Source organism: Micromonospora sp. NPDC085948, from assembly GCF_040686315.1.
In the GTDB taxonomy this organism is placed as follows: Bacteria; Actinomycetota; Actinomycetes; order Mycobacteriales; family Micromonosporaceae; genus Micromonospora.
Window position 1 is genome coordinate 1 of the sequence record NZ_JBFBJW010000020.1, and the last position, 110,706, is coordinate 110,706.

General features: G+C 71.4%; 113 protein-coding genes, 1 pseudogene and 1 riboswitch. Of the genes and pseudogenes, 73 read left to right on the plus strand and 41 right to left on the minus strand.

Going from position 1 to position 110,706, the window contains the following annotated elements; genetic code table 11:
• Nucleotides 1–130: 130 nt before the first annotated feature.
• A complete protein-coding gene (locus AB0O48_RS32205) occupies nt 131–817 on the minus strand; it encodes a hypothetical protein (protein WP_357244136.1) in 687 nt (228 codons plus the stop codon).
• 69 nt (nt 818–886) lie between these two features.
• Between AB0O48_RS32205 and AB0O48_RS32210 the strand changes: the two genes are divergently transcribed.
• The 3 genes from AB0O48_RS32210 to AB0O48_RS32220 are packed head-to-tail and all read left to right on the plus strand — an operon-like array spanning nt 887 to nt 5,282.
• Nucleotides 887–3,505 carry a valine--tRNA ligase gene (locus AB0O48_RS32210; protein ID WP_357244139.1) on the plus strand — a complete coding sequence of 873 codons (2,619 nt, stop codon included), beginning with the start codon at nt 887–889 and terminating at the stop codon, nt 3,503–3,505.
• Nucleotides 3,502–4,836 carry a folylpolyglutamate synthase/dihydrofolate synthase family protein gene (locus AB0O48_RS32215; RefSeq protein WP_365069695.1) on the plus strand — a complete coding sequence of 445 codons (1,335 nt, stop codon included), beginning with the start codon at nt 3,502–3,504 and terminating at the stop codon, nt 4,834–4,836. The genes AB0O48_RS32210 and AB0O48_RS32215 overlap by 4 nt, the downstream gene beginning before the upstream one ends.
• Entirely contained in the window at nt 4,833–5,282 is a 450-nt protein-coding gene (locus AB0O48_RS32220) for a DUF4233 domain-containing protein (protein WP_365069697.1), read from the plus strand. The genes AB0O48_RS32215 and AB0O48_RS32220 overlap by 4 nt, the downstream gene beginning before the upstream one ends.
• Before the next feature lie 24 nt (nt 5,283–5,306).
• Here AB0O48_RS32220 and AB0O48_RS32225 read toward each other — a convergent pair whose 3' ends face one another.
• A complete protein-coding gene (locus AB0O48_RS32225) occupies nt 5,307–6,758 on the minus strand; it encodes a VOC family protein (RefSeq protein ID WP_365069699.1) in 1,452 nt (483 codons plus the stop codon).
• Nucleotides 6,759–6,899: 141 nt separating this feature from the next.
• On the opposite strand from AB0O48_RS32225, the gene ndk reads away from it, so the two are divergent.
• Nucleotides 6,900–7,325 carry a nucleoside-diphosphate kinase gene (gene ndk, locus AB0O48_RS32230; RefSeq protein ID WP_357244151.1) on the plus strand — a complete coding sequence of 142 codons (426 nt, stop codon included), beginning with the start codon at nt 6,900–6,902 and terminating at the stop codon, nt 7,323–7,325.
• A 93-nt stretch (nt 7,326–7,418) separates the two neighbouring features.
• On the opposite strand, the gene sigJ is transcribed toward ndk, so the two are convergent.
• Complete coding sequence (sigJ, locus tag AB0O48_RS32235; protein ID WP_365069702.1) at nt 7,419–8,294, minus strand: RNA polymerase sigma factor SigJ; 876 nt, start codon at nt 8,292–8,294, stop codon at nt 7,419–7,421.
• The gene (locus tag AB0O48_RS32240; protein WP_357244157.1) at nt 8,291–8,731 is read right to left on the minus strand and encodes a carboxymuconolactone decarboxylase family protein; all 441 of its coding nucleotides are present in this window, start codon (nt 8,729–8,731) and stop codon (nt 8,291–8,293) included. The genes sigJ and AB0O48_RS32240 overlap by 4 nt, the downstream gene beginning before the upstream one ends.
• Nucleotides 8,732–9,231: 500 nt before the next feature.
• Here AB0O48_RS32240 and ileS point away from each other — a divergent pair, with 500 nt between their 5' ends.
• Together ileS and AB0O48_RS32250 are read left to right on the plus strand one after the other, a co-directional pair.
• The gene (gene ileS, locus AB0O48_RS32245; RefSeq protein WP_365069705.1) at nt 9,232–12,378 is read left to right on the plus strand and encodes an isoleucine--tRNA ligase; all 3,147 of its coding nucleotides are present in this window, start codon (nt 9,232–9,234) and stop codon (nt 12,376–12,378) included.
• 104 nt (nt 12,379–12,482) lie between these two features.
• Nucleotides 12,483–13,172: a lysophospholipid acyltransferase family protein gene (locus AB0O48_RS32250; protein WP_357244162.1), complete on the plus strand. Its 690-nt coding sequence runs from the start codon at nt 12,483–12,485 to the stop codon at nt 13,170–13,172.
• 77 nt (nt 13,173–13,249) lie between these two features.
• On the opposite strand, the gene AB0O48_RS32255 is transcribed toward AB0O48_RS32250, so the two are convergent.
• Entirely contained in the window at nt 13,250–13,951 is a 702-nt protein-coding gene (locus AB0O48_RS32255) for a hypothetical protein (protein WP_365069707.1), read from the minus strand.
• A gap of 789 nt (nt 13,952–14,740) precedes the next feature.
• On the opposite strand from AB0O48_RS32255, the gene AB0O48_RS32260 reads away from it, so the two are divergent.
• The 9 genes from AB0O48_RS32260 (at nt 14,741) to AB0O48_RS32300 (ending at nt 26,224) form a co-directional block, all read left to right on the plus strand.
• Nucleotides 14,741–16,789 carry a TIGR03960 family B12-binding radical SAM protein gene (locus AB0O48_RS32260; protein WP_357244169.1) on the plus strand — a complete coding sequence of 683 codons (2,049 nt, stop codon included), beginning with the start codon at nt 14,741–14,743 and terminating at the stop codon, nt 16,787–16,789.
• A gap of 174 nt (nt 16,790–16,963) precedes the next feature.
• Nucleotides 16,964–18,637 carry a type VII secretion-associated serine protease mycosin gene (gene mycP, locus AB0O48_RS32265; RefSeq protein ID WP_365069708.1) on the plus strand — a complete coding sequence of 558 codons (1,674 nt, stop codon included), beginning with the start codon at nt 16,964–16,966 and terminating at the stop codon, nt 18,635–18,637.
• 160 nt (nt 18,638–18,797) lie between these two features.
• A complete protein-coding gene (locus tag AB0O48_RS32270; protein WP_357244175.1) occupies nt 18,798–19,610 on the plus strand; it encodes a TIGR03936 family radical SAM-associated protein in 813 nt (270 codons plus the stop codon).
• A 131-nt stretch (nt 19,611–19,741) separates the two neighbouring features.
• Nucleotides 19,742–22,786 (plus strand): Rne/Rng family ribonuclease, encoded by a 3,045-nt coding sequence (locus tag AB0O48_RS32275; protein WP_365069710.1) that lies wholly within the window; start codon nt 19,742–19,744, stop codon nt 22,784–22,786.
• A gap of 116 nt (nt 22,787–22,902) precedes the next feature.
• The gene (locus AB0O48_RS32280; protein WP_357244180.1) at nt 22,903–23,394 is read left to right on the plus strand and encodes a hypothetical protein; all 492 of its coding nucleotides are present in this window, start codon (nt 22,903–22,905) and stop codon (nt 23,392–23,394) included.
• A gap of 166 nt (nt 23,395–23,560) precedes the next feature.
• Entirely contained in the window at nt 23,561–23,875 is a 315-nt protein-coding gene (gene rplU / locus AB0O48_RS32285; protein ID WP_007464063.1) for a 50S ribosomal protein L21, read from the plus strand.
• Between the two features lie 11 nt (nt 23,876–23,886).
• A complete protein-coding gene (rpmA, locus tag AB0O48_RS32290; RefSeq protein ID WP_007464062.1) occupies nt 23,887–24,141 on the plus strand; it encodes a 50S ribosomal protein L27 in 255 nt (84 codons plus the stop codon).
• 93 nt (nt 24,142–24,234) lie between these two features.
• Entirely contained in the window at nt 24,235–25,704 is a 1,470-nt protein-coding gene (gene obgE, locus AB0O48_RS32295) for a GTPase ObgE (protein WP_357244184.1), read from the plus strand.
• Nucleotides 25,705–25,774: 70 nt separating this feature from the next.
• A complete protein-coding gene (locus AB0O48_RS32300; RefSeq protein WP_365069714.1) occupies nt 25,775–26,224 on the plus strand; it encodes a GNAT family N-acetyltransferase in 450 nt (149 codons plus the stop codon).
• Nucleotides 26,225–26,227: 3 nt separating this feature from the next.
• Here the strand turns inward: AB0O48_RS32300 and AB0O48_RS32305 are convergent, their stop codons facing one another.
• Both AB0O48_RS32305 and AB0O48_RS32310 read right to left on the minus strand, forming a co-directional pair.
• A complete protein-coding gene (locus AB0O48_RS32305) occupies nt 26,228–26,887 on the minus strand; it encodes a DUF6766 family protein (protein WP_357572875.1) in 660 nt (219 codons plus the stop codon).
• 67 nt (nt 26,888–26,954) lie between these two features.
• Nucleotides 26,955–27,446, minus strand: a complete 492-nt coding sequence (locus AB0O48_RS32310; protein WP_357244194.1) for a DUF4383 domain-containing protein — start codon at nt 27,444–27,446, stop codon at nt 26,955–26,957.
• Between the two features lie 229 nt (nt 27,447–27,675).
• Between AB0O48_RS32310 and AB0O48_RS32315 the strand changes: the two genes are divergently transcribed.
• From AB0O48_RS32315 to AB0O48_RS32325, 3 genes are read left to right on the plus strand one after another with little or no spacing between them, the layout of a single operon-like run.
• Entirely contained in the window at nt 27,676–28,497 is an 822-nt protein-coding gene (locus AB0O48_RS32315; protein WP_357244197.1) for a hypothetical protein, read from the plus strand.
• Between the two features lie 31 nt (nt 28,498–28,528).
• Nucleotides 28,529–28,996: a phage holin family protein gene (locus AB0O48_RS32320; protein ID WP_357244200.1), complete on the plus strand. Its 468-nt coding sequence runs from the start codon at nt 28,529–28,531 to the stop codon at nt 28,994–28,996.
• Nucleotides 28,993–29,643, plus strand: coding sequence for a DUF3618 domain-containing protein (locus AB0O48_RS32325; protein WP_357572873.1), 651 nt, complete (start codon nt 28,993–28,995; stop codon nt 29,641–29,643). The genes AB0O48_RS32320 and AB0O48_RS32325 overlap by 4 nt, the downstream gene beginning before the upstream one ends.
• Nucleotides 29,644–29,744: 101 nt before the next feature.
• Here the strand turns inward: AB0O48_RS32325 and AB0O48_RS32330 are convergent, their stop codons facing one another.
• Nucleotides 29,745–30,824 carry a glycosyltransferase family 2 protein gene (locus AB0O48_RS32330; RefSeq protein ID WP_357572872.1) on the minus strand — a complete coding sequence of 360 codons (1,080 nt, stop codon included), beginning with the start codon at nt 30,822–30,824 and terminating at the stop codon, nt 29,745–29,747.
• 159 nt (nt 30,825–30,983) lie between these two features.
• Here AB0O48_RS32330 and AB0O48_RS32335 point away from each other — a divergent pair, with 159 nt between their 5' ends.
• Both AB0O48_RS32335 and AB0O48_RS32340 read left to right on the plus strand, forming a co-directional pair.
• Nucleotides 30,984–31,622, plus strand: coding sequence for a cyclase (locus tag AB0O48_RS32335; protein WP_357244209.1), 639 nt, complete (start codon nt 30,984–30,986; stop codon nt 31,620–31,622).
• The gene (locus tag AB0O48_RS32340; protein ID WP_357244212.1) at nt 31,619–32,788 is read left to right on the plus strand and encodes a zinc-dependent alcohol dehydrogenase; all 1,170 of its coding nucleotides are present in this window, start codon (nt 31,619–31,621) and stop codon (nt 32,786–32,788) included. The genes AB0O48_RS32335 and AB0O48_RS32340 overlap by 4 nt, the downstream gene beginning before the upstream one ends.
• Before the next feature lie 55 nt (nt 32,789–32,843).
• On the opposite strand, the gene AB0O48_RS32345 is transcribed toward AB0O48_RS32340, so the two are convergent.
• Nucleotides 32,844–34,091 (minus strand): cytochrome P450, encoded by a 1,248-nt coding sequence (locus tag AB0O48_RS32345; protein ID WP_365069719.1) that lies wholly within the window; start codon nt 34,089–34,091, stop codon nt 32,844–32,846.
• A 160-nt stretch (nt 34,092–34,251) separates the two neighbouring features.
• On the opposite strand from AB0O48_RS32345, the gene AB0O48_RS32350 reads away from it, so the two are divergent.
• A complete protein-coding gene (locus tag AB0O48_RS32350; RefSeq protein WP_365069721.1) occupies nt 34,252–34,653 on the plus strand; it encodes a hypothetical protein in 402 nt (133 codons plus the stop codon).
• Nucleotides 34,654–34,710: 57 nt separating this feature from the next.
• Here the strand turns inward: AB0O48_RS32350 and AB0O48_RS32355 are convergent, their stop codons facing one another.
• Nucleotides 34,711–34,929 (minus strand): DUF397 domain-containing protein, encoded by a 219-nt coding sequence (locus AB0O48_RS32355; protein WP_030491749.1) that lies wholly within the window; start codon nt 34,927–34,929, stop codon nt 34,711–34,713.
• A 69-nt stretch (nt 34,930–34,998) separates the two neighbouring features.
• On the opposite strand from AB0O48_RS32355, the gene pepN reads away from it, so the two are divergent.
• Nucleotides 34,999–37,515 carry an aminopeptidase N gene (gene pepN / locus AB0O48_RS32360; protein WP_365069723.1) on the plus strand — a complete coding sequence of 839 codons (2,517 nt, stop codon included), beginning with the start codon at nt 34,999–35,001 and terminating at the stop codon, nt 37,513–37,515.
• 52 nt (nt 37,516–37,567) lie between these two features.
• Here the strand turns inward: pepN and AB0O48_RS32365 are convergent, their stop codons facing one another.
• A complete protein-coding gene (locus tag AB0O48_RS32365; protein ID WP_357244224.1) occupies nt 37,568–38,782 on the minus strand; it encodes an FAD-dependent monooxygenase in 1,215 nt (404 codons plus the stop codon).
• 160 nt (nt 38,783–38,942) lie between these two features.
• On the minus strand, nt 38,943–39,629 hold the full coding sequence (locus AB0O48_RS32370; protein ID WP_365069726.1) for a PadR family transcriptional regulator: 687 nt from the start codon (nt 39,627–39,629) through the stop codon (nt 38,943–38,945).
• A gap of 429 nt (nt 39,630–40,058) precedes the next feature.
• Between AB0O48_RS32370 and nadD the strand changes: the two genes are divergently transcribed.
• The 6 genes from nadD (at nt 40,059) to AB0O48_RS32400 (ending at nt 44,161) form a co-directional block, all read left to right on the plus strand.
• Nucleotides 40,059–40,655, plus strand: coding sequence for a nicotinate-nucleotide adenylyltransferase (nadD, locus tag AB0O48_RS32375; protein ID WP_357244230.1), 597 nt, complete (start codon nt 40,059–40,061; stop codon nt 40,653–40,655).
• A gap of 110 nt (nt 40,656–40,765) precedes the next feature.
• A complete protein-coding gene (gene rsfS / locus AB0O48_RS32380) occupies nt 40,766–41,173 on the plus strand; it encodes a ribosome silencing factor (protein WP_357244233.1) in 408 nt (135 codons plus the stop codon).
• Entirely contained in the window at nt 41,170–41,829 is a 660-nt protein-coding gene (locus AB0O48_RS32385) for a histidine phosphatase family protein (RefSeq protein ID WP_365069728.1), read from the plus strand. Before rsfS ends, AB0O48_RS32385 begins: the two co-directional genes overlap by 4 nt.
• 48 nt (nt 41,830–41,877) lie before the next feature.
• Nucleotides 41,878–42,732 carry a DegV family protein gene (locus AB0O48_RS32390; protein WP_357244239.1) on the plus strand — a complete coding sequence of 285 codons (855 nt, stop codon included), beginning with the start codon at nt 41,878–41,880 and terminating at the stop codon, nt 42,730–42,732.
• Between the two features lie 3 nt (nt 42,733–42,735).
• On the plus strand, nt 42,736–43,509 hold the full coding sequence (locus AB0O48_RS32395) for an SDR family oxidoreductase (protein ID WP_357244242.1): 774 nt from the start codon (nt 42,736–42,738) through the stop codon (nt 43,507–43,509).
• A 277-nt stretch (nt 43,510–43,786) separates the two neighbouring features.
• Nucleotides 43,787–44,161 carry a VOC family protein gene (locus AB0O48_RS32400; protein ID WP_357244245.1) on the plus strand — a complete coding sequence of 125 codons (375 nt, stop codon included), beginning with the start codon at nt 43,787–43,789 and terminating at the stop codon, nt 44,159–44,161.
• Nucleotides 44,162–44,283: 122 nt separating this feature from the next.
• Here the strand turns inward: AB0O48_RS32400 and AB0O48_RS32405 are convergent, their stop codons facing one another.
• A complete protein-coding gene (locus AB0O48_RS32405; RefSeq protein ID WP_357244247.1) occupies nt 44,284–44,487 on the minus strand; it encodes a hypothetical protein in 204 nt (67 codons plus the stop codon).
• Between the two features lie 95 nt (nt 44,488–44,582).
• Between AB0O48_RS32405 and AB0O48_RS32410 the strand changes: the two genes are divergently transcribed.
• From AB0O48_RS32410 to AB0O48_RS32430, 5 genes are all read left to right on the plus strand, one after another.
• Nucleotides 44,583–45,002, plus strand: a complete 420-nt coding sequence (locus tag AB0O48_RS32410; protein ID WP_357572866.1) for a DUF6086 family protein — start codon at nt 44,583–44,585, stop codon at nt 45,000–45,002.
• A 171-nt stretch (nt 45,003–45,173) separates the two neighbouring features.
• Entirely contained in the window at nt 45,174–45,983 is an 810-nt protein-coding gene (locus AB0O48_RS32415; protein ID WP_357244253.1) for a ComEA family DNA-binding protein, read from the plus strand.
• Between the two features lie 44 nt (nt 45,984–46,027).
• Entirely contained in the window at nt 46,028–48,403 is a 2,376-nt protein-coding gene (locus AB0O48_RS32420) for a ComEC/Rec2 family competence protein (RefSeq protein ID WP_365069764.1), read from the plus strand.
• Between the two features lie 237 nt (nt 48,404–48,640).
• Nucleotides 48,641–49,621, plus strand: coding sequence for a DNA polymerase III subunit delta (holA, locus tag AB0O48_RS32425; protein WP_357245171.1), 981 nt, complete (start codon nt 48,641–48,643; stop codon nt 49,619–49,621).
• Nucleotides 49,618–50,055 (plus strand): hypothetical protein, encoded by a 438-nt coding sequence (locus tag AB0O48_RS32430; RefSeq protein WP_357244408.1) that lies wholly within the window; start codon nt 49,618–49,620, stop codon nt 50,053–50,055. The genes holA and AB0O48_RS32430 overlap by 4 nt, the downstream gene beginning before the upstream one ends.
• Before the next feature lie 118 nt (nt 50,056–50,173).
• Here AB0O48_RS32430 and rpsT read toward each other — a convergent pair whose 3' ends face one another.
• Both rpsT and AB0O48_RS32440 read right to left on the minus strand, forming a co-directional pair.
• A complete protein-coding gene (gene rpsT, locus AB0O48_RS32435; protein ID WP_357244411.1) occupies nt 50,174–50,440 on the minus strand; it encodes a 30S ribosomal protein S20 in 267 nt (88 codons plus the stop codon).
• Between the two features lie 182 nt (nt 50,441–50,622).
• Nucleotides 50,623–51,672, minus strand: a complete 1,050-nt coding sequence (locus AB0O48_RS32440; protein ID WP_365069733.1) for an aminoglycoside phosphotransferase family protein — start codon at nt 51,670–51,672, stop codon at nt 50,623–50,625.
• Between AB0O48_RS32440 and AB0O48_RS32445 the strand changes: the two genes are divergently transcribed.
• From AB0O48_RS32445 to AB0O48_RS32475, 7 genes are all read left to right on the plus strand, one after another.
• Nucleotides 51,671–52,207: a DUF4240 domain-containing protein gene (locus AB0O48_RS32445; protein ID WP_357244417.1), complete on the plus strand. Its 537-nt coding sequence runs from the start codon at nt 51,671–51,673 to the stop codon at nt 52,205–52,207. The genes AB0O48_RS32440 and AB0O48_RS32445 overlap by 2 nt on opposite strands.
• Nucleotides 52,208–52,321: 114 nt before the next feature.
• Nucleotides 52,322–54,199: a translation elongation factor 4 gene (lepA, locus tag AB0O48_RS32450; protein WP_357244420.1), complete on the plus strand. Its 1,878-nt coding sequence runs from the start codon at nt 52,322–52,324 to the stop codon at nt 54,197–54,199.
• A 407-nt stretch (nt 54,200–54,606) separates the two neighbouring features.
• Nucleotides 54,607–54,891 carry a GlsB/YeaQ/YmgE family stress response membrane protein gene (locus AB0O48_RS32455; protein WP_099857898.1) on the plus strand — a complete coding sequence of 95 codons (285 nt, stop codon included), beginning with the start codon at nt 54,607–54,609 and terminating at the stop codon, nt 54,889–54,891.
• An 862-nt stretch (nt 54,892–55,753) separates the two neighbouring features.
• On the plus strand, nt 55,754–56,038 hold the full coding sequence (locus AB0O48_RS32460; protein ID WP_099857898.1) for a GlsB/YeaQ/YmgE family stress response membrane protein: 285 nt from the start codon (nt 55,754–55,756) through the stop codon (nt 56,036–56,038).
• A gap of 248 nt (nt 56,039–56,286) precedes the next feature.
• Nucleotides 56,287–57,573: a sugar ABC transporter substrate-binding protein gene (locus AB0O48_RS32465; protein WP_357244423.1), complete on the plus strand. Its 1,287-nt coding sequence runs from the start codon at nt 56,287–56,289 to the stop codon at nt 57,571–57,573.
• Nucleotides 57,570–58,556 (plus strand): sugar ABC transporter permease, encoded by a 987-nt coding sequence (locus AB0O48_RS32470; protein ID WP_357244426.1) that lies wholly within the window; start codon nt 57,570–57,572, stop codon nt 58,554–58,556. The genes AB0O48_RS32465 and AB0O48_RS32470 overlap by 4 nt, the downstream gene beginning before the upstream one ends.
• The gene (locus AB0O48_RS32475) at nt 58,553–59,383 is read left to right on the plus strand and encodes a carbohydrate ABC transporter permease (protein ID WP_365069737.1); all 831 of its coding nucleotides are present in this window, start codon (nt 58,553–58,555) and stop codon (nt 59,381–59,383) included. The genes AB0O48_RS32470 and AB0O48_RS32475 overlap by 4 nt, the downstream gene beginning before the upstream one ends.
• A 24-nt stretch (nt 59,384–59,407) precedes the next feature.
• Here AB0O48_RS32475 and AB0O48_RS32480 read toward each other — a convergent pair whose 3' ends face one another.
• Genes AB0O48_RS32480 through AB0O48_RS32490 form a run of 3 tightly spaced genes read right to left on the minus strand, consistent with a single transcriptional unit; the run spans nt 59,408 to nt 61,784 of the window.
• Nucleotides 59,408–60,190 carry a MerR family transcriptional regulator gene (locus AB0O48_RS32480; protein WP_357244433.1) on the minus strand — a complete coding sequence of 261 codons (783 nt, stop codon included), beginning with the start codon at nt 60,188–60,190 and terminating at the stop codon, nt 59,408–59,410.
• 38 nt (nt 60,191–60,228) lie between these two features.
• Nucleotides 60,229–60,990 (minus strand): ABC transporter permease, encoded by a 762-nt coding sequence (locus AB0O48_RS32485; RefSeq protein ID WP_357244436.1) that lies wholly within the window; start codon nt 60,988–60,990, stop codon nt 60,229–60,231.
• Entirely contained in the window at nt 60,987–61,784 is a 798-nt protein-coding gene (locus AB0O48_RS32490) for an ATP-binding cassette domain-containing protein (protein WP_357244439.1), read from the minus strand. Before AB0O48_RS32490 ends, AB0O48_RS32485 begins: the two co-directional genes overlap by 4 nt.
• Nucleotides 61,785–61,877: 93 nt before the next feature.
• Here AB0O48_RS32490 and AB0O48_RS32495 point away from each other — a divergent pair, with 93 nt between their 5' ends.
• Entirely contained in the window at nt 61,878–62,498 is a 621-nt protein-coding gene (locus AB0O48_RS32495; protein ID WP_357245173.1) for an MOSC domain-containing protein, read from the plus strand.
• Nucleotides 62,499–62,630: 132 nt separating this feature from the next.
• Nucleotides 62,631–63,824: a low temperature requirement protein A gene (locus tag AB0O48_RS32500; protein ID WP_357572862.1), complete on the plus strand. Its 1,194-nt coding sequence runs from the start codon at nt 62,631–62,633 to the stop codon at nt 63,822–63,824.
• Between the two features lie 15 nt (nt 63,825–63,839).
• Here the strand turns inward: AB0O48_RS32500 and AB0O48_RS32505 are convergent, their stop codons facing one another.
• From AB0O48_RS32505 to AB0O48_RS32515, 3 genes are all read right to left on the minus strand, one after another.
• Nucleotides 63,840–65,021, minus strand: coding sequence for a low temperature requirement protein A (locus AB0O48_RS32505; RefSeq protein ID WP_357572861.1), 1,182 nt, complete (start codon nt 65,019–65,021; stop codon nt 63,840–63,842).
• A gap of 190 nt (nt 65,022–65,211) precedes the next feature.
• Nucleotides 65,212–66,114: a phytanoyl-CoA dioxygenase family protein gene (locus AB0O48_RS32510; RefSeq protein ID WP_354979729.1), complete on the minus strand. Its 903-nt coding sequence runs from the start codon at nt 66,112–66,114 to the stop codon at nt 65,212–65,214.
• A gap of 223 nt (nt 66,115–66,337) precedes the next feature.
• Nucleotides 66,338–67,198: a hypothetical protein gene (locus AB0O48_RS32515; protein WP_357244450.1), complete on the minus strand. Its 861-nt coding sequence runs from the start codon at nt 67,196–67,198 to the stop codon at nt 66,338–66,340.
• A 401-nt stretch (nt 67,199–67,599) separates the two neighbouring features.
• Between AB0O48_RS32515 and AB0O48_RS32520 the strand changes: the two genes are divergently transcribed.
• Nucleotides 67,600–68,364: an SDR family NAD(P)-dependent oxidoreductase gene (locus tag AB0O48_RS32520; RefSeq protein WP_365069740.1), complete on the plus strand. Its 765-nt coding sequence runs from the start codon at nt 67,600–67,602 to the stop codon at nt 68,362–68,364.
• A gap of 104 nt (nt 68,365–68,468) precedes the next feature.
• Here AB0O48_RS32520 and AB0O48_RS32525 read toward each other — a convergent pair whose 3' ends face one another.
• On the minus strand, nt 68,469–69,278 hold the full coding sequence (locus AB0O48_RS32525) for an enoyl-CoA hydratase-related protein (protein ID WP_365069742.1): 810 nt from the start codon (nt 69,276–69,278) through the stop codon (nt 68,469–68,471).
• Nucleotides 69,279–69,297: 19 nt separating this feature from the next.
• Here AB0O48_RS32525 and hemW point away from each other — a divergent pair, with 19 nt between their 5' ends.
• On the plus strand, nt 69,298–70,521 hold the full coding sequence (hemW, locus tag AB0O48_RS32530; protein ID WP_357245175.1) for a radical SAM family heme chaperone HemW: 1,224 nt from the start codon (nt 69,298–69,300) through the stop codon (nt 70,519–70,521).
• Between the two features lie 66 nt (nt 70,522–70,587).
• Here the strand turns inward: hemW and AB0O48_RS32535 are convergent, their stop codons facing one another.
• Complete coding sequence (locus AB0O48_RS32535) at nt 70,588–71,238, minus strand: DUF4870 domain-containing protein (protein ID WP_365069744.1); 651 nt, start codon at nt 71,236–71,238, stop codon at nt 70,588–70,590.
• Between the two features lie 166 nt (nt 71,239–71,404).
• Between AB0O48_RS32535 and hrcA the strand changes: the two genes are divergently transcribed.
• The 3 genes from hrcA (at nt 71,405) to AB0O48_RS32550 (ending at nt 74,384) form a co-directional block, all read left to right on the plus strand.
• Complete coding sequence (gene hrcA / locus AB0O48_RS32540; RefSeq protein WP_357244462.1) at nt 71,405–72,427, plus strand: heat-inducible transcriptional repressor HrcA; 1,023 nt, start codon at nt 71,405–71,407, stop codon at nt 72,425–72,427.
• Nucleotides 72,428–72,502: 75 nt separating this feature from the next.
• A complete protein-coding gene (gene dnaJ, locus AB0O48_RS32545; RefSeq protein WP_172862226.1) occupies nt 72,503–73,648 on the plus strand; it encodes a molecular chaperone DnaJ in 1,146 nt (381 codons plus the stop codon).
• Between the two features lies 1 nt (nt 73,649).
• Nucleotides 73,650–74,384, plus strand: a complete 735-nt coding sequence (locus tag AB0O48_RS32550) for a 16S rRNA (uracil(1498)-N(3))-methyltransferase (RefSeq protein ID WP_357244465.1) — start codon at nt 73,650–73,652, stop codon at nt 74,382–74,384.
• Nucleotides 74,385–74,600: 216 nt separating this feature from the next.
• Here the strand turns inward: AB0O48_RS32550 and AB0O48_RS32555 are convergent, their stop codons facing one another.
• Nucleotides 74,601–75,041 carry a MarR family winged helix-turn-helix transcriptional regulator gene (locus tag AB0O48_RS32555; protein ID WP_357244468.1) on the minus strand — a complete coding sequence of 147 codons (441 nt, stop codon included), beginning with the start codon at nt 75,039–75,041 and terminating at the stop codon, nt 74,601–74,603.
• Nucleotides 75,042–75,129: 88 nt separating this feature from the next.
• Between AB0O48_RS32555 and wrbA the strand changes: the two genes are divergently transcribed.
• From wrbA to AB0O48_RS32570, 3 genes are all read left to right on the plus strand, one after another.
• Nucleotides 75,130–75,756: an NAD(P)H:quinone oxidoreductase gene (gene wrbA, locus AB0O48_RS32560; RefSeq protein WP_357244471.1), complete on the plus strand. Its 627-nt coding sequence runs from the start codon at nt 75,130–75,132 to the stop codon at nt 75,754–75,756.
• 26 nt (nt 75,757–75,782) lie between these two features.
• Nucleotides 75,783–77,204 carry an MFS transporter gene (locus tag AB0O48_RS32565; RefSeq protein WP_365069747.1) on the plus strand — a complete coding sequence of 474 codons (1,422 nt, stop codon included), beginning with the start codon at nt 75,783–75,785 and terminating at the stop codon, nt 77,202–77,204.
• A 283-nt stretch (nt 77,205–77,487) separates the two neighbouring features.
• A complete protein-coding gene (locus AB0O48_RS32570) occupies nt 77,488–77,958 on the plus strand; it encodes a hemerythrin domain-containing protein (protein ID WP_357244477.1) in 471 nt (156 codons plus the stop codon).
• Between the two features lie 73 nt (nt 77,959–78,031).
• Here AB0O48_RS32570 and ppk2 read toward each other — a convergent pair whose 3' ends face one another.
• Nucleotides 78,032–78,943, minus strand: a complete 912-nt coding sequence (gene ppk2, locus AB0O48_RS32575) for a polyphosphate kinase 2 (protein WP_357244480.1) — start codon at nt 78,941–78,943, stop codon at nt 78,032–78,034.
• 62 nt (nt 78,944–79,005) lie between these two features.
• Nucleotides 79,006–79,767, minus strand: a complete 762-nt coding sequence (locus AB0O48_RS32580; protein ID WP_357244483.1) for an SDR family NAD(P)-dependent oxidoreductase — start codon at nt 79,765–79,767, stop codon at nt 79,006–79,008.
• A gap of 99 nt (nt 79,768–79,866) precedes the next feature.
• Here AB0O48_RS32580 and AB0O48_RS32585 point away from each other — a divergent pair, with 99 nt between their 5' ends.
• The 7 genes from AB0O48_RS32585 (at nt 79,867) to era (ending at nt 85,977) form a co-directional block, all read left to right on the plus strand.
• Nucleotides 79,867–80,226: a histidine triad nucleotide-binding protein gene (locus AB0O48_RS32585; RefSeq protein WP_357244486.1), complete on the plus strand. Its 360-nt coding sequence runs from the start codon at nt 79,867–79,869 to the stop codon at nt 80,224–80,226.
• On the plus strand, nt 80,223–81,620 hold the full coding sequence (locus tag AB0O48_RS32590; RefSeq protein WP_357244489.1) for a serine hydrolase domain-containing protein: 1,398 nt from the start codon (nt 80,223–80,225) through the stop codon (nt 81,618–81,620). The genes AB0O48_RS32585 and AB0O48_RS32590 overlap by 4 nt, the downstream gene beginning before the upstream one ends.
• Before the next feature lie 131 nt (nt 81,621–81,751).
• Nucleotides 81,752–82,810, plus strand: coding sequence for a PhoH family protein (locus tag AB0O48_RS32595; protein ID WP_357244492.1), 1,059 nt, complete (start codon nt 81,752–81,754; stop codon nt 82,808–82,810).
• Nucleotides 82,811–82,825: 15 nt separating this feature from the next.
• Nucleotides 82,826–83,299, plus strand: a complete 474-nt coding sequence (gene ybeY / locus AB0O48_RS32600; protein ID WP_272613012.1) for an rRNA maturation RNase YbeY — start codon at nt 82,826–82,828, stop codon at nt 83,297–83,299.
• Nucleotides 83,275–84,696, plus strand: a complete 1,422-nt coding sequence (locus AB0O48_RS32605) for a hemolysin family protein (protein ID WP_357245177.1) — start codon at nt 83,275–83,277, stop codon at nt 84,694–84,696. The genes ybeY and AB0O48_RS32605 overlap by 25 nt, the downstream gene beginning before the upstream one ends.
• Nucleotides 84,689–85,075 (plus strand): cytidine deaminase, encoded by a 387-nt coding sequence (locus tag AB0O48_RS32610; RefSeq protein ID WP_357244496.1) that lies wholly within the window; start codon nt 84,689–84,691, stop codon nt 85,073–85,075. Before AB0O48_RS32605 ends, AB0O48_RS32610 begins: the two co-directional genes overlap by 8 nt.
• Entirely contained in the window at nt 85,072–85,977 is a 906-nt protein-coding gene (gene era / locus AB0O48_RS32615; protein WP_357244499.1) for a GTPase Era, read from the plus strand. The genes AB0O48_RS32610 and era overlap by 4 nt, the downstream gene beginning before the upstream one ends.
• Nucleotides 85,978–86,018: 41 nt before the next feature.
• Here era and AB0O48_RS32620 read toward each other — a convergent pair whose 3' ends face one another.
• Nucleotides 86,019–86,822 carry a DUF4097 family beta strand repeat-containing protein gene (locus AB0O48_RS32620; protein WP_357244502.1) on the minus strand — a complete coding sequence of 268 codons (804 nt, stop codon included), beginning with the start codon at nt 86,820–86,822 and terminating at the stop codon, nt 86,019–86,021.
• Nucleotides 86,823–86,924: 102 nt separating this feature from the next.
• Here AB0O48_RS32620 and recO point away from each other — a divergent pair, with 102 nt between their 5' ends.
• From recO to AB0O48_RS32645, 5 genes are all read left to right on the plus strand, one after another.
• Entirely contained in the window at nt 86,925–87,791 is an 867-nt protein-coding gene (recO, locus tag AB0O48_RS32625; protein WP_357244506.1) for a DNA repair protein RecO, read from the plus strand.
• Nucleotides 87,792–87,795: 4 nt separating this feature from the next.
• Nucleotides 87,796–88,608, plus strand: coding sequence for an isoprenyl transferase (locus tag AB0O48_RS32630; RefSeq protein WP_357244508.1), 813 nt, complete (start codon nt 87,796–87,798; stop codon nt 88,606–88,608).
• 71 nt (nt 88,609–88,679) lie between these two features.
• A complete protein-coding gene (locus AB0O48_RS32635) occupies nt 88,680–88,865 on the plus strand; it encodes a hypothetical protein (protein WP_357244511.1) in 186 nt (61 codons plus the stop codon).
• Nucleotides 88,866–89,040: 175 nt separating this feature from the next.
• Nucleotides 89,041–89,241, plus strand: a complete 201-nt coding sequence (locus AB0O48_RS32640) for a thioredoxin reductase (protein ID WP_357244514.1) — start codon at nt 89,041–89,043, stop codon at nt 89,239–89,241.
• On the plus strand, nt 89,238–89,999 hold the full coding sequence (locus tag AB0O48_RS32645; RefSeq protein ID WP_357244516.1) for a pirin family protein: 762 nt from the start codon (nt 89,238–89,240) through the stop codon (nt 89,997–89,999). Before AB0O48_RS32640 ends, AB0O48_RS32645 begins: the two co-directional genes overlap by 4 nt.
• Nucleotides 90,000–90,158: 159 nt before the next feature.
• On the opposite strand, the gene gndA is transcribed toward AB0O48_RS32645, so the two are convergent.
• Together gndA and AB0O48_RS32655 are read right to left on the minus strand one after the other, a co-directional pair.
• Nucleotides 90,159–91,601, minus strand: coding sequence for an NADP-dependent phosphogluconate dehydrogenase (gene gndA / locus AB0O48_RS32650; protein WP_357244519.1), 1,443 nt, complete (start codon nt 91,599–91,601; stop codon nt 90,159–90,161).
• A gap of 104 nt (nt 91,602–91,705) precedes the next feature.
• Nucleotides 91,706–92,005 (minus strand): MTH1187 family thiamine-binding protein, encoded by a 300-nt coding sequence (locus AB0O48_RS32655; RefSeq protein ID WP_357244522.1) that lies wholly within the window; start codon nt 92,003–92,005, stop codon nt 91,706–91,708.
• A 287-nt stretch (nt 92,006–92,292) separates the two neighbouring features.
• On the opposite strand from AB0O48_RS32655, the gene AB0O48_RS32660 reads away from it, so the two are divergent.
• Entirely contained in the window at nt 92,293–92,751 is a 459-nt protein-coding gene (locus AB0O48_RS32660) for a hypothetical protein (RefSeq protein ID WP_357244525.1), read from the plus strand.
• A 169-nt stretch (nt 92,752–92,920) separates the two neighbouring features.
• Here the strand turns inward: AB0O48_RS32660 and AB0O48_RS32665 are convergent, their stop codons facing one another.
• The 3 genes from AB0O48_RS32665 to AB0O48_RS32675 all read right to left on the minus strand — a co-directional run bounded on the left by AB0O48_RS32665 (nt 92,921) and on the right by AB0O48_RS32675 (nt 95,847).
• A complete protein-coding gene (locus AB0O48_RS32665) occupies nt 92,921–93,721 on the minus strand; it encodes an energy-coupling factor transporter transmembrane component T (protein ID WP_357244528.1) in 801 nt (266 codons plus the stop codon).
• Nucleotides 93,718–95,148 carry an ABC transporter ATP-binding protein gene (locus AB0O48_RS32670; RefSeq protein ID WP_357244531.1) on the minus strand — a complete coding sequence of 477 codons (1,431 nt, stop codon included), beginning with the start codon at nt 95,146–95,148 and terminating at the stop codon, nt 93,718–93,720. Before AB0O48_RS32670 ends, AB0O48_RS32665 begins: the two co-directional genes overlap by 4 nt.
• A 111-nt stretch (nt 95,149–95,259) precedes the next feature.
• The gene (locus AB0O48_RS32675; RefSeq protein WP_357244534.1) at nt 95,260–95,847 is read right to left on the minus strand and encodes an ECF transporter S component; all 588 of its coding nucleotides are present in this window, start codon (nt 95,845–95,847) and stop codon (nt 95,260–95,262) included.
• A 77-nt stretch (nt 95,848–95,924) separates the two neighbouring features.
• A riboswitch (TPP riboswitch) is annotated at nt 95,925–96,029 on the minus strand.
• Nucleotides 96,030–96,135: 106 nt separating this feature from the next.
• Between AB0O48_RS32675 and AB0O48_RS32680 the strand changes: the two genes are divergently transcribed.
• From AB0O48_RS32680 to AB0O48_RS32700, 5 genes are all read left to right on the plus strand, one after another.
• Nucleotides 96,136–96,966, plus strand: a complete 831-nt coding sequence (locus AB0O48_RS32680) for an alpha/beta fold hydrolase (RefSeq protein WP_357244537.1) — start codon at nt 96,136–96,138, stop codon at nt 96,964–96,966.
• A 28-nt stretch (nt 96,967–96,994) separates the two neighbouring features.
• Nucleotides 96,995–97,801 (plus strand): AAC(3) family N-acetyltransferase, encoded by an 807-nt coding sequence (locus tag AB0O48_RS32685; RefSeq protein ID WP_357244540.1) that lies wholly within the window; start codon nt 96,995–96,997, stop codon nt 97,799–97,801.
• On the plus strand, nt 97,798–98,547 hold the full coding sequence (locus AB0O48_RS32690; RefSeq protein WP_357244543.1) for an SIS domain-containing protein: 750 nt from the start codon (nt 97,798–97,800) through the stop codon (nt 98,545–98,547). The genes AB0O48_RS32685 and AB0O48_RS32690 overlap by 4 nt, the downstream gene beginning before the upstream one ends.
• A gap of 139 nt (nt 98,548–98,686) precedes the next feature.
• Entirely contained in the window at nt 98,687–99,190 is a 504-nt protein-coding gene (locus AB0O48_RS32695) for a DUF6328 family protein (RefSeq protein WP_357244546.1), read from the plus strand.
• Between the two features lie 103 nt (nt 99,191–99,293).
• Complete coding sequence (locus AB0O48_RS32700; RefSeq protein WP_357572853.1) at nt 99,294–101,300, plus strand: acyl-CoA dehydrogenase family protein; 2,007 nt, start codon at nt 99,294–99,296, stop codon at nt 101,298–101,300.
• A 111-nt stretch (nt 101,301–101,411) separates the two neighbouring features.
• Here the strand turns inward: AB0O48_RS32700 and AB0O48_RS32705 are convergent, their stop codons facing one another.
• From AB0O48_RS32705 to AB0O48_RS32740, 8 genes are all read right to left on the minus strand, one after another.
• Complete coding sequence (locus AB0O48_RS32705; protein ID WP_357244553.1) at nt 101,412–101,579, minus strand: hypothetical protein; 168 nt, start codon at nt 101,577–101,579, stop codon at nt 101,412–101,414.
• 70 nt (nt 101,580–101,649) lie between these two features.
• Nucleotides 101,650–102,258, minus strand: a complete 609-nt coding sequence (locus tag AB0O48_RS32710; protein WP_357244556.1) for a hypothetical protein — start codon at nt 102,256–102,258, stop codon at nt 101,650–101,652.
• A 151-nt stretch (nt 102,259–102,409) separates the two neighbouring features.
• Nucleotides 102,410–102,808, minus strand: a complete 399-nt coding sequence (locus tag AB0O48_RS32715; protein ID WP_357378404.1) for a Fur family transcriptional regulator — start codon at nt 102,806–102,808, stop codon at nt 102,410–102,412.
• Nucleotides 102,805–103,104, minus strand: a complete 300-nt coding sequence (locus tag AB0O48_RS32720) for a metalloregulator ArsR/SmtB family transcription factor (RefSeq protein ID WP_355030824.1) — start codon at nt 103,102–103,104, stop codon at nt 102,805–102,807. The genes AB0O48_RS32715 and AB0O48_RS32720 overlap by 4 nt, the downstream gene beginning before the upstream one ends.
• A 37-nt stretch (nt 103,105–103,141) precedes the next feature.
• Complete coding sequence (locus AB0O48_RS32725) at nt 103,142–104,014, minus strand: metal ABC transporter permease (protein ID WP_357244562.1); 873 nt, start codon at nt 104,012–104,014, stop codon at nt 103,142–103,144.
• Between the two features lie 3 nt (nt 104,015–104,017).
• Nucleotides 104,018–104,779, minus strand: coding sequence for a metal ABC transporter ATP-binding protein (locus AB0O48_RS32730; RefSeq protein ID WP_357244566.1), 762 nt, complete (start codon nt 104,777–104,779; stop codon nt 104,018–104,020).
• Nucleotides 104,776–105,717: a metal ABC transporter substrate-binding protein gene (locus tag AB0O48_RS32735; protein WP_357244570.1), complete on the minus strand. Its 942-nt coding sequence runs from the start codon at nt 105,715–105,717 to the stop codon at nt 104,776–104,778. The genes AB0O48_RS32730 and AB0O48_RS32735 overlap by 4 nt, the downstream gene beginning before the upstream one ends.
• Before the next feature lie 53 nt (nt 105,718–105,770).
• A complete protein-coding gene (locus AB0O48_RS32740; RefSeq protein WP_110566727.1) occupies nt 105,771–106,028 on the minus strand; it encodes a hypothetical protein in 258 nt (85 codons plus the stop codon).
• Between the two features lie 29 nt (nt 106,029–106,057).
• Here AB0O48_RS32740 and AB0O48_RS32745 point away from each other — a divergent pair, with 29 nt between their 5' ends.
• The 5 genes from AB0O48_RS32745 (at nt 106,058) to dusB (ending at nt 110,398) form a co-directional block, all read left to right on the plus strand.
• A complete protein-coding gene (locus AB0O48_RS32745) occupies nt 106,058–106,399 on the plus strand; it encodes an antibiotic biosynthesis monooxygenase (RefSeq protein ID WP_110566725.1) in 342 nt (113 codons plus the stop codon).
• A gap of 24 nt (nt 106,400–106,423) precedes the next feature.
• On the plus strand, nt 106,424–106,903 hold the full coding sequence (locus AB0O48_RS32750) for a hypothetical protein (protein WP_357244574.1): 480 nt from the start codon (nt 106,424–106,426) through the stop codon (nt 106,901–106,903).
• Nucleotides 106,904–107,017: 114 nt separating this feature from the next.
• Nucleotides 107,018–108,397 (plus strand): glycine--tRNA ligase, encoded by a 1,380-nt coding sequence (locus tag AB0O48_RS32755; RefSeq protein ID WP_357572852.1) that lies wholly within the window; start codon nt 107,018–107,020, stop codon nt 108,395–108,397.
• A 163-nt stretch (nt 108,398–108,560) separates the two neighbouring features.
• Nucleotides 108,561–109,154, plus strand: coding sequence for a hypothetical protein (locus AB0O48_RS32760; protein WP_357572851.1), 594 nt, complete (start codon nt 108,561–108,563; stop codon nt 109,152–109,154).
• Between the two features lie 71 nt (nt 109,155–109,225).
• On the plus strand, nt 109,226–110,398 hold the full coding sequence (gene dusB / locus AB0O48_RS32765; RefSeq protein WP_357244583.1) for a tRNA dihydrouridine synthase DusB: 1,173 nt from the start codon (nt 109,226–109,228) through the stop codon (nt 110,396–110,398).
• A 216-nt stretch (nt 110,399–110,614) separates the two neighbouring features.
• On the opposite strand, the pseudogene AB0O48_RS32770 reads toward dusB, so the two are convergent.
• A pseudogene (locus tag AB0O48_RS32770) lies at nt 110,615–110,706 on the minus strand (phytochelatin synthase); the annotation flags it as partial.

Consider the following 110,706-nt stretch of genomic DNA (forward strand, 5'->3'; position numbering starts at 1 on the left):
GGCAAGGTCACGCTCGAACCAGAATCTGGTGCTGTCCCCGACGTGCTGACCCCACTACAACCAGGATGTTGCGCGACCCTGCGGCCTGCGGCCGGGCGGTGGTCTGGGCGGGGGCGCCGGTCGGGTGGGGTCAGTTGCGGGACTGCATGCCGGCGCGGAGGTTGCGCAGCAGGCCACCGGCGTCGCTGACCGACCGGCCCGGGAACATCGCCATGACCACGCTGCCGTGGTCGGCCCACCCGCACACCGCGAAGTCGCCACCCTCGCCGCTGGTGCTACCGCACTTCAGCACGCCGCCCAGGTCGCCGGCGGGCATCTCGCGGAGGCCGGTCACCGCACCTGTCTCGTCGGACATGAGGCGGAACAGGCTCTCCAGGTCCCGCTCGGGCTGCCAGAGCAGGGTGGTGCCGCCGAAGATGAGCACGGAGCGCTTCTCGTCGGCCGGGTCGCGGTAGACCGTGCCGAAGCTGCGGTCCAACTCGATGTCCGCCGCCAGGCCGCTGCGCAGGTAGTCGGCCGTGCTCTTCGCTCGTTCGCTGTCGTCCCGGCTCAGGCCGGCAATCTGCGGAGGCGAGGTGAGCTCGGTGTCCTTCTGCTGCGCCACCCGCCACCCGGCGGCACCCAGCACCCCGGCGCCCGCCAGGCCGACCACCAGCGCGACCGTCCAAGCGATCTTGCGCCGTCTCGACCAGCCGCTGGGGCGTTCGTCGGGGTCGCCCCCGGAGTCGCGGGTGCTCAGCTGGATCGGCTCTTCGGTCAGCTCGACCGGCTCGCGACCGCCGTCGAGCGACCGCTCGGTGAGATGTGCGTCGGACATAGCCGACACCGTACGCGAACCACAGGTGGCGCACGTCAGGTCCGCGGAAGCCCTCCGTAGACTTGTCAGGTGACCGAGAGACTGGATGCCCGACGCCCCGACGCCCCGACCCTTGCCGGCCAGTACCAGCCCGGCGAGGTAGAGCAGCGACGGTATGAGCAGTGGGTAGCCGCCGGGCACTTCCGGGCCTCCGCCGACAGTGACAAGCCCCCGTTCGCCATCGTCATCCCACCGCCGAACGTGACCGGCTCACTGCACATGGGCCACGCGTTCGAGCACACGCTGATGGACGCGTTGACGCGGCGCAAGCGGATGCAGGGCTTCGAGGCGCTGTGGCTGCCGGGCATGGACCACGCCGGCATCGCCACCCAGAACCTGGTGGAGCGTCAGCTCGCCGCCGAGGGCCTGTCCCGGCACGACCTCGGCCGGGAGAAGTTCGTCGAGCGGGTCTGGCAGTGGAAGGCCGAGTCCGGCGGGGCGATCCTGGGGCAGATGCGGCGCCTCGGCGACTCCGTCGACTGGGACCGTGAGCGCTTCACCATGGACGAGGGGCTGACCCGGGCCGTCCAGACGATCTTCAAGAAGCTCTTCGACGAGGGTCTCATCTACCGGGCCAACCGGATCATCAACTGGTGCCCGCGGTGTCTGACCGCGCTCTCCGACATCGAGGTCGAGCACACCGACGACGACGGTGAGCTGATCTCGATCCGCTACAGCGACGAGGTCGTGGTGGCCACCACCCGGGCTGAGACGATGCTGGGCGACACGGCGGTGGCGGTCCACCCGGACGACGAGCGTTACCAGCACCTGATCGGCACCGAGGTCGAGCTGCCGCTGACCGGCCGGCGCATCCCGATCGTCGCCGACGCGCACGTCGACCCGTCGTTCGGCACCGGCATGGTCAAGGTGACCCCGGCGCACGACCCGAACGACTTCGAGATCGGCCAGCGGCACGACCTGCCCGCGATCACGGTCATGGACGAGCGTGGCGTGATCACCGTGCCCGGCCCGTTCGAGGGGCTGGACCGGTTCGAGGCGCGGCCCGCGATCGTGGCGGCGTTGCGCGAGCAGGGTCGGATCGTCGCGGAGAAGCGGCCGTACGTGCACGCGGTCGGGCACTGCTCGCGGTGCAAGACGACAGTCGAGCCGCGGCTGTCGTTGCAGTGGTTCGTCAACACCGGACCGCTGGCCCAGGCCGCCGGCGACGCCGTGCGCGACGGTCGCGTCCGCATCGAGCCCGCCGAGCTGTCCAAGCGCTACTTCGCCTGGGTCGACAACATGCATGACTGGTGCATCTCCCGCCAGCTGTGGTGGGGGCACCGGATCCCGGTCTGGTACGGCCCGCAGGGCGAGATCGTCTGCGTCGGCCCGGACGAGCAGCCGCCGACCGGCGACGGCTGGCGGCAGGACGAGGACGTGCTGGACACCTGGTTCTCCAGCGCGCTCTGGCCGTTCTCCACGCTCGGCTGGCCGGAGCAGACCCCTGACCTGGCCAAGTTCTATCCGACAAGCGTCCTGGTCACCGGCTACGACATCCTGTTCTTCTGGGTCGCCCGGATGATGATGTTCGGCCTGTACGCGATGGACGGCAAGCAGCCGTTCGACGTGGTGGCCCTGCACGGCATGGTCCGCGACGAGCACGGCAAGAAGATGTCGAAGTCGTTCGGCAACGTCGTCGACCCGCTGGACTGGATCGACCGGTTCGGTGCCGACGCCACCCGGTTCACCCTGGCCCGGGGCGCCAACCCCGGGCAGGACGTGCCGGTCAGCGAGGAGTGGTGCCAGGGCTCGCGCAACTTCTGCAACAAGTTGTGGAACGCCACCCGCTTCGCCCTGATGAACGGTGCGCACACCACGGGTGACCTGCCGCCCGCCGAGCGGCTCTCCACCGTCGACAGGTGGATCCTGTCCCGGCTGGCGCACGTCACCGCCGAGGTCGACGAGCAGTTCGAGGCGTACGAGTTCGCCAAGGTGTGTGACCTGCTCTACCACTTCGCCTGGGACGACGTCTGCGACTGGTACGTGGAGCTGAGCAAGCCGGTGCTCGCCGAGGGCGGTGAGCGGGCCGAGACCAGCCGTCGGGTCCTCGGGCACGTGCTGGACCAGCTGCTGCGGCTGCTGCACCCGGTCATCCCGTTCGTGACCGAGGAGCTGTGGCTCGCGCTGACCGGTGGCGAGACGGTGCAGACCGCCGCCTGGCCGGTGGCCGACCGGTCGCTCGTCGACGACGCCGCCGAGGCCGAGCTGGCAGGTGTGCAGCGCGTGGTCACCGAGATCAGGCGGTTCCGCTCCGATCAGGGGCTGCGCCCGACCCAGCGGGTGGCCGCCCGGTTGGACGGGCTGGCCGGGGCGGGCATCGACGCCCACGAGCCGCTGATCCGCTCCCTGGTCCGACTGGACCCGGCCGGAGACGATTTCCAGGCCAGCGCCACGCTGGCCATGCCCGGCGCGGTCGGTGTCGCGTTGGACACCCGGGGGTCGATCGACGTGGCCGCCGAGCGGGCCCGGCTGACGAAGGACCGCGCGGCCGCGGAGAAGGAGGTCGCGCAGGCTCGGGCGAAGCTCGACAACCCGGCCTTCATCGGTAAGGCCCCCGAGCCGGTGGTCGCCAAGATCCGCGACCGGCTCGCCACCGCCGAGGCCGACCTGGTCCGGATCGACGCTGCTCTGGAGACGCTTTCCTCGTGACCGACCGTACCGAATTCGCCGCCGTCGAGGCCGAGCTCAACGCCCGTGGTTTCACCCGCATGGTCTTCGAGCTGGGCCGGATCGAGTCGCTGCTGGACCTGCTGGGCAGCCCCCAGCGGGCGTACCCGGCGATCCACCTGACCGGCACCAACGGCAAGACCTCCACCGCACGGATGATCGACTCGCTGTTGCGGGCGCACGGGCTGCACACCGGGCGGTACACCAGCCCGCACCTGGAGACCGTCCGGGAGCGGATCAGCCTGGACGGGGAGCCGGTGAGCGAGGAACGGTTCGCGGCCGTGTACCGGGAGATCAAACCGCTGGCCGAGCTGGTGGACGCGCGGTCGGACGAGCCGCTGACGTACTTCGACATGACGACCGCGTTGGCGTTCGCCACGTTCGCCGACGCGCCTGTCGACATCGCGGTGGTCGAGGTGGGCCTCGGCGGCGCGGAGGACGCGACGAACGTCATCCAGGCCGGGGTCTGTGTGATCACCCCGATCGGGCTGGACCACACCGAGTGGTTGGGTGACACCCTTCAGGACATCGCGCTGGCCAAGGCCGGCATCATCCACCCGGGCGCCACGGTGATCGCCGCGGCACAGGAGGAGGAGGCCACCGGTCCCCTCCTCGATCGCAGCGCCGAGGTCGGGGCCACCATCGCCCGGGAGGGCGCCGAGTTCGGCGTACTGGGTCGGGCGGTCGCGGTCGGCGGTCAGGTCCTCAGCCTGCAGGGCCTGGGCGGCGTCTACGACGACGTGTTCATCCCGCTGCACGGCGCCCACCAGGCGCAGAACGCCGCGGTGGCTCTCGCGGCGGTGGAAGCGTTCCTGGGCGCCGGGGCTCGACGTCAGCTGGACGTCGAGACGGTCCGGGAGGGCTTCGCCTCGACCAGTTCGCCGGGTCGGTTGGAGCGGGTCCGTAACGCGCCGACGATCCTGCTCGACGGCGCGCACAACCCGCACGGCATGAAGGCCACCGTCACCGCGCTCCAGGAGGAGTTCGCGTTCAGCAAGCTGGTGGCGGTCGTCGGCGTACTCGCCGACAAGGACGCGGAGGCCATGCTGGAGTTGCTGGAGCCGGTGGTCGACCAGGTGGTGGTCACCCGTAACAGCTCCCCCCGGGCGATGCCGACCGAGGCACTCGCCGCGCTGGCCGCCGAGATCTTCGGCGAGGAGCGGGTGGACTTGGCCGAGGAGATGCCGGACGCCATCGAGCTGGCGGTGGCGCTGGCCGAGGAGGACGTCCCCGGCGAACTCAGCGGGGTCGGGGTGCTGGTCACCGGCTCGGTGGTGACGGTCGCCGATGCTCGTCGGCTGCTGAAGCGATGACCGAGCCGCAGCGGGACCCCTCCGCCACCGATGACCCGGCTGACCAGGGCGCGGCCGGCTCGCCGGCCGATCAGTCCGTGCCGGAGGAGCGCGTCGCCGGGCAGCCGCGACGCTCCGGGTTGCGCAACCCGGAGCGGGCGGTACGCGGCCTCGGGGCCGGCACGCTCAGCCTGGAGGCGCTGGTGCTGCTGCTCGCCATCCAGCCGATCCGTGTGGTCGGCGGTGATCTCAGTGGCGCCGCCATCGGTGCCGTGGTGGCACTTGCGGTGGCCGCCATCGTGGTCGCCGGCATGATGCGCCGCCCCTGGGCATGGCACGCCGGCACGGTGCTCCAGGGCCTGCTGATGCTGGGCGGTCTGCTGCACTGGTCGCTGCTCGCCCTGGGCATCATCTTCGCCCTGGTCTGGGCGTACGCGCTGCACGTCCGCCGGGTCATCCTCGGCTGACGCCGGACCGGTCGGCGGGCCGGGTCAGGCCTCGGCGCGTTCGCGCCACTGGGTGAGCGCGATGCCGTGGCCGTCCGGGTCGCGGAACGCCGCCGCCCACACCTCCAGCTTCGAGCCCCGGTTGACCACCCGGGGCGCGTACGTGAATCGGACGCCCGACCCGCGTAACCGTTCGTACGCCGCTTCGATGTCGTTGACCTCAAGGTTGACGTGCACCAGGCGGCGGCTGATGGGCGCCGCGCCGGTCACCTCGCGCAGGACGAGCCGGGTCGTGCCGGAGGCGAGTACGGCGTTGCCGGGGCCCCGGTCGACCTCGGTGAAGCCGAGCACGTCGCGGTAGAAGTCGAGCGACCGGGACAGGTCGGTCACCAGCAGGGTGAGACCGACCCCGCTGATCGGCGCGCCCGGATCGGCGGTCGCGCCCGATTCGAACCCGAAGATCGCCTGGTCCAACTCCTCGTCGGTGACCGTCTCGCGTCCCGCCCCGGCGGGGGAGGGGTCGTCGAGCGGGAGGTCGAGGGGGTCCAGTGGGTCGGTCGCGCCCGGCCCGGACCGCTGGGCGGGCGGCGGGTCGACGCGCTGGGCCGGCGGGTCGAAGGCGTCTCCGGCGGGCGGGGTTGCCCGGTCGTCCTCCGGCAGGTCGTACCGCTCGTCGAAGCGCTCCTCGGCGGGCGGGCGTGGTGCCGGGGTGGCCCGCCGGGGCAGTCCACCCTTGGCCTGCTGCTCGACGAGGACGCCTTCCAACACCACCGGGCCGCCCGGGCTCTGGTGCATCACCACGGGCTCGCGCTCCTCGGGCACGACGCCCGGGTCGTCGCGCAGCGGGTCGTCGCGCAGGGGGTCGGTACGCAGGTGATCGGCGCGCACCGGGTCGGGGCCGAGCGGGTCACGGTAGGGGTCGCCGAGCGGGTCGCGGAAATCTTCCCGGAAATCGTCGTCCGGCCCACGATCGGCCCACGGCGGGGCATCCTGCTGGATCAGCCCCTCGTCCATCGCGTCGGCGTCGGCGAACTCCGGCGGGAGGTCGGCGACGGCGGCGGCGGTCTCGGCGTGGGTCGGCACCTCGTCCCAGAGGACCTTCACGTGCCGCTGGTCGTCCAACGCGACCCGGATCGGCAGGGTCTGGCCCAGCGACGGCCACTTGGAGACCGGCACCCTCGGCTCGATGATCTTCTTGGACCGGGGCGGCAGACCGGGCGCGTCGAGCACCAGTTGCAGTTCGCAGCGGCCGAACGCGTACTGGGTGGGTGGTTCGGAAGCGCTGTGCACGTGCCCGACACCGACCACCCAGGTGCGCCCACCACCGCGTACGGTCGCCAGCGCGATCGCCAGCACCAGCAGGGCGACCCCGAGAGCCACGATGGCCCAACTGGGCATGCCCAGCCCGAAGACGACGACGAAGGTGGCCACGGTGCCCAGCACCACGCCGACCAGCTTGCGTACCGGCGCGATGGGTCGGTTCCCGCCATTCGCCACAGTGGACCTCCCGGGGTCAGGGCCAGGCTAGGCCGGATCGGCCACCGGGCGAAAGGCCGGCCGCCGCGCCGGCGCCGGGACCGGGTCGCTACGCTGACCGTACCGATCCCAGGCGTCCAGCGTGCACAGGAGGAACCCAGCGTGTCCAGCAACAGCCCGGATGAGCGCAGCCTCGTTCTGATCAAGCCCGACGCGGTCCGCCGCGGCCTGGTCGGCGAGGTCCTCTCCCGCTTCGAGCGCAAGGGGCTGCGAATCGACGCGATGGTGCACCGGACGATGGACGCGACGCTCGCCGACGAGCACTACGCCGAGCACGTGGACAAGGCGTTCTACCCGCCGCTGAAGGACTTCATGACCAGCGGTCCACTTGTCGCGCTCGTGCTCTCCGGCGACCAGGTCATCGACGTGGTCCGCGGGCTGGTCGGCGCCACCGACGGACGCAAGGCCGCCGCCGGCACCATCCGGGGCGACCTGTCGCTGTCCAACCGGGAAAACCTGGTGCACGCCTCCGACTCGACGGACAGCGCCAAGCGCGAGATCGCGCTCTGGTTCCCCGAGCTGGGCTGACGCTCCCGAGTTGGGCTGACGCTGCGCGGTCCGGGCCGGCTCTGCGGTCCGGGCCGGCTCTGCGGTCCGGACCGGCCGACGGCACCGGAGGGTTCAGTCGACCGGCGGCACTTTCGTCGGGTTGCCGACCACGTAGATCCCGGTGATCCGCCCGTCGGCCGCGGCGATGGTGAGCGTGTATCGACTGCCGTCCGCGCGCATGATCAACACGGCGGGTTCCCCGTTCAGTTCGATCGGATGCACGGTCATGGGACGGCCCGGGCCGTAGATCCCGGCGTAGAACCGGGCGATCCGGTCCGCGCCGGTGACCGGGTTGCGGGCTGCCCGGACCCGACCACCGCCGTCGTTCCAGGCCGTGGCGTCCGCCGCGACCAGGCCGGTGAGCGTCGCCAGGTCACCGTCGCGGGCGGCGGCGAGGAACGCGTCCAGCAACCGTTCCCGTTCGGCCCGGCTCGCGGTGAAGCGCCGCTGCTCCTGATGGACCCGGCTGGTCGCCCGGTGGTGGAGTTGGCGGCAGTCCTCCGGGGTCCGCTCCAGGATCTCGGCGATCTCGGCGTACGGCAGGTCGAAGGCGGTGTGCAGGACGTACACCGCACGCTCCGGCGGGGTGAGCCGCTCCAGGACGTGCAACAACGCGGTGGAGAGCGAGTCGCGCAACTCCGCGCGGTCCAACGGTCCGAACGGCGAGGGCGCGGTCGGCACGGGCTCGGGCAGCCAGGTGCCGACGTACGTCTCGCGGGCCGCCTGCCGGGCCCGCAACCGGTCCAGGGCCAGCCGGGTGACCACCCGGGACAGGTACCGGCGGGGCTCCTCGACCGCCGACCGGTCCACGCCGTGCCAGCGCAGGTACGCCTCCTGGAGCACGTCCTCCGCGTCGTGTCGGCTGCCGAGCAGCCGGTACGCGAGCCCGAGCAGCATCGGCCGGTGCGCCTGGAGCGCACCGGCCGCGTCTGTTGCCTCAGTGGTCATGCGTGGGCCGGAGGCTCCAACCGCATGGTCACTCCGATCCGATTCCACACGTTGATTGTGGCAATCGCGACGACGAGGTCGGCCAGTTCCTTCTCCGACCAGACCTTCGCGGCGGCGTCCCACACCTCGTCCGGCACGCCGTGCTCACCGAGCCGGGTGACCGCGTCGGTGAGGTCCAGCGCGGCCCGCTCCCGCTCGTCGAAGAACGGCGACTCCCGCCAGGTGGCCACCGCGAACAGCCGCCGGCTCGACTCACCCTTGGCGAGCGCGTCCTGGCTGTGCATGTCGACGCAGTACGCGCATCCGTTGATCATCGACGCGCGCAGTTTCACCAGCTCAAGCACCGTCTGGTCGACGTTCGACTGGACGTACTTCTCCAGCCCCATGACCGCCTGGTACGCCTTCGGCGCCACCGCGCCGGGATTCATCCGCTGCATGACTACCTCCCCTGATCGGTTGGACACCGACACGACGGATGGGAGAGGTCGCACCGTGACAGCCAAACCTGTGACCCCAGTCATGCCACCCACCAACCCCACCTCACTCCCCAGCCCGTTGATCATGGGGTTATCGTCACGACACGCCGGGGCAGCCAGCAATAACCTCATGATCAACGGGCTGGGGTCGGGCTGGGGGCGGGTGGGTCGGGGGTGGGGTGGATTGGTCGGCGGTGTGGTGGTGGGTGGGTCTTGTATCGTTGGGACTGGCGATGATCCGGCTATCACCGGTGAGCCTCCGGAAGAACGGCCGGGTCACCGGCCCAGTAGAACCGGACGGGTGCGGCCCGTCACAGCCGGTCAATGAGCGGGCGGTCGATCGTGACCGCCAAGCGGGGTGGTACCGCGGATCACCCGGGAGCGCCGTCGAGGCGTACCCCTGGGACGGTTCGTCCTCGCAGACCCACGTTGAGTGAGCTGCATGAGGAGAGCGACCCCCGATGGCCTATCCGTTGCACGACCCGACCGCCGCCGGAGTCCCGGCGAGCCCGGACCTGCCCGCGGTCGAGCGCCGGGTGCTGGAGCACTGGACGGCCGACCAGACCTTCGAGGCCAGCGTCGAGGCCCGCCCGGCCGGCGACGACGGCAAGAACGAGTACGTCTTCTACGACGGCCCGCCGTTCGCCAACGGTCTGCCGCACTACGGCCACCTGTTCACCGGGTACGTCAAGGACGTGGTGCCGCGCTACCAGACCATGCGCGGACGGCACGTGGAGCGGCGCTTCGGCTGGGACTGCCACGGCCTGCCCGCCGAGGTGGTGGCCGAGAAGCAGCTCGGCATCACCAGCAAGGCGGAGATCATCGACCTGGGCGTGGCCCGGTTCAACGAGGCCTGCCGCACCTCGGTGCTGGAGTTCACCCAGGACTGGGAGCGGTACATCAACCGGCAGGCCCGCTGGGTCGACTTCACGAACGACTACAAGACCCTCGACCTGGACTACATGGAAAGCGTCATGTGGGCCTTCAAGACCCTGCACGACAAGGGTCTGATCTACGAGGGCTTCCGGGTGCTGGCGTACTGCTGGCGCTGCGAGACGCCGCTGTCGAACACCGAGACCCGGATGGACGACGTCTACCGGGACCGGCACGACCCGACGCTGACGGTGTGGTTCGGGCTGACCGCTGACGAGTCCGCGCCGGAGCTGGTGCGCGGGCCGGTCCGGCTGGGCGTCTGGACCACCACGCCGTGGACCCTGCCGTCGAACCTGGCGCTCGCCGTCGGCCCGGACATCGAGTACGCGGTGCTGGAACGCGACGGGGAGCGGTACGTCGTCGGCGCGGCGCGGCTGGCCGCGTACGCCAAGGAACTGGACGGCTTCGAGCAGGTCGGCACGGTGTACGGCCGGGACCTGGTCGGACGCCGCTACACGCCGCTGTTCGACTTCCTCGTCGAGCAGGCCGGCGACAACGCGTACCAGGTGCTCGGCGCGGAGTTCGTCACCACCGAGGACGGCACCGGGATCGTGCACCTCGCCCCCGCCTTCGGTGAGGACGACCAGAACGTCTGCAACGCCGCCGGCATCCCCACCATCGTCACCGTCGACGACCACACCCGGTTCACCGCGCTGGTCCCGCCGTACCAGGGTGAGCAGGTCTTCGACGTCAACAAGCCGGTGATCCGGGAGCTGAAGGAGCGGGGGGTGGTGCTCCGGCAGGACACCTACACCCACTCGTACCCGCACTGCTGGCGCTGCGACACCCCGCTTGTCTACAAGGCGGTGTCCTCCTGGTTCGTGGCGGTGACGCAGTTCCGGGACCGGATGGTCGAGCTGAACCAGGAGATCAACTGGACGCCCGGGCACATCAAGGACGGCTCGTTCGGCAAGTGGCTGGCCAACGCCCGGGACTGGTCGATCAGCCGGAACCGGTTCTGGGGTTCGCCGATCCCGGCGTGGAAGTCCGACGACCCGAACTACCCGCGCCTGGACGTCTACGGCTCGCTGGCCGACATCGAGCGGGACTTCGGCGTACGCCTGACCGACCTGCACCGGCCGGCGGTGGACGACCTGGTCCGCCCCAACCCGGACGACCCGACCGGACAGTCGATGATGCGCCGGGTGCCGGAGGTGCTGGACTGCTGGTTCGAGTCCGGGTCGATGCCGTTCGCCCAGGTGCACTACCCGTTCGAGAACGCGGACTGGTTCGAGCACCACTACCCGGGCGACTTCATCGTCGAGTACATCGGGCAGACCCGCGGCTGGTTCTACACCATGCACGTGCTGGCCACCGCGCTGTTCGACCGGCCGGCGTTCCGCAACTGCCTGAGCCACGGCATCCTGCTCGGCTCGGACGGGCGCAAGATGTCCAAGAGCCTGCGCAACTATCCGGACGTCTACCACGTCTTCGACGCGTACGGCTCGGACGCGATGCGGTGGATGCTGATGTCCTCGCCGGTGCTGCGCGGTGGGGACATGGCGGTCACCGAGGCGGGCATCCGCGACGCCGTCCGGCAGGTGCTGCTGCCGCTGTGGAACGTCTGGTACTTCTTCACGCTCTACGCCAACGCCGACGGGCACCAGGCGAGTCGTCGCACCGACTCGACGCACCTGCTCGACAGGTACATCCTGGCGAAGACCAACGAGCTGGTGGCCACGGTCGGCGCGCAGATGGACGCGTACGACATCTCCGGCGCCTGCGCCACCGTCCGGTCCTACCTGGACGCCCTGACCAACTGGTACGTGCGCCGCTCCCGGGATCGGTTCTGGTCCGGTGACGTCAACGCGTTCGACACGCTCTGGACGGTGCTGGAGACGCTCTGCCGGGTGGTGGCGCCGCTCGCGCCGTTGACCGCGGAGGAGATCTGGCGAGGCCTGACCGGGGAGCGGTCGGTGCACCTGACCGACTGGCCGGAGGCGACGGACTTCCCGGCCGATCACGACCTGGTCGCCGCGATGGACGCCACCCGGGCGGTCGCCTCGGCGGCGCTGTCGCTGCGCAAGGCCAAGGGTCTGCGGGTACGGCTGCCGCTGTCCAAGCTGACCGTGGCCTCCCCGGCGGCGGAGCAGTTGCGTCCGTTCGCCGACCTGGTCACCGACGAGGTCAACGTGAAGGCCGTCGAGTTCAGCGCCGAGCTGTCCGCGTACTGCGAGCAGGTGTTGACGGTGGTGCCCCGGGCGCTCGGTCCGCGGGTCGGCAAGCAGGTGCAGCAGGTGATCAAGGCGGTCAAGGCGGGCGACTGGGAGCTGGTCGACGGCGCCCCGGTGGCCGCCGGCGTCACCCTCGCCGAGGGCGAGTACGAGCTGCGACTGGTCGCCGCCGATGCGGAGAACTCCGCGCCGCTGCCCGGCGGTGAGGGTGTGGTGGTGCTGGACACCGAGGTCACCCCGGAGTTGGCGGCCGAGGGGCTGGCCCGCGACGTGGTGCGGGTGGTGCAGCAGGCTCGCCGGGACGCCGACCTCGATGTGTCGGACCGGATCGTGGTGTCGGTGTCGGCCTCCGAGCAGGTGCGCGCGGCGGTGACCGGATACCTGGACTTCGTGTCCGGGGAGGTGCTGGCCGACTCGGTGGACTTCGCCGAGGGCATCGACGGCTTCGCCGGTGAGGTCGGCGAGGGCGACCGGGTGACGGTCTCCGTCCGCCGGGTCTAGCGACGATCGTCAGGTAGCGGGCGCCGCGCCACCTCCGTCCGAGGGGTGTGCGGGCGTCCGCTACCGTGACACCGCCTGTTCGCACCTGATCTGCCGGAGGACCAGTGCCCCTGCTCTACACCATCGGCAAGCTCGCCGTGGGGCCCACGCTGCGGTTGGCGTTCCGCCCGACCGTCGAGGGGCTGGAAAACGTGCCGAGGAGCGGCGGGGCGATCTTCGCCGGCAACCACCTGTCCGTGGCCGACGAGCTGTTCCTCGGCACGGTTGTGCCCCGGCACCTGGCGTTCTGGGCGAAGTCGGAGTATTTCAAGGGCACCGGTGTGAAGGGCGCGATCTCCAAGTTCGTCCTCACCGGCCTGGGTGCCATCCCGGTGGAGCGGGGCGGCGGTCGAGCCGCGCTGTCCGCGTTCGACGCGGCGATCCCGGTGCTCAAGAACGGTGACCTGGTGGTGGTCTACCCGGAGGGCACCCGCTCGCCGGACGGCCGGCTCTACCGGGGGCGGACCGGCACGGTTCGGCTGGCGACCTCGACCGGCGTGCCGATCATCCCGGTCGGCATGATCGGCACGGACAAGGCGCAGCCGATCGGCGCCCGGGTGCCCCGGCCCGGCGCCGCCGAGATCATCATTCGGTTCGGCAAGCCGATCGACCTGACCGGGCGGCCGACCGACCGCACCTCGTTGCGGCAGATGACCGACGAGATGATGAGCGAGATCCAGAAGCTCACCGGCCAGGAGTACGTCCCCCGCTACGCCCCGCCGCGCGCCCACCCGGACGCGACCCGCGAGGCCTGACCCCCACCCGGTTGACCAGGAAGTCCACCGCCTTCGTGGGGCGGGAGACCTCCTGCTCAACGCTGGGTGGGTCGCGTTCAGGCCTTGGGTTGGATGATCTGGGCCCGCAGGGTGTTCAACAGGGCGGCGCTGTCGGCGACCGACAGCCGGGTGAACACTCCGGTGGCGATGCTGCCGTGATCGACAGAGGTGCAGACCACCACGTCACCGCCGTTGGACCGGCCGACCGCGCATCGCTCGTGCCGGCCCCGCACACCGGTGTCCACAACCTCGGGTGCGTCCAGCGCGTACCGCTCGGTGAGCCGGCTGATCTCGGCCTCCGCGTCCGACTCCGGGCTCCACCGGAAACCCGTTCCGCCGAAGACCGTCACCTGCTTGCCGCCCGAGGTGGAGTAGACACCGGCGAAGGTGCCCTCGGCCAGCAGGTGCTCCCCGCGTACCTCCTTCTCCAACTGTCGGGCGGCCTCCGCGCTGCGGCCGTCCTGCCGCAGCTTCAGATCGTCGACCTGGGCGGGCAGCGCGGCCTGCACCGGGTACTGGGCTGAGATCGGGAATCCGTAGTAGGCGGGGCAGCCGCAACAGCAGGCCAGGGTGAGCAGCAGCAACCAGGGCCAGCGGCGACGACGGCGAACCGGCACCGGCACGTACCCCTTGGGGGCCTGCCAGCCCGGCGGCGGCCCCGCCGGCGGCGCCACGGGCGGCGCGGCGGACCGCTTGCCCCGGCGCTGCTTCGGCGCGCTGGGCGGTGGCGTGGGCGGCGGCGTCGGCCGGGTCGGCATCCTGGGTCCGGTCGCCTGCGGTGGCCTCGGGGCCGCGGCCGGAGACACCGGGTGCGACCCGACCGAGCGAGCAGGCTGGCTGGGCCACTGCTTCGTCGCCGGCGGGGTCGGATGCGGCATCGTCGGGGGGAGCGGGGTAAGCGACGGCAGTTCGGCGGAGGGCAGGTCCCAGCCGCCGGTGTCCACGCCGGCCCACGGGTCGACAGGCGTCTGGTGCTCCGGCGGTCCCACGGGCAGGGGTGGCAGCGGGGTCGGCTCGGCCGACTCGCCCCAGACCGGTCGGCGTGGCAGCGGGGGTGGCACCGGCGCCGAGCCGCTCCACCTGGGCGCGGGGGGCTCCGGGGTGGTGGCGGGCTCGGGCCGGCCCGAGGCTGCCGGCTGATCCGGAGACTGGGGCTGCGTCGGAGGTGCCGGCTGGTCCGACGCTTCCGGCTGCGTCGGAGGGGCCGGTTGGTCTGACGGTTCCGGTTGGTCCGACGGTTCCGGTTGGTCTGACGCTTCCGGCTGCGTCGGAGGGTCCGGTTGGTCCGACGGTGCCGGCTGGTCTGACGCTTCCGGCTGCGTCGGAGGGTCCGGTTGGTCCGACGGTTTCGGCTGGTCCGACGGTACGGGTGGGGAGGCCGGCTGATCGGCGGCCGCCGGAACCCGGTCCGGCTCCGCGCCCGGGGTGCTCCCGTCGGCCGGCCGTGCTCCCGGCTGGGGCTCGGGCATGGCGGCAATCTCCTCTCGCGCCGGTCCGAGGTTAGTACCGCGTCGCCACCGCCGGGTGGGCGCGTACCCTTGGGCATCATGAGTGCCCCGTCCACGACGCCGCGCGCGGCCGCGACCAACTCTCGCGACGACTCCAGCTCGGCGGCTCCGACGCCGAGCCGTGACCTGGAGCCGTCCGTCTGGTCCCAGCTCGAGCCGCTGTTGCCCCAGGTTTCCAAGCCCATCCAGTACGTCGGGGGCGAGTTGGGTGCGGTGACCAAGGACTGGGCCGCGGCGACCGTGCGCTGGGCGTTGATGTATCCCGACGCGTACGAGGTGGGCCTGCCCAACCAGGGCGTGCAGATCCTCTACGAGGTGCTCAACGAGCTGCCCGACACCCTCGCCGAGCGGACGTACGCGGTCTGGCCGGACCTGGAGACGCTGATGCGCACGCACGGCGTGCCGCAGTTCACCGTCGACGCGCACCGGTCGGTGCGTAACTTCGACGTGTTCGGCATCTCCTTCTCCACCGAGCTGGGCTACACGAACATGCTCACCGCGATCGACCTGGCCGGCATCCCGATGCTGGCCGCCGACCGCACCGACGCCGACCCGGTGATCGTGGCCGGTGGCCACGCGGCGTTCAACCCGGAGCCCATCGCCGACTTCATCGACGCCGCGGTGCTCGGCGACGGCGAGGAGGCGGTGCTGGAGATCACCGCGATCGTGCGGGAGTGGAAGGCCGAGGGTTCCCCGGGGGGCCGCGACGAGCTGCTGCTGCGGCTGGCGCGCACCGAGAGCGTCTACGTGCCGCGCTTCTACGACGTCGACTACCTCCCGGACGGGCGGATCCAGCGTGTCGTGCCCAACCGGGCGGACGTGCCGTTCCGGGTGCACAAGCGCACGACGATGGACCTGGACGCCTGGCCGTACCCGAAGAAGCCCCTCGTGCCGCTGGCCGAGACGGTGCACGAGCGGTACGCGGTGGAGATCTTCCGGGGTTGCACCCGGGGCTGCCGGTTCTGTCAGGCCGGCATGATCACCCGTCCGGTGCGGGAGCGGTCCATCACCACGGTCGGGCAGATGGTCCGCGAGGGCCTGGAGTTCTCCGGCTTCAACGAGGTGGGCCTGCTGTCGCTCTCCTCGGCCGACCACTCCGAGATCGGTGACATGTGCTCGGGCCTCGCCGAGCAGTACGCGGGCACGAACGTCTCGCTGTCGCTGCCGTCGACCCGGGTGGACGCCTTCAACATCGACCTCGCGCAGGAGTTGTCCCGCAACGGGCGGCGGACCGGCCTGACCTTCGCCCCGGAGGGCGGGTCGGAGCGGATTCGCAAGGTCATCAACAAGATGGTGACGAAGGAAGACCTGATCCGTACCGTCGTCACCGCGTACACCAACGGCTGGCGGCAGGTGAAGCTCTACTTCATGTGCGGCCTGCCCACCGAGACCGACGAGGACGTCCTCGAGATCGCGGAGATGGCCCACGAGGTGATCCGGGCCGGTCGGGCCGCCACCGGTTCCAAGGACATCCGCTGCACGGTCTCCATCGGTGGGTTCGTGCCGAAGCCGCACACCCCGTTCCAGTGGGCCTCGATGGAGCGTCCGGAGGTCATCGACCACCGGCTCAAGATCCTCAAGCAGGCCATCAACTCGGACCGCTCGCTGGGCCGCGCCATCGGCTACCGGTACCACGACGGTGAGCCGTCGCTGATCGAGGGACTGCTCTCCCGGGGTGACCGCCGGGTCGGCTCGGTGATCCGCAAGGTCTGGGAGAACGGCGGCCGGTTCGACGGGTGGAGCGAGCACTTCTCCTACCAGCGCTGGGTGGACGCGGCGGCCGAGACGCTGCCCGCGTTCGGGGTCGACCTCGACTGGTACACCACCCGGCAGCGCGAGGAGCTGGAGGTCCTGCCCTGGGACCACCTTGACTCGGGCCTGGACAAGGACTGGCTCTGGCAGGACTGGCAGGACTCGGTGAGCGAGTTCGAACAGGACGACTGCCGGTGGACGCCCTGCTTCGACTGCGGCGTCTGCCCATCGATGGACACCGAGATCCAGATCGGCCCGACCGGCAAGAAGCTGCTGCCACTCACGCCGCTGGGCGGCAACGGAATGAAGGTCCCGGCCGCCGACCACCCGGCCTGACCGCCCGCCGCCGGGGCAGCACCCGGCGGCGGTGACCGCTAGCCTCCACAGTCGACACCACACCCGCCGGGCCTCGTGCTCGGCGGGTGACTGGCGCTGACGGGGGATAGCGCGATGTCCGGTTTCTCCATGAACGCTGGCACTTCCCGGGCATCCTGCGGTGAGGACAGACGGATGAGGATGAACGTCGGAGCGATCCGGCCGGCCGCTGCCTGCCTGCTGGCGGGGTTCCTGGTGGTAGGTGCGGCCCAGCCGGCGGCCGCCGCGCCTCGGCGGGCCGAGCAGTGGTATCTGGACGAGCTCCGGATCGACCAGGCGCACAAGATCTCGACCGGGCGGGGCGTGATCGTGGCCGTGCTCGACAGCGGTGTCGAGGCCAGCCACCCGGACCTGCGGGGTCAGGTCCTTGCCGGTGGTCGCAGCTACGGCGCCTCCGGAGACGGTCGGGCCGACGAGAACGGCCACGGCACGCACATGGCCGGCATCATCGCGGCGAAGAGCGGCGGTCGCGACGGGGTGGACGGCATCGCCCCCGGCGCGAAGATCCTGCCGATCAAGATGGGCAAGGGCAGCGGGACCTTCAGCGACGGGGTGATCGCTCTCGGTATCCGGATGGCCGTCGACGGTGGCGCCAAGGTGATCAACTTGTCCGTCGGTGGGCCGGGCGTCGTCAGCCCGGAGGAAGAGAGCGCGATCAGGTACGCGCTGGACCACGACGTCGTCGTGGTTGCCTCCGCTGGCAACACGGCCAAGGGCGATGTCAGCGTCGCGCAACCGGCCAACACCCCCGGTGTGATCGCGGTTACCGGGACGACCAAGGGCGGCAGATTCTGGTCCGGCTCGGTCCAGGGGCCGGAGGCGGTGGTCGCCGCTCCGGGCGACGGCATCTACAACGCCAGCAACGAGGGGGGCTACGGCTGGGGCGACGGGACCTCCGACGCCACGGCGATCGTCTCCGGCCTGGCCGCGCTGATCCGGGCGAAATATCCGAATCTCAACGCCCCGAACGTGATCAACCGGATCATCCGGACCGCACGGGACTCCGGCCGGGCCGGGCGAGATCCGCAGTTCGGCTTCGGGCTGATCGACCCGCTGAAGGCGCTGACCGCGAACGTACCGCCGGTCACCACCAACCCGCTGCTCGGCCCGGAGGCGACCCCCAGCCCGGGCCCGATCATCACCGAGGCCGCGAAGGAGTTCGACCTCTCCCAGCACGGCGATCGCGGTGGTCCCACCGACCAGCAGGTCATGGTCGTGGTCATTGGTATCGCCGTCGCGCTGGTGCTGCTGCTGGCGCTTGTGGTGTTCCTCATCTGGAACCGCCGGCGCTACCGGCGGGAGGCGGTCCGGGCCGCCGCCGACATCCCGGACGAGGTGCTGGACCAGATGATCTCCGGCGGCTACCCGCCCCCGCCGCCGGGCTACGGCCCGCCTCCTGGCTACCCGCCGCCTCCCGGGTATGCCGCGTCGCCCGGCTACCCTCCGCCTCCCGGGTACGGCCCGCCTGCCGGGTATGCCCAGCCTCCCGGTTACGCCCAGCATCCCGGTTACGCCCAGCATCCCGGTTACGGCCCGCCTCCCGGGTATGCCGCGTCGCCCGGCTACCCTCCGCCTCCCGGTCACGGCCCGACCTCCGGGTACGCCCAGCCTCCGGGTCAGGCGCAGCCTCCCGGTTACGCGCAGCCTCCCGGTTACGCGCAGCCTCCCGGTTACCCCTCGCCTCCCGGTAGCGGCTCGCCTCCCGCCGACCCCCCAGTTTCCGGTCATCCCTCGGCGCCCGGCCACCTTCTGCCTCCCGGGTACGGCCCGCCGGGCGGAGCTCCGCCCACTGGGCCGCAAGAGCGGTAACCGGTTCTGATCGTGATGGCCGGCTGGTGACCTTCCGGGGCCGCCGGCCGGCCATCAGGCTTCGCGGACGGGTGGTCACGACCCAGCCGGGCGGTTCGTACCCGCCTGTCCGGGCGCTCCGACCGCCCCGGCTGCGTACCGTCGTTGGCGCTGGGCCAGGATGGTCGGACACGCAGGTACACCCGAGGAGCCCACGATCGCCAAGAAGCCTCAACCCGAGGGCGGCCAGGCACCGGTCGTCCAGCGCGTCCGCATCCGGTACGCCAAGCGCGGGCCGCTGCGGTTCACCTCGCACCGGGACTTCGCCCGGGCGTTCGAGCGTGCGCTGCGCCGGGCCGCCGTGCCGGTCGCCTTCTCCCAGGGTTTCCACCCGCACCCGAAGATCTCCTATGCCAGCGCCGCGCCCACCGGGGTGGCGAGCGAGGCGGAGTACCTGGAGATCGCCCTTCAGGCCGAGGTCGACCCGGAGGCGCTGCGCGCCGCGTTGGACGCCGCGCTCTCGCCGGGGCTGGACGTCCTGGACGCCGTGATCGCCGAGGGGGGCAACCTCCCGGACCGGATCGAGGCGTCGCACTGGCACATCGAGTTGCCCGAGGTCGAGACCGAGGTGCTCCGCGCCGCGGTGGACGCCTTCCTCGCTGCGGACGAGGTGCTGGTGGAGCGGATGACCAAGCAGGGTCGACGCACCTTCGACGCCCGCGCCGCAGTGATATCGATCGATGTCCTCGCACCAACGCCGACGCCTTCCGGGGCGCCGGCCGTACCGTGTGCGATACTCGAACTGGTCGTACGGCAGGTCACCCCGTCCGTACGGCCCGATGACGTCCTTTCCGGCCTCCGCGTGGTGGCCGACCTGGAGCCGCCGGTTTCGCCGAGGGTGACCCGGCTGGCTCAGGGCACGTTGACCGCGCAGGGTGCGATCGTGGATCCGTTGGATGCGGATCGCGACGGGGCAACCATCGTTGGGCACTGACCGACGGTTGGTGTTCTGGCAGGCAGACTTCGGCGGTCGCGCACCACGCGCGCCCGGCGGAAACACTTTTGCGGCGACCCTGCGTGGCAGCGCTCACCCGCGCCCGGGGTAGCCAGAACTGGAGAACGTCCATGCTCGAGAACGAGCCCGAGGGCGGCGAACGGACCGGTTCACAGCCGGCCGGGGAGACCGCCGACCAGAGCACCACGGCCGACGGCGCTGCCGTCGCGACCCCCACCACGGCCGTCGGTTCGGCTTCGGTGGAGCCGGACGGCGCGCAGAGCGCCGAGCCCGCCGCGCCGGTACGACGCGCCCGGGCGACCCGACGTCGCGCCGCCCCGCTGAGCCAGCCGGAGCAGACCGACGCTCCGGCCGAGGCGTCCACCAGCGAGGCCGCCAGTACCGAGTCGCCGCAGGCGGAGGTCTTCGCCCCGATCTCCGGCGACCAGGACGTCGCGCCCAAGACCCCCCGGCGCCGTCGTAAGGCCACCCCGGTCGAGACGACCGCCGAGGAGCCGCTCGTCGCGTCCTCCGCGGAGGTGGCCCCGGCCGACGTGGTTCCGCCGGTCAAGGTGACCCGTACCCGGCGCAAGAAGGCCACCCCGGCGGCCGTCGAGGAGCCGCCCACGGTCGAGGAGTCGGTCGTCGAGGAGCCGGTCGCCGCCGAGGAACCGGTGGCCTCCGACCTTCGCGAGGCCGAGGCCGAGCTGAACGACATCCCCACGGCGACCCCCGCCGAGTCGCCCTGGACCAGCGCCGGCGAGGTGTCACCTGGTGTCGCCGTCTCCGGTGTGACAGCTGAGCCGATCGAGCCGGCCGAGGTCGAGCCGGAGCAGCCGCGTACCCGTCGTCGGCGGGCCGCGCTCTCCGCGCCCACCGTGCTGTTCATGGCTCCCCAGCCGGACGCCGTGCCGGTGACCCGGCCGGTCGAGCCCGCTCCCGTCGCCGAGGAGCCGGCGGTGGAGGAGGCCGCGGAGCCGTCCCGCCGCCGTCGGCGTGGTCGCCGCGAGGTCGAGCCGGTGGAGCCGATCGAGGCGATCGAGGCCGAGGAGGAGCCGACCGAGGAGGCCGACGAGGCCGCCGAGGCGGATGAGGACGACGAGGACAGCGCCGCCGCGCGCCGTCGCCGCCGGCGTGGTCGCCGGGGCCGGGGCCGGGGCAAGGGCGGGGCCGACGACGCCGAGGACGACGAGTCCGAGGAGGCGGCGCAGGCCGACGAGGAAGAGACCGCCGAGGTCGAGGCCGAGGGCGACGAGGACGAGGACAGCGAGGGCGGGGACGGACTGACCCGCCGTCGCCGGCGTCGTCGCCGCCGGGGCGCGGGCGACACGGAGGGTGCCGCCGACGACGGCGTACCGACCGTGGTGAAGATCCGCGAGCCGCGCCGGACCGTCGACGAGGTGCAGGGCGTGTCCGGTTCGACCCGGCTGGAGGCCAAACGCCAGCGCCGCCGGGACGGCCGGGAGCAGCGGCGTACGCGGCCGCCGATTCTCAGCGAGTCGGAGTTCCTGGCACGCCGGGAGGCGGTCGACCGGGTGATGGCGGTCCGCCAGCGCGGTGACCGTACGCAGATCGCCGTTCTGGAGGACGGGGTGCTCGTGGAGCACTACGTCACCCGCAACTCCTCCGGCACGATGGCCGGCAACGTGTACCTGGGCAAGGTGCAGAACGTGCTGCCGAGCATGGAGGCGGCGTTCGTCGACGTCGGCCGGGGTCGCAACGCGGTGCTGTACGCCGGCGAGGTCAACTGGGACACCTCCGGTCTGGAAGGGCGGGCCCGCTCGATCGAGCAGGCGCTGCGCTCCGGCGACTCGGTGCTGGTCCAGGTCACCAAGGACCCGATCGGGCACAAGGGCGCTCGGCTGACCAGCCACATCGCGCTCTCCGGCCGGCACCTGGTCTACGTGCCCAACGGCAACGCGTCCGGGATCAGCCGCAAGCTGCCGGACAACGAGCGCAAGCGGCTGCGCGACGTGCTCAAGAAGCTGGTCCCGGACGGCGCGGGCGTGATCGTCCGCACTGCCGCCGAGGGCGCCAGCGAGGACGAGTTGGCCCGCGACGTCAAGCGGCTCCAGGCGCAGTGGGAGGACATCCAGGCCAAGGCCGCCGAGGGTGGCGCTCCGGCGCTGCTCTACGGGGAGCCGGACCTGGTCATCCGGGTCGTGCGGGACCTGTTCAACGAGGACTTCCGCGAGCTGGTCATCGAGGGCGAGCAGTCGTACGACATCGTCGAGTCGTACCTGTCGCACGTCTCTCCGGACCTGGTGGACCGGGTGCGGCGGCACGTCGGCACGAGCGACGTCTTCGCCGAGTACCGGATCGACGAGCAGATCATCAAGGGCCTGGACCGCAAGGTCTTCCTGCCCTCCGGCGGTTCGCTGGTGATCGACCGCACCGAGGCGATGACGGTGGTGGACGTCAACACCGGTAAGTACACCGGTTCCGGGGGCAACCTGGAGGAGACCGTCACCCGCAACAACCTGGAGGCGGCGGAGGAGATCGTCCGCCAGCTCCGGCTGCGGGACATCGGCGGCATCGTGGTGATCGACTTCATCGACATGGTGCTGGAGTCGAACCGTGAGCTGGTGCTGCGCCGACTCACCGAGTGCCTGGGTCGGGACCGCACCAAGCACCAGGTCACCGAGATCACCTCACTCGGCCTGGTGCAGATGACCCGTAAGCGGATCGGCGCGGGCCTGCTGGAGGCGTTCAGCGAGACCTGTGAGTGCTGCAAGGGTCGGGGCGTCATCATGCACACCGAGCCGGTGCCGGAGAAGGCGCGCGTTGCCGGTGCGGGGGAGAAGGTCAAGGCGGTCGCCTCCTCGGTGGCCGTCGCTCCGGCCGCCGCCGAGCAGGGCAGCACCTCGTCCCGTCGCCGGGCGCGCAAGAACGCACCGGCCGAGCGGGCCGTGGTCGAGGTCGTCGACACCGAGACCAGCGCCGAGCCGGACGCGGACTACCAGGACACCATGGGCTACGACCTGTCCCGCTACGAGTCGGAGACGGCCGCCGCGCCGGCGATCTCCGACGCTCAGCAGGGGGAGTCGGCCCGGTTGGCCGCGGCGGACGACCCGGACGCGCTCGCCGACGGTGAGGGCGACGAGGACAGCACCGAGGGTGGTGCCGGTCGCCGCCGTTCACGCCGGGGTGGCGCACGCCGGCGGACGCGCCCCTGACCGCCTGACCGGCCAAGTGTTTGGCGAGGTCCCTTCTCCGGCAAAGTGACGGGGGAGGGACCTCGCCGTTGTGCCACTCCGGCCCAGGATCGACAGTCCCTGGTCAGGAGAAGAAGATGCGTCGTCTGCTCGCCCTCATCGCGCTTGGCACTGTGCTCTTCGACGTGTCCGGCTGTGCCGCCGACCGGCCGGGGGGCGTGGGGTCCGGTCCGGCCGGCGTGACCACCGGTGGCACGGCCTCCGGGCCGAGCGGCGTTCCGGCCAGTGGTGCCGCGGCGGGCGGCGCCACGCAGGTCTGTGTCGCCGCCCAGCAGGCCAGCACCACCGCCGTCCGGACGTATGTGGCTGAGCTGGGCCAGATGGTCGCGGCGGTGGGCGCCGGGGACAGCGGCACGGCCGAGGCTGCCCGCGTACGGGCCGAGGGGGCGTTGGCCGGCTGGCGGAGCGAGCTGCGTAAACAGGCGGAGCGGGCCACCGATCCGCAGCTCAAGACCCTGCTCACCGATCTCGGCACCGAGGTCGCCGCGCTCGGCGCCGACGTCGAGTCCATCGACGAGACCGAACTCGACAGGCTCCAGCAGCGCCTCGACGAGCTCTGCGCGCGCTGACCAGGGCAGGCCGGTTTGGGGTCCGGGCCGGCAATGGCGTACTCTTGCCTGCGGCCCACCTTTGGTGTGCCGAGTTCCCGTGTGCCCGCGCCGCCGTGCACTGCTACCCGGCGAGCCGCCGCGGGGACGACCGCCAGCAGCCTCAACGACAGGGAGTCCGCCTCCGATGTACGCGATCGTCAAGACCGGCGGCAAGCAGTACAAGGTCGCCGAGGGCGACGTGATCGAGGTCGAGAAGCTCACCGGTGCCCCCGGTGACGCGGTGAAGCTCACCGCGGTGCTCCTCGTCGACGGTGACGACCTGGTGACCGACGCGGCGAAGCTTGCCGAGGTCGCGGTGTCCGGCGAAATCGCCGCGCACACCAAGGGCCCGAAGATCCGGATCCACAAGTTCAAGAACAAGACCGGCTACCACAAGCGCCAGGGTCACCGCCAGCCGTTGACCCAGGTCAAGGTGACCGGCATCTCCAGCGGGAAGTAGGTCGTCCTCCAATGGCTCACAAAAAGGGTGCGTCCAGCTCGCGTAACGGTCGTGACTCCGCGGCCCAGCGACTCGGCGTGAAGCGCTTCGGTGGTCAGGTTGTCAGCGCCGGTGAGATCATCATCCGGCAGCGTGGCACCAAGTTCCACCCCGGTGACCTGGTCGGCCGTGGCGGCGACGACACGCTGTTCGCGCTGTCGGCCGGTGCGGTCCTGTTCGGCACCAAGCGCGGTCGTAAGACCGTCAGCATCGTTCCGCAGCAGTAGTTCTCCGGCTAAGCGGGCCGCGGACCTCCGGGTCCCGGCCCGCTTAGCTTTTTTCGAAGTGCGGGGTCGGACCTCGCTGGAAGGATTGACGCCGTGGCGACGTTCGTTGACCGGGTCGTTCTGCACCTGCAGGCCGGCGATGGCGGGCACGGCTGTGTCTCGATCCACCGCGAGAAGTTCAAGCCCTTCGGTGGGCCGGACGGCGGTAACGGCGGGCACGGCGGCAGCGTGTCCCTGGTCGTCGACCCGCAGGTCACCACCCTGCTCGACTTCCACTTCCACCCGCACGTCAAGGCCGACAACGGCAAGGGCGGCGCCGGGTCGAACCGGGACGGCGCCAACGGCCGCACCCTGATGCTGAAGGTGCCCAACGGCACGGTGGTGCAGACCACCGACGGCACCGTGCTGGCCGACATGGTCGGCGCCGGCACCACCTTCGAGGTGGCTCGGGGCGGCCGCGGCGGGCGGGGCAACGCGTCGCTGGCCAACGCCAAGCGCAAGGCGCCCGGCTTCGCCGAACTGGGCGAGCCCGGTGACCAGTTGGACGTCGTGCTGGAGCTGAAGAGCGTCGCCGACGTGGGCCTGGTGGGCTTCCCGTCGGCCGGCAAGTCGTCGCTGATCTCGGTGATCTCCGCCGCGAAGCCGAAGATCGCCGACTACCCGTTCACCACCCTCGTGCCCAACCTCGGCGTGGTCCGGATGGACAACCACACCTTCACCGTCGCCGACGTGCCCGGTCTGATCCCCGGCGCGGCCAGCGGCAAGGGGCTGGGCCTGGAGTTCCTGCGGCACATCGAGCGCTGCGCCGTGCTGGTGCACGTCATCGACTCGGCGACCCTGGAGCCCGGCCGTGACCCGGTCGCCGACATCGACGCCATCGAGGCCGAGCTGAGCCAGTACGGCGGGCTGAGCGACCGCCCACGGATGGTCGCCGTCAACAAGGTCGACGTGCCGGACGGCCGGGACCTCGCCGAGATCGTGCGCCCCGACCTGGAGGAGCGCGGCTACCGGGTGTTCGAGGTCTCCGCGGCCACCCGGGAGGGGCTCAAGGAGCTCACCTACGCGATGGCCGATCTGGTCGAGGCGCAGCGTAAGGCCGCGCCGCCCGCCGAGCCGACCCGGATCGTGATCCGGCCGATCGCGGTGGACGACGACGGCTTCACCATCACCGCCGAGGCGGACGGCTCGTTCACCGTTCGCGGTGTCCGGCCGGAGCGCTGGGTCAAGCAGACCAACTTCGACAACGACGAGGCGGTCGGTTACCTCGCTGACCGGCTCGCCCGGCTCGGAGTGGAGGACAAGCTGGCCAAGGCCGGCGCGGCGCCCGGTGATCTGGTGCGGATCGGCGAGCGCGAGTTCGACTGGAAGCCGACGCTCTACGCCGGCGTGGACTTCGTACCCGGCAACCGGGGCACCGACGTCCGGCTGGAGGAGAAGTCGAACCGGCTCTCCGCGGCGGACCGGCTCGCCGCCCGCAAGGCCCGCCGGGTGCGATCGGACGAGGTGGGCGCGGACTCGTCCGACGATCTCGACGACGACGAGTACGAGGACGACGCCGAGTAGTCCGTTGCGCTCTGTGATCGGGTTGATTTCCGGAAACCTTCGCGAAATCCACCCGTCCTAGCGTGGGGTGATGCTGATCGAGTCTCGGCCCGTCATCGATCCGGAGATCGCCGCCCTGCTCATCGCCCAGCAGCGTGAGCTGCTTACGGCTGATGGCGGGTTGGATGGGCAGGTCTTCGTCCCCCACGACGACGTCCGCTACCTGGCGGCGGTGGTGCAGGGTCGCGCGGTCGCCTGTGGCGGGCTCCAGTCGATCGACGCCGGCACCGGTGAGATCAAGCGAATGTACGTCCGGCCCGCCTACCGGGGTCGGGGCATCGCCCGTCAACTGCTCGCCGCACTGGAGGAGTGTGCGTTCCGGCAGGGGCAGTCGGTGGTCTGCCTGGAGACGGGCACCTACCTGCCGGCCGCGATCGCGCTGTACACCTCGTCCGGCTATGACCAGATCCCGGTCTACGGCGAGTACGTGGGCAACCCGTACAGCATCTGTTTCGCGAAGCGGCTGCCGGTCGCGGCCTGACGCCTACGCGCCCGTGCTGGCGTGCGCGACGGTCACCGGCTTCGACTCGGGTGAGGCGTGCTGGCGCAGGACGATGCTCAGCAGGATCAGCGCTCCGACGGCGAGGAACTCGCTCTGCCAGTTCTGCATGGACTGGAACCAGAAGTCGCTGGTGCCGAGGAACTCCCACACGCCGATCGGCGGCGCGCCGCTCTGGAGCGCCTGCTCCTGGTTGTAGGCGGCGGTGCCCCCGAACAGGTGGCCGACGAACGAACCGGCGAAGATCAGCAGCAGCGCGAGGGAGAGGCTGTTGCGGTAGATCACCAGCGGCAGGCCGCCGACGCGCACCGGCCAGGGTGACTGCGGCGTGGCCCGCCGCTCGTCGTCCTCCGGCCGGTCGGTCTGGTCCACCGGCTTCGACTCGGCCGAGCCCCGCTGCACCAGGTACGCGGTGAGCAGCACGTAGCCGCCCATCTGGAGGAACTCCGACTCCCAGTTCTCGAAGACCGACTCGGCGAAGTGCCCGCTGCCCAGGTACGCCGGCCAGCTCAGCGGCGCGGCCCCGAACTCGGTCAGCTCCTCGTTGTGGGTCTGCCAGCCGAAGACGCTCTGCAACACCAGGAAGATCAGGAACGCGCCCAGCATGGCGATGGCCAGGGCGTTGTCACGTAGCCAACGAGGCATGATCGCACCTCCATCCGCCTGTCGACTTACCCCGGCGGGCGTGACCGCGAAACCACAAAAGTCCAGTTCAGTGGCGGTCGGCCGGGTTGTCCAGGCGTCCGCCGGTGCCCGCCTGGTTCGACAGCAGCAGCCCGAGCGCGAGCATCCCGAAGCCGAGTGCGAGGTGCAGCCAGTTGTCGGCGTCGTTCACCGGCAGGATGTTCGCCCCGCTCTCCGGGTCGACGGCCTCGATGGCCAGGCCGTACAGCCAGAGCGCGAGATAACTCGCCCCGCCGGCGGCCAGGAACACCCGGGCGCCGGCGACGCTGCGCGCCAGCACCAGGCCCACCAGCCCGTAGAGCAGGTGCACCGCGTTGTGCAGGATCGACACCTGGAACAGCCCGAGCAGTCGCGCGTCCGAGTGGTGCCCGGCGAATCTCAGCTCGCCGTAGTCGGTGGTGACGCCGGGAACGAAGCCGAGCACGCCGATCAGCAGGAAGACCCCGGCCACGACCAGCGCGGCCACCTGGACCCGGGGTCGAGGACCCGCCCGTCGGCCACCTCGCACGTCTCGTGCCATCGCTGCCCCCTCCGTGGCTCTGCCGGCCCTCGCGAACCGCACTGTCCGCAGCGGCGACATGACGCAGCCCGACGATCCTCCATTTTGAAGACCAACCGGTGGGCCGCGCAGAGAAATGCACGAAGAGGTATGGAAGCCGAAACGCAGGGTAGGTGAATGGTCAGCGGCGGCGGCAACGCGCCGCATCCCCCAGCACAACCGCGACGACTTTCTGAGCGGAAGGGAAATCATGTCTTACGATCTTTCACCCACGTCTTCCACGTACGGGCAGGAGTCGACGAACGGCGGTGGCGTTCGCGACCAGGTGCGCCAGGTCGGCTCCGAAGCCGCGCAGGCTGGCGGCGCGGTCGCGCAGACCGCGAAGGAGCAGGGCACCGAGGTCGGCCGCGAGGCGGCCCGGCAGGCTCGCAACCTGTACGGCGAGACTCGCACCCAACTCGCCAGCCAGGCCGGTGAGCAGCAGCGTCGGGCCGCCGGTGGACTGCGCTCGCTTGCCGACGAGATGCGTTCGATGGCCGAGCAGGGTGGTCAGGCCGGCCCGGTGACCGAGCTGGCCCGTCAGGCCGCCGACCGGGTGCACGGCGTCGCCGGCTGGCTCGAGCAGCGCGAGCCCGGCGACCTGATCACCGAGGTACGCGACTACGCCCGGCGCAATCCCGGCACCTTCCTGGTCGGCGCGGCCGTTCTCGGTGTGTTGGCCGGCCGGCTGACCCGGAGCGTCTCCGCCGCCGGCCACGACTCCGGCAACGGATCCTCGACCTACCGGGGTGCGGGGGCGTACGACCCGGAGCAGACCGCCGTCATCCCGACGCCGCCGCCGGCGCCCCGCGCGGTGCCGGACGCCGTCCCGCCGGGTGGCTACCTCGACCCGACCCCCGGCACGCGCACCGAGCCGATCTCCGGCGGCTATGCCGACCCGACGCCCGGCGGCTATGCCGACCCGAGCCGGGACGGTGCCTCGGAGTACTCCGGCACCGGGCAGCCACTGCCGCCGGTACAGCAGACCGACCCGCTGCCGGGCGTTCCGTCCAGCGGCACCCCCCGTCCGTGAGCCGCCGAGTCATCCGAAGGGAGGCGACGGCATGACCACGCCGACGCAGGGGTCCGGCCTGGGCTCCGGATACCAACCCGACGCGGGTGCCCCGCACACCGCTGCGGAGGTGAAGGGCAGCTCCATCGGTGAGCTGATGCGCCAGGTGACGAGTGACCTGTCGACGCTGATGCGTCAGGAGGTCGAGCTGGCCAAGGCCGAGATCCGCCAGGAGGGCAAGAAGGCCGGCAAGGCCGCCGGGCTCTTCGGCGGGGCCGGCTTCGGCGGCTACATGGTGGCGCTCTTCGTGTCCATCGCCGTGTGGCAGTTCCTGGACAACGTCATGGACTCCGGCCTGGCCGCACTGATCGTGGCCGTCGTCTGGGCCGCGATCGGCGCCGTCCTCTACTCCATGGCGAAGAAGAACGCCCAGCACGTCCGCGGGCTCAAGCAGACAAACGACAGCGTGCAGCGGATCCCCGACGCGCTCAAGCCGCACCCGGAGGGAGTCACCCGATGAGCACCGATCCCGATCAGATCCGCCGGGAGATCGAAGCCACCCGTAACAGCCTCAGCTCCGATGTGGACGCGCTGGCGTACAAGGTCAGCCCCAGCCGCATCGTCGACGACCGCAAGCAGCGGGCCCGTTCCGCTCTGCAGAATGTGAGGGACAAGGTCATGGGAACCGCGTCTGACCTCGGCCACGGCACCGGCCAGGCGGCTCACTCGGTGGGCGACCGCGCCTCGTCGGCGGCGTCCAGCGTCAGCGACGCCGCGCACTCGGCGGCGACGACTGTCAGCGACGCCGCGCACAGCGCCCCGCGGGTGATCCGGCAGAAGTCCCAGGGCAACCCTCTCGCCGCCGGTCTGATCGCGTTCGGCGTCGGCTGGCTGGCCTCCTCGCTGATCCCGGCCTCCCGCCGCGAGCAGCAGGCCGCGACCCAGCTGAAGGAGCGGGTCGGGGAGCACACCGATGCGGTGAAGGACAAGCTGGGGGAGGTGGCCAGCGAGCTCAAGGAGGAGCTGCGCGAGCCCGCCCAGCAGGCCGCCCAGTCGGTGCGGTCCACCGCCCAGGACGCCGTGCACGCGGTCAAGGACGACGGCAGGTCGGCCGCGCACGACGTCAAGGACCAGGCCCAGCAGGCCCGGCACCAGGTCAGCCCCTGACCTCACCACCACCACGCCGACAGCTCGCGGCCACCGTCCCGGTGCCCGCGAGCTGTCGCGCTCCATCCCATGCCGCGCCGATCGGCCTGGGCCGTTGTCGACTACCGGCTGTCCTGCCCCGACCGGAAGCGCGCGATCGCGCGGGACAGTGCGCGGTGCGGGGCGGGATTGGCGGCTCGGCGGATCTGGGCGTCGCCGTAGCGGACGCCGCCGCGCAGGACCCGCTGGGCTACCGCCAGCCAACCGCACACCCCGCGCTCCACCAGCCAGAGTGGGGCCGCCAGGGCCGTGGTCGGCGGAAACACCCGGTCCCCGCCGGCGCGCCGGCGGCCCGCCTCGGCCAGCGCGACCACCCCGGCCGCCGCGCCGAGCAGCAACCTGGGCCGGCGCGCCGCGACCGCCGCCGCCAGCCCCGGCAGGACCGCGAGCGCGGTCAGTAGGCGAGCCGGCTGGGCCAGATCGTCGTACGCCTGACGGACCCGTTGACCGCGGAAGTGCGCGGCGTCCGGCGGCAGTCGGCGGACGTACAGCCAGGCCGGCCTGGCCTCGACACCGCCGTACCCACGGACGGTACGGATCAGCTCCAGATTCTCGAAGAGCACGTCCGGGTCGTACCCGCCCATGGCGAGGAAGGTGCTGCGCCGCACCGCGAGGGTGCCCGGGTAGTCATCCCCGAGCGCTCGGTTGAGCAACGTCCGGCCGGTGTCCCACCAGGCGTGCCAGGGCAGCGGGTCGAAGTAGTTCTGCGGTCGGACCAGGTCGACCCGGGCCAGCAGCCGGTGCACGGCGCTCAGCCCGGCCTCGTCGTACCGGACGTCGTCGTCGGCGATCACCACGTGCTCGTGGGCCGCCGCGCGCACCCCCGTGCGTACGCCGAGCACCTTGCCGTTGAGCCCGCGCGCGGTGGCGTCGGGCGGGAGGTGCCGGACCAGTCCCCGCCAGGCGTCGGCGTGCCGCGCGAACACGTCCGGTGCGGATCCGTCGACCACGATCACCTCGACCCGGTCGGCCAGCCAGCGCAGGTAACCCGTCAGCTCGGTCAGGCCGGTGTCGGCGTGCCAGCGCAGCGGCAGCACGTACGTCATCGGCAGGTGGGCCGGCGTCGTGCCGGCACGGTCGTCTGCGACGCCGCACCCGCGGGCGGCGGGCCGGGCGTCACCAGGTGGGCTGAACAAGGACATCGACGTCCCTCCTCACCAGGACAGCTGTGTGTCGGTGGTCGAGCAGCACCTGCCCGCATTCCCGCCGATCAAACGGACATGTTGTTTCGACCGCCGGTCGCCGGGTAGCGCTGCCGGAAAGAGCTGTCCATGCCCGGATGTCCGGGTGGAGGAGACGAGATGACACACAGCGGAACGAGATGGGCGGTGCTCGGCGTCACCGCGGTCACCGCGGTCGGTGTGGGACGGGCGGTGGCTCGCCGTCGGCACCGGCATCAGCCGGAGCGGCAGGACGGCTGGTACGTGGTACGTCGCGGGGTGACGGTGGACCGGTCCCGGGACGGCGTGATCGGGTTCTGGACCGACCGGGAGCGGCTGGACCGCGCACTGGCCGGGTGGGCCACGCTGGCGCAGCTCGACGACCGGCGCTGGCGGTGCGTGGCCCGCGACCGGGCCGGCGGCGACACGGAGTGGCGCGCGGAGATCACCGTCGACGGACCGGGCGCGCTGCGGTGGCGGGTCGACGACGGGCCGGCACCGCAGGAGGGGCGGATCGAGCTGGCCGACGCCCCCCAGGGGCGGGGCACCGAGATCCGGGCCGAGCTGCGGTACCGCTCGGGCCCGGTGCGCCGCGTGTTCGGCCTGATCGGCGGCGACGACCCCGATCTGGCGCTGCGCGACACCCTGCGGCGGGTGAAGGCGCTGATCGAGTGTGGCCAGCTGATGGACACACGGGACGACCCGTCCGGCCGTAGCCCGAGGCAGGAGAGGGCGACCGACAAGGTGCGGGAGAAGTTGATGACGGGAGGCCGGGCGTGAGGGCACTGTGTTGGGAAGGCGTCGGCAAGCTGGCGGTCCGGGACGTGCCGGAGCCGCAGATCCGTGCCGAGGGGGACATCATCGTCCGGGTCCGGGCCAGCAGTGTCTGTGGCTCCGACCTGCATCTGATCAACGGGTACCTGCCGGCGATGCGGGAGGGCGACATCCTCGGCCACGAGTTCATGGGCGAGGTCGTGGAGACCGGTCCCGGCGTACGACGGCACCAGGTCGGTGACCGGGTGGTGGTCGGGTCGGTGGTCGCCTGCGGTGGCTGCTGGTACTGCCGCACCGAGCAGTACTCGCTCTGCGACAACTCCAACCCCCAGCCGGTGTTCACCGAGAAGCTGTGGGGGCACTCACCGGCCGGCATTCTGGGCTACTCGCACGCGGCCGGCGGCTACTCCGGGTCGCACGCCGAGTACATCCGGGTGCCGTTCGGCGACATCGGCGCGTTCGGGGTGCCCGACGGGGTGCCGGACGACTCGGTGGTGTTCGCCTCCGACGCCATGCCCACCGGATGGATGGCGGCGGACTTCTGTGGGCTCACCGGTGGCGAGGTGGTGGCCGTGTGGGGTGCCGGCGGTGTCGGTCAGATGGCGGCCCGGTCGGCGCAACTCCTCGGCGCCGAGCGGGTCATCATGATCGACCGATTCCCGGACCGGCTCGCCACCGCCGCCGAGCGGGTCGGGGTCGAGACGATCAACTACGCCGAGACCGACGTGTTGGAGGCGCTGCGGGAGCTGACCGCCGGGCGCGGGCCGGACGCGTGCATCGAGGCCGTCGGCATGGAGTCGCACGACGTCGGGCCGACCTACGCGTACGACCGGGCGAAGCAGGCGACGCGGTCGCAGACCGACCGCCCGACCTCGGTCCGCCAGGCGATCATGGCGTGCCGGAAGGGCGGCACGGTGAGCATCGTCGGCGTGTACGCCGGCCTGGTCGACAAGTTCCCGCTCGGCGCGGCCATGAACAAGGCCCTGGTGCTGCGGATGGGGCAGATGCACGCGCAGCGCTACATCCCGATGCTGCTCGACCGGCTCGCCGCCGGCGAGATCGACCCCGGCTACCTGGCCACCCACCCGATCTCGCTGGAGCAGGGCGCACACGGCTACGAGCTGTTCGAGAAGAAGCAGGACGGCTGCCTTCGCAGCGTCCTGCACCCCTGACCCGCCGCACGCAGCCGCCTCGCCGGTCACCCCGGAACGATCGGCGAGGCGCAGGTCAGGTGGTGCGCCGGACGTTGCTGAGGGTCAGGCCGAGGGGCGGCAGCGCCGGCATCCGGTGCAGGTCCAGGGCCAGGTCCTGGACGGGTACGTCGTAGCGCATGGCGCTGGTCAGGTTGGTGACCGCCCGCTTCATCAGGTCGATGGTGATCCACTCGCCCGCGCACCGGTGTCCGGCCCAGTGGTCACCGCCGCCCTGCGGGATCAGCTCGAACGGGTCCACGCGTCGGTCGGCGAACCGCTCCGGGCGGAACAACTCCGGTTGCGGCCAGAGGGTCGGGTGGTGGTTGGTGCCGTACAGGTCGAGCAGCACCCGTCGACCCCGCGGAAAGTGGTGGCCCTGCCAGTCGAAGGAGTGCTTGACCCGGGCCGCCGCGATCGGGAAGAACGGGTAGTAGCGGCGTACCTCCTGGACGAAGTTCCCGGTGGCCTCGTCGTCGCCGCGGACCCGGTCCCGCCAGCTCGGATGGTCGTGCAGGGCGAGCGCGGCGAACGCGATGTACTGGTCCACGGCGACCACCGGCCGCAGCACGTTGAGCAGCTCCACCGCCGCGATCCGCCGGGGGAGTAGCTGGCCCCGCCGGTCCCGGTGCTCGGCGATCACGGCCAGGGCGCTCCCGGGCGGCGCCGGGAAGAGACCGATCCGGGTGCGTTCGATGAGGCCGGCGAGCCAGCGTTCGGCGCGGTGCCGGGCGAGTCGTCCCCGCCAGTGCCGGGGTCCGAGCACCGCCGGCCCTTCGATCATCGCGTGCAGGTCGACGGCGCGTCGCTCGACCTGCGACGTGGGCAGCGGCACCCCCGCCCAGGCGCAGACCACGCGGGTGAGCAAACGGCCCAGCTCGTCGTAGAGCGGTAGCGGCCCGGCGGCCTCCCAGGCGGGGATCCGCGCCTGCCACTCGTCGTCGAAGAGTTGGCCGAGGTGCCGGATGGCGGTCGGCGTCATGATCGACATGAACATGGCCTTGCGGTCGGTGTGCTCCGGGCCGTCCAGCCCCTGCACACCCCGCCGCCCGGTGAGGGTCCGCTGCACCCGCAGCGGCATGGCGGTCGCGCGCTGGAAGCGTTCGGTGTCGTAGAACAGCATCGCTGCCGGCCGGCCACGCAGGCAGATGGTCGGGGTGAGCAGGATCCGGGTCTGGAACACGTCGCTGCCGTACCGTTCGCAGCGTTCGCCGATGAACCGGTAGCCGGCGCGGAGCAGGGCGAGAGTGCTGTCCGGGCTGCGGTCAGCCGGCATGGTCGCCATCGGGTCTCCTCACGCGCGGGTGCGGCCGGGCACCGCCGGGCCGGATGCGGGTACCCCCGTCGCCGCCGCTGAATCCCCGCGCCGACGGCACGCCGGCTGGCCCCTCCCAGGAGCGGCGGAATTTGGTTGGCTGCTGGTGGGACAACCACGGGGAGGGCGGATGCGCGACAACACATCGCCGCACTGGCGGCAGCGGCGAACGGTCCGGGCACCGGGCGGCGGCCGGGACGGGCGGCCTCTGATCGGGCCGCCTCGGCGACCCGATCGGCCGCACCGATTCTTCACCGTGCACCTGGGCTTCACCGCGCCCACCGTGGTCGAGGCCCGCGAGCTGGCCGTGGCGTACGCGGAGGCGTTGACCCTGCTCCGCCCGGAGGTGGCGCTCGGCGCGGCGGCCCTGTCGCCGGCCGACGCCTGGCAGCGGGCCGAGCGGCTGTTCTGCGGTGCGGTCGGCCCGGACGGCGAACGCTGCGTCGACGTGGCCGGTCATCCCGGCTTCCACCACGCCGCGGGGCCCGGCGGGCTCGGCTGGGGCGACGGCGACGGCCCCGTCCGTGGCTGACCGCCAACCCGGCTCACCCGTCCCGGGTCGGCGGCCACCGCACACCGGTCGGCGCGATCAGTCCAGGTCGAACTCACCGTCCTGCGCGCCGGCCACGAACGCGTCCCACTCGGCCTGGGTGAAGACCAGCACCGGCCCCTCGGGCTCGGCCGAGTTGCGCATCCCGATCAGGTCGTCGACGAAGGCGACCTCGACGGCGCTGTCGGAGGTGTCCCCTTCGGCCCGCTGCCAGACCGCCCGAGAGAGGTCGAAGTCGCCCTTGGGGTGCTGCGCCATTGTTCTTTCCTCCAGTGCCGAGGGTCGTGTGGTGACCGTGAGTCGATCCCCATCGGGCAGGATAAGCGGATGCCGAGCCTGACCCGTGTAGAGGCGACCGCGCGTGGCGCGGCGATTACTGTCGAGTCCTATCAGGTGGACCTCGACCTGACCGTCGGCGCGGAGTTGTTCCGCTCGCACGTCGAGATCCGGTTCCGGGCCACCCCCGGCACCGCGACCTTCGTCGAGCTCAAGCCCGCCAGACTGCTCGCGGTACGCCTCAACGACCGCGATCTCGACGCCGACCTGCTGACCGACAACCGGCTGCCGCTCACCGACCTCGACGCGGACAACACGCTCGTCGTCGAGGCGGAGATGGCGTACTCCAACGCGGGTGAGGGGATGCACCGCTTCGTCGACCCGGCCGACGGCGAGACCTACCTCTACGCGGTGAGCTTCCTCGACAACGTGCAGCGCATCTTCGCCGCGTTCGACCAGCCCGACCTCAAGGCTCCCGTCGTGCTGTCGGTGACCGCGCCGCCGGAGTGGACGGTCTCCGGCAACGCCGAGGTGGCTGCCACGCCGGCCCCGGGTCGGTGGGAGTTCGCCCCCAGCGCGCCGCTGGCCACGTACTTCTTCTCGCTGATCGCCGGTCCCTACCACGTGCGGCGGGCCGAGCACGACGGCGTGCCGCTGGGCATCTACTGTCGCCGGTCGCTCGCCGAGCACCTGGACGCCGACGCCGAGGAGATCTTCACCGTCACCCGGCAGTGCCTGGACCGGTTCCACCAGCTCTTCACCGAGCGCTACCCGTTCGGCAAGTACGACCAGGCGTTCGTGCCGGAGTTCAACGCCGGTGCCATGGAAAACCCGGGCATCGTCACCTTCCGCGACGACTACGTGTTCCGCTCGGCGGTCACCGACACGCAGCGGGAGTCGCGGGCCACCACGATCGCGCACGAGATGGCGCACATGTGGTTCGGCGACCTGGTCACCATGCGCTGGTGGGACGACCTGTGGTTGAACGAGTCCTTCGCGGAGTACCTGGGCACCCGGGTCACCGCCGAGGCGACCCGCTTCGACCAGGCCTGGACGACCTTCGCCATGCGCCGCAAGGCCTGGGGATACGCGGCCGACCAGCGGCCCTCCACCCACCCGGTCGCCCCGCCGGAGGTGGCCGACGCCGACGAGGGCCTGCTCAACTTCGACGGCATCTCGTACGCCAAGGGTGCCAGCGTGCTGCGGCAACTGGTCGCGTGGCTCGGCGACGAGGCGTTCCTCGCCGGCCTGAACGCGCACTTCGCCGAGCACCGCTTCGGCAACGCCACGCTCGCCGACCTGCTGGTCAGCCTCTCCACCTCCAGCGGCCGGGACCTGTCCGGTTGGGCCGACGTGTGGTTGCGGCGACCGCAGGTCAACACCCTGCGCGCCGAGGTCACCGTCGACGCCGACGGCCGCTACACCGACGTGGCCGTGGTGCAGACCGCGCCGGAGTCCCACCCGGTGCTGCGCCCGCACCGGATCGGCGTGGGCCGCTACGCGGCGGACGGCACGGTGCACCGCGACGACCTCGACATCGACCCCGCGGCCGACGGTGGCCGGACCGTGCTGGGGGCGTTGGCCGGCACGCCGGCGGCCCGGCTGTTGCTGCTCAACGACGGTGACCTCACCTACGCCAAGGTGCGCCTCGACCCGGCGTCGGCGGAGGCGGTCGCGCTGCTGCTGCCCCGCCTGGCCGACCCGCTCACCCGCGCGCTCCTCTGGGGCGAGGCACTGGACGCGGCGACCGACGGGGAACGGCCCGTCATCGGCCTGGTCGACCTGATGGCCGCCGCGCTGCCCACCGAGACCGAAGTGATCATCGCGGAGGACGTGCTCACGCTCAGCCGGTCGTTGGTGGACCGCTACCTCGACCCGCTGGCCCGGTCCACGGCGTTGGCCCGGGTCGCCGGGGCGTGCCAGCGGCTGCTCGACAGCGCGCCGGCGGGAGAGTCCTTGCAGTTGGCCGCCGCGCGGGGGTGGATCGGCGCGACCACCGACGCGGACCTGCTCGTCGGCTGGCTCGCCGGTCGGGACGTGCCAGCCGGGCTGCGGGTTGACGCGGAGCTGCGCTGGGCGGTGCTGCACCGGTTGGTGGTGCTGGGTGCCGCCGGCGAGGCGGAAATCGCCGTCGAGGTAGCCGCCGACAACAGTTCCACGGGCGCGGAACGGGCCGCCCGCTGCCGGGCCGCCCTGCCCGACCCGGTCGCGAAGAAGACGGCCTGGGACATCATCGTGCGGGACGCCGAGCTGTCCAATCGACTGCTGGAGGCGACCGCCGAGGGGTTCTGGCAGCCCGAGCAGGTCGAGCTGACGGCCGCGTACGTCGAGCGGTACTTCACCGACATGCCGGCGGCCGCGCGCCGACGTACTCCGTGGACGGCCGACCGGGTCGCGAAGCTGGCGTTTCCCCGCTACGCCGTGGCGCAGCCGACCCGGGAGGCGGCCGCGGCGCTGCTGGCCCGCGACGACCTGACTCCCGGCCTGCGTCGGGTGGTCACCGACTCCGACGACGACCTGCGCCGTGCGCTGGTCGCTCGCACGGCGGTGGCGGCCGCGGCGGCGTAGGGGCGGGTGCGGCCGGGCGCGGGGTGGCGGGTGGCCACCCCGCGCCCTCGGCTCAGCGCAGCGCGAGCTCCGTCGTGACCGGGGTGTCCCAGTCGATGACGTAGCGCTGCTCGTGGGCGGTGGTCTTCTCCGGGTCCATCACCGTGCGCACCATCAGCGGCATCAGCAGCGGCATCAGCGTCCGGGCAACCGGCCCCGGCGCCTTGGCGTGGTTGATCCGGGCCGCGCGGGCGGCGACCTTCTCCACCCTGGCCCGGCGCAGCCGCACGTACGCGTCGAACGCCGCCGCCACATCCGGCAGGTCCCGAAGGCAGCGGGCGAGCTGCACCGCGCTCTCGATGGCCAGCGAGGCACCCTGACCGGAGCTGTTCGACGGTGCGTGCACCGCGTCGCCGACCAGCACCATCCGGCCCCGGTGCCAGTGCGGCACGGGCGGCATGATCTGCAACGAGCCGGCCACCTGGAGCCCGTCGGCGTCGCTCGTCGCCATCAGCTCCCGGCCCGGGTCGTCGTCGCCGTAGCTGGTACGCAGCGTCTCCCACCACTGTCGCGCCGGTACCGCCCGGGCCTCGACGAGGCTCATCGGCCGCTGCTGCGGCAGGTTCGCGCCCCACCGGGTGCCGCCGCCGGGCTCCGGCCAGTACAGGTAGTAGCCCCGTTGCCCGAACGCGAAGGTCATCGTGCCCGGCGCGACGTCCACCTCGTGCCGGGCGACCGCCTCGAAGCTGAGCAGCCCGGTGAACCGGGGGCCGGGCGCGGCCGGGTCGATGAGTCCGCGGACCGTGGACCGGATGCCGTCCGCGCCGACGAGGATGTCGGCGGTGGCGGTGCTGCCGTCCTCGAACCGGGCCGTCACGCCGCTGTCGCTCTGCTGGGCGTCGACGAGCCGTTTGCCGTACGCGAACGGGACGCCCTCGGCGACCGCCCGGTCGTGCAGCGCCCGGTGCAGCTCGGCCCGGTGCACCACCCGCAGCGGCGGCACCCCGGCCAGCGTGGGCAGGTCGATGCGGCGACGGCCCACGGCCATCGCGCTGCGCTCGATCGGGGTGGCGGCCGCCGTCACCGCCTCGTCCGCGCCGACCAGGCGCAGGGCCGCCACGCCGTTGGGCGCGAGGGCGAGGGTGCCGCCGATGCCGCCGACTCCGCTGGCCGTGGCGGGGTACGCCTCGTAGACGGTGGCGGTGATGCCGGCTCGGCGCAGCGCGAGCGCCGTCACCGGTCCGGCGATGCCGCCGCCGATGACGATCGCGGTTCGTACCGTGGTCATGGTCTCTCCCTGGGTGTGGTCGGTTCGTGCGCGTGCGAACCGACCTGGGAGGGAGCCCGGCTATCCTCTGGTTGCCGCTTCGGGCCGGGTGCCTTCCCAGGTGTCGGTTCGAGGTAAGGGCTCCGGCGGGGTGTTGGCGCACCCCGCCGGAGCCGCTTTGTCAGTCGGTGGTCTCCGCGGTCGGGGTGCTGGTCCTCTCGGCCAGCCCGGTCAGCTCGGCCGGCATCTCGCCGGTCTCGTGGAAGGCCCGCCAGGTGTCCAGGCCCGGATAGCTGCCCGACGTCAGCTCAGCGAGCAGTGCCCGCAGCCAGGTCGCCTCCGCCGCCCGCAGGGCCAGGTCGTACTCCGACTCCACCAGGAACAGCCGCGGGATCTCCCGCAGGTGCGCGTCGAGCGTCTCGCGGTCCCGCCGGAGCGCGTCGTCGAGCAGGTCGAGCCGCTGACGGAGCAGGTCGGTGGCCTCGTCGGGATGCAGCGCGGCGAGGACGGACAACCCGGCCCGGAAGCGGGGATGCTCCGGCATCGGGGTGGAGACCAGCTCGCGGGCCCAGTCCACCAGCTCGGCCCGTCCCGCGTCGGTGATCCGGTAGACGGTGCGTTCCGGGCGTCGGCCCTCGCGAACACTCTCCACCGCGTCGATCAGGTGGTGTTTGTCCAGGTTGCGGATCACCGTGTAGAAGGATCCCCACTTGAACTCCATGTCCTGGTCCTTGCCCCAGGCGCGCAGTGCGGTGGCGATCTCGTACGGGTGCATCGGCCGCTGGACCAGGGCGGACAGCACGGCCAACGCCAGCAGATTGCTGACCTTTCGCCGCTTCGGCACGATGCCCTCCAGGCTCGCTCGCATCCAAATACTCGTCCGCAAGTATACGCACACGAGTAACCCCGTCGCGACCCTGCGCGCGCCGCGGCTCCGTGCGCCTTGGCCCCCGTGCGCCTTGACCGCGTGCTGCGACCCGCGCTCGCGGTGATCGACTCGGTTTCCTTGAGGTCGGGGTGTCCGGGCCGGTGTGACGCACCGATTTCCTGAAAGGCGAGTTGACCACCGCTGCCAGGGAGCGCCTTCCCGGTATGTCGCGGTGTCCCGCCGGGCCGGGATGGGGCGCTCCCCCGCGCCGGGGCGCCTGCCCGCCCGCGCCGGGTTGGGGCGCTCGCCCGTGGCAGGGCCGGGGTGGGGCGCTCGCCCGAGCCGGGGTCGGCGCCCGCCCCGGGTTGAGGTGAGGGCGCTCACCCGGGCCGGGGTAGTCGGTCCCGGCGGTCGGCCTACGATCATCGGGTGGAGGAAGATATCCGGCGGATCGGGATCATGGGTGGCACCTTCGACCCGATCCACCACGGTCACCTCGTCGCGGCCAGTGAGGTGGCGGACCGGTTCGGCCTGGACGAGGTGGTCTTCGTTCCGACCGGGCAGCCGTGGCAGAAGGCCGACGAGCCGGTCAGCCCGGCCGAGGACCGCTACCTGATGACGGTCATCGCCACCGCCTCCAACCCCCGCTTCCAGGTCAGTCGGGTCGACATCGACCGCAGTGGGCCGACCTACACCGTCGACACGCTGCGCGACCTCCAGGCCGAGTACGGCCCCAAGGTGCAGCTGTTCTTCATCACCGGCGCGGACGCCCTGCAACGGATCCTGTCCTGGAAGGATCTGGACGAGATCTTCGAGCTGGCCCATTTCATCGGGGTGACGCGGCCCGGCTTTCCGCTGACCGACAAGCACCTTCCGGCGGATACCGTCAGCCTGATCCAGGTGCCCGCGATGTCCATCTCGTCGACCGACTGCCGCGCCCGGGTGGCCCGAGGTGAGCCGGTCTGGTATTTGGTGCCCGACGGTGTGGTGCAGTACATCGCCAAGCGGAGCCTCTATCAGCGCTGACCACGCCGGATTCCGGCGGTTTTGTGCATTTAACCGACCAGAACTGCACGGTCGGGGCGTCGCCGGGTATGAGACGCTTGGAGGATCGCACGCTTGATCGAAGGAGAACGGTGACAGTTTCCGAACGCGCCCACGAGCTGGCAATGGCGGCCGCCCAGGCCGCCGCTGACAAGAAGGCGCAGGACATCACGATCATCGACGTCGGCGACCAGCTCGCCATCACCGACGCGTTCGTGCTCGCCGCTGCCCCCAACGAGCGTCAGGTGCTGGCCATCGTGGACGCCATCGAGGAGAGCCTGCTCGAGCTGCCGGACAAGGCCAAGCCGGTCCGGCGCGAGGGTGAGCGTGGCGGCCGCTGGGTGCTGCTCGACTACGTCGACATCGTGGTGCACGTCCAGCACACGGAGGAGCGCGAGTTCTACGCGCTCGACCGCCTCTGGAAGGACTGCCCCACCATCCCGTTCGTCGACCGCGACCTGGTCGAGGCCGACGCCAGCGGGTCCGCTGCCGCCGAATGACCCGACTGATCGTCTGGCGGCACGGCAACACCGACTGGAACGCCGCCAACCGTGTCCAGGGGCAGACCGACGTACCCCTCAATGACCTGGGTCGCGACCAGGCCCGCGCCGCCGCGCCGCTGCTCGCGGCGCTGCGCCCCGACGCCATCGTGGCCAGCGACCTGAGCCGCGCCGTGGAGACCGCCGCCGCGCTCGCAGCGTTGACGGGGCTTCCGGTTCGCACCGACGCCCGGCTGCGCGAGCGGCACTTCGGTCAGTGGCAGGGGCTGCACCTCACCGAGGTTGCCGAGCGTTTCCCCGAGGAATACTCCCGCTGGCGGGCCGGCGACCCCGATCCGGGCGCGGATCTGGAGCCTCTGCACGACCTCGGCGAGCGGGTCGGCACCGCGTTGCGCGAAGCAGCCGAGGCGGCACCCGGTGGCACTGTGGTGATCGCCACCCACGGTGGCGGCTCCCGGCAGGGCATCGGTCATCTGCTCGGCTGGGACACCGGCGTGCTGCGCACCATCGGTTCCCTGGCCAACTGCCACTGGAGCGAGCTACGGCACGACGGCCGCGCGCCGGCGATCGGACGTCCGCAGGACGTCCGTGGCTGGCAGTTGCGGGCGCACAACGTCGGCCTGGTCACCGCGCCCGTCACCATCGACGCGATCTGAGCGCTCGCGCTTCGGCGTCCGGGCTCTCGATCGGCTAGCGTGCCGAGCATGCCCGTCGCGGTCGTCATCGACTCCACCGCCTATCTTCCGCCTGAGCTGTTGCAGGCGCACCGGCTGACCGTGGTCCCGCTGACCGTCGTGCTCAACGGCGCGGAGGGGCTGGAGGGGGTGGAAACCCAGCCGGCCGATGCCACCGTGGCGCTGAGCGCCCGGCGGGTCACGGCCACCACCTCCCGCCCGGCGCCCGACCAGTTCGCCCGGACGTACCGTCAACTGCTCGACGCCGGCGCGGACGGAATCGTCTCGGTGCACCTCTCCGCCGCGCTCTCCGGCACGGTTGAGGCCGCGCGCCTGGCCGCGGCCGACCTGGACGGCCGGGTCGAGGTCGTGGACAGCCGTTCCGCCGGCATGGGGCTGGGCTTCCCGGCCATCGCGGCCGCCACCGCCGCCGAGGGCGGCGTCGACCTCGCCGGGGTACGCGACGCGGCGCTCGCGGCGGTCGCCCGCACCGACGTCTACTTCTACGTCGACACGCTGGAGTTTCTCCGCCGAGGTGGCCGGATCAACGCGGCCGAGGCGCTGTTCGGCACCGCCCTGTCCGTCAAGCCGATCATGCACATGCCGGACGGGGCGATCGTGCTGCGCGAGAAGGTCCGCACCGCCAGCCGGGGAGTGGCCCGGCTCGTGGACCTGGCCGTCGAGGCGGCCGGGGACGACGACGTGGATCTCGGGGTGCACCACCTGGCCGCGCCGCAACGGGCCGAGGCGCTGCGAACCGCGCTTACCGAACGGCTCGGTGCACGGCTGCACGACACGTACGTCTCCGAGGCGGGCGCGGTCGTTGGCGCGCACGCCGGTCCGGGGTTGGCCTGCGTGGTCGTCCACCGCCGACCGGGGGGCTGAGCGGTGCTCACGTCGTGTGTGGTGACCGGCGGTGGTCGCGGCGTCGGTCGGGCCGTGGTGGAACGTCTGGTGGCGACCGGTGCCACAGTCGTCGTGTTGGAGCGCGACGCCGATGCGGCCGACTGGTTGGCCGGGCACCCGGCCGCCGACCGGCTCGTCGCGGTGTTCGGCGACGCCGGCGACGAGCGGGTGGCCGAGCACGCCGCCGAGCTGGCCGAACGCGCGGCGCCGCTGACCGGCTGGGTGAACAACGCGGCGGTCTTCCGCGACGCCGCGCTGCACTCCGCGTCGGCCGACACGGTCCTGGACCTGATCGGGCTGAACCTGCGCCCGGCCGTGGTGGGCGCGGCGGTGGCCGTCCGCCGGTTCCTGGCCCGCGCCGCCGGCGGCGCGATCGTCAACGTCTCGTCGCACCAGGCCCGCCGGCCCGTGTCCGGCGCCCTGCCGTACGCGACGGCGAAGGCCGCCGTGGAGGGGCTGACCCGGGCACTGGCCGTGGAGTACGGGAAGCACGGCATCCGCGCCAACGCGGTCGCGCTCGGCTCGATCGCCACCGAACGGCACACCGAATTCCTGGCCACTCAGGAGCCCACCCAGGCCCAGTGGATCGACGCCGAGCTGACCCGGTTGCACCCGGTGGGCCGCATCGGGCGGGCCGAGGAGGTGGCCGAGGCGGTCGCGTACCTGCTGTCGCCCGCGGCGAGCTTCGTCAACGGGGTGACGCTGCCGGTGGACGGGGGACGAGCCGTGCTCGGCCTCGACCCGGAGGCCCGCTGACCGCCCGTGGGACACGGGTGCCGCGCTCGACGCTAGTCGGCGACGATGAATGATCCAGTCCGGGCCGCTGTGTTAGCCTCCGTTTGCGCCCCAGATGGGCCTACCCCCCCGGAGGTTCTGGCTACTTCAGCCACCACGCCGAGATCGACGCGATGTCCGCGTCTCTCGTGCGGGATCCGGGGCGTCGGTGCCCTCGGGGCTTTGTCATCGCTGTGGCTGCGGAGGGCTCTGGGCCTCCGGTCGGGTCAACGGATCGACCGGGAAGAAGACGGTACGGATGACAGTCACGTTCAACCACACAATCATCGCCAGCAAGGACAAGAGCGCGTCGGCCGCGTTCTACCGGGATCTGTTCGAGCTGCCGGAGGCGCCCTCGTGGGGGCCGTTCGCCAACGTGCAACTGGACGAGGGGCAGCTGCTCCAGTTCGCCGAGCCACCGGTGGACATCCAGATGCAGCACTACGCCTTCCTCGTCGACGACGAGTTGTTCGTGCGGTGCCTGGCGTTCGTCGAGGGGCGCGGCATCACGTACTGGGCCGACCCGCAGTTGAAGCGGGAGAGGGAGACCAACACCGAGCACGGTGGGCGGGGCTTCTACTTCTTCGACCCGGCCGGCCACGCCATCGAGGTCATCACCCGGCCGTACCTGTAGTGACCGAGGTCGGCGGCGGCGCACCCGCTCGTCGAGGAAGGGTGTCGGCCCTGGTGCGCATTGCATCGGGCCGGCACCACCCGCCCCACGGTCTGTGCCTGTGGCTGCACTCCATGCCGGGCTCAGGAGCGCTTCTTCGTGGTCCAGACCACGTAGACGGCGCAGGTGACCAGCATGAGGGCGGCGATGGCGGTCCAGGCCCAGCGGGCGAAGGGCTCGTCGGCCACGAAAGCCCGGATGCCGGCCAGGACGGCGAGCGCCAGCGGACCCAAGCCGAACCACTCGGAGTGCTCGGAGAAGGTCAGGTCTTTCCACGCCTGCCGCATGGCACCAGTCTAGATAGGACCATCACTGCTCACGGTGATGCTCCCGGACCGCTCGGACGCGACCGGTCACTCCGGCCGCCTGCGATCATGGCGCGGTGAGTCAATGCTTTCAGGTCGGCGATCTGGTGCTGTGGAACCCGTCCAACACCGTCGCGCAACTGTTCTTCCGCATGACCGAGGCGATGGCGCCGGTTGCCGAGTGCCCGTCTGGAGTCGATCCGGATGTCGATCGGGACGAGTACCAGATCGACCCGGACACCTTCGCGGCATTCGTCGACGTGTTGACCGCGCGGTACCTGTCGACGAACCACCCCATCCTCAAGTCCATGATCGAGGGATATCTGCCGACCGCACTGGTGCTGGTCCGCCGCAGCGGCCTCGACGTCCCGGCCCTTGACCGGCCAGTCACCCGGGCCAGCCGGGACATCTCGCTGTGGGACGCGTTCGACCCGGACGCCGACCGGCAACGGCTCCTGAGCCTGGCGGTGAGTCGCGCGGCGGCAATGCCCGACTGAGACGGCGTAGCCGTGCGGCGGATCCTCGTGTCGCAGCCTGCGAGCTCCGGGTGCTGCTGAGCCCGTTAGCAGATCTGCGCTTGATCAGGGCGTTGTCCACAGTGGCATCCGTTATCCACAGGGCCGCGCCGCCACACCCCGTCGCCTTCGCCGTCGCCCTAGCGTCGCCCTGTGTCGCAGAACGAAGAGACCGAGGTACGCCAGCGCCTGCGCCGGCTGACGGACGCGTCGCTGGACGTGTCGTCACCCCCGGCCGGGGCACCGCTCGCGGGCGTACCTCTGGCTGGGGTGCTGCCGCCGCGGGCCGGGGTGCCGTTGGCGGAGCCGGAAGCGGGCACACCCCTTGCCGTGGACGGCTCGGTGCCCCCGCGGCTGTCCGGGCCTGGCGCGTTCGACCCGGGGCGACGCGGTGTGCGGGCGCTGGCTGTCGTCGCGGCGGTGGTGGTGCTGGCTGCCGCCGGATGGGCCTGGCGGTCCCGGCCACACGCCGAGCCGGTCGCCCCGCTGGGCAGCGAGGCCGTGGCGGCCACTCCGGCGGGCGACCTCAGCGCGTCCGGCTCCGGTGAGCTGGTGGTGGCGGTCGCCGGCAAGGTCCGCAAGCCCGGGTTGGTGCGGTTGCCGGCCGGGTCCCGGCTCGCCGACGCGGTGCAGGCGGCCGGCGGCCCGCTCCCCGGGGTCGACGTGGCGCTGCTCAACCCCGCCCGCAAGGTCACCGACGGCGAGCTGATCGTGGTCGGGGTGACGCCGCCGCCGGGCGGACCAGCGGCGGGCGGGACGGCACCGGCTGTCGGGCCACTGAACCTCAACACCGCCACACTGGCGCAGCTCGACGCGTTGCCCGGCGTCGGGCCGGTGCTCGCCCAGCGCATCCTCGACCATCGGGACCAGCACGGCGGGTTCAAGGCGGTCGGCGACCTGCGTCAGGTCGACGGGATCGGCGACGCGCGGTACGAGCAGCTCAAAGACCTGGTGACGGTGTGAACCGCCGCCCTGCCACCGGCAACCCGTCGCCGCCCGCCGACGGGTTGAGCGGTGCCCGGCACCAGACCTCGCCACCGGATCTGCGGCTCGCCGGGCTCGCCGTGGCCGCCTGGCTCACCGCGCTCGCCGGCCTGCATCTCGGCACCCGATCGCTTCTGCTGGTGGCCGGGATCGCGGCCGTCCTGACCACCTGCGGCGCCCTGCACCTGCTCGATCGCCTCGGCCGTCCCCGGGCCGCCGCGCGCCGTTACGGCTGGATCGCCGTCGCGGTCGGCCTCGGTGTGGTCTGCGCGGGGGCGGCCACCGCGGCCCGGCTCGCCATCCGGGACACGCCACCGATCCGTGCCCTGGCCGAGCAGCGTGCACCGGTCACCGCTGAGGTGGTTGTCCGGGACGATCCACGCCCGATCCGCTCTGCCGGTCGGCCGGGGATACTGCTGGTGCCGAGCGAGCTGGTCCGGCTCACCGGCCCGGACGGCCGCCGACTCCACGCGTCGGTGCGGCTGCTCGTGCTGGCCACCGACCCGGCCTGGCGTGGGCTGCTGCCCGGGCAGCGCGTCACCACCGAGGGCCGACTCGGCGTCCCCCGCGGTGGTGACCTCACCGCGGCGGTGCTCAGCACCAACGACCCGCCCGAGCGGCACGGCACGTCCTCCTGGCCGCAGCGCGCCGCCGGCACCCTGCGTGCCGGCCTGCAACGGGCCTGTGCGCCGCTGCCCGACGACCCGGGCGGGCTGCTGCCGGGGTTGGTCGTGGGGGACACCAGCCGACTGCCACCCTCCGTCGAGGAGGACTTCCAGGCCACCGGGATGACACACCTCAATGCCGTTTCTGGGAGCAATGTCGCCATTGTGGTGGGTGCGGTGTTGTTGCTGGCCCGCTGGGGTCGGGCCGGTCCGTGGCTCGCCGTCGGGCTCTGCGGGGTCGCGCTGGTGGGCTTCGTCATCCTGGTCCGTCCGTCACCGAGCGTCGTACGAGCAGCGACGATGGGGGCGATCGGGCTCGCCGCGCTGGCCGCCGGTCGTCCCCGCGCCGCACTGCCCGCGTTGGCCGCCGCCGTCACCGTCCTGGTGCTGGTGGACCCGGAGTTGGCCGGGGATCCCGGATTCGCGCTCTCCGTGCTTGCCACCGGTGGCCTGCTGCTGCTGGCCACACCCTGGCGGGACGGGTTGCGTCGGCGGGGCGTGCCGCCCGGCCTGGCGGAGGCGCTGGCCGTGCCGGCGGCCGCGCAACTTGCCTGCGGGCCGGTCGTCGCCGGGATCTCCGGCACGGTCAGCCTGGTCGCGGTGCCGGCCAACCTGCTCGCGGTGCCGGCCATCGCGCCCGCGACCGTACTGGGCGTGCTCGCGGCGATGGTGTCGCCGATCTGGCCGCCGGGTGCCGAGTTCGTCGCATGGCTGGCGAGTTGGCCGGCCTGGTGGCTGGTGGTCATCGCCCGCCAGGGCGCGCGGTTGCCGGGCGGCACCCTGCCCTGGCCGGGTGGGTTGCCGGGCGCCCTGCTGCTGACGGTGTTGACCGTCGCGCTGCTGGTCGCGGTGCGACGGCCCCTCGTGCGCCGGCTGGTGGCAGTGGTTGGCGTGGCCTCGGTGCTCGGCGCGCTTCCGGTGCGGTTGGTGTTCGCCGGCTGGCCGCCGCCGGGTTGGGTCGTGGTGGTCTGCGCGGTCGGCCAGGGCGACGCCGTGGTGTTGCCGGTCGCCCCCGGTCGGGCGGTGGTGATCGACGCCGGGCCGGAGCCGAGCGCGGTGGACGGTTGTCTGCGTCGACTCGGCGTACGCGAGGTGCCACTGCTGGTGGTCAGCCACTTCCACGCCGACCACGTGGGTGGAGTGGCCGGGGTGTTCCGGGGGCGACGGGTGGGCGCCGTGTTGGTGCCGTCCTCGACGGATCCGGAGAGCGGCCGGGACCTGGTCCGGGAGGCGGCGACTGTCGGGCGGGCCGCGCTGCTCACCACCGTGGCCGGCGCGCGCCACCCGATCGGGGGCGTCGACCTGCTGGTGCTCGGCCCGCCGTACCCGCTGGCGGGGACCAGGTCCGACCCGAACAACAACTCGCTGGTGTTGCGCGCCACGGTTGGTGGAGTGCGGATCCTGCTGCCCGGGGACGCCGAGACCGAGGAGCAGCACGCGTTGCTGACGCGGACCACGCCCGGCCAGTTGCGGGCGGACGTGTTGAAGGTCGCGCATCACGGGTCGGCGTACCAGGACCCGAGCTTTCTCGACGCGGTAAGACCTGCCGTCGCCCTGGTGCCGGTGGGCAGCGGTAACACCTACGGCCACCCGAACCCGGGGCTGCTCGCCCGACTGGGCAGGGGCGGCACCCGGGTGCTGCGCACCGACACGGACGGTGATGTGGCCGCGGTCCGTACGGGCGAGGGTCTCGCGGTAGCCCGGCGAGGAGTGCCGGCCGGAAGGGGGCAGTGAACCGCGCTGACCGTCCACTCGCTGATCGACTCGGGATCGCTGACCTCGGGGTGTCAACGGTGGTCCGACACCACGGCTTCGTTGATGCCGTGTGGATCACGAACGAGTCTCCGATTAATCGGGCGACTTGTTGACAAAAAGGGGAATTGACTTGGATGTCTGGATTTGCGCTGTGTGCGGGCTGCGCCGACCAAGCAGCGAATGAGCAGGCATGATCCCGACGCCGGCCGTGCGAATATGGGCGGCGTGACCGCCGCCGACCTCGCCCCCATTCTGCTCGTCCTCGGTGACGAGGAGTTGCTCGCCACGCGCGCGGTCACCGAAGCTGTCGCGAAGGTACGCGGCGTCGACCCCGAGGTGGACGTGCGCGAATACCAGGCGAGCGCGCTCACCGTCGGCGAGATCGCCGAGATGCTCAGCCCTTCGCTGTTCGGGGGGCGGCGGCTGCTGGTCCTGCGCTCCGGCCAGGACGCTCGCAAGGACCTGGTCGCCGCGCTCCTGGCGTACGCGAAGAATCCCGACCCGGACGTCCAACTCCTGGTGCTGCACCTGGGCGGCGCCAAGGGCAAGGCGTTCGCCGACGGGCTACGCGCGGCCGGCGCCACGGTGATCCCGGCGACCAAGCTCAAGGGGCACCGCGACCGGGTGGCCTTCGTCCGGGACGAGATCCGCCGAGCCGGCGGGAAGTGCACCGACGACGCCGCCGAGGCGCTCATCGCCGCGGTCGGCAACGACCTGCGCGAGCTGGCCGCCGCCTGCTCCCAACTGATCGCCGACACCGACGGGCGGATCAGCGCCGACGCGGTCGCCCGTTACTACCGGGGCCGGGTCGAGGTGACCGGCTTCACGGTGGCGGACGCCACCATGGTCGGTGACGTGCCGGGGGCACTGGAGGCGCTGCGCTGGGCCCTGCATGTCGGAGTCGACCCGGTGCCCATCGCCGACGCCCTGGCCGACGGGGTACGCACGGTCGCCCGGGTGGCGTCGGCCGGGCGGGGTAACGCGTACCAGCTCGCCAGCAGCCTCGGAATGCCCGCCTGGAAGATCGAACGCGCACAGCGGCAGGGGCGGGGCTGGACACCGGAGGGCCTGGTCCGGGCCATGCAGGTCGCCGCCGAGTGCAACGCGGCAGTCAAGGGGGGCTCCGACGACCGGGCGTACGCCCTGGAGCGTGCCGTCTTCTCGGTTGCGGCGGCCCGGCAGGGCAGCACCAGGTGACGGGTGCGAACCGCCCAGCGTGGGCCAGCATCGCAGTGGATGAGGAGCGGTACCGGCCGCTCTACGCCCGACTCCTCGGTCTGCGGTTCGTCAACCCCGGCGGAGTGCTGTGCTTCCTCTTCTTCGAGGGCGCCATCGCACTGGCGGTGCTGCTCGCCCTCGCCGAACTGGTCAGCTGGTGGGCGGTGCTGGTGTTGCCCGCCGTGGTGGCGGCCATGGTCAAGCTCAACGACATCGTGGCCGCGGTCGTGGTCCGGTCGGCGGCGCTCGTGCCGGAGCAGGAACGGGACCGGTTCCGTCGGCAGATGGAACCTGCGGTCGGGCGAGCCCAGGTGGAGTGGATCTCGCACAGTGTGACCGGGGTCGTCGTGGCGGTGGACGCGTCCACCCCGCGCACCGATGCGCCGAAGCGCCCACCAGCTCAGGCGCAGTAGAGCTGGGAGCGGCACGGCCGCCAGGAGCCAAGGATCTCAGGCCGGTGTTCGCGATGAGACACACGGAAGCCCCGGGCAGATGCCCGGGGCTTTCCGAATCAGTCTGACGGTGAAGTCGTCAGGCGGAGAGCGACACCACGCGCTTTGCGATCGCGGACTTGCGGTTCGCGGCCTGGTTGGAGTGGATCACGCCCTTGCTGACGGCCTTGTCCAGCTTGCGAGAGGCGTCCAGCATGAGCGCGGTGGCCTTCTCGACGTCACCGGCCTCGGCAGCCTCGTTGAACTTCCGGACGGCGGTCTTCAGCGACGACTTGACCGACTTGTTGCGCAGCCGGGCCTTCTCGTTCTGCCGGTTGCGCTTGATCTGGGACTTGATGTTCGCCACGCGACAGCCTCGTCTTGATAGCTCGGGTTGGTCAGCTTGTGCGCTGGATGACGAACATGCGTCACCGCTGCGCGAAGAGCCAGGTTACCAGGTCGCCCGGGACGAGCCAAAACGGCTCGGCCTTTGCGCGGACGGACCTGGCCCGTCAGGCACCAGATTACGCCCTCGACCGTCAACGCGGCTCACCGCCAGCCCTGCCGGTGAGCCAGCCAGGCGAGGGACTGCTCGCCACTCCACCGCTGGTGGGAGGGCAGGTGCGGCGAGGCCGTCGGCGGCGCGGCCGCAGCGCCGGTGAGGTAGTAGCCGGCCAACGCGGCCAGGGTCGCGTCCAGTGCGTCCGGGGGCGCGCCGGCCGCCGCCGGGTGCGTGGCGAAGAGCCGGTCCGCGTCCAGGCCGCTGGCGTACGCGGTGAGCAGCAGCCCGGCCAGGTCGAACCAGGCCGGCCCGGAGCAGACCCAGGTCCAGTCGCAGAACCAGGCTCGGCCGTCCACGTCGATCAGCACGTTGTCGATCCGCAGGTCGCCGTGGATCAGGCCGGTCGCCCCGGCGGCGTACCGGGGGAGCAGGGACTCCAACTCCACCAGCTGGGGCAGCCGGTTCCGCAGCGGAGCGGGCAGCGGTGGCGCCGGCTCGCGACCGGCGGCGACCTCCTCCCACCAGAGGATGTCCGAGCGGGCCAGGTCGGCCAGGTGCGGCAGGCCGAGCGCGGTCAGTTCGACCGGCGGGTCGGCCAGGGCGGCGGCGACCCGCGCGTACCCGGCGAGGGTGGCGTCCAACTCGGCGGGCACCCAGGGCAGGTGCGGGGTGTGCCCGTCGACGGCGTCGGTGCACAGCACGAACCAGCCGGCCGCCGAGAGCGTCCACCGGCGGCGGGGCGCCGGCAGGTCGGCCGGCAGCCGGTCGAGGATCGCGGCCTCTCGGGCGTACCAGTCGACCAGATGCGGTTGCTCGGCGGCGGGTGCCGCCTTCACGAAGGCCCGGCCACCGTCGGCGGTGTCGAGCACCGCGGCGAAGCCGCGGGTGAAGCCCGCGCCCGCGACCCGGGCGGTGACGACCGGCGCGCCGAGGCGGTCGGCGACCGCGGCCCGCAGCGCCGCCGGCAGCGTCGGCCACGACGGGCGCAGCGCACTCGCGTGGTAGGGCACCGGCGGCAGCGAGGTTGGGGACACCACACCATGCTGCCCCGGGGTACGTGCGCGACGCACGGCGACACTGCCAGACTGCCAAGCCATGAGGACCGAGGACTTCTGGCAGCTGATCGACGACGCGCGGGCCGGCGGTGGGGGAGAACCCGGGCCGGTCGCCGCGCGGGCCGTCGCGCTGCTCGCCGCGCGCGATCCGGAGGACATCGTCGGGTACGCCCGGCACCAGACGCGGGTGCTGGCCGCCTCGCACAAGGCCGACCTGTGGGGCGCGGCGTACCTGATCAACGGTGGTGCCTCGGCCGACGGCTTCGAGCACTTCCGGGGCTGGCTGATGACCCAGGGACGGGCGGTCTTCGCCCGGGCGGTCACCGAACCGGACTCCCTTGCCGAATTGCCCCAGGTGCGGGCGGCCTCGCTCAGTGGCGAGGAGTTCTCCGCCGAGCAGATGCTGTCGGTGCCCTGGGACGCGTACCGGAAGGCCACCGCGACCGAGTTGCCGGCGGACCGCGACCCGGTGCGGACGCCGGACCTCAACGACTTCTGGGACTTCGACGACGAGGAGGAGGCGCGTCGTCGGTTGCCGCGACTCGCCGCGCTCTTCGTCGAGCCGCCGCTGGAGTGAGGGCCGCGAAGCGATCCGTCGCCCGCGCAGCGGGCGCACCCCGGCGGCGTGGGAACATAGAGGGGGTCGGCGGCGCGCCGGCCTGTTCACGTCAGCCGACCAGAACGGACCGCTGTGCCACCGAAGCTCGATCCCGGCGCGAATGCTCCTGGTTCCACCGACCCCGGTCGCATCCGGAACTTCGGCATCATCGCCCACATCGACCACGGAAAGTCGACCCTGGCCGACCGGATGCTGCAGCTCACCGGTGTGGTCGACCCCCGGCAGATGCGCGCCCAGTACCTGGACCGGATGGACATCGAGCGCGAGCGCGGCATCACGATCAAGAGCCAGGCCGTCCGCATGCCGTGGACCATCCGCGAGGGTGAGCGGGCCGGCGAGCACGCGGTGCTCAACATGATCGACACCCCGGGGCACGTCGACTTCACCTACGAGGTGTCCCGGTCGCTGGCCGCCTGTGAGGGCGCCGTGCTGCTTGTCGACGCGGCGCAGGGCATCGAGGCGCAGACCCTGGCCAACCTCTACCTGGCGCTGGAAAACGACCTGCGCATCATCCCGGTGCTCAACAAGATCGACCTGCCGGCCGCCCAGCCGGAGAAGTACGCCGAGGAGCTGGCTCACCTGATCGGCGGCGACCCCGCCGACTGCATCCGGGTCTCCGGCAAGACCGGCGAGGGCGTGCCGTACCTGCTCGACGAGATCGTCCGGCAGTTCGTCCCACCGGTCGGTGACGCCGAGGCGCCCGCCCGGGCGATGATCTTCGATTCGGTGTACGACGTCTACCGCGGCGTCGTCACGTACGTCCGGGTCATCGACGGCCGGATCAGCGCCCGGGACCGGATCAAGATGATGTCCACCGGCGCGGTGCACGAGCTGCTGGAGATCGGCGTCATCTCGCCCGAGATGGTCAAGGCCGAGGCGCTCGGCGTCGGCGAGGTCGGTTACCTGATCACCGGTGTGAAGGACGTCCGGCAGTCCCGGGTCGGTGACACGGTCACCATCAACAGCCGGCCGGCGGCCGAGGCACTGGGTGGCTACAAGGACCCGAAGCCGATGGTCTACTCCGGGCTCTACCCGATCGACGGGTCCGACTACCCCAACCTGCGTGAGGCACTGGACAAGCTCAAGCTCAACGACGCCGCCCTGGACTACGAGCCGGAGACCTCCGGCGCGCTCGGGTTCGGCTTCCGCTGCGGCTTCCTCGGCCTGCTCCACCTGGAGATCATCCGGGAGCGGCTGGAGCGCGAGTACAACCTCGACCTGATCTCCACCGCGCCCAACGTGGTGTACCGGGCGATCACCGACGACGGCGCCGAGATCGTGGTCACCAACCCCAGCGAGTACCCCAGTGGCAAGATCGCCGAGGTGTACGAGCCGGTCGTGCGGGCCACCGTGCTGACGCCCAACGACTACGTGGGCGCGGTGATGGAGCTCTGCCAGGGCCGCCGCGGCACCCTGCTGGGCATGGACTACCTGTCCGCCGACCGGGTGGAGCTGCGCTACACGCTGCCCCTCGCGGAGATCATCTACGACTTCTTCGACCAGTTGAAGAGCCGTACCAAGGGCTACGCCTCGCTGGACTACGAGCCCTCCGGCGAGCAGGCGTCCGACCTGGTGAAGGTGGACATCCTGCTGCACGGCGAGCCGGTGGACGCGTTCAGCGCCATCGTGCACAAGGACAAGGCGTACAACTACGGCGTCAGCATCGCCGCCAAGCTTCGTACGCTGATCCCGCGCCAGCAGTTCGAGGTGCCGATCCAGGCGGCCATCGGCAGCCGGGTCATCGCCCGGGAGACCATCCGGGCGATCCGCAAGGACGTGCTCGCCAAGTGCTACGGCGGTGACATCAGCCGTAAGCGCAAACTGCTGGAGAAGCAGAAGGAAGGCAAGAAGCGGATGAAGATGGTCGGCCGCGTCGAGGTGCCGCAGGAGGCCTTCATCGCCGCTCTCTCCTCCGACTCCGGCGACGGCAAGGCCGCCGGAAAGAAGTAGGTCGCGCTTCGTACGCGCCCGGGTGCCCTGTGCGCCCGGGCGCGTTCGTGTTCGGTGGCGTCCTCCGCTGCGGTGTGGGGGCCTGTCTCGTCTCTCCGGCCACGTTGGGAGTGCCGGTCCGGTTGCCTCCTCGGGGGTCTGGTGGTCGCCCCTCGGAGCGCCGGGTGCGGTGCCGTGACCGCCGGGGCAGAAATTTTTCTGGCCGTCGTCGTGGGGCACCCGGGTCGGCGACACCGGCTCCCACCTGTGTGGACGCGGCTCCACGCCAACCGACGCAGCTCCCGGACATAGACGACTGACGCTTTCCTTTGAGGTGAGTCGGTTTGGGCTTTCGACGGGTCGGGCAATTAGTGGTCACGACAGGAAGCACACCTTGTGTGTCGAACATTCTTTGAAGGAGGGTGGCCGTGGAGCTCACCGTGTGGGGCATCATCACTGCGATCGTTGTTGGTCTCATCGTCGGCGCGCTCGGCCGCCTGGTTGTTCCGGGCCGGCAGAACATGCCGATCTGGCTGCACCTGCTGATCGGTGTTGGCGCGGCCCTGCTGGGCACCGTTCTGGCGCGGGCCATCGGCATCGCGACCGAGACGAGCGGTATCGACTGGGCCGAGTTGCTGGTGCAGGTCGTGGTGGCCGCGATCGCGGTCGCGCTGGTGGCCGGTGTGGGTGGCCGCCGCCGCGTAACCCGGTAACACCAGCACCAACCCCCGTATTACGCAGCATCTCCGATGGGCGCCCGGCCAGCAGGCTGGGCGCCCATCGGCGTCTGCCGTTGTGGTGGTCGGTCGTCGGCTCCGTCGGCGTCTTGCTGTTGTGGTGGTCGGTCGTTGGGTCCGTCGGCGTCTTGCTGTTGTGGTGGTCGGTCGTCGCGCCGGTTCTGTTGTGGCCGGCCAAGAGTGGCGTCCGCCAAGCGTCGCCGGCACCTCGCCGGGCGTCCCTGGCGGGTCGGATCGCGGAGATCCACTCGGTTTCCGTGATGTCGCGGTGTCCTGGTGGCCGTGATGCCGCGGTTTCAATGATCTCGTGTTGATCTCTTGGTTCGGCGTGGCGGAGTCGTTCGTCTGTATCGCGTCAGGGGTGTTACGGCGCCTGGTGGCGGCGGAGATCCACTCGGTTTCCGTGATGTCGCGGTGTCCCGGCGGCCGTAATGCCGCGAGATCAAGCAAACCGAGTGGATCACGCGGCCTCGCGACGCCAGGCGCTGCGCGGCCGGTGGCTGTGGGGTCCGACCGGCCGCCCTATGTCCGGGCGGCAGGGGCCTGGCCTCGCTGCGGCCTGGCCTCGCTGCGGCCTGGTGGCCGGCGGGCCTGGTGGCCGGCGGCCTGGCGGCGCTGCGGCCCGGGCTGCGGGAGAGCCTGACGGCGCTGCGGGCTTGGCGGCCTGGCGGCCCGGCTCGTGTGGGGTGGCGGGGTGCGCGGTGGAACGTGTGCCTGTCGACCAAGTCGTGATCGTCTGGTGGGCTAAGTCGGTTTGGATTTTCGTTGGGTCGGGCAATTAGTGGTCACGACAGGAAGCGCACCTTGTGTGTCGAACATTCTTTGAAGGAGGGTGGCCGTGGAGCTCACCGTGTGGGGCATCATCACTGCGATCGTTGTTGGTCTCATCGTCGGCGCGCTCGGCCGCCTGGTTGTTCCGGGCCGGCAGAACATGCCGATCTGGCTGCACCTGCTGATCGGTGTTGGCGCGGCCCTGCTGGGCACCGTTCTGGCGCGGGCCATCGGCATCGCGACCGAGACGAGCGGTATCGACTGGGCCGAGTTGCTGGTGCAGGTCGTGGTGGCCGCGATCGCGGTCGCGCTGGTGGCCGGTGTGGGTGGCCGCCGCCGCGTCACCCGATAACGACCTCGCAACACCTGGCGCCACTGCGCCACCGTAGGACAGCGCGACTGAAGGAGCGCCCGGCCCAGAGCCGGGCGCTTTTTCGTGCCGTGTGCCCGACTTCAGCCCGATGTCAGAGCATCGGTCGTCGGGCCGCTGCGATACCGTCGCCTCGCTTCGATCAGTCCTGCCCACTGTCGTAAAGGAATTCTTCGTACTAGGGTGCGGCGGAGAAGGTTAGTTCCAGGCGGCGTGAGGGGAGAAGTGGCGTGAACAGGTGGAAGCGGTTGGCCCCGGTCACCGCCATGGTGGCCTCGGCCGCGATGGTGCTGACCGGCTGCGGGGGTTCCGGTGAGGACGCGGCCGACGACAGCAAGCTCACGGTCTGGATGATGGGCGAGGGCGGCGACGCGCAGAACGCCTTCCTCGATTCCGTCGAGACCGAGTTCCGCCAGAAGCACCCCGACACCGACGTGGTGGTGCAGTACATTCCCTGGCTCGAAGCGCCCAAGAAGTTCCAGGCCGCGCTCGCCGGTGGTGAGGGACCGGACATCACCGAGCTGGGCAACACCGAGACGCAGGGGTGGGCTGCCCAGGAGGCGCTCGCCGACGTCAGCGGTCGGATGGGCAGCTGGGCCGACGGCAAGGACCTGCTTCCCGACCTGGTGCGCAACGCCCAACTCGACGGCAAGCAGTACGGCGTGCCCTGGTACGCGGGTGTGCGCGCGATCTACTACCGCACCGACTGGTTCGCCGAGGCCGGCGTGCAGCCCCCGAAGACCTGGGACGACCTGGTCACCGTGGCCAAGGCCGTGCAGGCGAAGAAGAAGGGCACCTACGGCATCGCCCTGCCGGGCAACTCCGAGCTGCCGTTCTACTCCTTCCTCTGGGGTGCCGGCGGCGAGATCGCCAGCAATCAGGGCGGCACCTGGAAGTCCGGCTACACCACGCCGGAGGCGCAGCGGGCGGTCAAGTTCTGGACCGACCTGGTGACCGTGCACAAGGTGGCCCCGCCGGCGGCGGCGGGTTGGAACGAGATCGACGCGCGCACGCAGTTCGCCACCGGCAAGGCCGCGATGGCGTTCGCCGGCAGTTGGCAGCAGGGCGCCATCAAGAAGGACAACCCCGAGATCGAGAAGGTCTGGGGTACGTTCCCGATCCCCGGCCCGGACGGCAAGGCGGCGCCCGGGTTCGCCGGTGGTTCGGACGTGGCGATCTGGAAGGACAGCGAGCGGCAGGACCTGGCCTGGGACTACCTGACCGTGCTGCTGAACAAGAAGAACTCGCAGAGCTTCGCGAGCAGCCTCGGCTTCTTCCCGGTCTACAAGGATCTGGTCGCCAGTGACACGTACGCCAACGACAAGGTGATGGCGGCGTTCGCCACCACCATGCAGAACACCAAGCTCACGCCGCTCACCCCGAAGTGGGTGGAGGTCAGCCGTACCAAGACGGTGACGCAGGCGATGAACAGCTCGGTCATGAAGGGTCAGAAGACGGTCGAGAAGGCTACCGCCGACGCGGCCGGTGAGATGGAAGGCATTTTGAACAGCAAGTGAGCTCACAGACAAAACCCCCGGAGACGGCCGCCGCGCGGGAGACCCCCGCGCGGCGGCGTCGCCGGGTGGACCGCCTGCCCTACCTGCTGCTCCTGCCCGCACTGGTGATCATCGGGGTGCTGCTGCTCTGGCCGCTCGGCCAGGTGGTGGTGATGTCCTTCTACCGCCTGAACAGCGTCCGGCAGCTGCGCGGCGACCGGGAGTGGCCGTGGGTGGGGCTGGGCAACTACGCCGACATCCTGTCCGATCCGTTCTTCCTGACCGTGCTGCGCAACACGGTCCTGTTCGCCGCGGCGAACGTGCTGCTCACGATGGTCCTCGGCACGCTTGTCGGGCTGCTGCTCAATCGGCTCGGCCGCAAGATGGCGACCTTTGTGGCCAGTTGCGTGATGCTGGCCTGGGCCACGCCGGCGCTGACCGGCACCATCGTGTGGAAGTGGATCTTCGACGACACGAGCGGCCTCGTCACGTGGCTGTTCAACGCGCTGCCCGACGGGCTCTCCGACAGCCTGTTCGGTCGGAGCGACTGGACCGGCTACGGCTGGTTCAACTCACCGCTGCTCTTCTTCGCCATCCTCACCCTGGTGGTGGTCTGGCACTCGTTCCCGTTCATCGCGGTGAGCGTGCTCGCCGGTCTGAAGAGCGTGCCGAGCGAGCTGCACGAGGCGGCCCGGGTGGACGGCGCCAGCCCGTGGCGGGTCTTCTGGAAGATCACCTTCCCGCTGCTGCGGCCGGTCTTCGGGATCCTGATCGTGCTCTCCACCATCTGGGACTTCAAGGTGTTCACCCAGCAGTTCGTCCTGGCCGGCGGCACCCAGGACCGGCCGACGTTCATGCTCGCCATCTACTCGTACGCCGAAGCCTTCTCCCCGCCGCCGAAGTACGGACTCGGCGCGGCCGTCGCGGTGATCCTCACGCTGATCCTGCTCGTGGTGACCGGCTTCTACGTACGGATGGTGCTCAGGCAGGAGGACGAGTCGTGAAGAAGGTAGCCCTCAACGCCGCCGGGCTGCTTGTCGCGCTCTTCGCGGCGTTCCCGGTCTACTGGATGATCTCGACCTCGCTGAAGCCCAGCAACGAGATCTTCTCGGCCACTCCGCAACCGGTGCCGACCCACCCGACGCTGGCGCACTACCGGGAGATCCTGACCGGCAACCTGATCCCCGGCGTGACCTTCTTCGACTTCTTCCTCAACAGCGTGCTCGTCGCGGTCTCCACGGTGGTGCTCAGTGGCCTGGTCGCGTTGCTGGCCGCGACCGCGGTGGCGCGGTTCCGCTTCAAGCTGCGGACCAGCTTCCTGATCATGCTGCTGGTGGTGCAGATGATTCCGCTGGAGGCGTTGGTCATCCCGCTGTTCCTGATGATCCAACGGCTGGGGCTCTACAACACCCTGCCCAGCCTGATCCTCACGTACCTCGGTTTCTCGCTGCCGTTCGCGGTCTGGATGCTGCGCGGCTTCGTCGCCGCGGTGCCCAAGGAACTGGAGGAGGCGGCGGCCATCGACGGGGCGAGCCGGGCCCAGATGTTCCGGCGGATCCTCTTCCCACTTGTCGCACCCGGCCTGGTGGCCACCAGCATCTTCTCCTTCATCACGGCGTGGAACGAGCTGATCTTCGCGTTGACGTTCATCAACGACCAGGGGAGCTACACGCTGCCGGTGGCGATGACGTTCTTCTTCGGCCGCGACGACACCAACTGGGGTCCGGTGATGGCCGCGTCCACCCTGTTCACCCTGCCGGTCATCATCTTCTTCCTGCTGGTGCAGCGGCGGATGGTCTCCGGTCTGGTGGCCGGCGCCGTCAAGGGCTGACCGGCCGGAAACGCCGCCCGGCGGTCAGTCGGGCGGCGACTTCGGCAGTCGCTCCATCCGGTTCCATCCGGACCAGCCGCGCTCGCGCATCAGCTCCCGCAGCCGCCGCACACGCGGGTCGGACTCGACGGCGAGCGCGTCGATCAGGTCGTGCGGGAGATCGTCGTCGGCGTCCTCTCGGGGAATGACCTCGCTGGCGGCGTACGCCTGCTCTGCTAGGCAGGCCATGATGTCGGCGGCCTCCGCCAGCCGCGGGTCGTCCTCCTCGTCACCGTCGAAGATCTCCGAGAGCACCCGATAAAGTCGGACGACCTGCGGATCATCGAGGTGGGCGATCTTGCCGGGCATCCACTCGACGATGCGGTCGGGCCAGCGCGCCGCGACCAGGATCCACCCGTCCCGTTCGGCCTCCACCATCCGCTGGGACGCCCCGATGCCCCGGAGCCGGTCGAGATAGGCCGCGACCTCCGGTGGGAGCGCCAGGCTGTCCCCGGCGGTGAGCTGCGCGATGTGTCTGCGGCTGCTCTCCAGCCGTTGGATCTCGTCGCGCAGGTGGTTGTCGATGGTCCGGATCGCTTCGGCGAAGGCCGAGGCGTCGGCTTCGAGCATCCGACTGATCTGCGACAGTGGCACGCCGGCGTCGGCGAGAGTGCGGATCTTGATGAGCGACACGACTGCCGTTGCGCCGTACCGCCGGTAGCCCGAAGCGTCCCGCTCCGGCTCGGGCAGGAGCCCGATCTGGTGATAGTGCCGCACCGCCCGCACCGTGACGCCGGCGTACGCCGCGAGTTGGCCGATCGTCAGCATGCCCTGATCCTGCCCCCCAGTTCGAACAGCTCCCCCGTTCAGGAGATCCTGCGACGGTAGGTGACGTTGGCGAACAGGTAGGCGAGAACGAGGATGCCGGCGCACCAGGCGAGAGCGATCCAGATATCGGCGCCGACTGGCTGTTGGGTGAACAGGTCCCGGATCGCGTTGACGATGGAGGTCACCGGCTGGTGCTCGGCGAATGCGCGTACCGGGCCGGGCATGGACTCGGTGGGCACGAAGGCCGAGCTGACGAACGGCAGGAAGATGAGCGGGTAGGAGAACGCGCTCGCGCCGTCCAGCGTCTTCGCGCTGAGGCCGGGGATCACGGCGATCCAGGTCAGTGCCAGGGTGAACAGGACGAGGATGCCGGCGACCGCGAGCCAGCCAGACACGCCCGCCCCCGTACGGAAGCCCATGATCAGGGCGACGCCGATGACGACGACGATCGAGATCAGGTTGGCGACCAGCGAGGTCAGGACGTGTGCCCACAGCACGGCGGAGCGGGCGATCGGCATGGACTGGAACCGTTCGAAGATGCCGCCCTTCAGGTCCAGGAAGAGCCGGAAGGCGGTGTAGGAGATGCCCGAGGCGATCGTGATGATCAGGATGCCGGGCAGCAGGTAGTTGACGTAGGAGTCGGACCCGGTCTCGATCGCGCCGCCGAAGACGTAGACGAACAGCAGCATGAAGGCGATCGGCATGATCGCGGTGGTGATGATGGTGTCCGGGCTGCGGGCGATGTGGCGCAGCGAGCGACCCAGGAGAACGGCGGTGTCGCCGACGAAATGCCTGTTCATCGTTGTTCCTTGCTCGTGCGGGTGCCGACGACGGTGAGGAAGACGTCCTCGAGGCTCGGCTGCTTCTCGACGTACTCGATCTTCGCGGGTGGGAGGAGCTGCTTGAGCTCGTCGAGGGTGCCGTTCACGATGATCCGGCCCTCGTGCAGGATCGCGATCCGGTCGGCGAGATGCTCCGCCTCGTCGAGGTACTGGGTGGTGAGCAGTACTGTCGTACCTCCCTTGGCGAGTTCCTTGACGGCCTGCCACACCTCGATGCGCGCCTCCGGGTCCAGCCCGGTTGTCGGCTCGTCAAGGAAGATCACCGGTGGGTTCCCGATGAGACTCATCGCGATGTCCAGCCGGCGGCGCATACCCCCGGAGTACGTAGCCACCCTCCGGGTGCCCGCCTCGGTCAGCGAGAAGCGCCTCAGCAGGTCATCCGCGACTGTGCCCGGCTCCGGGCGGTGCCTGAGCCGGGCGACCAGGACGAGGTTCTCCCGCCCGGTGAGGACCTCGTCGACCGCCGCGAACTGCCCGGTGAGACTGATCGACTCGCGCACCTCGGCGGCCTGTGCCGCGACGTCGAAGCCGTTGACCCGGGCGGTCCCCGCGTCGGCCCTGAGTAGCGTGGACAGGATCTTCACCACAGTGGTCTTGCCCGCTCCGTTGGAGCCGAGCAGGGCGAAGATGGAGCCGCGCGCCACGTCGATGTCCACACCGCGCAGCACCTTCAGATGCTTGAACGACTTCTCCAGGCCCCGCACGTGTAGCACGGGCGGCTCGACCTGAGCGGTTGTTGGAGGGATGCTCATGGCAGCCAGCATGGAGGGTTGACGCAGCGTCAAGGTCAAGCCAGCAACGCGAATTCACCTAGGCTGACGGTCATGACGGGCAGGGTGGCAGCGATGAACCTCGGCATCGTGACCGAGGCGCAGTGGGCCGGCGACGCGAGCGGTCGCAGCGGCATCGACAAGCGGCCGGTGGACGGCCCGGTGCTGATCCGCGCCGACGGGGTGGTCGGTGACTTCATCGGCGAGCGAGCCCATCACGGTGGTCCTGACCAGGCGGTCTACGCCTACGCGGAGGAGGACGCCGCCTGGTGGGCGGCCGAGTTGGGCCGCGACATACGGCCCGGTGGTTTCGGGGAGAACCTGTCCACCTACGCGATCGACGTGACCGGCGCGGTGATCGGCGAGCAGTGGCAGGTCGGTTCCGCCCTGCTCCAGGTCACCAAGCCGCGGACGCCCTGCACGACCTTCGCGGGGTTCTGGGGCGTACCGGATCTGATCAAGCGGTTCACCGCGCGGGCGATGCCCGGCGCCTACCTGCGGGTGCTGCGCGAGGGCGAGGTCGGGCCGGGTGACCCGGTCGAGGTGGTGGAGCGGCCCGCGCACGGTGTGACGATCGGCGAGGTGTTCCGGGCCACCAGCCTGGAGCCGGAGCTGCTGCCCCGGCTGCTCGAAGCGGAGGACCTGCCGGAACCGATCCGGGAGAAGGTCCGCCGCCGCCTCGCCTCCCGCGGCTGAACGCGGGGTCCCGACCACGCGCGACAGTCCGCTCCGGGCTGGCTGGCCGCCGGCGAGAACCTGGGGACGGGGCCGACGGTTGCCCGTATTGTCCCTACCGGGGGCGTGCTGCGGGGGGCCGGGTGGAGCGCGATGTCGACGGCGACGGACAGCGATGCCACGGCGGCGTCACCCCCCGATCCGGGCCTGGAGCGTCCGGCCTTCCTGGAACTCTTCTTCGACCTCGTCTACATCTTCGCGCTTGTCACCCTGGCGACCGTACTGGCCGACAACCTCAGCTGGACCGGCCTCGCCGAGACGGTGGTGCTGCTGCTCGCGTTCACGATGATCTGGGCGCTGACCGTCTGGGGGGCGGACAGCATCGACCTGACCCGCCCGTCCGGGCAGGGACAGGTCATCTGGGTGGCGTCGGCCAGTCTGCTGTTGGCCGCGCTCGCGGCCGACGCGTACGGCGATCGTGGGCTGCTCTTCGGGACCACGTACGTGGTGATCCACCTCAGCTCCGCGGCCTACTACGTCGTGGTCATCTCGATCAGGAGACCGCCGCGTCGCAGCATCCGGATCCAGATCTGGGAGAGCATCGCCGGCGTCGGCTGGATCGGTGGGGCGCTCGTCGGCGGTTCGGGGCAGTTGGCGATCTGGGCGCTCGCTGTCGTCGTCGAGTATGCCGCAGCCGTGTTCGGCTGGCCGGTGCCCCGGATCGGTCGGTCCCGAGCACGTGACTGGCGGCTGGTCGGTGCCCGGGTGGCGGAGCGGTACCGGCAGTTCGTCATCGTCGCGCTCGGTGTCTCGATCTTCGTCACCGGCACGACCTTCAGCGCGAGCGAGTACACGCTGGAGCGTGGCTGGGCGCTGCTCGTCGTGTTCGCCACCGTCGTGTTGATGTGGCGGATCTACATCTACCGTGCCGGTGAGCTGCTGACCGACGCGATCGCCCGATCGACGAACCCGGCGCTGCTCACCCAGTCCGCGGCGGCAACCCACCTGGTCATGGTGGCCGGAATCGTCGGCGCGGCGGTCACCAGCCACCTCGTGGTGAGCCGCCCGCTGGGCGAGACCCCGCCCTCCTGGGCGGCGGTCATCCTCGGCAGCCCCGCGTTGTATCTGGTCGGCCGGGGCGTCCTCGACTTCACCGTCTTCGGACGGATCTCCCGGTCCCGGCTGGCCGGTGTGGTGCTGCTGGCGTGCCTGGCACCGACCACACCCCTGTTGCCGCCGGTCACGGTCGCGCTGCTCGCCATGACGGTGCTGCTCCTGATCGCCGCGGCGAACCTGGTGAGTACCCGCCGGCACGCGCGGGCGCCGGCACCGCCGATGCTGGGGTGACCAGGCCGCGCCGCGTCATGGCGCGGCGGCCCGGACCGGATGGTGTCGCGCGGCCAGCCCCTCCCCGATCAGGGTGAGCAGCAGCACCAGGTTCGCCAGCACCAGGGCGGCCAGGGGCGGGAGCAGGAGTGTGGCGGGCGCCAGCAGGGCGCACAGCACCCCGATCGCCAGCACCCGGGACCAGAGGGTCCGGCCGGTCACCACGGCGTCGAACAGCACGGTTCCGAGCAGGAACAGGGCCGGTCCGCCGAGGATGGTGGCCATCAACCCGACCGGCGCGGAACCGAACGGCCGATCAATGACCAGCGAGGTGCCCGTCGACACCAACACCACCCCGGCCACCATCACCAGGTGGCTGTACGAGGTGGAGGTGCCGGGGCGGACCCGCTCCACGGTCGCGACGCTGGGTGGGGCCAGGATCCGCTGGACCCGCTGGAAGTAGAGCTGGAACAGCAGGACCGCGCTGACGAACGCGACCGCGCAGGTGGCCACCCGGCCGGCCGTGAACCCGCTGTCGGCCAGCCCCATGCCGGTGCTCAGGATCAACTCGCCGAGCGCGACGATGAAGATCGCCCGGTGCCGCTCGGTGAGGTGCATCCCGGTGAAGATCTGGCTGGCGAGTTCGGTACGCCCCAGCCTCGGCGTCGGCCAGCCGAACCGGGCCGAGCCGAGGTCGACCACCACCGCGAGCGACCACAGCACCAGTCGAGCCGTCTCGTCCACGAACACGCCGGCCACCCACGGCGCCACGGTGATGCCGAACCAGAAGAACACCCGGATGCTCCGAGCCTGGATCGGGCGGTTCACCCGGGTGCCGGGGATCAGGACGGCGTCCCGGACCAGGTGGATGCCGAAGTACGCGGCGACGAACAGCCATCCGTACCGGCCGAAGGCGTACGGCGTGGCGATGGCCATCAGCAGGGTGCCGAGCATGACCAGCAGGGCGGTCGCCTGGATGATCGGCAGCCGGGGGTTGAACAGGTCGGTGAGCCACGCGGTCAGCACCCAGACCCACCAGGCGGCCAGCAGCAGAACGGCCGTCTGTAGCGCACCCCGGACGGTGAGGTCGGCGGCCAGGCTGGCGGCGAGCCGGGAGAACATGAAGATGTAGACCAGGTCGAAGAAGAGTTCCAGGAAGGTCGGGTACGCCTGCTCGCCCCGGCGGCGGAGGATCCGGGGAAGCGGAGCGGACGTCACTGCGACTGCCTCCTGTGCCACCCCGCGCCCTCCGGCGGGGGCGCCCCGACCTGCGCACCCGCCACGCTACCGACAGTGCGGTCTCCGGTGGTCGGAACGGGCTCGGTCCGAGCGGTCGGGTCCCCGCGGACACGAAACGGCCCTCTGCCGTGGTGCAGCGGTGGCAGAGGGCCGTTCTACGAGCAGCAGGTCAGCGGAGCCAGGGGATGTTGCGGTCGAGCAGACCGCGCTCCTTGAGCTCCTTGCGCAGCGGGATCTCGTCGTCGACGTACCCGTCCCAGTTGATGCCCCAGTAGTTGGCGGTGTGGGTGCCCTCACCGATCAGCTGGCGCTGCACGGGGGTGCGGTTGCGGTACCACTCGCCGTTCACGTCGGGGTGCAGCTCGTCCAGCGGACGGATCCACCGGTAGGTGTAGCCGACGAAGAGCATCTTGCGGGTGATGGTCGACAGGTTCGTCGAGCGCGAGTGCCACTGCCGGCGGTCGAAGATGAAGGCGTCGCCCGGGTTGGCGGTGATCTCCACCGTGCCCTCCGGGTCGGGGTTCTGGACGGTGAGGTCCGCCGGCCGGGGCAGCGAGTTCTTCAGGTGGCTGCCCGGGATGACCTTGGTGGCGCCGCGGCCGGTCTCGGAGAGGTCCGACAGCACGTACGCGACCTTCAGCGAGAACATCGGCCGGGGCAGGTTCGGGTCCATCGTCTCCGGGTCGGAGTTCTGCCGGTACCCGTCCTGGTGCCAACCCCAGTACGGCTTCTCCGGCTCGGCGGCCGGCGGGGTGACGTCCAGGTGGTTGTGGTGGGTGTAGATGTTCCAGCCGGCCAGCCCCCACATGTACGGGAAGGCGACCGGGTGGGTGAGCAGCTCGCCGAAGAGCTCGTCGCGCTCCAGGAACCCCAGCAGGTGCAGGGTGCCGTCCTTCTTGGTGGTGCCCTTGGCCTGCTCCTCCGCGTAGACGCGGTCGACAGCCGCCTCCAGCGCCGCCCGGTGGTCCTCCGTCAGGACGTTGCGCAGCAGGAGGAAGCCCTGCTCGTGGAACTCCTTGCGGTCAGTGTCGCTGATCGGTTCGTAACCGGTCCGGTCGCCGTAATCGAACACCGCGTCGTACCCCTCCCCATGAGGTGAAACCTTTTCTGGCACAGGCCGCCGATCGTAACGCGGTGGCCAAGGCCTCGGGGAGGGCGTGTTGCGTGTGGGGGACCCAGCCGGAACCCCCCGCAGCGGGAGGGCTGCGCACAGTGAGATCTTTGTGATCGAGAGACGTTCTTGTGGCTCTTTGTCCGATTGTGCGGTGACTGCCGGTTAAGAGATCCGGGGCCGGTCAGCCCTCGTCGAACACCTCGGCCACCACCCGGCCGGCGGAGTTCTGCTGTCCGTCCACCCGACCCCAGGTGCCGCCCCGGGCGGTCCACTCCAGGTCGCCGAAGCGGACCCGCTTCACCCCGTGGTCCTGGGCGTGCGAGACCAGCCAGTGCGCGTACCGCCAGCCATCGCGCTGATCACCCGGAGTCACCGTCAGGCCGGTCGGGTCGTTCGGGTCGAGACCCTTCAACCCCCAGTCCAGTACGAGGTTGCGGGTGAGCTGGGTGGCCGCCGCCGCCCCGTGCATCACCGGGGTACGCCCCACCGTGCAGGCGACCGCGCCGGTGGCGTCGCCCATCAGTGCCCGGCTGAGCACCTCGGAGTCGTCGGCCCACTTCTGGTAGGCCTCCGGGAAGGCCGAGCGCTGCACCCGCTGGGCGGCGTCGGTGACCCGCATCTTCTCCCAGCCGCGGACCTTCTTGAGCGCCGCGTAGAACCGGTTGGCCGCGTAGCGCGGGTCGCGGATCTGCGCCGGGGTGCCCCAGCCCTGGCTCGGTCGCTGCTGGAAGAGGCCGACCGAGTCGCGGTCGCCGTCGGCGAGGTTGCGCAGCCCGGACTCCTGGTACGCCGTGGCCAGCGCGACCACGACGGCCCGCTCGGGCATGCCGCGCTGGGCGCCGATCGCCGCGATGGTGGCCGCGTTGGCCATCTGGTCGGCGTCCAGGGCGACCCGGCCGTCGGCCTGCACGGTGCACTTGCGTGCCGACAGCGGCAGCTGCAGACCGCCCCCGACCTGCCGTACGACGAGCCAGATCGCGATCACGGCGACGAGGATGAGGACCACTCCACCCGCAACGGCTGCCCGAGTTCGCACCCACACCCCCAGATCGACAAGTCTGCCAAGCGTACGTCCCCGTCGCGCCGAACGGACCGTCCGAGCGGGTTCGAGGCCGGCTCGGCGGCTCCGTCCCGGTTCGGGGTCGGCTCCACCGACGCGTTCCGATCGAGCACATTCCCGCTGCGGGCGCGGTCTCACCTGCCCGGATGGCTCTCCCGCCCACCCTGACTCAACGACAATCCAAGCGTGTGGTGCCGGTTGTCGCTGGCCAGGTGGCGGGCACCCGGCGTCTCGGCCGCCGGCCTGTCGCGCGCGTCACCGCCTCGACCGGGCAGGGAAGTGGTTGACCGGTCAAGGAGTCACTACGGTTGACATGTCAATCGCTGGCCCGTCCGGTGGTACGCGATGCGACCGAGCCGGGTCACGGAGCAAGGAGGAGTTCCATGGGAACGCTCGACGGCAAGGTTGTGCTCGTCACCGGCACCGGCGGCGGTCTGGGACGCGTCGCCGCGCAGATCTTCGCGCGGGAAGGCGCGAAGGTCGTCGGGGCCGACATCCAGGTCGCCGGCAACGACGAGACGGTCGAACTCGTCCGTGCCGCCGGCGGTGAGATGACCGGCATCGCGCCGGTCGACCTCAGCGACCCGGAACAGGTGCGAACGTTCGTCGAGGAGGCCGCCGCGGTCTACGGCGGGCTGGACGTGGTCTACAACAACGCGGCCGCGCTCCGCTTCGGCCCGATGCCGGACTTCTCCGTCGAGGACTGGCGGTACACCATCACCGGCGAACTGGACATTCCGTACTTCGTGTCGAAGTTCGCCTGGCCGCACCTGGTCCAGCGGGGCGGCGGCGTCATCATCAACGCCGCCTCGATGGCCGGCCTGATCGCCGGTCACGTCCCCCCGATGGTGGGTCACACCGCCGCCAACGCCGGCGTCATCGGCCTGACCCGACAGCTCGCGCTCGAAGGCGCGCCGCACGGGATCCGCGCGGTGGCGGTCAGCCCCGGGCCGATCATCAGCCCGGCGAGTGAGCGCGATCTCGGTGACAACCAGGCGGCGCGAGACGCGATCACCGGCAAGACGTTGCTCAAGCGGTTCGCCCAACCCGAGGAGGTCGCCGAACTCGTGGTGTTCCTGGCCTCCGACCGGGCGTCGTACATCACCGGGGCGAACTACCCGGTCGACGGCGGCGCGACCGCCTGGTGACCCCACCGGACGAGCCCTTTGCTCTGCTCCAACGGACGCAACACTCAGACGCCCTAAGTGGTGCGCCGGTTGAAGCAGAGCAAAGGGCGCGCGGACAACCATGCCTACCCGGCGTGCTCGCCGGAGCCCTCGTCCAGAGCGGCCACCCATCGAGCCAATCTCTTCTCCCGGAAGGCCGTGACCCCTTCGCGTCCCTCGTCGGACAGGAAGTACCCGGTCGACAGGGCGGACAGCCGGGCCAGCTCGCCACGCAGCTCGGCGGTGCTCGGCCGGCGCAGCAGCTCCTTCGCGCCGGCCACCGCGCCCGGTGCGCCACGCACCAGCGAGTCGCAGTACCGCCGCACCGCGTCGTCCAGCCCGTCCGCCGGCACGCTGGCCGTGACCAGTCCGATCTCGGCGGCCCGCCGGCCGTCAAAGGTGTCTCCGGTCAGATACAGCTCGGCGGCGGCCCGGGCCTGTAGCCGAGGCAGTACGGTCGCCGAGATCACCGCCGGGATCACCCCGATCCGCACCTCGGTGAACGCGAACGTCGCCTCGTCGGCACAGACCGCCAGGTCGGCGGCGGCGATCAGGCCCAGCCCACCGGCCCGCGCCGGCCCGCCCACCCGGGCCAGCACCGGCTTCGGGCACTCCCAGAGCGCCGCGAGCACGTCACCCAGCATCCCGGCGGGCACCGTGCCGCTGGCGTACGCCGCGGCGGTCTCCTTCAGATCCGCGCCCGAGCAGAAGACCGGGCCGGTGTGGTCCAGCACGATCACCCGGACCGTCTCGTCGGCGACCGCGTCGCCCAGCCCGGCCAGCAACTGGGTCATCAGGGCGGTGGACAGCGCGTTGCGGTTGTGCGGGCTGTCCAGGGTGAGGGTGGTCACCCCACGGGCCGTGGCGACCCGCACGAGGACGTCGGGAGAGGTCATGCCGGGCACACTAGTGGCCATGCCCGGCGTCCTTCCAGATGGTGAGACCGTCCCCGTCGACGGATCGCTGCCCGCCACCGCCACCACGGCGGTCGGCGCGCGCGGCTTCGGCGTCTACGTGCACGTGCCGTTCTGCGCCAGCCGCTGCGGCTACTGCGACTTCAACACCTACACGGCGTCCGAGCTGGGTGGCGGTGCCAGCCGCGAGGGGTACGCCGACACCGTCCTGGCCGAGCTGGCGCTCGCCGCCCGGGTGCTCGGCGACAACCCGCCGCCCCGGGTCGACACCGTCTTCGTGGGCGGCGGCACGCCCACCCTGCTCCCCGCCGACGACCTGGCCCGCATCCTCGACGGCATCGACCGCACCTGGGGGCTGGCCGCCGACGTCGAGGTGACCACCGAGGCCAACCCGGAGTCGGTGACCCCGGAATCGCTGAAGCTGCTGCGGTCCGCCGGCTACACCCGGATCTCGCTGGGCATGCAGTCCGCCTCCCCGGGGGTGCTGGCGATCCTGGACCGCAGACACAGCGCCGGCCGCGCCACCGCCGCCGCCCTGGAGGCCCGCGACGCCGGATTCGAGCACGTCAACCTGGACCTGATCTACGGGACCCCGGGGGAACGGCCCGAGGACTTTGCCGCCTCACTGGAGCAGGTCGTGGCCGCCGGGGTGGACCACGTCAGCGCGTACGCCCTGATCGTCGAGGACGGCACCCGGCTCGCGGCCCGGATGCGGCGCGGCGAGCTGGCGTACCCCAGTGACGACGTGGCCGCGGACCGCTACCTGGCCGCGGAGGCCGCGCTCGACGCGGCCGGGCTCTCCTGGTACGAGGTCTCCAACTGGGCGCGCACCGACGACGCCCGGTGCCGGCACAACCTGCTCTACTGGACCGGCGCGGACTGGTGGGGGCTGGGGCCGGGGGCGCACAGCCACGTCGGCGGGGTGCGCTGGTGGAACGTCAAACACCCCACGGCGTACGCCCAGCGGCTGGCTGCGGGCACGTCTCCCGGCCTGGCCCGGGAGGTGCTGACGGCCGACGAGGCGCACATGGAGGACGTGATGCTCCGGCTGCGGCTCGCCAGCGGCCTGCCGCTGGCGGTGCTCGACGCCACCGGGCGGGCCGGCGCCGAGCGGGCGCTGGCCGGCGGCCTGCTGGCCGCCGACGAGTACAAGGCCGGTCGGGCGGTGCTCACCCTGCGCGGGCGGCTGCTCGCCGACGCGGTCGTGCGTGACCTGCTGCCCTGAGCCAGCCCCGCTGCCCCGGACCGGGGCAGCGGGGCACCGACCGGCCGGGGGAGCGGCCGGAGCGGGTCACTTGATGAAGCTGGCCGAGAGCGGGTAGCGGTAGAGCTGGCCCTCGTTGGCCTTGATGCCGGCGATGATGCCGAACACGGCGCCGAGGATGATGGCCGCCCCGACCCCGATGAAGCCGATCAGGATGCAGGACAGCACCCAGCCGACCAGGCCGACGACCGACCAGATGAGCTGGAAGTTCAGCGCCGCCGCGGCGTGCGACCGCACCGTCGGGGACTGGTTTCCCCGGGCCAGCAGCGCCACCAGCGGCGCGATCCAGCCCAGCACCCCGCCGCTGAGGATCATCCCGGCGGCACCGCCGAAGTGCGCGACGAGCGCCCAGGTCTTGTCCTCGTTGCTGGCGAAACCGCCACCGGGGCCGCCGTAGGCGCCGCCGGTCGGATATCCGCCACCGGGCGGCGGGTAACCGCCGGCCGGCGGATAGCCTCCGGGCGGCGGGTAGCCACCAGCCGGGGGGTAGCCGCCCGACGGCGGTTGGTCACCGGTGGGCGGCGGATAGCCACCGGCCGGGGGATAGCCGCCCGGGCCAGGCGCCCCGGACAGTGGTGCGGTGGGTGGCTCAGCCGACGGGTACGAGCTGGGAGAGGTCGGCTCCGGCGGGTAGTTGCCGGGGTCACCCGCGCCGGGAGGGCGAGGAGGTTCAGTCATGGGTGTCACGGTAGGGGTCCGTGGCAACGCCGCACCAGTGGGCGGCCGTTGATCATCGCGCTGGCGGGTACGCCGACGTAGACTGGCACTCGTTACAGTCGAGTGCCAGGGCGGCCCGACCGGGGCCACGGCGCCGGCGGCCGACGTGCGACAGGAGGTGCGGAGGATGGGTCTCGACGACCGGAAACTCGCTGTGCTCCGCGCGATCGTCGAGGACTACGTCTCCACCCAGGAGCCCGTCGGCAGCAAGGCGCTGGTCGAGCGGCACCAACTCGGGGTCTCCCCGGCCACGGTCCGCAACGACATGGCCGTGCTGGAGGAGGAGGGCTACATCCGGCAGCCGCACACAAGTGCCGGCCGGGTGCCCACCGACCGCGGCTATCGACTCTTCGTCGACCGGTTGTCCCGGGTCAAGCCGCTCAGCCCGGCGGAACGTCGGGCGATCGAGCGCTTCCTGGTCGGCGCGGTCGACCTCGACGACGTGGTGCACCGCACAGTCCGGCTGCTCGCCCAGCTGACCCGGCAGGTGGCCGTCGTGCAGTATCCGAGCCTGGCCCGCTCCTCGGTTCGGCACCTGGAGCTGGTGCCGATCTCCACCACCCGGCTGATGCTCGTCATGATCGCCGACACCGGGCGCGTGGAGCAGCGGCTGGTGGAGTTGCCCGGGCCGGTGCCCGCCGACAACGTCACCGATCTGCGCCGGCTGGTCAACGAGAAGCTCGCCGGCGCGCGGCTGTCCGACACGCCACCGTTGGTGCAGGCGCTCGTCGAGGAGGCGCCGTCCGAGCTGCGTCCGGCGATGACCACGCTCTCCACGGTGCTCCTGGAGACGCTTGTCGAGCGGCACGAGGAACGCATCGCGCTGGCCGGCACCGCCAACCTCACCCGCGGCGGCCTGCTCGACTTCCAGGGTTCGCTACGGCCGATCCTGGAGGCGCTGGAGGAGGAGGTCGTGCTCCTCAAGCTCATCGGTGAGACCGAGCCGAGCACGACCCGGGTGCTGATCGGTGACGAGAACGAGTTCGACAACCTGCGGGCCGCCTCGGTGGTCAGCACCGGGTACGGCCCGGGCGCCACGATCGTCGGCGGCCTCGGGGTGCTGGGTCCCACCCGGATGGACTACCCCGGCAATATCGCCACGGTGCGCGCCGTGGCACGCTACGTGGGCGAGTTGCTGGCCCAGAACTGATTGGTCAGGGCCGATGCGGCCGGCTGCGGCCGCCGACCGGCACAACGCGAGACGAACATGAGGACACGGAACGCAGTGGCCAGGGACTACTACGGCATTCTCGGTGTGAGCCGGGAAGCCTCCGATGACGAGATCAAGCGCGCCTACCGCAAGTTGGCGCGCCAGTTCCACCCGGACGTCAATCCGGACCCGGAGGCTCAGGAGAAGTTCAAGGACATCAACGCCGCGTACGAGGTCCTCTCGGACGACCGGAAGCGGCAGATCGTCGACCTGGGTGGCGACCCGCTCGCCCCGGGCGGCGGTGGCGCCGGCGGCCCGGGTGGCCCCGGTGGTGCCGGTCCGTTCGTCGGTTTCCAGGACATCATGGACGCGTTCTTCGGTGGCGCGGCCGGTGGGGCGCGCGGTCCCCGTCCCCGGACCCGCCCGGGTGCCGACGCGATCCTGCGCCTCGAACTGGACCTGCACGAGACGGCGTTCGGCGTCGAGGCCCCGATCACCGTCGACACCGCTGTGCTCTGCACCACCTGCTCCGGCGCCGGCACGGCCGCCGGCACCCACCTGGCGACCTGTGAGGCGTGCGCCGGCCGGGGTGAGGTGCAGTCGGTGCAGCGCACCTTCCTCGGCCAGGTGGTCTCCGCCCGGCCGTGCACGGTGTGCCAGGGCTACGGCACCACCATCCCGCACCCCTGCCCCACCTGCGCCGGCGACGGCCGGGTGCGCACCCGTCGTTCGCTGACCGTCAAGATCCCGGCCGGTGTCGAGGACGGCATGCGGATCCGGCTGGCCCAGCAGGGCGAGGTCGGCCCGGGCGGCGGCACCGCCGGTGACCTCTACGTGGAGATCCACGAGCGTCCGCACGACGTCTACTCCCGCAAGGGCGACGACCTGCACTGCCGGGTCACCGTGCCGATGACCGCTGCGGCGCTCGGCACCCGCCTGACCATCAAGACGCTGGACAGCGAGGAGACGGTGGACGTCAAGGCCGGCACCCAACCGGCCAGCACGCTGCGACTGCGCGCCCGGGGCGTGCCACATCTGCGCGGCACCGGCCGAGGCGACCTCTACGTGCACCTCGACGTGCGGACTCCGACCAAGCTCGACCCCGACCAGGAGAAGATGCTGCGCGACTTCGCCAAGACCCGTGGTGAGGAGGTCGCCGAGTTATCCAAGCAGGGCGGCTTCTTCTCGCGGATGCGCGACGCGTTCAACGGGCACGCCTGAGGTGTCCGCGCCGCTGTTCCTGGTCGAGGCGCTGCCCACCGGTGACGCGTTGACCCTGGACGGCCCGGAGGGGCACCACGCCGCCACCGTGCAGCGGCTGCGGGTCGGCGAGGAACTGCTGCTCGCGGACGGTCGGGGCGGCACGGCCGCCGCCGTGGTCACCGCCGTCGGCCGGGGCAGCCTGGAGGTCGCCATCACCTCCCGGGGGTACGCGGACGCGCCGGTCCCCCGGATCGTGGTGGTGCAGGGCATCGCCAAGGGCGACCGGGGTGAGCTGGCGGTGCAGGCGATGACCGAGGTCGGGGTGGACGAGATCGTGCCCTGGGCGGCGTCCCGCTCGGTCACCCAGTGGCGCGGCGACCGGGGCGTACGGGCGCGGGAAAAGTGGGTGGCCACCGCTCGGGAGGCCGCCAAGCAGGCCCGCCGACCGTGGTTGCCCGTGGTGGCCGGCGCGCCCGACGAGTCCACCGCCACCGTCGCCCGCCGGATCGCCGGTGCTGCCGCCGGGTTCGTGCTGCACGAGGAGGCCGAGGAGCGGCTCAGCACCGCCGAGCTGCCGCCCAGCGGTGAGATCGTCCTGGTCGTCGGCCCCGAGGGTGGCATCGCCCCGGCCGAGCTGACGGCCCTCCGGGAGGCGGGCGGGCGAGTCGTCCGGCTCGGCCCGGCCGTGCTGCGTACCTCGACGGCCGGCGTGGCGGCGCTCAGCGTGCTGGCCACCCGCCTCGGTCGCTGGTAACCCGCTCCTGCGGTCACGCCGGCCTGCTTGTGACGGTCAGTGCCGGCCACCCCCAGGTCGGCGGTCATGACGAACAGGGAACGACGCGCGACCGCGTCTCCGCGCGCTCGGCTCCAGATCCGGATACCGGAGTCGTGGTCCAGCGCCGCTGTACGGCAGCGATGACGTGCGCCAGGCGCCGACCGCGGCACGCCGGACTCTCGCACGGCGTGACGGTCAAGCGGGCAGCTTGCCGCTGACGTTGGTGGACATCGTGTGCAGGATGCCGGGCAGTTGCTCGAGCATCTCGGCGGGCAGGTCGCGGATCGTCTCCTCCGCAAGGGTGAGCCAAAGCTGCTGGATCTGCCCGACCAGCGCCTTGCCGCTGGCGGTGAGCGCGACGACGGTGGCGCGCTTGTCGGCCGGATCGGGTGTGCGCTTGATGTGGCCGGAGGCCTCCAGCTTCCGGGTCATCAGCGTGACGCTGGGTGGTTCACAACCCAGCGCCTCGCTGAGCTGCGCTTGGATGCGAGGGCCACTCCGGTCGAGTTCCAGCAACAGAGCCTCCTGGCCGACGTGCAGGCCGAGCGAGGCGAGCAGGTGCGCCGCCCTGGCCCGGTGACGCAGGCTGAGCAGGCGGATCGCCTGGTTCAGGGCGTCGGCGTACTCGTAATCCACGGAACCTCCTTGACAGCGGCGTTAGTTATGCGCATAACATTATCCGCCTAATGATTAAGCGCATAACTAACGCTACCAAGGAGTCAACGTGACGGTGAAGGTCGCAGTCATCTACTACAGCTCTACCGGTACCGTGCATGCCCTCGCGCAGGCCGTTGCCGACGGGGCCATGACCACCGGCGCGGAGGTGCGCCTGCGCCGGGCGGCCGAGCTCGCGCCGAATGAGGCGATCGATCAGAATCCGCTGTGGCGCCGGCACGCCGACGCCACCAAGTCGGTGCCCGTGGCCGAGCTCGACGACCTCGCCTGGGCTGATGCGTTCGCGTTCGGCACGCCGACCCGCTTCGGCACGCCGGCGGCGCAGCTCAAGCAGTTCATCGACCAGGCCGGCGGCCTGTGGCGTGAGGGCGTGCTGGCCGACAAGGCGGTCACGGCTTTCACCTCGGCCTATAACCGGCACGGTGGCAGCGAAGCCACCATCCTCGCGCTCGGCAACGTCTTCTACCACTGGGGCTCGGTCATCATCCCGCCCGGCTTCACCGACGCCACCGTCTACGCGGCCGGCGGCAACCCCTACGGCACCGTCGCGACCGGCGGCGAGGGTGCCGACGCCGCGGCTCTCGGGGCCGCTCGCTACCAGGGGCAGCGTCTGGCCAATTTCGCCGCCCGGCTTAGCGGCGACGTCCTCGTCCCGAGCCGCTCCGCAGCGGCGTGAGCAGTCACCCTGCTTCGGAGGAAAAGATGACGAGTATCCGTACCGAGAATCCGGGGACCAAGCTGTACGCCGGGCCTGCCTGGCTGGTCCTCGCGCTGGCCTGCGCCTGCCAGTTCATGGTCGTGCTGGACGTGTCGATCGTCAACGTCGCCCTGCCTTCCGTACAGCGTGACCTGGGGTTCACCGACACCGGGCTGGCCTGGGTGGTCAATGGCTATGTTCTGACGTTCGCCGGGTTCATGCTGCTGGGCGGCCGTGCGGCGGACCTGTTCGGGCACCGCCGGATGTTGGTGGCCGGCCTCGGCCTGTTCTCGCTGGCCAGCCTGGCCGCCGGCCTGGCCCACACGCCAGAGCTGCTTGTCGGTGCCCGGGTCGCTCAGGGCCTGGGCGGCGCCATGCTGGCACCGGCCACCCTCGCAGTGATCAACACGCGCTTTCCCGAAGGGAAGGAGCGCGCTCGGGCCTTCGGTGCGTGGTCCTCGGCGGGCGGCGTCGGCGGCATGGTCGGCGCGGTCGCCGGCGGCGTGCTGACCTCCGGGCTCTCCTGGCGGTGGGTGTTCCTGATCAACGTGCCGATTGGCATCGTGCTGCTCCTGGTGGCCACATCGCTGACCGCGGCACCGGCGCTCCGGCGCGAATCGCTCGACCTGCTCGGCGCGATCACGGGCACGGCCGGCCTGGCGTCGCTGATCTACGGCGTCATGCAGGCCGCCGATCACGCGTGGGGCTCCCCGCGGGTGATGCCGCCGATCCTGGCCGGCGTGGTCCTGCTCGCCGTGTTCCTGGTGGTCGAGAAGCGCGTCGCGGCCCCGATGATGCCACTGCGGCTGTTCAGGAACCGCAACGTAGCCGTCAGCAACGCGATGCTTCTGCTGTTCGGCGGCATCGCCATCGCGATGTGGTTCTTCTCCTCGCTGTTCATGCAGAACGTGCTGCAGTACAGCGCATTGGACGCCGGGCTCGGACAGACCCCCGCCGCAGTCATGTTCGTAGTGGTCGCCCGCTTCGCCACCGGCTGGTTTCTCCGGAGCGGTGCCCGCGCGCTCATCTTGACTGGGTGCGCATGCTTCGTGGCCGGCTTCGCCTGGCTCTCCCAAGCCGACGCCGACAGTCACTACGCCGCCGGAGTGCTCGGGCCGACGCTGCTCGTCGCGATCGGCATCGGCCTGGTCTTCCCGACCCTGATGGCCTCAGCGACCGCCGACGTCTCGTCGGGTGATGCCGGCATCGTCGGCGGCCTGGCCAACACCGCCAGCCAGGTTGGTGGCTCGATCGCACTTGCGGTGTACGCGACCGCGGCCGCCACCCGCGCCGCCGCGAACGACAGCGCGAGCGCCCCGCCCGACGCACTGGCCTCTGGATACGCACTGGTTTCCGGTATAGCGGCCGGAGTCGCCCTGACGATTGCCGCAGTCAGCCCGTTGCTCCCCACGCGGCGGCGGACCTGACCCACAACGCCACATGATGCCCGCCGCCCACGCGGTTGCCACCCGGGCGTGTCAATCCCGGCTCAGTGGTCCCCGCGGCAACGCAGCGCTCCCGTCCATGCTGCGGACTTACTATCCTCGACACGAGAGCACAGAACATGGCTCAGGTTCGCTACCGAGGATCAGCTGATCTCAATGGGTTTAGTTTCGACCAGCGTCGCGTGCCGGTGGCAGACCGTGTCAGGCATGGAGGCGCCCGACCGAGGGAGACCGACGACGTTGACGTCCCATCCTTCGTCTTCGCGTGACTGAGCGCGAGACGACCAGGCTGATCGCCTGGAGCCGCGAGCTTCGCGAAGTGCACGTGCGCCTGCGCGAAGCACTTGACCTCACTCGCACCGCAGTTGCCGAAGGTCGCTCCGCGGAGGCGGCCACACGTGAGCTGCTGCTGTACTGCCACGGCTTCTGCGCTGCCCTCGACGGACATCACAGGGCCGAGGACCACCGCCTATTTCCGGCGATCAAGGCGGCTCATCCCGAGTTGGAGCCCGTGCTCCGCAACCTCACCCAGGACCACTCGATGATCGCGCACCTACTCGGCGTACTGCGGGCCGCGGTCGATCGGGCCGCACCGGTTGCCGAGTTGGGTCGTCACCTCGAGGGCGCCGCAGCCATTATGGAGAGCCATTTTCGGTACGAGGAGCGTCAGCTGCTCAGCGTGCTCGAGACACTCTCGCTGGATGCGTCGCCCGAGGAGGTTCTGGGCCCGCTGTGAGCAATGGTGCCCCCGAAATAGCGCGCCACCGACGGATTACACGACCAACGTTCAAAGACGAGGAACCATGCCCTCAGGGGCGGGGGAACACCGGCACGACCTCTTCCTCCGGCGTCAGGTCCAGCCCGGCCGGCCCGATGATCTGCGGATCGGGAGTGCCGACCACCTCGGAGTCCTTGCCGGCGTAGTCGAAACGGTGCAGCACGTGCCGCATGGCCTCGAGCCGGGCGCGCTTCTTGTCGTTGCTCTTCACCACCGTCCACGGCGCGTCGGCCGTGTCGGTCCAGAAGAACATGGCCTCCTTGGCCTCGGTGTACTCGTCCCACCGGTCCAGTGACGCGATGTCCATCGGGGACAGCTTCCACTGGCGCACCGGGTCCACCTGGCGGATCGCGAACCGGGTGCGCTGCTCGTTCTGGGACACGGAGAACCAGAACTTGACCAACCGGATGCCTGAGCGCACCAGCATCCGCTCCAGCTCCGGGGCCTGCCGCAGGAACTCCAGGTACTCCTTGCGGGAGCAGAAGCCCATCACCCGCTCGACGCCGGCCCGGTTGTACCAGGATCGGTCGAACAGCACGATCTCGCCGGCGGCCGGCAGATGTGCCAGCCACCGCTGGAAGTACCACTGGGCGGCTTCCCGCTCGTCCGGCTTGGCCAGCGCCACCACCGACGCGCCTCGCGGGTTGAGGTGCTCCATGAAGCGTTTGATGGTGCCGCCCTTGCCGGCGGCGTCCCGACCCTCGAAGAGGATCACCAGGCGCTCACCGGACTCCTTGATCCAGTCCTGGAGCTTGAGCAGCTCGATCTGGAGCAGTCGCTTGTCGCGGTCGTACTCGTCGCGGTCCATCCGCTCGTCGTACGGATAGTCCTCGCGCCAGGTCTCGACGGGGGTGCCGTCGGGGCGGAGCAGGACGGGGTCGTCGTCGTGGCCATCGGCCACCCGGTAGTCGGCGGTGAGGTCCAGCAGCGCGGAGTCGGCCATGTCGGTGAGACTTACCCGCCTCGTGCCGCGAACCACCTTCCCTGCTGGGTGATCTGCCGATCTCAGCTGCGCAGGTAGGAGGCGCCGTTGAGGTCGACGATCGTGCCGGAGGCCCACTCGGCCTGCGGCGAGGCCAGCCAGTGCACCGCGGCGGCGATCTCCGCAGGCTCGGCCACCCGGTCGAACGGGCTCTGCGCCCGGATGGCGGCGCCCTGCTCGCCGCGCAGGTGCTCGGTGGTCATGTCGGTCGCCACGAAGCCCGGCGCGACCGTGGCGACCGTGATGCCGTACGGCGCGAGCGCCACCGCGAGGGACTGGCCCAGCGCGTTCAGCCCCGCCTTGCTGGCGCCGTACGCCGGCTGGTCCGGCTCGCCGCGGAACGCGCCCCGGGACGAGACGTTGACGATCCGACCGCCGCGCTCCCGCATGTGCTGGGCCGCGCACCAGGTGACGTTGCCGGCGCCGGTCAGGTTGGTCGCGAGCACCAGCTGCCAGCGTTGCTGCCACTGCTCGTAGGAGGCGCCGAAGATCGGGTGCGGATCGTCCCGGTCGCCGTACGTCCCGGCGTTGTTGACGAGCACGTCCAGCCCGCCGAGCAGCTCGGCGGCCCGGTCGACCATGGCCCGGACCGCGTCCGGGTCGGTGAGGTCGGCGCGGACCACCACGTGTCCGGCGCCCGGCAGGTGCGCGCGCAGCTCCTCGGCCGCGTCGGCGGAGTCGCGGTGGTGGATCGCCACCCGGTCGCCGCTGGCCGCGAACGCCGTCGCCACCGCCCGGCCGATCCCGCGCGAGGCCCCGGTCACGAGTACCGCTCGATCCGTCATGGCGGCCATCCTGCCTCAGCCGCCTCTTCGCTGCGAACGCCGCCGGCGGCGCGTGCCGCGCCGGAGCGCCCCCGGCCCGTTGGTCTTTACACTGCCCCGATGGGATCCGACTGCCTGTTCTGCCGCATCGTCGCCGGGGAGATCCCGGCCACCGTGGTCCGGGAGACCGACACCACGCTCGCCTTCCGTGACATCGACCCGAAGGCGCCGGTGCACGTGCTGGTCATTCCGAAGGAGCACTACGCCGACGTCGCCACACTCGCCCAGGGCGACCCGGCGCTGGCCGCCGACGTGCTGGCGACGTCCGCCGCGGTGGCCGAGGACGAGGGCCTGCTCGGCGACGGTTTCCGGCTGATGTTCAACACCGGCGCGTACGGCGGCCAGGAGGTCTTCCACGTGCACGTGCACCTGCTCGGTGGCGCGCCGCTCGGTCCGATGCTCGCCCGGAACCTGGCGTGAGCGCAGGGCCGGCGCCGGACGCCCGGGTGGACGAGCGCCTGGGTCGGCTGGTTCGCAGGGTGCAGGCCGACGCCCGGGTGCCGGCGGTGTCGGCGGCGCTGCACCGGGCCGACCGCCCGCTCTGGAACTGCACCGTCGGCGACACCGGCACCGACAGCCCGTTGGGGCCGGGCACCCAGTTCCGGATCGGCTCGGTCACCAAGACGTTCACCGCGGCGCTGGTCCTGCAGTGCCGCGACGACGGGTTGCTGGACCTGGACGACCCGGTGGGCCGGCACCTGGACCTCCCGGCACACGGCGAGCTGACCGTGCGCCGATTGCTGTCGCACACCGCCGGCCTGCAACGCGAGCCGTTCGGCGACGTGTGGGACAGGCTGCGCGCGCCGGACGCCGACCAGTTGGTCGCGGAGCTGGACCGGGCCGAGCGGGTGCTGCCGACCGGCCGTCGGTTCCACTACTCCAACCTGGGCCTGGCCGTCCTCGGCCAGCTCGTCGCCCGGCTTCGGGGCGAAAGTTGGGCGCGGGCGCTCACCGAGCGGATCCTGACGCCCCTGGGGCTGGCCGACACCACCGTGACCCCACGGCCGACGGCGGCCACCGGCTTCCTGGTCGACGCGTACTCCGACGAGGCGCGCCCGGAACCGCCCACCGACTTCGGTGCGGTCGGCCCGGCCGCCCAGCTCTGGAGCACCGCGACCGACATGGCCCGCTGGGCGGCGTTCCTGGCCGACCCGGCGGCGCTGGACCCGGCCGGCGCGGTCCTCGCCCCGGCCACCCTGGACGAGATGCGCTGGCCGGTGACCACCACCGACGAGACGCTCTGGGGCGCGGGCTTCGGGCTCGGGCTGATCCTCGTCCCGCAGGGGGAGCGGGTGGTGCACGTGGGGCACGACGGGGCGATGCCCGGTTTCCTCGCCGCCGTGTACGGCCGTCGCGGAGGCGAGGGCACGGCCGGCGCGATGGGCGCCGCCGTGCTCGGCTCGTCCGGCACGGCGACCGAGGTGCTCGACCTGCCGCACCTGCTGCTCGCGGCGGCGGTCGAGCACGACCCGGCCGAGATCGAGCCCTGGCGGCCGGGCGCACCCGCTCCGGCGGCCCTGCGGGGTGCGCTCGGCCGCTGGTGGGGAGAGGGCTACGAGTACGTCTTCTCCTGGCACGACGGCACCCTGCGGGCGCGCGGGGTCGGTGACCCGGCCGGACGACCGCCGGCGATCTTCACCCCGCTGCCGGACCAGCCGGACGTGTTCCGCACGGTCTCCGGTCGGGAGGCCGGCGAGCTGCTGCGACTGACCCGGGACGGGGCCGGCGCGGTGGTCCGGATGCACTGGGCGACGTACCGGTTCACCCGTCATCAGGAGACCTTCGACAGGTACGACTTCCGGGCCGGGAGTTGATCGCGGCCAGCGGAAATGGGCGCGATGCGCCCCACGTTGAACAGATACGATGGGTGTAACGTCCGCACGCCGTGCCAGCAGGGCCGGCGCCGAGATCGAGAGCAGGTGCGCAGGGCCCTTCGGCCCACCTTATGACCGGCACCCCACCTCCCGGCCCGCCCCGGGTGCAGACCAGGATCACCGTGCCCGACTCGAAGATCATGGTCGATCTGCTCGGCGCAGGCGACGAGATCCTCCGACTCGTCGAACGCTCGGTCAACAGTGACGTGCACGTTCGCGGCAACGAGATCACCATCACCGGTGACCCCGCGGACAACGCCCTTGCCGAGCGGGTCTTCAGTGAGCTGCTCGAACTCATCGAGAAAGGCGAGACCCTGACCACTGACGCCGTCCGGCGTACCGTCGGCATGCTCGAGCAGGGCAGTGCCGAGCGGCCCGCCGAGGTCCTGACGCTCAACATCCTCTCCCGTCGCGGGCGCACCATCCGTCCCAAGACGCTCGGTCAGAAGCGGTACGTCGACGCGATCGACACCCACACCATCGTCTTCGGCATCGGCCCGGCCGGCACCGGCAAGACCTACCTGGCGATGGCGAAGGCCGTCCAGGCGTTGCAGGCCAAGCAGGTCAACCGGATCATCCTGACCCGGCCGGCGGTGGAGGCGGGTGAGCGACTGGGCTTCCTGCCCGGCACGCTCAACGACAAGATCGACCCGTACCTGCGCCCGCTCTACGACGCGCTGCACGAGATGCTCGACCCGGAGACGATCCCGAAGCTGATGGCCCAGGGGACGATCGAGGTGGCACCGCTGGCCTACATGCGGGGCCGGACGCTCTCCGACGCGTTCATCATCCTGGACGAGGCGCAGAACACGACGCCCGAGCAGATGAAGATGTTCCTCACCCGGCTCGGCTTCAACTCCAAGATCGTCGTGACGGGTGACATCACCCAGGTGGACCTTCCCGGCGGGACCAGCAGCGGCCTGCGGGTCGTCCGGGAGATCCTGGAAAACGTCGACGACGTGCACTTCTCCCAGTTGTCCAGCTCCGACGTGGTCCGCCACCGGCTGGTGGGGGAGATCGTCGACGCGTACGCCCGCTGGGACGCCGAGCGGGAGAACCAGCAGGCGCAGGGCGTCCACGCCGTGCCCGGGCGACCCGCCCAGGGCGGCCGTGCCGGCCGCCGCCGCTAAAGCAGAGGAAAGCAGTTGTCCATCGAGATCGCCAACGAGTCCGGTGTCGAGGTTGACACCGATGCCGTGCTCGCCGTCGCCCGGCACGCCCTCGACGAGATGGGGGTCAACCCCCTCGCCGAGCTGTCCGTGCTGCTTGTCGACATCGACTACATGACCGAGCTGAACCACCGCTGGATGGGTGGCGACGGTCCGACCGACGTGCTCGCCTTCCCCATGGACGAGGGCAGCGTCGACCACGGCCCGGGGGAGTCCGCGCCGGCCGGTGGCGAGCCCGCCCTGCTCGGTGACATCGTGCTCTGCCCCGAGGTCGCGGCCAAGCAGGCGGCGACCGCCGGGCACGCCCCCGCCGACGAGCTGCACCTGCTCACCGTGCACGGGGTCCTGCACCTGCTCGGCTACGACCACGCCGAGCCGGAGGAGGAGCGGGAGATGTTCGCCCTCCAGGCCCGCCTGCTGGCGAGCTGGCGGTCGACCCGCACCCAGTGATGTCCACTCCTCCGTTACTGGCGGCCGGCGCCACCGCCGGCCTTCCCGACTTCCAGCTGATCGTCTTCGCGGCCGGCCTGGTGGTGCTCGCCGGGCTGATCGCGATGACCGAGGCGGCGCTCGCCGCGGTCTCGCCGGCGCGGGCCGCCGAGCTGGCCCGCGACGGCGTGCGTGGCGCCCGCACCCTCCAGGTGGTCGCCGGTGACGTCGTCCGGCACCTCAACCTGCTCCTGCTGTTGCGGCTGCTCGCCGAGCTGACCGCCACCACCCTGGTGGCGCTCGTCGCGGTGGACAGCTTCGGCGCCGGCTGGCGGGCCGCGTTGGTGACCGCCGGCGCGATGACCGTGGTCAGCTTCGTGGTCGTCGGCGTTGCTCCGCGCACCATCGGCCGGCAGCACGCGTACGCCGTGGGTCGTGCGGTGGCGCCGCTGGTCCGCTGGTTGGGCCGGGCGCTCAATCCGCTCGCCTCGTTGCTGATCCTGATCGGCAACGCGGTCACACCGGGGCGCGGCTTCCGGGAGGGGCCGTTCGCCAGCCAGGTCGAGTTGCGTGAGCTGGTCGACCTGGCCGAGCAGCGCGGCGTGGTCGAGCACGGCGAACGTCAGATGATCCACTCGGTCTTCGCGCTCGGTGACACCATCGCCCGCGAGGTGATGGTGCCGCGTACCGAGATGGTGTGGATCGAGGAGGGCAAGACGCTCGCGCAGGCGTTGGTGCTCTTCCTGCGTTCGGGTTTCTCCCGCATCCCGGTGATCGGCGAGAGCGTCGACGACGTGCTCGGTGTGCTCTACCTCAAGGACCTGATCCGGCGCTCCCGCGGCGGGGACCCGGCGGCCGAACAGTTGCCGGTGGCCGAGCTGATGCGCCCGGCGACCTTCGTGCCGGAGTCCAAGCCGGTCGACGACCTGCTGTCGGAGATGCAGGCGGCCCGCAACCACCTGGTCATCGTGGTCGACGAGTACGGCGGCACCGGCGGTCTGGTCACCATCGAGGACATCCTGGAGGAGATCGTCGGTGAGATCACCGACGAGTACGATGTCGAACGCCCGCCCGTCGAACGCCTGACGGACTCCTCGGTGCGGGTGACCGCCCGCCTGCCGGTGGAGACCCTGGGCGAGATGTTCGACACCGAACTTCCCACGGACGAGGTGGAGACGGTCGGTGGCCTGCTGGCCCAGTCGCTGGGGCGAGTGCCGATCCCCGGCGCGGAGGTCGAGGTCGCCGGGCTCCGGCTGCTCGCCGAGGGCACCACCGGCCGGCGCAACCGGATCGACACCGTCCTGGTCAACCGGGTGGAGTCGGGCCATGAGCAGGACGCGGGGCGCGGCGAGCACGCCGGCTCCGGGGACGACACGGACAACTACCGAGACGACGAGAGGCAATCCGCCGATGCCTGACACACCCGCCGCGCCCGCCGCCCGGCCCGCCCCCACCGCGCCGGCGCCCCTGAGCGCCGAGGACGCCAAACTGGTCGTCCTGGCCCGGGGCGCCCGTGGCCGGGTCGCCGCCGTGGAGGGCGCCGCGGTCCGGGATCAGGACGGCCGGACGTACGCGGCGGCAAGTGTCGCGCTGCCCTCGCTGACTCTCACCGCGTTGCAGTTGGCGGTCGCGTCGGCCGTGGCGGCCGGGGCGAGCCGGCTGGAGGCCGCGGTGGTGGTGACCGAGGCGTCGACGCTGGACGGCGCCGGGCACTCGGCCGTGCGTGACCTCGCGACGGACGCGCCGATCCACGTGGCCGCCCCGGACGGCACGGTCCTCGGCACGGTGACCGAGTGAGCCCCGTGCGGGACCCGGAGACCCGCCCGTACCGGGCCGGGTTCGGCTGCTTCGTCGGCCGGCCCAACGCGGGCAAGTCGACGCTCACCAACGCCATCGTCGGCACCAAGATCGCGATCACCTCGAACAAGCCGCAGACCACCAGGCACGTCATCCGGGCCGTGCTGCACCGTCCGGAATCGCAACTGGTCCTGGTCGACACCCCGGGGCTGCACCGCCCCCGTACGCTGCTCGGCGAGCGCCTCAACGACCTGGTCCGGTCCACCTGGACGGAGGTCGACGTGATCGGCCTGTGCATCCCGGCCGACGAGCCGGTCGGGCGCGGAGACCGGTTCATCACCGGTGAGCTGGCCGAGCTGAAGGCGACGGTGCTGGCGGTGGTCACCAAGACCGACCTGGTCGACAAGCGCCGCCTGGCCGAGCAGTTGCTCGCGGTCAGCAAGATGGGGGAGTTCGCCGAGATCGTGCCGGTGAGCGCGGTCTCCGGGCACCAGGTGGACACCCTGGTCGACGTGATGACCAAATACCTGCCGCCGTCGCCGCAGCTCTACCCGGACGACATGCTGACCGACGATCCCGAGCAGGTGCTCGTCGCGGAGCTGATCCGCGAGGCCGCCCTGGAGGGGGTCCGCGACGAGCTGCCGCACTCCATCGCCGTGGTGGTGGAGGAGATGATCCCCGAGGGTCAGGTCATGAAGATCTACGCCGACCTGTACGTGGAACGCCCCAGCCAGAAGGCGATCGTGCTCGGGCACAAGGCGAGCCGGCTCAAGGAGGTCGGCACCAACGCCCGCCGGCAGATCGAGGAGTTGCTGGGCGGCCGGGTCTATCTCGACCTGCACGTTCGGGTCGCGAAGGACTGGCAGCGCGACCCGAAGCAGTTGCGCAAGTTGGGTTTCTGAGCGTCCTCGGCGGTGGGTCGGCCCGGTGGCGACCGGTACCGTCAGCGCTGGCTGATGGTGACGTTGCCGCTGCCGGCCGAGCCGTCGAGCACCAGGGACGCGGCCGGATCGTCGGCGACGGTGACCCGGGCGTCACCGGAGCCGGTGTTGGACCGGACCCGGTAGCTTCCCGCCGGCACCAGCAGCGTGACATCGCCGCTGGCGGCATGTGCGCGGGCGGCGGCGGGCTTGTCCAGTTCGACGTTGACGTTGCCGGACCCGGCCTCCGCGTCGACCGCGCCGCCCAGTCGGCGCGCGGTGATGTCCCCGGAGCCGGCGCGCAGTCGGACCGCCCCGCTGGCCTCGCTGACGTCGATGTCACCGGAGCCCGTCTCGACCCCGACCGCGCCGGACGCGCCGACGATCCGTACGTCGCCGGAGCCCAGCCGCAGATCCACCGTGCCGACCCGGCTCAGTTCGACGTCGCCGGAGCCGGACTCGCCCTGGAGAGCCACGCCCTCCGGCAGGGCCACCTCGTAGGAGATGCTGCACCGGTCGCCGCAGTCGGTGTCCAGCACCAACTCGCTGCCCTTGATCTCGTACCGGGCGCTGGGCTCGCCACCCTGATAGCGCACGACCCGTTTGATCCGCGCCTCGCCCTCCGTGCCGCTACCCCGGACGATCACGTCGCCCGCACCGGGCAGCACCCGGATGGTGGTGATCTTCGCCGCCTCGGTGTCGTCGTAGTCAAGGCGGCGCATGGCGAGGTTGTCGCACCCGGCGACAAGGATGAGGGCGGTTGTCAGGCCCAGAGCGACGGGCGCGGTGGCGCGACGGACGGCGCTGGTGGTGGGGTGCATTGCCATGACCAGCACGCTACGGGCGGCGACGAGCCTGGCGCATCGGGGTTCGTCCGCGCATCCACCCCGAACCAACCCTGATTTCACACCCCGAGGGAGAATGGCCCGATGGCCGGGTATCGCCGACAGCTCTACCGCGACGACGCGGTGGTGCTGCGTGTGCAGAAGCTCGGCGAGTCCGATCGGATCATCACCCTGCTCACCCGTCGGCACGGCCGGCTGCGCGCGGTGGCCCGGGGGATCCGCCGCACCACCAGCAAGTTCGGTGCCCGGCTGGAGCCGTTCGGCCACGTCGACCTCCAGCTCGCCGGTGACCCGAAGGGCAACCTCGGCAGCTCGCTGCACACCGTCAGCCAGGTCGAGGGCATCGACCTGTACGGCAAGCGGTTCCTCGGGGACTATCCCCGTTACACGGCGGCCAGCGCGATCGCCGAGACCGCCGAGCGGCTGACCCCGGTCGAGCGGGAGCCGTCGCTGCGGCTCTTCCAGCTCACCGTGGGCGCGCTGAAGGCGCTGTCCCGGGGCGAGCACGCCACCACCCTGGTGCTCGACGCGTACCTGCTGCGGGGGATGGCCCTCGCCGGCTGGGCACCGGCGCTGATCGCCTGCGCGGTCTGCGGCACCCCAGGGCGGCACCGGGCCTTCTCCGTGCCGGCCGGGGGTGCGGTCTGCCCGGATTGTCGGCCACCCGGCGCGGCCCACCCCGCGCCGGCCACCATCGATCTGATGTCCGCGCTGACCACCGGTGACTGGGTGCTCGCCGACGCCACCGACTCCGGCGTACGCCGGGAGTGCAGTGGGCTGGTCGCGGCTCACCTGCAATGGCACCTGGAGCGCGCGCTACGCTCGCTGCCGCTGGTCGACCGGGGTCCCTCGGCGACCGGCACGTCCTCGCCGCCGGACGGCGCCGGGGTCGTGGTGCTCCGGCCACGTGGCGACGTCGAGGCCGGGGCGGACGGCACGAGCAGGGAGTGACCGAGTGATCCGATCGAAGAAGGCCGGCCGGCGCGAGCCGACGCCGCCGACACCGCACCCATCCGGCGCCCGACCGCCGGCGCTGCCGACCGAGGCGGTGCCGAAGCACGTGGCGGTGGTGATGGACGGCAACGGTCGCTGGGCCAAGGATCGGGGGCTGGCCCGCACCAAGGGCCACGAGGCCGGGGAGCACAGCCTCTTCGACACCATCGAGGGCGCGATCGAGATGGGCATCCCGTACCTGTCGGCGTACGCCTTCTCCACCGAGAACTGGCGGCGCTCGCCCGACGAGGTCCGGTTCCTGATGGGGTTCAACCGGGACGTGATCCGTCGTCGCCGTGACCAGTTGGTCGACCTCGGCGTCCGGGTGGTCTGGTCGGGCCGGGCCGGCCGGTTGTGGAAGAGCGTCATCTCCGAGTTGCAGACGGCCGAGGAGATGTCCCGGGACAACGCGACGTTGACCCTGCAGTTCTGCGTCAACTACGGCGGGCAGGCCGAGATCGGCGACGCCGCTGCCGCGATCGCCCGCGACGTGGCGGCCGGGCGACTGGATCCGGCCAAGGTCAACGAGAAGACCGTGGCGAAGTACCTCTACCACCCGGAGATCCCGGAGGTGGACCTGTTCCTGCGCCCCTCGGGGGAGGAGCGGATCTCCAACTTCATGCTCTGGCAGTCCGCGTACGCGGAGTTGGTCTTCCTGGACACGCTCTGGCCCGACTTCGACCGCCGCCACCTCTGGTACGCGTGCGAGTTGTACGCGCAGCGGGACCGCCGCTTCGGCGGGGCGCTGCCCAACCCGGTCGCCCCGGTGATCTGAGCCGACGCGCTTACTCTCCCGTCACTCTGGGTATCACAGTCGTCAGAAGCCACTGACGGAGGTGAACCCACATGATCCAGAAGCGCATTGCCCAGTGGGCGGTGATGGCGGTAGCGGTGCCCCTCGCGGCTGCCGGTGCCCGCCGGCTCAGCCACACCCTGGAGGCCCGGCGTGGTCCCTCCGGGATGACCCGGTTGCTCACCAAGGGCGCGGACCTCATGCGTCCCCAGAAGGCCAAGCGGCGTCGCTTCTTCTGACCAACCCCGCCCGTCCCCGGCGCCGCCCGCACTCCGGTGCGGGCGGCGCCGTCTCGTCCCACCCCCTCGGGTCGGTCGTTTCGGGGTGCCGCGGAATGGGGCCCGGGTAGGGTCCGAAGGTGGCGGGTCGACGGCGGTGGGGGTGGCTGTGCGGGATCTCCGATACAAGATGATCATGGCGTTGAACGCCGCGGATCTGGGTGAGCCGATGTGTGCGCAGGTGGCCGACATCTGTGCCGAGATCGCCGAGCAGCACTGCGCCGAGTTCGGTCACGCACCGCAACTGTTAACCGGTGAGATCGCCGAACTGGCCACCGGCGAGCCGGCCCTGACCTGGGCGCCCACGGCCCCCGACACCGCGCGGCGTGCCTGGTGACCGCTCCCGCGCCGTCGGTCGAGGTGCGTCGCGCCGACGACCGCTTCGCCACCCGGATCTCCTGGCTGGACTCCAAGCACTCGTTCTCGTTCTCCCGGCACTACGACCCGGCCAACACACACCACGGTCTGCTGCTCGTCAACAACGACGACGTGGTGCGCCCAGGGGCCGGCTTCGAGACCCACCCGCACCAGGACATGGAGATCATTACCTGGGTGTTGCGTGGCTCCCTGGTGCACCAGGACTCCACCGGTCACTCCGGGGTGATCTACCCGGGCCTGGCCCAGCGGATGAGCGCCGGCACCGGCATCCTGCACTCGGAGAAGAACGACGCCTGGCGACTCGACAACCAGACACCGCACACCGACCCGGTCCACTTCGTGCAGATGTGGGTGCTCCCCGACGAAGCGGGCGTCGACCCCGGCTACGAGCAACTGGAGATCGAGGACGAACTCCTGCGCGGTGGCCTGGTGCCGATCGCCTCCGGAATGGACCGCTACGACGGTGCGTCCGCGATCCGGATCCGTAACCGGTACGCGACCCTGCACGCGGCCCGTCTCACTCCCGGCGACGAGGTCACCATCCCGGACGCGCCCTACGTGCACCTGTACGTGCCCGACGGCACGGTGACGCTGGAGGGCAGCGGCCCGCTCGGCTCCGGCGACGCGGCCCGGCTCACCAGGACCGGCGGCCGGCGGGTCACCGCCGACGAACCGGCCGAGATCCTCGTCTGGGAGATGCACGCCACCATCAGCTGACCGTCGCCGGGCGGGAGGCGTGCTCCGCCGCGCCCCCGTGATCGCGCACCGCCCTGCCCCATGATCTCGCCCGAACACGGATGTAGTGGCCTCCCGACGTCGGAAGGCCACTACATCATGGATTTGGTGCGATCACGGCGCCGCGGGGCGCCGCGCCGACTACGCCGGGGACTCGGCGCGGTCGCCCGCCCACGTGGTGTGGAACGAGCCCTCGCGGTCCACCCGCTGGTAGGTGTGCGCGCCGAAATTGTCCCGCAGACCCTGGATCAACGCGGCCGGCAGGCGCTCGGCGCGCAGCGCGTCGAAATACGCCAACGACGAGGAGAACGCCGGCGTCGGCACACCGGCCCGGGTCGCGTCGGCCACGACCCGCCGCCAACTCGGCACGCCAGCGGCGACAGCCTCGGCGAAGTACGGCGCGACCAGCAGCGTCGGCAGCTCCGGCTTCTCGTCGTACGCCTCGCGGATCCGGTTCAGGAAGCGGGCCCGGATGATGCAGCCGCCCCGCCAGATCGTGGCCGTGCCGCCCAGGTCGATATCCCAGTTGAACTCCTGGCTGCCGGCGCGGATGTGGTCGAAGCCCTGCGCGTACGCGACGATCTTGGAAGCGAGCAACGCCCGGCGGACATCCTCGACGAACGCGTCCCGGTCGGTGACCTGCCACTGCTCACCCGCGTCCGGGAACGCCCGCCGCGCCGCCTCCCGCTGGTCGACGTGCCCGGAGAGCGAACGGGCGAAGGTCGCCTCGGCGATCCCGGTGATCGGAATGCCCAGGTCCAGGGCGCTCTGCACGGTCCACCGGCCGGTGCCCTTCTGCTCGGCCCGGTCCTGCACGATGTCGACGAACGGGCGGCCCGTCGCCGCGTCGGTGTGCGCGAGCACATCGGCGGTGATCTCGATGAGGAACGACTCCAACTCGCCGCCGTTCCAGTCGCGGAAGATCTCCGCGATCTCCGCCGGCTTCGCGCCCAGACCGGCCCGAAGCAGGTCGTACGCCTCGGCGATGAGCTGCATGTCGGCGTACTCGATGCCGTTGTGCACCATCTTGACGAAGTGCCCGGCACCGTCCGGCCCGACATGGGTGCAGCACGACACGCCGTCCACCTGGGCAGCGATCTTCTCGAACATCGGCCCGAGCTTGGCGTACGACTCCGTGGAGCCGCCGGGCATGATGCTCGGCCCGAGCAGCGCGCCCTCCTCGCCACCGGAGACGCCGGTGCCACTGAAGTGCAGCCCCTGTGCGCGCAGCGCCTCCTCCCGGCGGCGGGTGTCGGCGAAGTGGGCGTTGCCGCAGTCGACGATGATGTCGCCCTCCTCCAGCAGCGGCACCAACTCGTCGATCACCGCGTCGGTGGGCGCACCCGCCTTGACCATCACGATCACCGCGCGGGGCCGCTCCAGCGACGCCACGAAGTCGGCCATCGTCTCGCCGGGCACGAACGTGCCCTCGTCACCGTGCTCGGCAACCAGGCTGCGGGTGCGTTCCGGCGACCGGTTGTGCACCGCCACCGTGAAGCCGTTGCGGGCCAGGTTGCGGGCCAGGTTACGGCCCATCACCGCCAACCCGGTCACACCGATCTGCGCCGTCGCCTGCTCAGCCATTCGTGCCGCCACCTCTCGCCGTCGGACTTACGTGCTAGGACCGTATCGCGGTGCGGCAAAACGTGGGTGAGTCGTCTCGACAGCCGGTTATCGGCAAATGATGCTCAGCTTTCCCGGGCCAGGCGATCCTCCACATGCGCGACCTTCGCGGTGAGCGCGTCCGTCACCCCCGGGCGGATGTCGGCCTTGAGCACCACGCTCACCCGAGGCGCCTGTGCGGCCACCACGTCGACCGCCCGCTTGACGACCGCCATCACCTCGTCCCACTCACCCTCGATCGTGGTGAACATGGCGTCGGTGCGATTGGGCAGACCCGAGTCGCGGACCACCCGTACCGCCTCGGCGACCAGGTCACCGACAGACTCACCGACTCCGAGCGGGGTTACCGAGAACGCGATAAGCATGCCGCCGATGGTGCCAGGAAAATCGGCTGCGCCGACGGACGACCGGCGATAGTGTGCGGGCATGCGCTACTGACGCCCCTTCTCCGAGCCGGCCCGCCGCCCCGCGTCGCGGTCCGTGCGCTCCCGGGCGTCCCGCATCCCACCCGCACTTCGGCGGCGCTGGCCCTGCCCGACCCCGGTGAGCAGTCTCTCCCGTTCGACCGTCGCGCCGCGACGGTCACCAGCCGATCCGACCGACCGCCGGAACGCGGGACCGGCCGAGCCGGTCGGCACCGAAGGAGGCCCGGATGCCTGCCAGGCGCAATCCGAAGAAGTCCCGTACCCCCGGCGCGACGCCGCTCGGCATCGACCCGGCGGCCGAGCACGGCCCGCTCCCACCCACCCGCCTCGACCTCGCCGTCGAACCGACCGAGCCGGCACTGCCGGTCGAGCCGGCAGCACTGGTCGAGCCGGCGCTACCGGCGGCACTGGTCGGGCCGGCGGTGCTGGTCGGGCCGGCGCTGCCGGCGGCGGCCGTCTCGGACGCGTTGACGCTGCCGGTCCACGTGCCGGCGCCGGTCGACGTGCCGGCAGCGTTCGACGTGCCGGCGGCGGTCGACGCTCCGGCGGTGGACGATCTGCCACCGGCGGCCGGGCGACCGGCGGCACCGACGGCCGGTCCGCCGCAGGGCGGCGGCAACCGCTCGGGCGGCGGACGCAGCCAACAGGCCGGCCAGACCCGCCGCTACGCCTTCCGCCGCAGCTGACCGATCCGCCCCCGCCCCGTCGGGTGGGGCGCCGGGTGCTGACAGCAACATCAGGGATGTAGTGGCCTCCTGCGCCAACGAGGCCACTACATCCCTGATGTTGTGCAGATCTTGCCCGCGCACGGCGGGCCCGCGCGGGCGGCGGGCGTGCGGGTGACCCGGGACGGGCTCAGCTGATCAGGGGGCGGAAGGTGCCGACCAGGACGCTTGTCGTGAGGGCGGCACCGGCCAGCACGGCGGCCCCGACGATGAGGAGCGCGTCGGCGCGGGTGAAGCGTTGGCGGCGGGCCGCGGTCCGGGGAGTGCCGGCGTCGAAGCCCCGGGCGTCCATCGCGACGGCGAGGCGGGTGCCCCGGCGGATCGCCCCGACCAGCAGCGCGAACGCGGTGGAGGCGAACAGTCGTAGCTTCGCGAGCGGGTTGCGTCCCGCGTCGACCCCGCGCGCGCGTCGGGCCATGCTGATCATCTGCCACTCCTGACCGAGCAGCGGGACCAGGCGAAACGCGGCCAGTGCCCCGATGGCGAACCGGGCCGGCGCCTTCGCGTTCTGGACCAACGCGTCGGCCAGGTCGGTGGGGTCGGTGGTCGCGAAGACGATCACACCGGGCAGGGCCACCGCGAAGATGCGCAGCACCAGCCCGAGCGCCGTGAGCAGCACGCCGGTGCTCACCAGCACCGGTCCGGCGTCCAGCAGGACCCGACCGGACCGGTCGGCGGCGAAGAGCACAAGGGTGACCAGGATGCCGGCGGCGCTGAGGAGCAGCGGCCAGGCCCGCCGGGCCAGCACCCGGTAGCCGATGCCGAACAGCGGCAGCACGGCGAGTTCGAGCGCGATGGCGATCGCCGGGGCCAGTGGGTCCAGGGTGGCGAGCAGGGTGAACGAGAAGACCAGCGCGGCGGCGACCTTCGCCACCGGGTTGCGGCGGGCCAACGGCGCACCGGGTGTGGCGACCGACTCGATGCTGATCATCGGTCGTCGTCCGAGGAGCGTCGCAGGGTGATGGTTCGGTCGGCGAGCGCGGCCACGAAGTCCGCGTCGTGGGTGACCGCGACCAGGCCGTGCCCGGCGTCGCGCAGGTCGGCGAAGAGGTCGACCAGTTCCCGCCAGGTCCGCCGGTCCTGACCGAAGGTGGGTTCGTCGCAGATCAGCAGGCGGGGCGCGGTGGCCAGGGCGGTCGCCACACTCAGCCGCCGCGCCTCACCACCGGAGAGGGTGTACGGGTTGGCGGCGGCGAGCCGGACCAGTCGCAGCCGTTCCAGCAGCCCGCTGACGGTCTCGTTGACGGCCGCCTCGGGCTGACCGGTCCGGCGTGGGCCGAGCGCCAGCTCGTCGAAGACGGTGCTGGTGACGAACTGGTGCTCCGGGTCCTGGAAGACCGACCCGATCCGGCGGACCAGTGCGGGGGCCCGCCAGCGGTGTGGGGGAGTGCGGTGGTCCGCGCCGGCCAGCTCGACGGATGCGGTGACCCGTCCGGCGCCCGGCCGGAGCAACCCGCCGAGCAGCAGTGCCAGGGTGGACTTACCGGCGCCGTTGGGTCCGCGTACGGCGAGTGCCTCGCCGGCGCGTACCCCCAGGTCGGTGGAGCCCAGCCGGGGCGGCAGGCCGAGCCGGTCGGCGGTGAGCAACAGGTCCCCCGGCGCGGCGGTGGCCGGCCGGGGCGCGATGGGGTGACCGGGCACCCAGACCCCCTCGGCGGCCAGGGCGGCGCCGTGGGCGGCGAAGACGGCCTCGGGGGTGCCGTCCGCGCGGACCCCGCCGCCTGGCTCCAGGACGACCACCCGGTCGACGAGCGGCAGCGCCTCGGCGACCCGGTGCTCGACCAGGATCAGCGTGGTGTCGGCGTGCAGCGCGCCGGCCACCGCCTGGCGGACCAGGTCGGCCCCGGCCGGATCGAGGTTGGCGGTCGGCTCGTCGAGCAGCAGCAGCTCGGGACGCAGCGCCAGCGCGCCGGCCAGGGCGAGGCGTTGCTGCTCGCCGCCGGAGAGCGCGGCGGTGGGGCGGTCCCGGGGGTACGGGAAGCCGACGCGGTGTAGCGCCTCGTCCACCCGGGGCCAGATCTCGTCGGTCGGTACCCCGCGGTTCTCCAGACCGAACGCGACGTCGTCGCCGCAGCGCGCCATCACCAGTTGGGTTTCCGGGTCCTGGAAGACGATGCCGACGCGTTCCCGCCCCTTGCGCGGGTCGAGCCCGTCGATCTCGACGGTGCCCTCCTGCTCGCCGGAGTCCTCGGGCAGCAGCCCTGCCAACGCGCTGAGCAGGGTGCTCTTACCGGCCCCGGAGGGCCCGAGCAGCAGAACCCGCTCCCCGGCCTCAATTCGCAGGTCGACCCCGCGCACCGCCCAGGCGCGCCGCCCAGCGTGCCGCCACCCGAACCCCCGCAGCAGTACCCCGCCCACCAATCCACCCCCTCCGGGCCGCGCGTCCCCCGCCCATCCGCCGTTGATCAAGAGGTTTGCGTCAGGAAATCGCCTTCCGCTGACGCAAACCTCTTGATCAACGGGGCGGGGTCAGATCAGGGCTCGGTCTCGGCCCGCCGGGAAGCGGTCCAGGACGCCGGTGTTGGCCAGGGCCTTCGTCAGCAGCCAGCCGCCAGCACCAGCGATCACGGTGGCGCTGACGATGGTGAGCAGCGCGTACGGGATTCGGTAGTCGGCAAGCGCGTAGGCGTCGTTCCAGACGAAGAAGTCGAACAGCGCGGCGCTGAGGCCGGTCAGCGCGCCGGCCAGCATCGCGGTCGGCAGCCGGAACGACCGGTACCGGAAGGCGGCGAACGCCAACTCGGCGCCGATGCCCTGCACGATGCCCTGCGGGATCACCGTGCCGGCCCACTGGCTGCCCAGCAGCGCGGACAGGACCGCGGCCACCGTCTCGCAGTAGAGCGCGGCACCGGGCTTGCGGATGACCAGGCCGCCGATCACGGCCGGCATCAGCCACACGCCGTAGAGCAGCGTCTGCGCCGGCGGGAAGAACGCGAACGCACCCTCGGTGGCGCTCCAGACCAGGCCCCAGGCCCAGAAGATGACGCCGAAGGCGACCGCGATCACCGAGGCGACCACGATGTCGATGGTCCGCCAACGGTTGGTGGTGTTGTCCATGCTGGTGCTCCCAGTTCAGTAAATCGAACCAGGAGAAGACGCACGCCGCGCGTCCGGTGGCACCGGACGGCGGCGCGGCTGGAGGTCGACCGAACTCCCTGCGCTGGCATTACCCAGATCAGGTTCGAGGGTCTGCGGGCATGCCCGCACTCTCAGCGCTGTGCGCTCCCCTGTCGGATGTGAAGTTGTCTCGTCGACGCTAACACTGACCAGGGGGGCCGGCCCAGCAGGGCATCCGCCCATCTCGGCGTTCAGCCGGCCGTACCGCGGCTGGGTAGGCTGACGATCATGCGGGTTGACGCGCGAGGTCTCACGTTCGAGGTAACCGCCGGCGGTCCGTCGGACGGCGTACCCGTCCTGCTGCTGCACGGCTTCCCCCAGCACAGCGGTGAATGGGACGACGTGGTGCCCGCGCTGCACGCGGCCGGGCTGCGCACGTACGCGCTGGACCAGCGCGGTTACTCGCCCGGTGCGCGGCCGACGGCGGTGGCCGACTACCGGATCCCCGAACTCGTCGCCGACGTGGTGGCGGTGCTCGACGCCCTGGGGCTGGACGCCGTGCACCTGGTCGGCCACGACTGGGGCGCGATCGTGGCCTGGGCGGTCGCCGCCGGGCACCCCGACCGGGTCCGCACCCTGACCGCGGTGTCCGTGCCGCATCCGGCCGCCATGGCGTACGCCCTGAGCAACGACGGCCAGCAGAAGGCCCGCTCGTCGTACATCACGTTGTTCCGTAAGCCGGGCACGGCGGAGAAGGTGCTGCTGGCGTGGCACGCGACCGCGCTGCGCAAGATGCTCGGCGGGGTGGGTGACGCGCCCCGGGTGGACCGCTACGTTGCCCCGATGCGCGAGCCGGGGGCGCTGACCGCCGCGCTGAACTGGTACCGGGCGATGTCCCGCGCCGACCTGGCCGGTGTCGGCCCGGTCGCGGTACCCACCACCTACGTCTGGAGTGACCGGGACGTCGCCATTGGCCAGACCGCCGCCGAGGCGTGCGCCGCGAACGTCACCGGAACGTACCGCTTCGTGCGGTTGCCAGGTGTGAGTCACTGGATTCCGGACACCGCGCCGGGTCCGCTCGCCGAGGCGATCCTGGCTCGGGCCGGCGGAACGGCCTGAGCCTGTGGGCCAGCCAGGGAGGGGCGCCGTGACCACGAACGCCAGCGGGCCGGGCACCCGACGCTCGATCGCCGCGCAACTGCGCCTGCTGGGCGTACGCCCCGGGGCGACGCTGCTGGTGCACGCCGCGCTACGTCCGCTGGGGTTCGTCAGCGGCGGCCCGCACGCGGTGGTGCTCGCCCTGCGCGACGCGCTCGGCCCGGACGGCACGATCGTGGTGCCCACCCACACGCCGGACAACAGTGACCCCGCGGGGTGGCGCAATCCACCGGTGCCGGCGGACTGGTGGCCGCTGATCCGCGCCGAGATGCCGGGCTTCGACCCGGCGGTCACGCCGAGCCGGTTCATGGGCGTGCTCGCAGAGACGGTTCGCGGCTGGCCCGGCGCCCTGCGCAGCTCGCATCCGCACGTGTCGTTCGCCGCGCTCGGGCCGGCCGCCGAGCAGGTGGTGGCCGGGCACGGCCTGGCCGACATGCTCGGCGAGGGTTCTCCCCTCGCCCGGCTCTATGACCTGGACGCCGACGTCCTGCTGCTCGGCGTGGACCACTCCGTGAGCACCTCGCTGCATCTGGCCGAGTACCGCTGCCCCGGTTCGCCGCGCGAGCGGGTCGGCGCCGCGGTGCGGACCGGCGACGGTGGTCGGGAGTGGATGTGGTGGCAGGACGTACGGCTCGACGCGGACGACTTCGACGCGCTGGGCACGGACCTGGAGGCCACCGGGGCGGTTCGCACCGGACCGGTCGGCACCGGGACCGGCAGGCTGATGAGTCAGCGGGCGGCTGTCGACTTCGCGGTGCGTTGGCTGGACCGACACCGGACGACGGAGGACGCATGACGGTGAGTGCCGAGGCCTACCTGGCCGTGGTGACCGAGACGATCGGCCGGGTGGCCGCCAGCCAGCGGCTGGCGGTGGGGCGGGCCGCCGACCTGATCGCCGACGCCGTCCGCGCCGACGGGGTGGTGCACGCGTTCGGCACCGGGCACTCCGAGGCTCTCGCCATGGAGATCGCCGGCCGGGCGGGCGGTCTGGTGCCGACCAACCGGATCGCGCTGCGCGACCTGGTGCTGCTCGGCGGCGAACCGGCGGAGCGGCTCGGCCCGCTGCTGGAACGGGACCCGGCGGTCGCGCACCGGCTCTACGAGTTGGCGCCGGTACGGCCCACCGACGTCTTCGTGCTCGCCTCGAACTCCGGGGTCAACGGCGCGATGGTGGAGTTCGCCACGCTCGTCAAGGAACGCGGTCACGGCCTGGTGGCGATCACCTCCGCGCAACACTCGGGCCGGATGACCTCCCGCCACCCGTCTGGGCGCAAGCTGGCCGACCTCGCCGACGTCGTGCTCGACAACGGCGCTCCGTACGGTGATGCGACCCTGCCGCTGCCCGGCGGCGGCGCGGTCGGCGCGGTCTCCTCGATCACCGCGGCGCTGCTCGCCCAGCAGGTGACCGTGGAGGTGGTGGCCCGGCTGCTGGCGGCGGGGGAGCGGCCGCCGGTCTACCTGTCGGCGAACATCCCGGACGGCGACGCGCACAACACCGAGCTGGAGGCCCGGTACGCCGGTCGGATCCGACGCGGGTCCTGAGGCCGTACTGATAACCGACGTGCGTCCAGAAGGTGAACAGCGAATGTCGTGAACCTGTTTCGCGCTCACCCGGGTGGGGCATTGGCGTTGCTGCCGGCGGCCGGGACCGCCGGCAGTAGCGTCGCAGCGGAGGTAGCGCGTGTCCAAGGAGACCGAGAAGCAGCGTTGGCAGCGGAATTTCGCCGACCTGTTGCAGGAGTTGCGGGTCGCACAGACGGGCGTGCAGATCCTCTTCGCCTTCCTGCTCACCCTGCCGTTCAGCAACGGGTTCACCGAGACCACGGAGTTCCAGCGGGACGTCTACATCGTCGCGCTGCTCGCCGCGGCCGCCGCGACCGCGATGATCATCTCGCCGGTGGCGTTCCACCGGGCCCTGTTCCGGCAGGGGCGCAAGCCGGAGTTGGTGCGCTTCGCGCACCGGATGGCCACCGGCGGTCTCGCCTTCATGCTGATCGCGATGGTCAGCGCGGTGCTACTGATCACCGACTTCGTGCTGGACCGGCCGATCGCCTTCGTGCTCAGCGCGCTGACCGGGCTCTGGTTCCTGACGTTCTGGGCCGCCCTGCCGTTCGCCCGCCGCAGCTGGGGTGAGGACGACATCGACGACGACGACGACGACCCGGACGAGGTCGCCGGCCGCTGATCGAGCAGTTCTCCACCGAGCGCTACCCCTGGGTAACACCCGGGGGTAACGTGACGGTAGTCGCACACGTCGAGCAGCCGCACCGAGGTTCGAGGGGGCAGCCGTGACCACGACACAGGACGGCCGACCAGCACCGGACGGCCCGGATTCCGACACCACCCCGCAGACCGCCGGAGCCGCCGCACCGCTGCCCGCGGAGGCCGGGCAGGTCTCGGAGAAGGAGGCCCGGCGGGTCGCCGAGGCCGCTCGCGAGTCCTCCTGGGACCGGCCCAGCTTCGGCAAGGAGTTGTTCCTCGGCCGCTTCCGGCTCGACCTGATCGACCCATGGCCCCGGTCCGACCCGGACGACGTGGCCCGTGCCGAGGAGTTCCTCGGACGGTTCCGCGCCTTCCTGACCACCGAGGTGGACGGGGCGGCCATCGAACGCGACGCGTCCATTCCGGACTCGGTCTTCCACGGCCTGGCCGACCTCGGCGCGTTCGGCATGAAGATCGACCGGACGTACGGCGGGCTCGGGCTGAGCAACCTGCACTACTGCCGGGCGCTGATGCTGGCCGGCTCGGTCAGCCCGGCCATCGGCGCGCTGCTCTCCGCGCACCAGTCGATCGGGGTGCCGCAGCCGCTGAAGATGTTCGGCACCGCCGAGCAGAAGCAGCGCTTCCTGCCCCGGCTCGCCGCCGGCGAGGTGTCCGCGTTCCTGCTCACCGAACCGGACGTCGGCTCCGACCCGGCCCGGCTGGCCACCGTCGCCGAGCCGACCGAGGACGGCACCGGCTACCGGCTCAACGGGGTGAAGCTCTGGGCCACCAACGGCATCGTGGCCACGCTGCTGGTGGTGATGGCCCGGGTGCCGGCCACCGAGGGGCGGCGGGGTGGGATCACCGCGTTCGTGGTGGACGGGGACAGCGCCGGCATCACCGTCGAGCGGCGCAACGAGTTCATCGGTCTGCGCGGCCTGGAAAACAGCCTCACCCGGTTCCACGACGTGTTCGTGCCCGCCGAGAACGTGATCGGCGGCGAGGGCAAGGGGCTGAAGATCGCCCTGACCACGCTGAACACCGGCCGCCTGTCGCTCCCGGCGATGTGTGTGGGCGCCGGCAAGTGGGCGCTGAACGTGGCCCGGGGCTGGGCCGCCGACCGGGTCCAGTGGGGCCGTCCGGTGGGCGAGCACGAGGCGGTCGCGCAGAAGCTCTCCTTCATCGCCGCCACCACCTACGGCATGGAGACCATGCTCGACCTGTGCTGTCTGCTCGCCGACGACGACCGCAACGACATCCGAATCGAGGCCGCGCTGGTCAAGCTGTACGCCAGCGAGATGGCCTGGAAGATCGCCGACGAACTGGTCCAGATCCGGGGCGGGCGCGGCTACGAGACGGCCGACTCGCTGGCCGCCCGCGGCGAACGCCCGGCAAACGTCGAGCAGGTGCTCCGCGACCTGCGCATCAACCGGATCTTCGAGGGCTCCACGGAGATCATGCACCTGCTGATCGCGCGGGAGGCGGTCGACGCCCACCTGTCGGTGGCCGGCGACATCATCGACCCGGACGCGGGCCTGGGCCGCAAGGCGCGCGCCGGCGCCCGAGCCGGTGCCTTCTACGCGAAGTGGCTGCCCACGCTCGCCGTGGGCCGGGGGCAGAGCCCGTCGGCGTACGCCGAGTTCGGGCCGCTCGCCCCGCACCTGCGGCAGGTGGAGCGGTCATCGCGCAAGCTGGCCCGTTCGACGTTCTACGCGATGTCCCGCTGGCAGGGAAAGATGGAACGTAAGCAGGCGTTCCTCGGCCGTGTGGTGGACATCGGCGCCGAGTTGTTCGCGATGTCCGCCGTCTGTGTCCGGGCACAGTCCGAGCGGGCCAGCCGCCCGGAAAATATCGAGTTGGCCGACCTGTTCTGCCGGCAGGCGCGGGTGCGGGTGGACGCCCTGTTCTCGGCTCTCTGGGACAACACCGACTCGGTCGACACCGCCGCCGCGAAGCGGATCCTCGCCGGCCGCTACGCGGGCCTGGAGGAGGGCGTGCTCACCCCGTCCGACGACCTGCCCTGGGTGGCCGGCTGGTCGCCCGGCCCGTCCACCGCCGAGGACGTCCGCCGCCGCATCCCGCCGAGGCCGTGACCGCGCCGCCTGGCGTCCTGCCGGGCGGTGACCGCGCCGCCCGGCGTCCTGCCGGGCCGTGACCGCGCCGCCCGGCGTCCTGCCGGGTCGGTGCGGTGGTGACGGTGCGGGTCAGCTGGCGATCGCCCAGGCCAGCACCGCCGCCAGGATCAGTCCGTTGAGCGCCGCCAGACCCAGGTAGGCCGCGGACGGGATCTTCTTGCCCCGGCGGACGAAGGAGACCAGGACGGCGGCGTAGCCGAGCAGCAGGACAGCGATGACGACCAGGAAGTAGAACACCCGAAGACCTTAACGGTCCCCGGCGCGCGAACCGCGACGGCGCGGTGGTCGCCGGCACCCGTGGTCGACGTCAGCGGCTCCGGCCGCGCAGGCCGAGGTGGCGCAGCTCCAGCGCGGCCAGCGCGTCGACCGTCGCGTCGTCGCCGCGCCGCCACGCCTCGGCCACGTCGGGGCCGACCCGGGTGAGCCGGCCCAGCGGCTGGGTGGCCAAGGCACGCAGGGCGAGCAGGTCCCGGCCGGCCGGCCCGGCGGCCAGCTTCGCGGCCGACCCGGCCCGACGCATCCAGCGCAGCCGCAGCGGCAGCCAGCCGAACAGCACCAGGCCGAGCGGGAAGATCAGCACCGCGATGGTGAGGGCGAGGGCGAGCTGGTCGACCAGGTGCTGCTGGTCGCGGCCGGCGTCGGCGAGCCCTCGGGCGGCGTCGGCGGCCCGCTGGAAGGGCGCGGTCAGCTCGTCGCCGACCAGCGGCACTCGGCGAACCTTGCCGCCGGCGTCGGCGAGGTTGTCGGCGAGGCCACCGCCGGCACCCTCCAGTTTCTGTCCCGGTACGGCGAGCTTCTGCACCAGGTCGTGCAGCCACAGCGCGCCGCGGACCGCCGCGTACACCCAGGCGACGACGAGGAGGTCGGTGAGCAACTGACGGGCGGCGGTCGGGAACCGATCGGCATAGATCTTCACGCCGGACAGCGTGACACGAACGGGCCGGGACCGGCACCCGCCGGATCAGCCGGCGGGGGAGCGGTTCGACCCGGGCCGGCCAGCTTCGCGCCGCCCGGATCGAGATGTCGAGCGAGGTCTTGCTGCATTGCCGGCGATGATGAATGACCGTTCAGCGGACGCAGGTGGGGCAGGTGCCGAAGATCTCCAGGGTGTGGCTGACGTCGGCGTAGCCGTGCTGCGCGGCGACCCGGTCGGCCCAGCTCTCCACCGCTGGGCCGGCCACCTCCACCGTGTTGCCGCAGACCCGGCAGACCAGGTGGTGGTGGTGTCCCTCGCTGCACCGGCGGTAGAGGTGCTCGCCGCCCGGCGGCCGCATCACGTCGATCTCACCGGCGTCGGCCAGCCCCTGCAGGGTGCGGTAGACGGTGGTCAGGCCGACCCGCTCGCCGCGCTGCCGCAGCATCGCGTGCAGGTCCTGGGCGCTGTGGAAGCCCTCCATCTCGGCCAGCAGCGCGCTCACCGCCGAACGCTGCCGGGTGTTGCGCACCGCGGCGCCCTGCTCGCTCATGATCCCTCCCCGGCGTGGCTGACCGCGTCGGCCACGATGTGCGCGACGTGCTCGTCGACCAGGCTGTAGGCGATCTCCCGACCTCGGCGGGAACCCCGCACCACCCCTGCGCCGCGGAGCACCCGCAGATGCTGGGAGACCAGTGGTTGCGCGGCACCGAGTTTGTCCACCAGCTCGTGTACGCACCGCTCACCGCTCGCCAGCTCGCTGACGATGGCCAACCGGATCGGCGCCGACAGGGCGCGGAGCAACTCGCTGGCCCCGTCGAAGCCCTCGTAGCCTGTCGCGCTGGTCATTCCGTAACGGTACCCATTACCACCGACGGCTCGCGGATCAGGATCGGCCCAGTACGACCTCGTGGGGTTCGGCTGTTGGCGCGGGGGTCGGCGTCGACCGTCGGCGCAGTGTCCGCCAGACCCCACCGGCGACGGCGACCACCAGGAAGGAGGCGATCGCCACCAGCACCACCGAGGCACCCGGCGCGGTGTCCGCCGTGGCCGCCACCCAGACACCGGAGCCAGCGGCGAAGAGCCCGAGTGCCATCGCGGCCGTCATGGTGCTGCGGAAGCCCCGGGTGACCTGCTGGGCGGTGGCGACCGGCACCACCATCAGCGCGCTGATCAGCAGCACCCCGACGGCCCGCATCGCGATGGTCACCGTGACCGCGGTGGCGACCGCGATCAGCAGGTTCAGCGTGCGTACCGGCAGGCCGGAGACCCGGGCGTACTCCTCGTCGTGGCTGACCGCGAAGAGCGCCGGGCGCAGCGCGATCATCGTGACCAGGATCGCCGCGCCGAGCACCGCGATGGTGATCACGTCGGCGAGGGAGGTGGTGATCAGCGACCCGAACAGGTAGGCGTTGAGGTTCGCGCTGGTTGCGTCGGAGAGGCCCACCAGCAGTACGCCGCCCGCGATGCCGCCGTAGAAGAGCAGGGCCAGGGCCAAATCGCCAGAGGTACGCCCCCGAGCCCGGACCACCTCGATGGCGATCGCGCCCGCGGTGGCGACCAGCACGGCGACCAGCACCGGCGAGCGGTTGAGCAGCAGTCCGGCCCCGACGCCGGTCAGCGCGACGTGCCCGACGCCGTCACCGATCAACGCCAGTCGGCGCTGCACCAGGTAGATGCCGAGCGCCGGCGCGGCCAGGCCGATCACCAGCGCGCCGATCAGGGCATGTTGCATGTAGGAGTACTGGAAGAGTCCCATGGGTCAGTTGCTCCACAGCCCGGCGGGCTCGTCGTAGCAGTGCGGGTGCACGTGGTCGTGGTCGGGCTCCGCGTGGTGGCCGGCCGGGTCCGGCACCGCGCCGTCGTGGGCGATGCGACCCTCGTGGACGACGACAGCCCGGCTGATCACCGGTCGCAGTGGGCCCAACTCGTGAGCGACGAGCAGCACCGTCCCGCCGTCGGAGACGAAGTCGCGCAGCGCGCTGGCGAATGCCTCCTGGCTGGTCGCGTCCACCCCCGCGGTGGGCTCGTCGAGGACCAGCAGCTCCGGCTGGCCGGCCAGCGCGCGGGCGATCAGGGTGCGCTGCTGCTGGCCGCCGGAGAGCGTGGCCACCGGGTCGCCGGCCCGGTCGGCGAGCCCGACCGCGAGCAGCGCGGCGTCGACGGCGGCGCGGTCGGCTCGACCCGGCGGGCGGAGCACGCCCCGGCGGGCCAGCCGCCCGGAGGCCACCACCTCACGGACGGTGGCCGGTACGCCACCACCGGCGCCCAGGCGCTGCGGAACGTACCCGATCCGCTCCCACTGCCGGAACCGGCGCAACGGCCTCTCGAAGAGGGTGACCGAGCCGGCGCTGACCGGCACCAGCCCGAGCACGGCGCGGATCAGGGTGGACTTGCCGGAGCCGTTGGCCCCGAGCACGGCGACCACCTCACCGGCGGTGACGGTGAGGGAGATGTCCCGGAGCACGGGGCGGCCGTCGTAGCCGACCACCCCGTGCTCGACGGTGATGACAGGTGTGGTCACGAGCAGCCCAAGGCCGTCTGCAGGGTCCGCAGGTTGGTGCGCATCACCGAAAGGTAGTCCCCGTCGCTGCCGGCGGCGAGCCCTTCGATCGGGTCCAACACGGCGGTCTTCGCGCCGACCTGACCGGCGATGGTCTCGGCGACCTTCGGGCTGACCAGGGTCTCGAAGAAGATCGTGGTGGCCTGGTGCTCCTTCGCCTCCTCGATCACGTGCGCCAGCCGCTGCGGCGAGGGCTCGACGTCGGGGCTCAGCCCGGTGATGCCGACCTGGTCGAGCTGGTAGCGGTCGGCGAGGTAGCCGAACGCGGCGTGGCTGGTCACGATCTCCCGCCGTTGGCAGGTGGCCAGGCCCTGCCGGAACTCGCCGTCCAGGGCCGTCAGGTCGGCGCGCAGCGCCGCCGCGCGGGCGGTGTAGTCGGCGGCGTGGTCCGCGTCGGCCTTGCCGAGCCGCTGGGCGAGCTGGTCACCGATGCCGGCCAGCCGGGTCGGGTCGAGCCAGACGTGCGGGTCCTTGCCGCCGCTGTCCTCGGTGTGCCCCTCCTCGCCCTCGTGGTCGTGACCGCCGGCGGTCGCGTCCAGCAGCGGCTGCACGCTTGTCACGTCGAACGCCCGGTCGCCACCGTTCTGCGCGACGGCATCGTCCACCGCCGGCTGGAAACCCTTCAGGTAGACGATCAGCTCAGCCTCGCTGACCTGACCGACCTGGCTGGGGTTGAGTTCCAGGTCGTGCGGTTCGGCGCCCGGCTTGGCCAGGTTGGTCACCCGGACCGCGTCGCCACCGACGCGCTCCGCGATGAACTGGAGGGGGTAGAACGCGGCCACCACGTCGACCCGTTGGGGGTCGGCGTCAGCGCCTCCGGTGGAGCAGCCGGCCCCGGCGCCCAGGGCGAGGAGGGCGGTCGCGGCGGCCAGGACACGGGACGTGGTGCGGTTGCTCATGTCGTCAACTGTCCGTGGCAACGATAATGATTGTCAAAAACGCATGGTTCATGTCAGAGCAGCTTCGCGAGGCCCACCGTCACCAGCAGGGTGAGCATCACCAGCCGAAGCAGCCGGGTCTGCGGCGCCTGAACCGCCCAGGTCGTCGCCAACAGGGCGATCAGGACAGCGGCGAGCGCGAGGGTCAGCAGCCCGCCGATCACCCCGGGCGTGAAGAACGCCACCAGCACCACCACCAGGGTGAGCAGGAACACCGACGTCGGGTTGGCCCCGGCCAACCGGGCCAACAGAGGGCGCTGCGTACGCTGCATCCCACAGACTCTACGAGGAGGGACACCCGTTGCTGGTGACCAACCGGTTCGTGGTCGACGTCGATGTCGCCGACGACTTCACCGAACGGGCGCACGCCGCCCTCACCGCACTGGCCGCCCGCCCCGGCTACCTGCGCGGTCAACTGGTCCGGGCGCTCGACGACCCCCGGTACTGGTCGCTGGTCACCGAATGGGAGTCGGTCGGCACCTACCGCCGGGCACTGGGCGCCTTCGAGGTCAAGGTCAGCGCCGTGCCGCTGCTCGCCGAGTCGGTCGACGAGCCCTCCGCGTACGAGGCGCTGGCCACCGCCGCCCCCGGCGGGGCAGTTGTCGTCGCCGAGAGTGATCGGGCTGCGGGTCCTTACCGCTGAGCCGCCGGACACTACGCTGCTCCTATGACCGCACCCGCCCCGCCACCCGGTCCCGGCGTGGCTCCGCCGTTCGCCGCGCCGCCCACCGAGGGCCGTCGGACTCGGCTCTGGATCGGCCTCGGCGTCGGCGCGCTCGCCGTGGTGCTCTGCTGTGGCGGGGGTGGCAGCGCCGTCATCGGCCTGGCCGTCACCGGCGTGCAGGCGATCGGGGAACAGGCCCGCACCGTGACCGGCGCCTACTACCAGGCGCTTGTCGAGCGGGACTACGGGCGGGCGTACGAGCAGCTCTGCGACGACGCGCAGCGGCGCGAGTCCCGGCCCGAGTTCGAACGGCGAGCCGCCGCCGAACCGCAGGTCACCGCGTTCCGGCTCGGTCAGGTCGACACCATCAACCTGACCGTGCCGGTGGACGTGAGCCTCTCCGGCGGCGACCGGGAGCAGCAGCAGGTCAGCCTCGGCCGGGACGGGCAGACCGGCGGCGTGGAGGTCTGCGGGGTCAGCTGACCCGCCACCGGTATTCTGCTGGGCTCAGGGCGACGGTGGTCGTACCGTTGTCCCGAACCGACCGATCCATCCACATCTCGCCCCCGCCGACCGCCAGCCGGCGTAGGAGGAAACATGCCAGCCGACCGTATCGACGCCGTCGTCAGCCTTGCCAAGCGCCGAGGCTTCGTCTTCCCCTCCAGTGAGATCTACGGAGGCACCCGATCGGCGTGGGACTACGGCCCGCTCGGCGTGGAGCTCAAGGAGAACGTCCGCCGGCAGTGGTGGAAGACCATGGTCCAGCAGCGGGACGACGTGGTCGGCCTCGACTCTGCCGTGATCCTGGCCCGCAAGGTGTGGGAGGCGTCCGGCCACATCGCCGAGTTCGTCGACCCGCTCACCGAGTGCCAGTTCTGCCACAAGCGGTTCCGGGCGGACCACCTGGAGGAGGCGTACGCGGAGAAGCACGGCAAGCCGCTGACCTCACTCGCCGAGCTGAACTGCCCCAACTGCGGCAACAAGGGCACCTTCACCGAGCCGAAGATGTTCAACGGCCTGATGAAGACCTACCTGGGTCCGGTGGAGAGCGACGAGGGTCTGCACTACCTGCGCCCGGAGACCGCGCAGGGCATCTTCGTCAACTACAAGAACGTCGAGACGGTCGCCCGTAAGAAGCCGCCGTTCGGCATCGCCCAGACCGGTAAGTCGTTCCGCAACGAGATCACCCCGGGCAACTTCATCTTCCGGACCCGTGAGTTCGAGCAGATGGAGATGGAGTTCTTCGTCGAGCCGGGCACCGACGAGCAGTGGCACGAGTACTGGCTCCAGGAGCGCTGGAACTGGTACCTCGACCTCGGCCTGTCGGCGGACAATCTGCGTCTCTTCGAGCACCCCGCCGAGAAGCTCTCGCACTACTCGAAGCGGACGGTGGACATCGAGTACCGCTTCCAGTTCGGCGGCACCGAGTTCGCCGAGCTGGAGGGTGTCGCCAACCGCACCGACTTCGACCTCTCCACGCACAGCAAGCACTCCGGCGTCGACCTGTCGTACTTCGACCAGACCAAGAGTGAGCGCTGGATGCCGTACGTCATCGAGCCGGCCGCGGGTCTGACCCGCGCGGTGCTCGCCTTCCTGCTGGAGGCGTACGACGAGGACGAGGCTCCCAACACCAAGGGCGGCGTGGACAAGCGCACGGTGATGCGGTTCGACCCACGGCTGGCGCCGGTCAAGGTGGCGGTGCTGCCGCTGTCGCGCAACGAGGCGCTGTCGCCCAAGGCGAAGGACCTCGCCACGCTGCTGCGCAAGCGCTGGGTGGTCGAGTTCGACGACTCGCAGGCGATCGGCCGCCGCTACCGCCGGCAGGACGAGATCGGCACCCCGTTCTGCGTGACCGTCGACTTCGACACGCTTGACGACAACGCCGTGACGGTGCGCAACCGGGACACCATGGCCCAGGAGCGGGTCTCGCTGGACCAGGTCGAGCGCTACCTGATCGAGCGCCTCCCCGGCTGCTGACGTCCTCCGAAAGCCCCTCCCCGACCGCGGTCGGGGAGGGGCTTTCTGGTGCCTGACCAGGTGCGGGACCCGAAACGAACCGTCGGCGAGTCGCGGGCCGATGAAATTAGTTCAATGCCATCTTTCGATATCTTGGGTCTCGATCGGGAGAAGGTGGGATGACATGGCGAACCGACTGTCCGTCCTCCGCGTGACCGCTGCGGCGTCGATCGTCGTGGGACTGCCGGCGCTCTCGGGCTCGACGGCCCACCACGGTGCCGCCCAGGCCCCGCCGCCGCACCTGACCTCGGCGTCGCGCGGGTCGGCTGGTGCGGTCCCCACGACCACCGTGTCGCCGGTCCCCGAGATGATCGAGGCCGCCCAGTGGAGGATCGAGCAGCCGGCCCCGTCCCGCGGCGGTCCCGCGCGGCGTACCTCCCCGCACGCCCCCGTGACACGTCTCGCCCCCGTGACGGCGATCCACTCGCAGGCCAAGATCGACAGCGGGGCGCTGGTGACGTGGACGACCTCCCCGACGTGCCTCCTGGCGGGGCACGACACCATGGGTTGGGCGTGGCTCAACGACCTCCCGGCCGGGAGGGTGGTGCGGGTCGACTCGGGGCCGTGCGCGGGCACCTACCAGGTGGTCGGGCACCGGTGGCAGCCGCGTAAGGGCGGCACGATGCCGGACTGGGTGAGCAGATACGACCTCGTGCTCCAGACCTGTACGGGGCGGAGCGGGACGGGGTTCAGCACCGCTCGACGGCTGCCCCGGTAGGCCCGGTCGGTCGACCCGGGCGCCGCCCTGCGGCAGGTAAAGGGGGAGGAACCCCTCCGTATACTTGCGGGGTGAGTGATGTCGCGGTGGCGCCCGGACGCCCGTTAACCCTCGGTGGCTACCAGGTGTGGCCGCCGGTGGTGCTGGCGCCGATGGCCGGGATCACCAACGTCGGCTTCCGCCGGCTCTGCCGGGAGCAGGGCGGCGGCATCTACGTCTGCGAGATGATCACCACGCGGGCGCTTGTCGAGCGGAACCCGAAGACCCTGCACATGATCGCGTTCGGCGACGACGAGAAGCCGCGCAGCCTCCAGCTCTACGGCACCGATCCGGAGATCACCGCCGCCGCGGTCCGGATCATCGTGGAACGCGACCTGGCCGACCACATCGACCTCAACTTCGGCTGCCCCGTACCCAAGGTCACCCGGCGTGGTGGCGGCGCGGCGCTGCCGTGGCGGCGCCGGCTCTTCGCCCGGCTGGTGCGGGCCGCGGTGGACGCCGCGGCACCGGCCGGGGTGCCGGTCACCGTCAAGATGCGCAAGGGCATCGACGACGACCACCTGACGTACGTCGAAGCCGGGCTGGCCGCCCAGGAGGCCGGCGTGGCCGCGGTGGCCCTGCACGGGCGGACGGCCGCGCAGCGCTACTCGGGCACCGCCGACTGGGACGCGATCGCCACGTTGAAGCAGGCCCTCGACGTGCCGGTGCTCGGCAACGGCGACATCTGGGAGGCCGACGACGCGCTGCGGATGGTCGCGCACACCGGGGTCGACGGCGTGGTCGTCGGGCGTGGCTGCCTGGGGCGCCCATGGCTGTTCGCCGACCTGGAGGCCGCCTTCAACGGCCGGCCGGAGCGGCGACTGCCGACCCTCGGGGAGGTGTCGGTGACCATGCGTCGGCACGCCGAGCTGCTGGTCGACCAGTTCGTGGCCGCCGCCCGCAACCCGACCCGGGGCGAACGGGACGGCTGCGCCGATTTCCGTAAGCACGTCGCCTGGTACCTCAAGGGCTTCCCGGTCGGCGGCGAACTCCGCCGCTCACTGGCGATGATCGAAAGCCTGGCTCAGCTCGACGACCTGCTCGGCAAACTCGACCCGACGGAGCCGTTCCCGGTGACCGCCCTGGGCCAGCCCCGTGGGCGCACCAACTCGCCGGGCAAGGTCTTCCTGCCGGATGGTTGGCTGGCCAGTCGGGACGACGACGCCGTCCCCGAGGGCGCCGAAATGGACGACTCCGGAGGCTGAGCGCCCCGGCCGCACAGATCTTGGACACTTTCCGTTAGCCGCTAACGGAAAGTGTCCAAGATCTGCTCATTCCACGCGGTGCTTGGGTGAGGAACCGGGCGACCTGGCGCGGGGTGGGGTGGGGCGCGCTTCGGGCCGGGCTCGCGGATCAGGCCGAAAGGGCCGGTCCCCGTGGTGGGGTCCGGCCCTTCGGTGTAAGCGGTGGTGGTGTGGGGGTCAGCTGGTGGCGTAGCCGCGGGTGGCGATCCAGTCGGCGAGGTGCTCGACGGTGATCCAGTAGGAGGCGGTGTTCGGGTCGGCGGAGTCGG

Excerpts from the sequence above, each read along its gene's own strand:
- AB0O48_RS32205 (WP_357244136.1), bottom strand. The coding sequence starts at position 817 with ATGTCCGACGCACATCTCACCGAGCGGTCGCTCGACGGCGGTCGCGAG.
- AB0O48_RS32220 (WP_365069697.1), top strand. The coding sequence starts at position 4,833 with ATGACCGAGCCGCAGCGGGACCCCTCCGCCACCGATGACCCGGCTGAC.
- sigJ (WP_365069702.1), bottom strand. The coding sequence starts at position 8,294 with ATGACCACTGAGGCAACAGACGCGGCCGGTGCGCTCCAGGCGCACCGG.
- AB0O48_RS32240 (WP_357244157.1), bottom strand. The coding sequence starts at position 8,731 with ATGCAGCGGATGAATCCCGGCGCGGTGGCGCCGAAGGCGTACCAGGCG.
- ileS (WP_365069705.1), top strand. The coding sequence starts at position 9,232 with ATGGCCTATCCGTTGCACGACCCGACCGCCGCCGGAGTCCCGGCGAGC.
- AB0O48_RS32255 (WP_365069707.1), bottom strand. The coding sequence starts at position 13,951 with ATGCCGACCCGGCCGACGCCGCCGCCCACGCCACCGCCCAGCGCGCCG.
- AB0O48_RS32260 (WP_357244169.1), top strand. The coding sequence starts at position 14,741 with ATGAGTGCCCCGTCCACGACGCCGCGCGCGGCCGCGACCAACTCTCGC.
- mycP (WP_365069708.1), top strand. The coding sequence starts at position 16,964 with ATGAGGATGAACGTCGGAGCGATCCGGCCGGCCGCTGCCTGCCTGCTG.
- AB0O48_RS32270 (WP_357244175.1), top strand. The coding sequence starts at position 18,798 with ATGGTCGGACACGCAGGTACACCCGAGGAGCCCACGATCGCCAAGAAG.
- AB0O48_RS32275 (WP_365069710.1), top strand. The coding sequence starts at position 19,742 with ATGCTCGAGAACGAGCCCGAGGGCGGCGAACGGACCGGTTCACAGCCG.
- AB0O48_RS32280 (WP_357244180.1), top strand. The coding sequence starts at position 22,903 with ATGCGTCGTCTGCTCGCCCTCATCGCGCTTGGCACTGTGCTCTTCGAC.
- rplU (WP_007464063.1), top strand. The coding sequence starts at position 23,561 with ATGTACGCGATCGTCAAGACCGGCGGCAAGCAGTACAAGGTCGCCGAG.
- rpmA (WP_007464062.1), top strand. The coding sequence starts at position 23,887 with ATGGCTCACAAAAAGGGTGCGTCCAGCTCGCGTAACGGTCGTGACTCC.
- AB0O48_RS32300 (WP_365069714.1), top strand. The coding sequence starts at position 25,775 with ATGCTGATCGAGTCTCGGCCCGTCATCGATCCGGAGATCGCCGCCCTG.
- AB0O48_RS32305 (WP_357572875.1), bottom strand. The coding sequence starts at position 26,887 with ATGCCTCGTTGGCTACGTGACAACGCCCTGGCCATCGCCATGCTGGGC.
- AB0O48_RS32310 (WP_357244194.1), bottom strand. The coding sequence starts at position 27,446 with ATGGCACGAGACGTGCGAGGTGGCCGACGGGCGGGTCCTCGACCCCGG.
- AB0O48_RS32315 (WP_357244197.1), top strand. The coding sequence starts at position 27,676 with ATGTCTTACGATCTTTCACCCACGTCTTCCACGTACGGGCAGGAGTCG.
- AB0O48_RS32320 (WP_357244200.1), top strand. The coding sequence starts at position 28,529 with ATGACCACGCCGACGCAGGGGTCCGGCCTGGGCTCCGGATACCAACCC.
- AB0O48_RS32325 (WP_357572873.1), top strand. The coding sequence starts at position 28,993 with ATGAGCACCGATCCCGATCAGATCCGCCGGGAGATCGAAGCCACCCGT.
- AB0O48_RS32330 (WP_357572872.1), bottom strand. The coding sequence starts at position 30,824 with ATGTCCTTGTTCAGCCCACCTGGTGACGCCCGGCCCGCCGCCCGCGGG.
- AB0O48_RS32335 (WP_357244209.1), top strand. The coding sequence starts at position 30,984 with ATGACACACAGCGGAACGAGATGGGCGGTGCTCGGCGTCACCGCGGTC.
- AB0O48_RS32345 (WP_365069719.1), bottom strand. The coding sequence starts at position 34,091 with ATGGCGACCATGCCGGCTGACCGCAGCCCGGACAGCACTCTCGCCCTG.
- AB0O48_RS32350 (WP_365069721.1), top strand. The coding sequence starts at position 34,252 with ATGCGCGACAACACATCGCCGCACTGGCGGCAGCGGCGAACGGTCCGG.
- AB0O48_RS32355 (WP_030491749.1), bottom strand. The coding sequence starts at position 34,929 with ATGGCGCAGCACCCCAAGGGCGACTTCGACCTCTCTCGGGCGGTCTGG.
- pepN (WP_365069723.1), top strand. The coding sequence starts at position 34,999 with ATGCCGAGCCTGACCCGTGTAGAGGCGACCGCGCGTGGCGCGGCGATT.
- AB0O48_RS32365 (WP_357244224.1), bottom strand. The coding sequence starts at position 38,782 with ATGACCACGGTACGAACCGCGATCGTCATCGGCGGCGGCATCGCCGGA.
- AB0O48_RS32370 (WP_365069726.1), bottom strand. The coding sequence starts at position 39,629 with ATGCGAGCGAGCCTGGAGGGCATCGTGCCGAAGCGGCGAAAGGTCAGC.
- AB0O48_RS32385 (WP_365069728.1), top strand. The coding sequence starts at position 41,170 with ATGACCCGACTGATCGTCTGGCGGCACGGCAACACCGACTGGAACGCC.
- AB0O48_RS32390 (WP_357244239.1), top strand. The coding sequence starts at position 41,878 with ATGCCCGTCGCGGTCGTCATCGACTCCACCGCCTATCTTCCGCCTGAG.
- AB0O48_RS32400 (WP_357244245.1), top strand. The coding sequence starts at position 43,787 with ATGACAGTCACGTTCAACCACACAATCATCGCCAGCAAGGACAAGAGC.
- AB0O48_RS32405 (WP_357244247.1), bottom strand. The coding sequence starts at position 44,487 with ATGCGGCAGGCGTGGAAAGACCTGACCTTCTCCGAGCACTCCGAGTGG.
- holA (WP_357245171.1), top strand. The coding sequence starts at position 48,641 with ATGGGCGGCGTGACCGCCGCCGACCTCGCCCCCATTCTGCTCGTCCTC.
- AB0O48_RS32445 (WP_357244417.1), top strand. The coding sequence starts at position 51,671 with ATGAGGACCGAGGACTTCTGGCAGCTGATCGACGACGCGCGGGCCGGC.
- AB0O48_RS32440 (WP_365069733.1), bottom strand. The coding sequence starts at position 51,672 with ATGGCTTGGCAGTCTGGCAGTGTCGCCGTGCGTCGCGCACGTACCCCG.
- AB0O48_RS32480 (WP_357244433.1), bottom strand. The coding sequence starts at position 60,190 with ATGCTGACGATCGGCCAACTCGCGGCGTACGCCGGCGTCACGGTGCGG.
- AB0O48_RS32485 (WP_357244436.1), bottom strand. The coding sequence starts at position 60,990 with ATGAACAGGCATTTCGTCGGCGACACCGCCGTTCTCCTGGGTCGCTCG.
- AB0O48_RS32490 (WP_357244439.1), bottom strand. The coding sequence starts at position 61,784 with ATGAGCATCCCTCCAACAACCGCTCAGGTCGAGCCGCCCGTGCTACAC.
- AB0O48_RS32495 (WP_357245173.1), top strand. The coding sequence starts at position 61,878 with ATGAACCTCGGCATCGTGACCGAGGCGCAGTGGGCCGGCGACGCGAGC.
- AB0O48_RS32500 (WP_357572862.1), top strand. The coding sequence starts at position 62,631 with ATGTCGACGGCGACGGACAGCGATGCCACGGCGGCGTCACCCCCCGAT.
- AB0O48_RS32520 (WP_365069740.1), top strand. The coding sequence starts at position 67,600 with ATGGGAACGCTCGACGGCAAGGTTGTGCTCGTCACCGGCACCGGCGGC.
- AB0O48_RS32525 (WP_365069742.1), bottom strand. The coding sequence starts at position 69,278 with ATGACCTCTCCCGACGTCCTCGTGCGGGTCGCCACGGCCCGTGGGGTG.
- hemW (WP_357245175.1), top strand. The coding sequence starts at position 69,298 with ATGCCCGGCGTCCTTCCAGATGGTGAGACCGTCCCCGTCGACGGATCG.
- AB0O48_RS32535 (WP_365069744.1), bottom strand. The coding sequence starts at position 71,238 with ATGACTGAACCTCCTCGCCCTCCCGGCGCGGGTGACCCCGGCAACTAC.
- hrcA (WP_357244462.1), top strand. The coding sequence starts at position 71,405 with ATGGGTCTCGACGACCGGAAACTCGCTGTGCTCCGCGCGATCGTCGAG.
- AB0O48_RS32565 (WP_365069747.1), top strand. The coding sequence starts at position 75,783 with ATGACGAGTATCCGTACCGAGAATCCGGGGACCAAGCTGTACGCCGGG.
- ppk2 (WP_357244480.1), bottom strand. The coding sequence starts at position 78,943 with ATGGCCGACTCCGCGCTGCTGGACCTCACCGCCGACTACCGGGTGGCC.
- AB0O48_RS32580 (WP_357244483.1), bottom strand. The coding sequence starts at position 79,767 with ATGACGGATCGAGCGGTACTCGTGACCGGGGCCTCGCGCGGGATCGGC.
- AB0O48_RS32585 (WP_357244486.1), top strand. The coding sequence starts at position 79,867 with ATGGGATCCGACTGCCTGTTCTGCCGCATCGTCGCCGGGGAGATCCCG.
- AB0O48_RS32595 (WP_357244492.1), top strand. The coding sequence starts at position 81,752 with ATGACCGGCACCCCACCTCCCGGCCCGCCCCGGGTGCAGACCAGGATC.
- AB0O48_RS32610 (WP_357244496.1), top strand. The coding sequence starts at position 84,689 with ATGCCTGACACACCCGCCGCGCCCGCCGCCCGGCCCGCCCCCACCGCG.
- AB0O48_RS32620 (WP_357244502.1), bottom strand. The coding sequence starts at position 86,822 with ATGGCAATGCACCCCACCACCAGCGCCGTCCGTCGCGCCACCGCGCCC.
- recO (WP_357244506.1), top strand. The coding sequence starts at position 86,925 with ATGGCCGGGTATCGCCGACAGCTCTACCGCGACGACGCGGTGGTGCTG.
- AB0O48_RS32635 (WP_357244511.1), top strand. The coding sequence starts at position 88,680 with ATGATCCAGAAGCGCATTGCCCAGTGGGCGGTGATGGCGGTAGCGGTG.
- AB0O48_RS32640 (WP_357244514.1), top strand. The coding sequence starts at position 89,041 with ATGGCGTTGAACGCCGCGGATCTGGGTGAGCCGATGTGTGCGCAGGTG.
- gndA (WP_357244519.1), bottom strand. The coding sequence starts at position 91,601 with ATGGCTGAGCAGGCGACGGCGCAGATCGGTGTGACCGGGTTGGCGGTG.
- AB0O48_RS32655 (WP_357244522.1), bottom strand. The coding sequence starts at position 92,005 with ATGCTTATCGCGTTCTCGGTAACCCCGCTCGGAGTCGGTGAGTCTGTC.
- AB0O48_RS32660 (WP_357244525.1), top strand. The coding sequence starts at position 92,293 with ATGCCTGCCAGGCGCAATCCGAAGAAGTCCCGTACCCCCGGCGCGACG.
- AB0O48_RS32665 (WP_357244528.1), bottom strand. The coding sequence starts at position 93,721 with ATGATCAGCATCGAGTCGGTCGCCACACCCGGTGCGCCGTTGGCCCGC.
- AB0O48_RS32675 (WP_357244534.1), bottom strand. The coding sequence starts at position 95,847 with ATGGACAACACCACCAACCGTTGGCGGACCATCGACATCGTGGTCGCC.
- AB0O48_RS32680 (WP_357244537.1), top strand. The coding sequence starts at position 96,136 with ATGCGGGTTGACGCGCGAGGTCTCACGTTCGAGGTAACCGCCGGCGGT.
- AB0O48_RS32690 (WP_357244543.1), top strand. The coding sequence starts at position 97,798 with ATGACGGTGAGTGCCGAGGCCTACCTGGCCGTGGTGACCGAGACGATC.
- AB0O48_RS32715 (WP_357378404.1), bottom strand. The coding sequence starts at position 102,808 with ATGAGCGAGCAGGGCGCCGCGGTGCGCAACACCCGGCAGCGTTCGGCG.
- AB0O48_RS32720 (WP_355030824.1), bottom strand. The coding sequence starts at position 103,104 with ATGACCAGCGCGACAGGCTACGAGGGCTTCGACGGGGCCAGCGAGTTG.
- AB0O48_RS32725 (WP_357244562.1), bottom strand. The coding sequence starts at position 104,014 with ATGGGACTCTTCCAGTACTCCTACATGCAACATGCCCTGATCGGCGCG.
- AB0O48_RS32735 (WP_357244570.1), bottom strand. The coding sequence starts at position 105,717 with ATGAGCAACCGCACCACGTCCCGTGTCCTGGCCGCCGCGACCGCCCTC.
- AB0O48_RS32740 (WP_110566727.1), bottom strand. The coding sequence starts at position 106,028 with ATGCAGCGTACGCAGCGCCCTCTGTTGGCCCGGTTGGCCGGGGCCAAC.
- AB0O48_RS32750 (WP_357244574.1), top strand. The coding sequence starts at position 106,424 with ATGACCGCACCCGCCCCGCCACCCGGTCCCGGCGTGGCTCCGCCGTTC.
- AB0O48_RS32755 (WP_357572852.1), top strand. The coding sequence starts at position 107,018 with ATGCCAGCCGACCGTATCGACGCCGTCGTCAGCCTTGCCAAGCGCCGA.
- AB0O48_RS32760 (WP_357572851.1), top strand. The coding sequence starts at position 108,561 with ATGGCGAACCGACTGTCCGTCCTCCGCGTGACCGCTGCGGCGTCGATC.